Origin of the sequence: Nostoc flagelliforme FACHB-838, from assembly GCF_014698065.1 — a bacterium.
GTDB lineage: Bacteria > Cyanobacteriota > Cyanobacteriia > Cyanobacteriales > Nostocaceae > Nostoc > Nostoc flagelliforme_B.
On the sequence record NZ_JACJSI010000021.1, the window covers coordinates 1 to 96,075 of the forward strand.

At 41.1% G+C, this 96,075-nt stretch carries 77 protein-coding genes and 5 pseudogenes; 30 read left to right on the top strand and 52 right to left on the bottom strand.

Translation table 11 applies throughout. The annotated features are described in order from the left end of the window. Positions 1–162 (bottom strand): IS630 transposase-related protein (locus tag H6G97_RS13020; RefSeq protein ID WP_190938912.1); only part of this gene is annotated, 162 nt, incomplete at its 3' end. A gap of 297 nt (positions 163–459) precedes the next feature. Here H6G97_RS13020 and H6G97_RS13025 point away from each other — a divergent pair. Further along, positions 460–603, top strand: a complete 144-nt coding sequence (locus H6G97_RS13025) for a metallothionein (RefSeq protein ID WP_479684967.1) — start codon at positions 460–462, stop codon at positions 601–603. A 196-nt stretch (positions 604–799) separates the two neighbouring features. Here H6G97_RS13025 and hemL read toward each other — a convergent pair whose 3' ends face one another. Further along, on the bottom strand, positions 800–2,098 hold the full coding sequence (hemL, locus tag H6G97_RS13030; protein WP_190941014.1) for a glutamate-1-semialdehyde 2,1-aminomutase: 1,299 nt from the start codon (positions 2,096–2,098) through the stop codon (positions 800–802). 230 nt (positions 2,099–2,328) lie between these two features. On the opposite strand from hemL, the gene hisIE reads away from it, so the two are divergent. Continuing rightward, positions 2,329–2,979 carry a bifunctional phosphoribosyl-AMP cyclohydrolase/phosphoribosyl-ATP diphosphatase HisIE gene (gene hisIE, locus H6G97_RS13035; RefSeq protein ID WP_190941015.1) on the top strand — a complete coding sequence of 217 codons (651 nt, stop codon included), beginning with the start codon at positions 2,329–2,331 and terminating at the stop codon, positions 2,977–2,979. Positions 2,980–3,014: 35 nt separating this feature from the next. On the opposite strand, the gene H6G97_RS13040 is transcribed toward hisIE, so the two are convergent. Beyond that, positions 3,015–4,274 carry an MDR family MFS transporter gene (locus H6G97_RS13040; RefSeq protein ID WP_190941016.1) on the bottom strand — a complete coding sequence of 420 codons (1,260 nt, stop codon included), beginning with the start codon at positions 4,272–4,274 and terminating at the stop codon, positions 3,015–3,017. Positions 4,275–4,759: 485 nt separating this feature from the next. Between H6G97_RS13040 and H6G97_RS13045 the strand changes: the two are divergent. Continuing rightward, positions 4,760–4,951, top strand: a pseudogene (locus H6G97_RS13045) (DUF2811 domain-containing protein); the annotation flags it as partial. An 870-nt stretch (positions 4,952–5,821) separates the two neighbouring features. Here H6G97_RS13045 and H6G97_RS13050 read toward each other — a convergent pair. Continuing rightward, the gene (locus tag H6G97_RS13050; RefSeq protein ID WP_190941018.1) at positions 5,822–6,541 is read right to left on the bottom strand and encodes a response regulator transcription factor; all 720 of its coding nucleotides are present in this window, start codon (positions 6,539–6,541) and stop codon (positions 5,822–5,824) included. 627 nt (positions 6,542–7,168) lie between these two features. Here H6G97_RS13050 and H6G97_RS13055 point away from each other — a divergent pair. After that, positions 7,169–7,795, top strand: coding sequence for a CPP1-like family protein (locus H6G97_RS13055; RefSeq protein ID WP_190941019.1), 627 nt, complete (start codon positions 7,169–7,171; stop codon positions 7,793–7,795). A 154-nt stretch (positions 7,796–7,949) separates the two neighbouring features. Here the strand turns inward: H6G97_RS13055 and H6G97_RS13060 are convergent, their stop codons facing one another. The 3 genes from H6G97_RS13060 to H6G97_RS54750 all read right to left on the bottom strand — a co-directional run bounded on the left by H6G97_RS13060 (position 7,950) and on the right by H6G97_RS54750 (position 11,335). Further along, positions 7,950–9,569, bottom strand: a complete 1,620-nt coding sequence (locus tag H6G97_RS13060; protein WP_190941020.1) for a tetratricopeptide repeat protein — start codon at positions 9,567–9,569, stop codon at positions 7,950–7,952. Between the two features lie 305 nt (positions 9,570–9,874). Then, positions 9,875–10,951, bottom strand: coding sequence for a recombinase RecA (gene recA / locus H6G97_RS13065; RefSeq protein WP_190941021.1), 1,077 nt, complete (start codon positions 10,949–10,951; stop codon positions 9,875–9,877). 255 nt (positions 10,952–11,206) lie between these two features. Further along, positions 11,207–11,335, bottom strand: a complete 129-nt coding sequence (locus tag H6G97_RS54750) for a hypothetical protein (RefSeq protein ID WP_277883293.1) — start codon at positions 11,333–11,335, stop codon at positions 11,207–11,209. 437 nt (positions 11,336–11,772) lie between these two features. On the opposite strand from H6G97_RS54750, the gene H6G97_RS13075 reads away from it, so the two are divergent. Continuing rightward, positions 11,773–12,393, top strand: a complete 621-nt coding sequence (locus H6G97_RS13075) for an ATP-binding protein (protein WP_190941023.1) — start codon at positions 11,773–11,775, stop codon at positions 12,391–12,393. Between the two features lie 506 nt (positions 12,394–12,899). On the opposite strand, the gene H6G97_RS13080 is transcribed toward H6G97_RS13075, so the two are convergent. Further along, complete coding sequence (locus H6G97_RS13080) at positions 12,900–13,061, bottom strand: PIN domain-containing protein (protein WP_190941024.1); 162 nt, start codon at positions 13,059–13,061, stop codon at positions 12,900–12,902. Continuing rightward, positions 13,054–13,200: a hypothetical protein gene (locus H6G97_RS52405; RefSeq protein ID WP_242054915.1), complete on the bottom strand. Its 147-nt coding sequence runs from the start codon at positions 13,198–13,200 to the stop codon at positions 13,054–13,056. The genes H6G97_RS13080 and H6G97_RS52405 overlap by 8 nt, the downstream gene beginning before the upstream one ends. Positions 13,201–13,420: 220 nt before the next feature. Here H6G97_RS52405 and xseA point away from each other — a divergent pair, with 220 nt between their 5' ends. Both xseA and xseB read left to right on the top strand, forming a co-directional pair. After that, complete coding sequence (xseA, locus tag H6G97_RS13090) at positions 13,421–14,659, top strand: exodeoxyribonuclease VII large subunit (protein ID WP_190941025.1); 1,239 nt, start codon at positions 13,421–13,423, stop codon at positions 14,657–14,659. A 49-nt stretch (positions 14,660–14,708) separates the two neighbouring features. Further along, the gene (xseB, locus tag H6G97_RS13095) at positions 14,709–14,936 is read left to right on the top strand and encodes an exodeoxyribonuclease VII small subunit (RefSeq protein WP_190941026.1); all 228 of its coding nucleotides are present in this window, start codon (positions 14,709–14,711) and stop codon (positions 14,934–14,936) included. A gap of 189 nt (positions 14,937–15,125) precedes the next feature. Here the strand turns inward: xseB and H6G97_RS13100 are convergent, their stop codons facing one another. The 11 genes and pseudogenes from H6G97_RS13100 to H6G97_RS13145 all read right to left on the bottom strand — a co-directional run bounded on the left by H6G97_RS13100 (position 15,126) and on the right by H6G97_RS13145 (position 26,013). Then, positions 15,126–15,818 (bottom strand): HAD family hydrolase, encoded by a 693-nt coding sequence (locus H6G97_RS13100; protein WP_190941027.1) that lies wholly within the window; start codon positions 15,816–15,818, stop codon positions 15,126–15,128. A 50-nt stretch (positions 15,819–15,868) separates the two neighbouring features. After that, the gene (gene hppD, locus H6G97_RS13105) at positions 15,869–16,933 is read right to left on the bottom strand and encodes a 4-hydroxyphenylpyruvate dioxygenase (RefSeq protein ID WP_190941028.1); all 1,065 of its coding nucleotides are present in this window, start codon (positions 16,931–16,933) and stop codon (positions 15,869–15,871) included. A gap of 106 nt (positions 16,934–17,039) precedes the next feature. Beyond that, positions 17,040–17,744 carry an SDR family oxidoreductase gene (locus tag H6G97_RS13110; RefSeq protein ID WP_190941029.1) on the bottom strand — a complete coding sequence of 235 codons (705 nt, stop codon included), beginning with the start codon at positions 17,742–17,744 and terminating at the stop codon, positions 17,040–17,042. 324 nt (positions 17,745–18,068) lie between these two features. After that, positions 18,069–18,977 (bottom strand): NYN domain-containing protein, encoded by a 909-nt coding sequence (locus H6G97_RS13115; RefSeq protein ID WP_242054916.1) that lies wholly within the window; start codon positions 18,975–18,977, stop codon positions 18,069–18,071. A 75-nt stretch (positions 18,978–19,052) separates the two neighbouring features. Further along, positions 19,053–19,109 (bottom strand): annotated as a pseudogene (locus tag H6G97_RS55925) (hypothetical protein); the annotation flags it as partial. A 270-nt stretch (positions 19,110–19,379) separates the two neighbouring features. Next, on the bottom strand, positions 19,380–20,159 hold the full coding sequence (locus tag H6G97_RS13120) for a phosphate ABC transporter ATP-binding protein (protein ID WP_190941030.1): 780 nt from the start codon (positions 20,157–20,159) through the stop codon (positions 19,380–19,382). 678 nt (positions 20,160–20,837) lie between these two features. Continuing rightward, entirely contained in the window at positions 20,838–21,617 is a 780-nt protein-coding gene (gene pstB, locus H6G97_RS13125; RefSeq protein ID WP_190941031.1) for a phosphate ABC transporter ATP-binding protein PstB, read from the bottom strand. A 47-nt stretch (positions 21,618–21,664) separates the two neighbouring features. Beyond that, the gene (gene pstA, locus H6G97_RS13130; RefSeq protein ID WP_190941032.1) at positions 21,665–22,546 is read right to left on the bottom strand and encodes a phosphate ABC transporter permease PstA; all 882 of its coding nucleotides are present in this window, start codon (positions 22,544–22,546) and stop codon (positions 21,665–21,667) included. Positions 22,547–22,732: 186 nt separating this feature from the next. Continuing rightward, on the bottom strand, positions 22,733–23,734 hold the full coding sequence (gene pstC, locus H6G97_RS13135; protein ID WP_190941033.1) for a phosphate ABC transporter permease subunit PstC: 1,002 nt from the start codon (positions 23,732–23,734) through the stop codon (positions 22,733–22,735). 86 nt (positions 23,735–23,820) lie between these two features. Then, positions 23,821–24,864: a phosphate ABC transporter substrate-binding protein PstS gene (pstS, locus tag H6G97_RS13140; protein WP_190941034.1), complete on the bottom strand. Its 1,044-nt coding sequence runs from the start codon at positions 24,862–24,864 to the stop codon at positions 23,821–23,823. 186 nt (positions 24,865–25,050) lie between these two features. Beyond that, complete coding sequence (locus tag H6G97_RS13145; protein ID WP_190941035.1) at positions 25,051–26,013, bottom strand: stage II sporulation protein M; 963 nt, start codon at positions 26,011–26,013, stop codon at positions 25,051–25,053. 80 nt (positions 26,014–26,093) lie between these two features. Between H6G97_RS13145 and H6G97_RS13150 the strand changes: the two genes are divergently transcribed. Both H6G97_RS13150 and H6G97_RS13155 read left to right on the top strand, forming a co-directional pair. Beyond that, on the top strand, positions 26,094–26,942 hold the full coding sequence (locus H6G97_RS13150) for a DUF975 domain-containing protein (protein WP_190941036.1): 849 nt from the start codon (positions 26,094–26,096) through the stop codon (positions 26,940–26,942). Positions 26,943–26,962: 20 nt separating this feature from the next. Next, positions 26,963–27,742, top strand: a complete 780-nt coding sequence (locus H6G97_RS13155; RefSeq protein ID WP_190941037.1) for an RDD family protein — start codon at positions 26,963–26,965, stop codon at positions 27,740–27,742. 458 nt (positions 27,743–28,200) lie between these two features. On the opposite strand, the gene H6G97_RS13160 is transcribed toward H6G97_RS13155, so the two are convergent. Together H6G97_RS13160 and H6G97_RS13165 are read right to left on the bottom strand one after the other, a co-directional pair. Beyond that, a complete protein-coding gene (locus H6G97_RS13160; protein WP_190941038.1) occupies positions 28,201–30,192 on the bottom strand; it encodes an ATP-binding protein in 1,992 nt (663 codons plus the stop codon). Further along, the gene (locus H6G97_RS13165) at positions 30,189–31,460 is read right to left on the bottom strand and encodes a Pvc16 family protein (RefSeq protein WP_190941039.1); all 1,272 of its coding nucleotides are present in this window, start codon (positions 31,458–31,460) and stop codon (positions 30,189–30,191) included. The genes H6G97_RS13160 and H6G97_RS13165 overlap by 4 nt, the downstream gene beginning before the upstream one ends. A 521-nt stretch (positions 31,461–31,981) precedes the next feature. Here H6G97_RS13165 and H6G97_RS13170 point away from each other — a divergent pair. Further along, positions 31,982–33,883: a serine/threonine protein kinase gene (locus H6G97_RS13170; protein WP_190941040.1), complete on the top strand. Its 1,902-nt coding sequence runs from the start codon at positions 31,982–31,984 to the stop codon at positions 33,881–33,883. 406 nt (positions 33,884–34,289) lie between these two features. Here the strand turns inward: H6G97_RS13170 and H6G97_RS13175 are convergent, their stop codons facing one another. Beyond that, entirely contained in the window at positions 34,290–35,891 is a 1,602-nt protein-coding gene (locus H6G97_RS13175) for a peptide ligase PGM1-related protein (protein WP_190941041.1), read from the bottom strand. Positions 35,892–36,493: 602 nt separating this feature from the next. Here H6G97_RS13175 and H6G97_RS13180 point away from each other — a divergent pair. Beyond that, positions 36,494–37,357, top strand: a complete 864-nt coding sequence (locus tag H6G97_RS13180) for an SDR family oxidoreductase (protein WP_190941042.1) — start codon at positions 36,494–36,496, stop codon at positions 37,355–37,357. A 192-nt stretch (positions 37,358–37,549) separates the two neighbouring features. Further along, on the top strand, positions 37,550–37,807 hold the full coding sequence (locus H6G97_RS13185; protein WP_190941043.1) for a hypothetical protein: 258 nt from the start codon (positions 37,550–37,552) through the stop codon (positions 37,805–37,807). Between the two features lie 69 nt (positions 37,808–37,876). Here H6G97_RS13185 and mgtE read toward each other — a convergent pair whose 3' ends face one another. Beyond that, positions 37,877–39,277 (bottom strand): magnesium transporter, encoded by a 1,401-nt coding sequence (mgtE, locus tag H6G97_RS13190; RefSeq protein WP_190941044.1) that lies wholly within the window; start codon positions 39,275–39,277, stop codon positions 37,877–37,879. 1,229 nt (positions 39,278–40,506) lie between these two features. Between mgtE and H6G97_RS13195 the strand changes: the two genes are divergently transcribed. Continuing rightward, positions 40,507–43,959, top strand: coding sequence for a PA14 domain-containing protein (locus tag H6G97_RS13195; RefSeq protein ID WP_190941045.1), 3,453 nt, complete (start codon positions 40,507–40,509; stop codon positions 43,957–43,959). A gap of 107 nt (positions 43,960–44,066) precedes the next feature. On the opposite strand, the gene H6G97_RS13200 is transcribed toward H6G97_RS13195, so the two are convergent. The 4 genes from H6G97_RS13200 to H6G97_RS13215 form a co-directional block, all read right to left on the bottom strand. Then, positions 44,067–45,617, bottom strand: coding sequence for a mercuric reductase (locus H6G97_RS13200; RefSeq protein ID WP_190941046.1), 1,551 nt, complete (start codon positions 45,615–45,617; stop codon positions 44,067–44,069). Between the two features lie 391 nt (positions 45,618–46,008). Beyond that, positions 46,009–46,782, bottom strand: a complete 774-nt coding sequence (locus H6G97_RS13205) for a TVP38/TMEM64 family protein (protein WP_190941047.1) — start codon at positions 46,780–46,782, stop codon at positions 46,009–46,011. Further along, positions 46,751–47,509, bottom strand: coding sequence for a TVP38/TMEM64 family protein (locus H6G97_RS13210; RefSeq protein WP_190941048.1), 759 nt, complete (start codon positions 47,507–47,509; stop codon positions 46,751–46,753). Before H6G97_RS13210 ends, H6G97_RS13205 begins: the two co-directional genes overlap by 32 nt. Positions 47,510–47,830: 321 nt before the next feature. Continuing rightward, positions 47,831–48,541 (bottom strand): TIGR04283 family arsenosugar biosynthesis glycosyltransferase, encoded by a 711-nt coding sequence (locus H6G97_RS13215; RefSeq protein WP_190941049.1) that lies wholly within the window; start codon positions 48,539–48,541, stop codon positions 47,831–47,833. A 156-nt stretch (positions 48,542–48,697) separates the two neighbouring features. On the opposite strand from H6G97_RS13215, the pseudogene H6G97_RS52410 reads away from it, so the two are divergent. Then, a pseudogene (locus H6G97_RS52410) lies at positions 48,698–48,842 on the top strand (cupin); the annotation flags it as partial. A 50-nt stretch (positions 48,843–48,892) separates the two neighbouring features. Here H6G97_RS52410 and H6G97_RS13220 read toward each other — a convergent pair. The 3 genes and pseudogenes from H6G97_RS13220 to H6G97_RS52415 all read right to left on the bottom strand — a co-directional run. Further along, positions 48,893–49,057 (bottom strand): annotated as a pseudogene (locus H6G97_RS13220) (aldehyde dehydrogenase family protein); the annotation flags it as partial. 179 nt (positions 49,058–49,236) lie between these two features. Then, positions 49,237–49,959: a cyclase family protein gene (locus H6G97_RS13225; RefSeq protein WP_190941050.1), complete on the bottom strand. Its 723-nt coding sequence runs from the start codon at positions 49,957–49,959 to the stop codon at positions 49,237–49,239. Between the two features lie 378 nt (positions 49,960–50,337). Beyond that, positions 50,338–53,625, bottom strand: a complete 3,288-nt coding sequence (locus tag H6G97_RS52415; RefSeq protein ID WP_338421685.1) for a PAS domain S-box protein — start codon at positions 53,623–53,625, stop codon at positions 50,338–50,340. Between the two features lie 809 nt (positions 53,626–54,434). Between H6G97_RS52415 and H6G97_RS13235 the strand changes: the two genes are divergently transcribed. The 4 genes from H6G97_RS13235 (at position 54,435) to H6G97_RS13250 (ending at position 62,275) form a co-directional block, all read left to right on the top strand. Next, positions 54,435–56,975 (top strand): P-loop NTPase family protein, encoded by a 2,541-nt coding sequence (locus tag H6G97_RS13235; RefSeq protein ID WP_190941051.1) that lies wholly within the window; start codon positions 54,435–54,437, stop codon positions 56,973–56,975. A 52-nt stretch (positions 56,976–57,027) separates the two neighbouring features. Then, positions 57,028–57,837 carry an Rpn family recombination-promoting nuclease/putative transposase gene (locus tag H6G97_RS13240; protein ID WP_190941052.1) on the top strand — a complete coding sequence of 270 codons (810 nt, stop codon included), beginning with the start codon at positions 57,028–57,030 and terminating at the stop codon, positions 57,835–57,837. 219 nt (positions 57,838–58,056) lie between these two features. Continuing rightward, a complete protein-coding gene (locus tag H6G97_RS13245; RefSeq protein ID WP_242054917.1) occupies positions 58,057–61,032 on the top strand; it encodes an acetate and sugar kinases/Hsc70/actin family protein in 2,976 nt (991 codons plus the stop codon). A gap of 151 nt (positions 61,033–61,183) precedes the next feature. Then, complete coding sequence (locus H6G97_RS13250) at positions 61,184–62,275, top strand: hypothetical protein (RefSeq protein WP_190941053.1); 1,092 nt, start codon at positions 61,184–61,186, stop codon at positions 62,273–62,275. 85 nt (positions 62,276–62,360) lie between these two features. Here H6G97_RS13250 and H6G97_RS13255 read toward each other — a convergent pair whose 3' ends face one another. Together H6G97_RS13255 and H6G97_RS13260 are read right to left on the bottom strand one after the other, a co-directional pair. Next, complete coding sequence (locus tag H6G97_RS13255; RefSeq protein WP_109008463.1) at positions 62,361–62,540, bottom strand: high light inducible protein; 180 nt, start codon at positions 62,538–62,540, stop codon at positions 62,361–62,363. A gap of 168 nt (positions 62,541–62,708) precedes the next feature. Then, a complete protein-coding gene (locus H6G97_RS13260; RefSeq protein ID WP_190941054.1) occupies positions 62,709–63,434 on the bottom strand; it encodes a cytochrome b/b6 domain-containing protein in 726 nt (241 codons plus the stop codon). Between the two features lie 337 nt (positions 63,435–63,771). On the opposite strand from H6G97_RS13260, the gene H6G97_RS13265 reads away from it, so the two are divergent. Continuing rightward, the gene (locus tag H6G97_RS13265; protein WP_190941055.1) at positions 63,772–64,590 is read left to right on the top strand and encodes a DNA adenine methylase; all 819 of its coding nucleotides are present in this window, start codon (positions 63,772–63,774) and stop codon (positions 64,588–64,590) included. 127 nt (positions 64,591–64,717) lie between these two features. Here H6G97_RS13265 and H6G97_RS13270 read toward each other — a convergent pair whose 3' ends face one another. Together H6G97_RS13270 and H6G97_RS13275 are read right to left on the bottom strand one after the other, a co-directional pair. Next, complete coding sequence (locus tag H6G97_RS13270; RefSeq protein WP_190941056.1) at positions 64,718–65,188, bottom strand: GAF domain-containing protein; 471 nt, start codon at positions 65,186–65,188, stop codon at positions 64,718–64,720. A 216-nt stretch (positions 65,189–65,404) separates the two neighbouring features. After that, complete coding sequence (locus H6G97_RS13275; RefSeq protein WP_190941057.1) at positions 65,405–66,220, bottom strand: class I SAM-dependent methyltransferase; 816 nt, start codon at positions 66,218–66,220, stop codon at positions 65,405–65,407. 261 nt (positions 66,221–66,481) lie between these two features. On the opposite strand from H6G97_RS13275, the gene H6G97_RS13280 reads away from it, so the two are divergent. Then, the gene (locus H6G97_RS13280; RefSeq protein WP_190941058.1) at positions 66,482–67,228 is read left to right on the top strand and encodes a DUF561 domain-containing protein; all 747 of its coding nucleotides are present in this window, start codon (positions 66,482–66,484) and stop codon (positions 67,226–67,228) included. A gap of 63 nt (positions 67,229–67,291) precedes the next feature. Here the strand turns inward: H6G97_RS13280 and H6G97_RS13285 are convergent, their stop codons facing one another. Beyond that, a complete protein-coding gene (locus H6G97_RS13285; protein WP_190941059.1) occupies positions 67,292–68,440 on the bottom strand; it encodes a DegT/DnrJ/EryC1/StrS family aminotransferase in 1,149 nt (382 codons plus the stop codon). Between the two features lie 456 nt (positions 68,441–68,896). On the opposite strand from H6G97_RS13285, the gene H6G97_RS13290 reads away from it, so the two are divergent. From H6G97_RS13290 to H6G97_RS13300, 3 genes are all read left to right on the top strand, one after another. Then, positions 68,897–69,673: an ABC transporter permease gene (locus H6G97_RS13290; RefSeq protein ID WP_190941060.1), complete on the top strand. Its 777-nt coding sequence runs from the start codon at positions 68,897–68,899 to the stop codon at positions 69,671–69,673. A gap of 110 nt (positions 69,674–69,783) precedes the next feature. Beyond that, on the top strand, positions 69,784–70,416 hold the full coding sequence (locus H6G97_RS13295; RefSeq protein WP_190941061.1) for a hypothetical protein: 633 nt from the start codon (positions 69,784–69,786) through the stop codon (positions 70,414–70,416). 46 nt (positions 70,417–70,462) lie between these two features. Continuing rightward, positions 70,463–71,059, top strand: a complete 597-nt coding sequence (locus H6G97_RS13300) for an HNH endonuclease (protein WP_190941062.1) — start codon at positions 70,463–70,465, stop codon at positions 71,057–71,059. A gap of 56 nt (positions 71,060–71,115) precedes the next feature. Here H6G97_RS13300 and H6G97_RS13305 read toward each other — a convergent pair whose 3' ends face one another. Further along, positions 71,116–72,879, bottom strand: a complete 1,764-nt coding sequence (locus H6G97_RS13305) for a hypothetical protein (protein WP_190941063.1) — start codon at positions 72,877–72,879, stop codon at positions 71,116–71,118. 772 nt (positions 72,880–73,651) lie between these two features. On the opposite strand from H6G97_RS13305, the gene H6G97_RS13310 reads away from it, so the two are divergent. Together H6G97_RS13310 and H6G97_RS13315 are read left to right on the top strand one after the other, a co-directional pair. Beyond that, on the top strand, positions 73,652–74,878 hold the full coding sequence (locus H6G97_RS13310) for a succinate--CoA ligase subunit beta (RefSeq protein WP_190941064.1): 1,227 nt from the start codon (positions 73,652–73,654) through the stop codon (positions 74,876–74,878). A gap of 90 nt (positions 74,879–74,968) precedes the next feature. After that, positions 74,969–75,850 (top strand): succinate--CoA ligase subunit alpha, encoded by an 882-nt coding sequence (locus H6G97_RS13315; protein WP_190941065.1) that lies wholly within the window; start codon positions 74,969–74,971, stop codon positions 75,848–75,850. 281 nt (positions 75,851–76,131) lie between these two features. Here H6G97_RS13315 and H6G97_RS13320 read toward each other — a convergent pair whose 3' ends face one another. The 6 genes from H6G97_RS13320 to H6G97_RS13345 form a co-directional block, all read right to left on the bottom strand. After that, entirely contained in the window at positions 76,132–77,220 is a 1,089-nt protein-coding gene (locus H6G97_RS13320; protein WP_190941066.1) for a sensor histidine kinase, read from the bottom strand. A gap of 5 nt (positions 77,221–77,225) precedes the next feature. Further along, a complete protein-coding gene (locus tag H6G97_RS13325; protein WP_190941067.1) occupies positions 77,226–77,936 on the bottom strand; it encodes a response regulator transcription factor in 711 nt (236 codons plus the stop codon). A 159-nt stretch (positions 77,937–78,095) separates the two neighbouring features. Continuing rightward, the gene (locus H6G97_RS13330; protein WP_190941068.1) at positions 78,096–78,794 is read right to left on the bottom strand and encodes a LabA-like NYN domain-containing protein; all 699 of its coding nucleotides are present in this window, start codon (positions 78,792–78,794) and stop codon (positions 78,096–78,098) included. 518 nt (positions 78,795–79,312) lie between these two features. Continuing rightward, complete coding sequence (locus H6G97_RS13335) at positions 79,313–80,392, bottom strand: fatty acid desaturase (protein WP_190941082.1); 1,080 nt, start codon at positions 80,390–80,392, stop codon at positions 79,313–79,315. Between the two features lie 222 nt (positions 80,393–80,614). Beyond that, the gene (locus H6G97_RS13340) at positions 80,615–81,667 is read right to left on the bottom strand and encodes a fatty acid desaturase (RefSeq protein ID WP_190941069.1); all 1,053 of its coding nucleotides are present in this window, start codon (positions 81,665–81,667) and stop codon (positions 80,615–80,617) included. Positions 81,668–81,888: 221 nt separating this feature from the next. Continuing rightward, positions 81,889–82,710 (bottom strand): acyl-CoA desaturase, encoded by an 822-nt coding sequence (locus tag H6G97_RS13345; protein WP_190910620.1) that lies wholly within the window; start codon positions 82,708–82,710, stop codon positions 81,889–81,891. A gap of 90 nt (positions 82,711–82,800) precedes the next feature. On the opposite strand from H6G97_RS13345, the gene H6G97_RS13350 reads away from it, so the two are divergent. From H6G97_RS13350 to H6G97_RS13360, 3 genes are all read left to right on the top strand, one after another. Continuing rightward, complete coding sequence (locus H6G97_RS13350) at positions 82,801–84,042, top strand: methionine gamma-lyase family protein (RefSeq protein WP_190941070.1); 1,242 nt, start codon at positions 82,801–82,803, stop codon at positions 84,040–84,042. 517 nt (positions 84,043–84,559) lie between these two features. Then, positions 84,560–84,823 carry a hypothetical protein gene (locus H6G97_RS13355; RefSeq protein ID WP_190941071.1) on the top strand — a complete coding sequence of 88 codons (264 nt, stop codon included), beginning with the start codon at positions 84,560–84,562 and terminating at the stop codon, positions 84,821–84,823. Next, positions 84,823–85,674 (top strand): alpha/beta fold hydrolase, encoded by an 852-nt coding sequence (locus H6G97_RS13360; RefSeq protein WP_190941072.1) that lies wholly within the window; start codon positions 84,823–84,825, stop codon positions 85,672–85,674. Before H6G97_RS13355 ends, H6G97_RS13360 begins: the two co-directional genes overlap by 1 nt. Before the next feature lie 142 nt (positions 85,675–85,816). Here H6G97_RS13360 and H6G97_RS13365 read toward each other — a convergent pair whose 3' ends face one another. The 5 genes from H6G97_RS13365 to carA form a co-directional block, all read right to left on the bottom strand. After that, positions 85,817–86,119: a DUF1816 domain-containing protein gene (locus tag H6G97_RS13365; RefSeq protein WP_190941073.1), complete on the bottom strand. Its 303-nt coding sequence runs from the start codon at positions 86,117–86,119 to the stop codon at positions 85,817–85,819. Between the two features lie 87 nt (positions 86,120–86,206). Further along, the gene (gene rlmB / locus H6G97_RS13370) at positions 86,207–87,388 is read right to left on the bottom strand and encodes a 23S rRNA (guanosine(2251)-2'-O)-methyltransferase RlmB (protein WP_190941074.1); all 1,182 of its coding nucleotides are present in this window, start codon (positions 87,386–87,388) and stop codon (positions 86,207–86,209) included. Between the two features lie 93 nt (positions 87,389–87,481). Then, positions 87,482–87,961 (bottom strand): Mini-ribonuclease 3, encoded by a 480-nt coding sequence (locus tag H6G97_RS13375; RefSeq protein WP_190941075.1) that lies wholly within the window; start codon positions 87,959–87,961, stop codon positions 87,482–87,484. 757 nt (positions 87,962–88,718) lie between these two features. Then, on the bottom strand, positions 88,719–89,084 hold the full coding sequence (locus H6G97_RS13380) for an STAS domain-containing protein (protein ID WP_179069247.1): 366 nt from the start codon (positions 89,082–89,084) through the stop codon (positions 88,719–88,721). A 187-nt stretch (positions 89,085–89,271) separates the two neighbouring features. Beyond that, entirely contained in the window at positions 89,272–90,435 is a 1,164-nt protein-coding gene (carA, locus tag H6G97_RS13385) for a glutamine-hydrolyzing carbamoyl-phosphate synthase small subunit (protein WP_190941083.1), read from the bottom strand. Between the two features lie 279 nt (positions 90,436–90,714). Here carA and H6G97_RS13390 point away from each other — a divergent pair, with 279 nt between their 5' ends. After that, on the top strand, positions 90,715–91,755 hold the full coding sequence (locus tag H6G97_RS13390; RefSeq protein ID WP_190941076.1) for a retropepsin-like aspartic protease family protein: 1,041 nt from the start codon (positions 90,715–90,717) through the stop codon (positions 91,753–91,755). On the opposite strand, the gene trpD is transcribed toward H6G97_RS13390, so the two are convergent. Next, complete coding sequence (trpD, locus tag H6G97_RS13395) at positions 91,685–92,758, bottom strand: anthranilate phosphoribosyltransferase (RefSeq protein ID WP_190941077.1); 1,074 nt, start codon at positions 92,756–92,758, stop codon at positions 91,685–91,687. The two genes, H6G97_RS13390 and trpD, sit on opposite strands and share 71 nt — an antisense overlap. A 391-nt stretch (positions 92,759–93,149) precedes the next feature. On the opposite strand from trpD, the gene H6G97_RS13400 reads away from it, so the two are divergent. Continuing rightward, positions 93,150–93,890, top strand: a complete 741-nt coding sequence (locus H6G97_RS13400; protein WP_190941078.1) for a dienelactone hydrolase family protein — start codon at positions 93,150–93,152, stop codon at positions 93,888–93,890. Positions 93,891–93,916: 26 nt separating this feature from the next. On the opposite strand, the gene H6G97_RS13405 is transcribed toward H6G97_RS13400, so the two are convergent. The 3 genes and pseudogenes from H6G97_RS13405 to H6G97_RS13415 all read right to left on the bottom strand — a co-directional run. After that, the gene (locus H6G97_RS13405) at positions 93,917–94,873 is read right to left on the bottom strand and encodes an N-acetylglucosamine kinase (RefSeq protein ID WP_190941079.1); all 957 of its coding nucleotides are present in this window, start codon (positions 94,871–94,873) and stop codon (positions 93,917–93,919) included. Between the two features lie 14 nt (positions 94,874–94,887). Next, positions 94,888–95,694, bottom strand: a pseudogene (locus tag H6G97_RS13410) (MFS transporter); the annotation flags it as partial. Positions 95,695–95,724: 30 nt separating this feature from the next. Further along, positions 95,725–96,075, bottom strand: a 351-nt coding sequence (locus tag H6G97_RS13415) for a transposase (RefSeq protein ID WP_190941080.1), incomplete at its 5' end; no start/stop codon positions are given.

Consider the following 96,075-nt stretch of genomic DNA (forward strand, 5'->3'; position numbering starts at 1 on the left):
TAATGCTTGATAATCTCCAGTGCTGGCTTTTCGTTGCAGCCATAGGTTGATTGTGTTTCGACTGATTTGAAAAACTTGCGCTGCTTCCGTTTTGTTCATCCCGTCTAACTCTATTGCCTGAATTACCTTCTGGCGTAAGTCGTAACTGTAAGGTTTTGGCATGAGCTTTCCTTGAGCTGAACGCTTCATCTGTATCTAGTTTTACTTTACTCACTAATTATGCTGTTTGTCCTAACCGCCTTGGCGCTTGCTATAAATTAGCAACCCCGCCTACAAATTAGAGCAGATTGATATTAAGTTCGGCTAATCACTTTTCATTAAAATCTCTTTGCGTGCCCTTGCTCTGGCCTCAGCCTAAATAATAAGTCTTTATATGACGCATACCAGACAGAAACAATTCATGTATTGTTAAAGTAATCTCAACAGGAAATGGAGAAAGTTATGACAACCGTAACCCAAATGAAATGCGCCTGTCCGACCTGCCTGTGTATCGTTTCACTTGAGGATGCTATTAAAGAAGACGGCAAACACTATTGCTCTCAAGGCTGTGCAGAAGGTCATAAAACTATTAAAGGCTGTAGTCACGGAGGCTGTGGCTGTTGATATGTAGAGTGCGTTAGCTGAAAGCGTAACGCACCATTCAAGATGCGTACTTTCAGCTAACACAACGCCAGTTGCTATAACAAAGAAACAAGCTAAACCTCTGCTAGAGAGGGGAAGAGAAGTTTTGAGCAGAGGAAGCCTCGGCTCACAGTTCTCTAGTCAACGCATTGGCTCCCCTACTTTGGCTAGGTTCGTATTACAGAATAGACATTACATCCCGTGCAACAGCTAAAGTCTGCTCAATGTCTTCTTCAGTGTGAGCAAAAGACGTAAACCCAGCTTCAAATTGAGAAGGTGCTAAGTAAACACCACGCTCTAACATACCCCGATGAAAGCGTCCGAATTTAGCTGTATCAGACTTTTTCGCATCTTCGTAGTTATTAACTGGGCCAGAGGTAAAGAATAAGCCAAACATCGCGCTGATTTGACCACCACAAGCCGCATGACCAGTTTCTTTGGCAATTAGCAGCAAACCATCAGCTAGCTTTTTAGTAATTCGCTCAAGATACTCGTAAGTACCTGGCTTTTGCAGCAATTCTAAAGTCTTAATGCCAGCAGTCATCGCCAAAGGATTACCTGAAAGTGTCCCAGCTTGATATACGGGGCCGGCAGGCGCAACCATTGACATAATATCTCGACGACCACCATAAGCTCCCACTGGCAAACCACCACCAATTACCTTGCCCAAAGTTGTTAAATCGGGAGTAACGCCAAATTTTTCCTGAGCGCCACCGTAAGCAATGCGGAAGCCTGTCATCACTTCGTCAAATACCAATAACGCTCCATACTCGTGAGTTAGTTCCCGTAATCCTTCTAGAAATCCAGCATCAGGCGCAATAAATCCAGCATTACCAACAACTGGCTCAAGAATGACACCGGCAATCTCGTCGCGGTTTTCTTCAAATAAAGCTTTGACTGCTTCTAGGTCATTGAAAGGTGCAGTTAGAGTGGTGCTAGTTGCCGCTTTAGGAACTCCCGGTGAGTCTGGCAAACCAAGAGTAGCAACACCAGAACCCGCCTTCACTAGGAACGTATCGGCGTGTCCGTGGTAGCAACCTTCAAATTTGATGATTTTATCCCGATTGGTGAAAGCCCGCATCAGCCGCAAAACTCCCATACAGGCTTCAGTTCCAGAGTTAACAAATCTGACCATTTCGATGCTAGGAACGGCATCAATGACCATTTCTGCCAAAACATTTTCTAGAACTGAGGGAGCGCCGAAACTAGTACCTTTTTCTAAAGCTTCATGCAAGGCTGCAATTACCTCTGGATGAGCATGACCGCAAATAGCTGGGCCCCAAGTGCCTACATAGTCTATGTATTGATTGCCATCTACATCCCAAATATACGCGCCTTTAACACGATCAAAAACTATAGGTTGTCCGCCTACAGATTTAAAGGCGCGAACTGGAGAACTGACTCCTCCGGGCATGAGGTTTTGAGCAGCGGCAAAGACTTCTTGTGATTTTGTTGTTTTAATTGTGGTATTTACCAAGGTTCTCTCCTAACAGTGGGCAATAAAAAGCTCTATCTTAGGATAGGGTCAAACACTGCTTAGAATTTCTATCCTATAAAATTAGCGGAACCAAAAAAATAACATTATGTTATGCAAGTCGAATGAAGACTTGACTTTAGATATTTAATTCAAAAAAAATATACCAGCTGCCCTATTCTGAATGGTATCGTGAATCCATAAATTATTCTCATTAGAGTAAACTAGCTGGTATGTCTTTTAACGATTCGCGCTCACTGCATTACACCATCCCGGTTGAAAAAATTCGCTACGATGAACGGGGTCTGGTGCCTGCAATTGTCCAAGATTATTTGGATGGTACTGTCCTGATGATGGCGTGGATGAATCAGGAGTCGTTACAAAAGACTTTAGAAACTGAAGAAACTTGGTTTTGGAGCCGTTCTCGACAAGAATTGTGGCACAAGGGGGCGACTTCTGGACATCTTCAAAAGGTGCAGAGTATCCGTTATGACTGTGATAGTGATGCGCTGCTTATCGGAGTAGAGCAATTAGGAGATGTTGCCTGCCACACTGGAGAACGCAGTTGCTTTCACCAAGTAGAAGGAAAAATTGCCCCACCACCAGGGGATACATTGTCGCAATTGTTTCAAATAATATGCGATCGCCGCGATAATCCTACTGAAAGTTCTTACACTTGTAAACTATTCGCAGGTGGCGATAACAAAATTTTGAAAAAGATTGGTGAGGAAACCGCCGAGGTGGTGATGGCTTTTAAAGATGATGAAGCAGATGCGATCGCAGGTGAAGTGGCTGATTTGCTATATCATACTTTGGTTGCCTTAGCTTACCATCAAGTTGATTTAAAATCTGTATATCGCAAGTTGCAAGAGCGTCGTCAATAGAGCAAAAAACAAGTTATCTTTGCGTGGGGAGTATATTACTTAGCTAAAACTCGATTTAGGTATTGTAAAATTGCCACAGCGATCGCCACACTTAAGATGAAGTATAGCCAGTAACTATTGGTAATAATTTGTGGTTGATCTAATGCCCATCCACCCAAGGGATGACCAATAAAAGAACCAACAGCCCAGCACAAAGCGTTGATGGAGAAATAAACACCACGTTGATTTTCAGGGGCTAAATCAGTGACTAAAGAAGCAGCAGATGGATTATAGGAGACAATCGCCACAGCCAATACTGCTAATGCCAATATTGCCCAAACCAGATGATGAGATGGGGCAGTACCGCTTACCCAAATCAGGCCGAAACCAATTGCCCAGAGAATGGCGGAAACAGTCAGCGCGAGTGTGTGAGAGCAACTTTTTAAGATGCTGGTGACAGGTAACTGACAAATAATAGCGAACAACAGATGCCAAGCAAATAATCCGCTAATCGTAGTTTGAGCAAATCCTTCGGTAGTACTTTCGACAAAAACAAAGTTTTTGAAATAAAGCGGCAGGGTGCTGTGGATTTGAGAAATATAGATTGTAAAGAATATATTAACTGCTATGTAGACCAGGAAACGGCGATCGCTTAATACTGCCATCCAAGAAGCAAAAAGTTCTATTTTTTCAGATTGCTCTATCTGCTGTTGTTCAGTTTCACTAATTCCCAGATAGACAACCCCAAAAAACACCATAAAAGAAATGGCATCAATCACAAATAGCCAGCGATAATTCCCAATGATCGCAATCAAAAACCCAGCTAGCACAATTCCGATCGCTAACCCAAGATTATCAGCTAATCGAGCGATCGCAAAAGTTTCGCGGCGATTGTCAATTTGGCTAGCGTCGGCAACCACAGCTTCAGCCGCCGGCCAGTAGAACCCTATCCCTAAACCGCTAATCAAACTCCCAATTACCAAAATTGTAAAATTATTGGTTGCAGCTAAAACTAGAGAACCAATTGCTGAAATCGCCGTGGCTAGCAACAAAGTGCGGCGCCGTCCCCAGTGTTCAGAATCAGCCAAAGAACCACCTACAATCCGCCCGACAATGCCGGAAATCGAGGCGCTACCCAAGGCTACCCCAACACTGGTTGCAGATAAACCAAGTTGATTGACAAAAAAGATGGGAGCATAAAACAGGGTAAAGCCAGTACCAACTTCCGAGAGAAATCTACCAATTGCGAAAATCCAGACCTGGGGATGTATCGAGGGCAACCACGATGATAGCTGAGATTGAGAAGCTAGTTTCATCAATTTAAATGTCGTGATTTGGTGACATTTTTGTAATTCTTATCATTGGCTACAATTTTCCTCACTCATTCCACAGGGTTTCCACAGGGATTTTAGCAGTTTTCCACAGGTACTCAACGAGCCAATGCGCTTCTTGCCGCCTGACTGGGGATTGTTAATTAACAGTGCTAACAAACTTTAAGGGCTGAGTTTTTGTAAAGTAAAGTAACGGAAAATGACCTTAAAGGCTTATTCTTTCGTTCGTATTTATTTTTTATACAATCATTTTTAACATTTCGCAGCATTGACAAACCCACCCCCTCTTGGCGCACAATGATTCGGCTTGCTTTTGTAATCCGTTCAACCGTTGGCATCAAATGTGTAAAATATATTACCACCAGATGCAAGCGTAGATTGTCGGGATGGCGAAAGAGCGCGTGAAGACTTAAGCCGCTTCACCGCAAGCAACTTGTCCCTCTTGATTATCCTCATAGGAGGAAAATCTCATGAAAGCAACGGTTAGCATCTTTACAGAAATTCCCGAAACACTCCACGAGTCCTTAAAAAACTACTTAGAAACCCATCCCGATTGGGATGAAAACAGAGTGTTGACGGCGGCCCTATCATTGTTTTTACTCCAAAATGGGGATAGCGATCGCCGTGCTGCCCGAGTCTATCTGGAAACTTTGTTTCACCACTCCTCAGTAGAAATCCCCAGGACTGATTCACCCGCAACAGCTAATTTGCTAGACACCCCATAGATACTGGGATGAATGGCACTAAGATAAGCCCAAAGTCTTGTGTTGCTTAATTAATAGCCTCCGGGTTGGGAATGTATTCCGAATGGGCTGCTGCCTCTGGGCAAGCCACTGGAGGCTAGGAAGCAGCCAGGACAAAGGCTATTTTTTAACTTAGTGCCATTCGATACTGGTATGAAGAGCCTTATTCTGAATAATGCCCTAATATAGGCATGGCACACCGTGCCCCATCAAGGAGCAGTATTATAATAAATAGGACTTACGCACAGTCTACGAATTCTTCTCTACGAAACGCTACGCGTTGACGTAGTATCTCCTAGATAAGGCGTCTTGGCAGTTCGATAAATTAAGGTTTTTGGTGATTTTTGCGTAAGTCCTGATAAATAAAGATCAGTAGGGGCGCAAAGACTTGCGCCCCTACAATTATTTTTTTAACTGGAAGTGCCTTAGCTAACCGTTAGGACTTGTTATATGCGGTTGTCTTTTCTATACAGACAGATTCGTATAGTAGCAAGGCTTTGATGACAATTTAAGCCAAAACACGACAAAAAATTCTTGTTTCTAGCCTCTAGCTCGAAACGCATTAAAAGCAACTTTGCCGCAAATTCAGGAGGCAGTAGATCCCAATAGTTATTCCCAGCCAGAGGCTGGGAACAAAAGAAAGCTTTTTCAAATAACGCTTGGTCTGTATTTGAGGAATATCTACCTATTTTGATTGTGTAAATTTGTCTTTTACTAAGATCAAAGAAATTCATGAATTGCTCCCCCAGAAGTTAACAGTCAAGAGTTAAGAAACTCTAGACTATAAACTCAGGATTTGGCTTCCAATTGCTGGGGGTGAGCAGGAGATTCAAACTTATACCCTACGCCACGTACAGTTTGAATTAATGCTGGCTGACTAGCATCAATTTCAATCTTCTTGCGAATTTGACCGATATGAACATCTACAACCCGCTGGTCGCCGACATATTCATAATCCCACACCTCTTGAATTAGTTCTGCACGCCGCCAAACTCGGCCTGGGTGACTGGCTAAAAAATGTAACAAGTCAAATTCCAGAGCAGTTAAGGGTACTGGTTGGTTATTAAGTGCTACCTCCCGTCGCACCGGATCAATCATAAGTTTTTCAAATACCAAGCGTTTCTGCTCGGCATTAGTTATCACTCGCTGACGCCTCAAAATAGCTCCGACTCTAACTTCTAGCTCTCCTAACCCAAAAGGCTTGGTGAGATAGTCGTCAGCACCTTTAGCAAAGCCGCGAATTTTGTCAGCTTCGTCAGCACGGCTAGTCAACATTAGAACAAAAACACCATTACGACTTTGCATCTCTTGGCAGAGGTTAAACCCTGTTACATCGGGTAAATTCACATCTAGAATTACCAAATCGGGGTTAAATTGCTCAAATAGAGTTAAGGCTGTCTTTCCATCTTCAGCAGCCTCCACCTGATAGTTCTGCTTAATCAAAAAGCGTTGGATTAAATTCCGAACCGCAGGGTCGTCGTCAACTACAAGAATCTTGGCAGGAGCCATGACCATTTCTTTGCACAAAAATTCGTAAGATTAACAAGAGGGTTGCGTAAAAACGCAGTTGCCACTTTAGGACTAACTAAGAATCTACATGGCTACGGTGTAAGAATCCTGATCATTCACAAATAAATACTCTAATCAGGATTGTGAACAATGAGAACGCTAAACTTCTGTTAGTGACAGGATATAGACGCTCTGACTTTCGCCGCAAACCTGCTTGACCCCAGTTAGGTGGTAACTTAAAACGTTTCAATTTTAAATCGATATGCGGATATATACCACAAGCGATTATTCAGTATAATTAAAAAAATCTATTAAGGCACAGTAAGTTGCCAAATTTGAAACATTAAAGTTGATTTTTTCATAAAAACTATGCATTTTTAGGTACTCTCCGTTCAAATTCTAGATTAAAGCCAGAATTAGGTAACGACATGAGGGTATACACGGAGTTATAGCGATATGTTAAAGTGACTATAGTTGAAATTACAAAGTCGATCAAACTAACGCGTGCTACTATCCTGATAGGGCATAAAATAGGTCGAGACTTTAGTTTCGATCAAAATAAAACCTAAAGCTGTTTTTTCTTCGACAAAAGACTGCCGCTGACTGAGGCTGAACTAACAAACTCCCATGAGCGATCAAAATCCCTACGAAAAACTTGGGGTATCAGAAGAGGCTACCTTCGATGAAATTCAAGATGCTCGTAATCGGCTATTCGAGCAACATAATGGCGATGCCAAGCATTTAGAAGTAATTGAAGCAGCTTACGATGCGATTTTAATGGATCGCTTACGGATGCGCCAGGAAGGTAAAATTAAAGTCCCTGAGCGCATCCGGTTTCCAGAGTTGCGAGTGCAATCGCCTCCTAAGGAAAGTTCCGCCCCTCGCCAGCAGTCACCTGCATGGCTACAACGGATGCTGGATCAGCCAACACCTGCCGATATTCTCTTACCAGGAGCTTGGTTTCTTGGTTTGAGTTCTATTAGCTTGTTTTATCCAGAGGGAGGCGATCAGGTTTTGCAGTTAGCATTAGTGGTTGGGGTAGGCACTAGCATTTACTTTCTCAATCGCAAGGAAAGCAAATTTGGCCGAGCCGTTTTGTTCACCCTGGTCAGTTTAATAATTGGCTTACTTGCTGGGGGACTAATTGCTGGCTGGTTACTATCACAAATACCATTGCTCAATCTGTCATCAAATCAGTTTTCTACTGTACTGACGTTTATATTCTTGTGGTTGGTTAGTAGCTTTTTACGCTAAATCGATAGCTGTAAGGGAGCTTCTATAAGACAAGAAATGGTTGATCTGTGTTATTTATTTGGATGGAACACACTATAAGGGTGCATATCTGTGCGCCCTTAGTGTATTTATGGCTTGCAATGATGAGGCTAAGATGTGGCACTTAGGTAATTGTCTAAAAGTTTAAAATATCTAGTGATTCTTCTATTTCTAAATCTAATATTCTTTCTCTTGTATCTTTGAGTGCTTCTAGTTTACCTTCTTGACGATAGATGTCTGTTGCTTTTTGAAAATCTTCAATTGCTCCCTGTTTATCTGCCATTTCTAAGCGAATATTGCCTCGATTGTAATAAGCATCACCATAATTGGAATTAATCTGGATTGCCTGAGTATAATCTTCAATTGCTCCCTCAAAATCTCTTAAATCAGAACGAGCATTACCACGGTTATAATAAGCGTCTGCATAATTAGGATTAATCTGTATTGCTTGAGTATAATCTTCAATTGCTCCCTCAAAATCTCCTAAATCAGAACGAGCATTACCACGCTTTTTATAAGCTATGGCATCTTGAGGATTAATCTTGATTGCTTGGGGAAACCCGGGTTGAGAGCCTAATAAATAACGAGCAATCCCACGGTTTTTATAAGCATCGGCATAATGGGGGTTAATTTTAATAGCCTGGGTATAATCCTCAATCGCTCCTTGATTATCTCCAATATGAGAACGAGCTTCAGCCCGATTTTTATAGGCTACGGCAACATTAGGATTAATTCTAATAGCTTGAGTATAATCATTAATTGCTTCTTCTAATCGCCCTAGTTGATATAAAGCTAAACCTCTTTTATTGTAAAATTTGGCATCTTGAAGATTTATCTGGATTGCCTGAGAATAATCTGCGATCGCAGCCTCATAATCTCCTATCTGATAGTGAGATAAACCTCGTTTATAATATAAATTAACATCACCATGATTAACTTCTAATGCTTGATTATAGTTGTTAATTGCATTCGCATATTCTCCTTTCTCAAAACATTTATCACCCATTTTTACATAAAGGAGATTTAAATCTTCATCACTAGATTCAGGTTGAAAAGAAGATTTTATCACCTGATTAATAGTTGACTTAGATGAAATTTCCTGTTTGGGTAGATAGTTGTAAATTGGTGATTGTTGCCTAGAAGAATCATTTATGGAATATTGTAACTGTTCTAGATAGCACCATAAACCACCACCATATAATAATTGTTCTATCCCAAAGGAAATTTTACCAGTTTTCAACTTAATCATCTGGGTTGGGAGAAAGCCAGCCAAAAAAAGGTGATATTCAGATTGTGCTTCACTCACATCCTCTTGAATTAAAATGCAAACTACAACTGCATTTTTTTCAACTTCTTCAGAACTAATTGACCATCTCACTCTGTCAATCCGACCATGACGAGATTTTACTTCTATACCAATAGATGGGTCAGAAGTCAAGGTAAAATCTATATTGCCATCGCCGCCGAATCGCTTTTCATAATCGACTTCGGTAATAAAATCAGCTAAACGTTCTTTGACAACTTCCTCACCCAACTTTCCTTTGAGATAGCTAATAAAAACATCACGGACTGGTAAAACACGCTTATACTTCTCAGCCATCTGCCAGCAAAATTCCCGTAGTGCCTTTAACCTTTCTCCAGAGATTATAGTTAATTCACTATATTGACCTTCTGTTTCACAATGAAGCAGACAACCAGATGTTAACCTTTTAATAAAATCAGACTGTAGCGATCGCAGTAGCGTAATCCAGTCCATTTATATTTCTGCGAATCTTTTGATGAGATTATTCTATTAAAATATCTATTCGGCGTAAACCTTTTAATTAGCTTGGGCGATATTCCCAAAAATTATTTACTTTTTTGCAACAATTATTAATTTAAATTAATATATTATAATTTTTGACAGAGCATAAGATATCTCTGCTTTTTAAAGTCGAGTTAAGTAAGTGAGTGTGAAAATTTATTAACTATATCCTAATCTCGATTAAAAAAATAAGGTGCGTTAGCTCTCCTCGTAACGCACCATCTATTAGAATTTCTAGATTAATAAATCTATATTCCTTATTCTTCTGGCTCTAAATCGACTTCTTCTTCATCTCCTTCACTGGCTTTAGCTACAGAGTTAGCAGAAACAACAGCGCCTTTATCTAGCTTTTCACGCACCAGTTGTTTAATTTGTTCAGCAAACTCAGGTTTTTCTTCTAAATACTTAATGGCGTTGTCTCGTCCTTGGGAGATATTATCGCCATTGTAGCTGTACCAAGCTCCTTTGCGGACAAGTACACCAGTTTCTTCTGCCAAGTCTACAATACAACCCAAGGTAGAAATTCCTTTGCCAAAAATAATGTCAAATTCCGCAATTCTAAAAGGCGGAGCTACTTTATTTTTAGCAACTTTAACTTTGACGCGATTACCAAATTCATCTGTACCTTTTTTCAAGGTTTGAATCCGGCGAATATCCAAGCGCACCGAAGCGTAAAACTTCAATGCATTACCTCCAGTTGTGGTTTCTGGGCTACCGTAGGTAACACCGATTTTTTGCCGCAACTGGTTGATGAAAATTACTGTACAACCAGATTTACCAATATTGCCCGTAATCTTACGTAGGGCTTGGCTCATCAACCGCGCCTGCAAACCAACGTGAATATCACCCATGTCGCCTTCAATTTCAGCGCGGGGAACCAGTGCTGCTACTGAGTCAATGACTACAATATCTACCGCAGCAGAGCGAACCAGCTGATCGACAATTTCCAAAGCTGATTCGCCAGTGTCTGGTTGAGAAATCAGCAAATTGTCAATATCTACACCCAATGCCGCAGCATAAGTAGGGTCTAGTGCGTGTTCAGCATCAACAAAGGCAGCAATACCGCCATTTCTTTGCACTTCTGCGAGCGCATGTAGCGCTACTGTAGTCTTCCCGGAACTTTCCGGCCCATAAATTTCAATTACCCGCCCCTTGGGTAAACCACCACCCAATGCTAAATCCAGGGTGAGCGCTCCACTGGAAATTGTCTCCACCCGCATCCGGGTAGCATCACCCAGGCGCATGATTGCTCCTTTACCAAAGCTGCGCTCAATCTGGTTGAGCACCATAGTCAGTGCTTTTTGCTTACCTGAAGTATCGGTGTTGATAGCCATTCCTGCCTCTAATGCCTCTAAAATATATGGTTTTAAGGAGTGTTGCTCTGGGAGTTTGAGTAGAACAGATATACTATTTTAACCAGAAAATTCTGGAATAGGACTTCTCAAATCAAAAAAGGGGTGTGACAAGATCGTAACTCGATCCCTACCAGATTAGGGTAGTTTTGCACGATGATACCAACTTGCATTCAGAGATAGCTTTTTTTGGCTAGGTAAGCAAGGGGTTTTCAACAAAAATCTAAATAACACTCGTCAGTAGAACCGTACTCGTGAGCATTTGCGGAGGTTGCTCAATTTAGGAGCGCGATCGCCAATGCCAATCAGTATATCATCAACGACGGCAGCTTCATTGGGTAAAGGGGAGATGTAGATGGTTTCCAATGGTTTCCAGTGTAGGTAGTGCAGGAATTTCAAAGCTTTGGGTTACTTGTACCCGTGACATATTTGATTCTAGCAACTTTGACTTTTACATCGGTCTGCTTAAGGAGCAAGGCGATTTGGAGTTGATTACGGGTTTGAACGTATAAACCGAACGACTGGGCTGGCGTTCTAATATCTGAGCCTGGCGCTATTTTCTTCAGCCTTTAGCGTAGGTGTGTTTATCTTATGTTTACCTAGCGTAAATGCTAAGTCTTACCCTCACTCAATGATCAGTGAAGGATTTAGTGTAAAATAGGACTTTTGCTAGGAGATATACTGAAATTATTAATCTGCCTCTGTGTATAGGTGCAACCTACTTACTGGTAACTTGTCAGCCTATCCACCCAGATTAGCGTGATACAGTGATAAATTTCCATTTATTTATTAGAGACAAAATTATGCCCACAACATCGGGAAAACCTCTGCTAGAGCTAGCTACAGCATATAACTCTTTGAGAGATTCGGGTTTTGATTTCTCAACTGCTGTTGGTGAACCGATTGATAACGCTATTCAAGCAGAGGCAACCAAGATACACATCATTACAAAAACGATAGAAAAAGATAACCCTAATTCTAAAAAAAAGTTACCTGTTATCCAGCAAGTAGCCATTGTCGATAATGGTTATGGTATGAACGCTGATGTGCTTCATAGTTGTCTTCAGCTAGGTTATTCTACAAGATATAACGATAGGGAAGGTATTGGTCGCTTTGGAGTAGGAGCAACCCTCGCAGCTATATCTCAGTGTAAAAAAATTACTGTTTTCTCGCGTAGTAAATCTACAAGTGATTTTCTATCAACATACATTGATATAGATGAAATTGCTAAAAAAGAGCAATTAGAAATACCATATCCTGTAATTACAAAACAAACTCTAAAAATAAATCCTCTTATAAATCAAGACTCTGGAACCATTATTGTCTGGGATAAATGTGATCGGCTAGAAACTGATCCTAATGGAAAGCCCATAAATTCTAAGATTTTATTGGATGAACTGGAAGAATGGATATCGCGTGCATAGTGATGACCGAGCTTAGAAGTTATTGGGGCGTTCAATTGAGGAAGTATATTAAGAAACTTGCCGATGAGCAGTAATGGAAAGAGCATATCAACTAGTTCCAGACATACTACGCAGTCTAATTCCAAAGGATAAGATTGGTGTCTATGTACTAGGAAACATAGGTCTTAGTCGTTTTTATCCCATTTATATAGGTCGTTCTGATACATGCTTATTAACTAGATTGTTAACCCATAACTATAGAGATAAAGCAACGCATGTAACTTGGCGATTTACATCATCAATAAAACAAGCGTTTCACCAAGAGTGTTGCTTATATCATACTTATGAGGAACAGAACTTCTTGAATGGTGTTCATCCAGCAAGCCCCAAAGAGAGCGGACTAATTTGCCCAGTATGCTCTTATATACAGGTTGATATTCAAAGTCTTAAAGAGAGAACTAAACAAAATTAGGAGTATAGGTAAACAAATATCTTGATTTTCATACGTCAAGCGTTGAGTTACGTTTTTACCAACCTTCTACAATTTCCATAACTGTAATTACAGAAATTGTATATTTATCAAATTGGTTTAAGTAACTATTGGCTTTGAAAATAATACGAGGATTTGCTCGTTTAATAATTTCTGAAAGAATATCCGTATCAAGTAGGGATTTTTCTGCTTTATTCATCTGAACCAGTGTATCCTCTTTTTTCCATCGCCTCAGCAACAATTTCATCAACAATTTCTGGGACATCCGCATATAATCCCATTAATGGATCTTTTTTCTCCTGAATTTCTGCTAACCGTTCAATTACATGAGTAATCAATTCTGTTAGAGTTGATTGACTATTGCCAAAGTTTTTGCTCGCTCAAAGGTGAGCCTATCTAGTTCAAGTTCTATCTTTTCCATGATGGTTTTAAACTCTATTTACTGATTAATTTAAGTCTAATGGAATTTTTGGATATTTCCAGTTTGATAATTCAACACAATAGCTATAAATTAACGTTATTTGCTAAAATTTGATTAGGTTTTTGCTTTCACATTTGATGACTTTCGACCTTCCCGACACTCTTATTGTTGATACAGCACTTTCAGTATCTGGATTAACTGACTATATCCGCTTGCTGTTAGAGCAAGATGAACAATTACGCCAAGTTTGGGTAACTGGCGAAGTTTCCAGTGCTAACCACCATCGCAGTGGTTTATTTTTTACGCTGCAAGATACCGATCGCAGCGCCGGAATTAAGTGTGTAGTATGGAATAGCCAATTGCCAAAACTCGCCCAAATGCCCGTTCCTGGTGAACAGATAATCATTTTGGGCAGCATTCGCGTGTATCCGCAACGGGGAGAGTATCAGTTATCAGTTTGGCAGACTCTACCTGCTGGTGTTGGTTTACAGGCGTTACGCTATCAACAACTAAAAAATCGCTTGTTGGCTGAAGGGTTGTTCGATGCCCAAAGAAAGCGATCACTCCCAACTCACCCCCAAATGATCGCTGTCGTCACTTCACCAACGGCGGCGGCTTGGGGTGATATTCAAAAAACTTTCAAGCAAAGGTATCCAGGTTTACACGTTTTGTTTTCTCCGGCTACAGTACAAGGTGAGCAAGCGCCGGAATCTATCGTTAAGGCAATTGAGCGGGTGGAAAGAGATGGACGCGCCGAAGTGCTAATTTTATCGCGGGGTGGTGGCGCAGTTGAGGAGTTGGCTTGCTTTAATGATGAACGAGTGGTGCGATCGCTGGCTACTTGTTCCATTCCTGTAATTACTGGTATCGGGCATCAACGAGATGAATCTTTAGCAGATTTAGTTGCAGATGCTTGTGTGCATACACCGACTGCGGCGGCAGAAAGAGTTGTGCCAGCACTTTCAGAGTTGTATACTGAACATCGGCAGCGAGTTGTGGCTTTACATGAGGCGGTGCATGACTTTAGGGAAAATGCTGAGAATAAACTGCAAGTATTACGGAATCGTTTGCGACGTTTGCGCTTAGATCGGCAAGTGCAGCAGGAGGTGGAAAAGCTAGCTTGGAAGCGTCAGCATTTGGTGCAAATTACGACGGGGCGATCGCAGCAAGCAACGCAGCATCTAGAATTGTTACGGCAAAAGTTAGCTAGTCTTGACCCGAAAGCTGTGTTACGGCGTGGTTATGCGGTGGTGAGGCGAGAAGATGGGGCGATCGCTCGTTCTGCGGCGGAGTTGGCTGTGGGACAAGAGTTAGTGATTCAGTTGGGGCAGGGTGGGGTTAAAGTGAAGGTTATGGAAGTAAACGTAGACGCGTAGCGGCTTGCCGCAGGCTACCGCTCCAGACGCAGAGGACACAGAGAGGTTAATGGTTAAACGTAAAGGTGCTTCTAGTTCTGAAGAAGGTTGGAATTATGAGGCGAAGGTTGCTGAGATAGAGGGGATTATTACTCGCATTGAGGCGGGTGAGTTGGAATTGGAAGCTGTGTTTGACCAATTTGCAACTGCTGTGGAGTATTTGCGTCAGTGCGAAAGTTTTTTGCAGCAGCGACAGCAACAGGTGGATTTGCTAATTGAAACGTTAAACGAAGAGTAAAAACCAGGCTCTCTAGTTCATGATGTCTGAATAAAAAACAGCCCTGCTTTTTGAGGGGAGATCAGAAGTCTGCAACTTTAGAAGACTTATATTTACACTCTAGTCCCACAAGCTAAAAGGGGATTAAGACAGAAGTGTTTCGTTTTTATAATTCAATTAAGTTACGCTGTTGCAGCCTAGAGAGCTTTTCTAGACAGGTTGTTTAGGTTCTAAGACTAAATTTACAGCCGCGCTAAAATCCTTAATGATTAAGTCGGGTTGGTAAAGCTCCAATTGGGTGCGATCGCGAATTCCACATTCCACAGCCATCACTTTAATACCATAATTTTTAGCTGCGGTGATGTCGGCTTCCGTATCTCCCACCATCCAGGTATCAGTCACGGGGGGCAGTTCTTTTAACGCCCTAGCCATTAACAAGGGCTTATCTTCAATATCACGAGTTTTAACGTAGTCGTTACTCAGGCAATAACAACGATTTTCAGGGAAAAATCTCCCTAAATCATGTTTTTTGAAGGCATAATCTAGTTCCCGAACTCGGCGCATGGTCATAACTGCTAAATCAATTCCAGCTTGTTGAATTTTTAATAGTGCATCCACAGCACCAGGCGCGAGAGTGTCATAGTTGAAATAATGTTCTGTATGTACAGTTTGCCGTCGCAACTGGGCAAATTCTTGGGCTTGAGCTTCATCTAACCCTGAATTTAAGGCAATTTGTTTTTCAGGAACACGCGATCGCTTTAATTGCCAAAATTCTGCTTTCGGAAGTTCTTGCACTACTTGATCTGGGCGACGAGTTTTTTCTAAGCAGAATTGATAAACACGGTAGTACCGTTCAGAAACATCAATAATTGGGCCGTCGAAGTCAGTAATAAGTCTTAGCATCGGCGGAAAATGTTAATTTTTATTAAGTTTATCTCAATAGTATCAGTATTTTATTGCAGCGTACCGCGTTTAATTTGTTCGCTTTCAATGGCTTCAAATAAGGCGCGAAAGTTACCTTCGCCAAAACCTTGAGCTTGAAAACGGCGTTCAATAAACTCAAAGAAAAATGTTGGCTGTTCAAAAATGGGCTGGGTGAAAATTTGCAGTAGTAGGGGCGCGGTTTGTTGTGTCCCTACGGGAGTATATTCTTGCCAGTCCACCAGAATTTCTTGTTGAGCGATCGCTTCCAGTTCTAAGGGTGATAGAGGCAATCCCGGACGCTGTTTTAGTTGCGTGTAATAGGTTTGGGGAACTGAGAGTAAGGATAAATTACTGGCACGAAATTTAGCGATCGCACTTACAAGATTAGTCGTCCGCAAAGCAATATGTTGAATTCCTGGCCCGCGATTTACATCGAGAAACTCCTGAATTTGAGAATTCTTAGAAGCCGGTTCATTAATTGGTAATTGAACGCTACCGTTGCGCGAAATCATCACTTGGCTATGTAAAGCAGAGCGATTGGTTTTAATTTTAAATGCTTGCTGGGGTTGAAAATCTAGGATTTTTTCATACCAAGTCACAGCACGAGCCAATTCACCAACTGCCACGTTCAGCACTACGTGATCTATGGCGGTAAAAGTGTTGTCATTTGTGTTGGTTACAAATGACGACGGACAAATGACTAATGACCTTTCTATCAATGTATGAGTCAGCCCACCCCAGGCGGCAATTTTGCCACACTTGAGGGATGCCGTACCAATATGGCGTTCTTGGATGGGTTGTAGTATTTTAGCACCGTGCATTTGCGCTAGGGCGATCGCGCCTTCGACATCTTCCACAGCAAAAGCGACATCTGCCACACCGGGTGGATATTGACGCAGAAATTCAGCTACTGGACTTGTAGGCAACAGTGGTGAAGACAGAAAAAAGCAGACATCACCACTTTTCACCACTTCTGTACAAGTATGAAACGAAGTGGTGCGATCGCCTACTGTTTGAAAAGCAAGATGGTGTACAAACCAATCCCGCCATACTTTGGCATCTTCTACATAGAAATGAACGTGATCAATTTTCATAGATATTGAAAATCCAGCATAAAAGTTTATATATCTGTAAATTTTGCCTTTTTTGCTAGATTTTCACGTCTTTCCTAAGCAAGAATTATGTAGTCGTACTCGCACTCTAAAAGAACAAATGACTATCAGGTTGAATATTAATTTCCATTGGCACAGCTTGGGGTTCGGCAGAAAGGGCAAAGAAAATCGCATTGGCAGCAGTTTCAGGACTGAGCATTTTTTTTCGGTCTACTTTTAGGTTGACGTTATCCCAGAAAGGAGAATCTACCCCACCAAAGTAGAATAACGTGAACTTGATACCAAAACGCTTGAGTTCCTCTGCCATACACTTGCTAAAACCAACAACACCAAACTTAGAAGCAGAATAAGCTGCTGCCATCCCCATTGAATGCTTACCCAAAATTCCAACCACATTACAAATGTGACCAGACTTGCGCTTTTGCATCTCTTCAGCCGCCGCCTGAGTGGTGTAAAAGCTACCTTTTAAGTTGACATCTAGCATCTTATCTAAATCAGCAGGTTCTAGGCTGTTGTAGGGCTTGAGTATACCAGCACCAGCTGCATTCACTAAAATATCGATTTGACCAAACTCAGCGATGGTCTTTTTAATTAAACTATCTACCTGTTGGGGGTCAGTAATATCGGTGGGAACGCTCAAAACTTCCCCTGGTAAATTATTTGCCAGCGTTGTTAAACGAACCGCATCTCTGGCAGCCAGTACCAACCGGACTCCGGTAGGTGCAAGTTTGTGTGTTAAAGCTGAACCAATACCACCAGTAGCACCGACAATAACAACAACTTTATCCTGCATTGTATTATTTACATTTATTTACATCTTTTTACATAATACTGAATTACAGGCTCAGGTTGTACGTAAACATCCAGAAAGTATCTATTCGGAGAGTAACGTCATTACCTCATATTCCTTGCCACTCATTTTTAATGTAAATGTGGGAGATGATTCTAAATATTTGGTAAAATTGGAACCTAACTTTAATTTTTTAATAATTGAATTAGGAGATTCTCCGGTTATTTTCTGTAACTCTGAACCTAGCTTGGACACAGATAATTTAGTTTGGGGAGACTTTAGTTGTATATCTTGAATAATTTTTAATAGTATTTTTTCTAAAATTTCTTAATTAGAAACTTCCATATAATTCTCTTTTTCTTCTTGAATCGATTGTGCAGATAAGTTATCTATAATAGTAATTATTTCCTCATTTTCTGGTTGTTTGGTATTACGTTTAATATTGATATTGGATCTTTCTTGAAATAAACTCGTAATTGCCGATAAACTCTGTAATCGAGCATTGATTGAATCTTGTTCATTTTTAATTAAATTTTGAATTTGCTCAACCACTTTTTCCAATGATGGAACTTCTGTTGCCATTGCTAAGGAATAATGAGTTAATTTGCCAGTATTTCTGTTTTCTATATGCAAATTTTGGTCTTGTCTACGTACCCAATAGACAGTTAATCCTTGGTTTTGGAGTTCGTTACAGAGGTGAATTAAAATTCCATCGCTAGAACAGACCAATATTTCTTTAACTGTTGGATAATAGCGTAAAACACAAGCACCAAATGCGCTCATTTTTGCATCAGCACTATTCTTACCTTCCGGCACATGAACAAGTTGATAACCACGATTATATAGTTCAATATCTTGCTTACCAGTACTTGGATTTCTCCAGTTAGCAAATGCTATTTTAAATTGGAGGGGATATTTACAGATACTGGCTAAAAATAATTCTGAATTAATATCTAACTTTAAGTTTTCTGCATCCAAAAGCAGAAGTGAAATTTCTGTTTCTAGTTGATGTTTAATTTCCGCTTTTTGTTGGAATTTTTGGATAAATTGGCTGAACACAGCAGATTCTAACCAATCAGGCGATAATATAGTTTGTAGCAGTTCTTCAGCTAATGCCAAACTAAACGAGCTAAGACTTTTCTCTGTGATTTTTTCTTCTAGTAGGTTATTCACTAAAGAAAATTCCGTCGCTTCAGCCGTAGATACTTTAGTATGACTGTTGCTGTTAGCAAGCAAGTCAGTTTCTAGCGGAGGAGGGAATATAGGTTCCAGGAATTGTTTACCACAATTTTTGCAGAGGTAATTTTGCTTGTCATTCCGACGACCATTTTTACGATATGAAGTAGATTCGCACCGGGGACATTTCATTTTATGATTCAGGTGGTCTGGAGCAGATACTTCTCTTTAAATATATAGTATAAAAAAACACTGTAAATGTCAGTTCGTATTGGCCAACATAAGAAAAACTCAAGGCAAGCAGAAAGTAAATTTAACTCCTCATTTCCAGTTGTACTATCTAATACTTTTTTAAATAGACATCTGGTGAAATTAACTATAACGCTTGTAGAGTGCGTAGCACTGCTACGCCTCCACATTCATTTTTACCAGAGGTCTAATAGTTATATTTTTAGAAATATTTCAACTGACGCGGGCGAAAACATAATCGCGGGTGCGAGAATCCACGGGGTTGGTAAAGATTTTATTTGTAGTACCAAATTCCACCATTTGAGTAATACGATTTTCATTACTACAAAAGAAAGCCGTAAAGTCAGATAGGCGAGTAACTTGCTGCATATTGTGAGTAACAATTACAATTGTCAACTCAGAGCGCAAGTTATGGATCAAACTCTCAATTTTCATACTACCCACCGGATCAAGACCTAAACAAGGCTCATCCATCAATAGAACGTTAGGTTTGACTGCTAAAGCACGGGCAATACATAATTTTTGTTGTTGACCACCAGAAAGCTCTAAAGCTGATTTGTGCAGCTTATTCTTTACTTCATCCCAAAGTTCGGCAGCTTTGATAGCAGATTCAACAATCCCATCTAATTCTACTTTCGGATGCCAACCAACTAGTTTCACCCCATAAGCAACATTATCGTAAACGCTCATAGGAAAAAGATTTGGCTTGGGAAAAACCATACTAACTTGACGCCGTAAACGATTGATGTTGACACGACGCTCATAAATACTCTGTCCAAAAAATTCTACTTTTCCCTCAACCTTCACATCTCCTTCTAATTCACTCATGCGATTTAACGATTTAATAAAAGTAGACTTGCCACAACCACTAGAACCAATAATTGCCGTGACTTGGTTTTGGTAAATATCCATTGACACGTCTTCAACTATCTTTTGAGTGTCGTAATAGAAGCTGAAGTTTTTGACTCTTATGGCTGGAATTAGTTTACTCATATTCCCAAAAGGTATGAAACAAAACTTGACTAAGTAAAACACTATAAATCAGGGTCGCTGTTTCACTATGTTACCCCTAAAAGTAGATGTTCATGGAAATTACGTAGTTATACAGTAGCCACACAGCAGCTAAACTGTTAATAAATACTTGTATTAAAGCTATGTCCCAAAATTTATCTTTTACAGAGTTTTTATACCGAATTTGGACAAAAATACTTACAGTCATTGCGTACTCATAACGAGACGCTACGCGTAGTTTGCTTCTCCTTAAGAGTATGCAGTTCGTTAAAAAAATTGACTTTGGCAAGGAGTTTTAGCCTTAACTGAACTGTATTGACTTATACTACTCATCAATACTTGTCGGTTAACGGAAAAAGGGGAATGGGAAAGGGGAAAGAAAAAACCTTTAACCTTTTCCCAAAATCAAATTCCAGTTTAAAATCTAAAACCCGAGCAGTATTGTACCCCTCATAAGCAGTGAGGAGCTAGTTTAAGCTAATCGTCATTTTTCTAGATTGATTAGCTTGTAGTAAGTGGCTCTAGCCTTGTTTTTATGTAACTTAAATGCTCATTAGCTTATCTATAAAGATGAATTAGTAATTTTTTTAACTAGACTTTACAAATATTCTCTGACACCAGATGCCTTGACAAAATCATTAAGTCACCCTAAAACATAGCTTAACCGAAACGCCCTGAAACGTAGTCGCGGGTGCGGGGGTCTAGTGGGTTGTTAAAAATTTGCTCTGTAGCGCCAAATTCGACCATTTGACCAATTCGACTTTCATCAGTGCTAAAAAAAGCTGTAAAATCAGAAACGCGAGCAGCTTGCTGCATATTGTGGGTAACGATCGCAATTGTCAACTCAGACTGCAAACTATGTAGCAGTTCTTCAACTTTCATCGTAGCGATGGGGTCAAGAGCCGAGCAAGGTTCATCCATTAACAGAACTTTTGGCTTGACTGCTAAAGCACGAGCAATACATAATCTTTGTTGTTGACCACCAGAAAGCCCTAAAGCTGATTTATCTAGTTTATCTTTGACTTCATCCCAAAGAGCAGCGCTTTGAAGTGCAGATTCGACAATTTCATCTAATTCTAATTTTGAATACCTACCTGCTATTCTCATACCGTAGGCAACATTTTCGTAAATGCTTATCGGGAAAGGATTTGGTTTTTGGAACACCATACCAATTTGGCGGCGTAACCGATTAATGTTGACACGAGGAGCATAAATATTTTGACCAAAAAATTCTACATTTCCTTCAACTTTTACGGGCCCTTCTAATTCGCTAATGCGATTAAGAATTTTGATGAAGGTAGATTTACCACAACCACTAGGGCCAATAATTGCGGTTACTTGATTTTGATAAATATCTATTGACACCTTTTCAATCGCTTTTATCGTGCCATAGTAAAAACTGATATTTTTAACTTTGATAGCTGGAATTAGGTTACTCATGCTTTCCCAAGGTGCGAAATAAAACAAAAATTTATTTTTACTTTTTTTTAGTTTATCCTTCTCTGCTTAATAACTAAGCGAGAAAGAATACTGACAAATAAAATTAAGCTGAGTAGAACTATAGAAGTAGTCCATACTAATTGACCTTTTTGCGGGTCGGGATCGTTGTAGAGATTAAAAATCAATACTGGTAATGAAGCTGTTGGACTTAATAATCCTTCTGACCAATCTAGATTAAATAAGGCAGTAAAAATTAAGGGTGCTGTTTCACCAGCAGCACGAGCTACAGCTAATAAAATGCCTGTGGTAATTCCGGGAATTGCAGCAGTCACAACGATGCGAAGAGTAGTTTGGAAACGAGTTCCACCCAAAGCGGCTGAGGCGAGGCGTTGAGATGTAGGAATAAGTTTTAAGGATTCTTCTGTTGTCAGTATAATTACAGGTAGCATAATTACGGCTAAAGCAAAACCACCTGCGATCGCACTAAATCCTTTAGTTACCAAAACTATCACACCGTAAGCGAATACGCCTACAACAATTGAGGGCACACCTGTCAAAATACTGCTGATAAAACGAACAAAACCAGCAATTGAGTTGGTTTGACCAAATTCCGCCAAGAAAATTCCTGTCATTATCCCTGTGGGAATGCTTAAAATAGCACCAATCAATACCATGATTACGGTTCCCAGGATGGCATTGGCAAAGCCATTGTCAATCACTGTTGTGACGAACATCTGTGATTTCAGCCCAGATATTCCTCGAATGAGAATTTCCCACAAAATTGATAATAAAGGAATGAGTGCTAGACCTGTCAAACCAAAGGCGATCGCATTCATTGCATAAGTAAATATTACTCGTTCTGTTGGCAAAGGACTGCACAGTTCTTTCGCCAAATATTCATCAGTTTTTGATTGGATATAACCACTCATATTTTTTAAATTTATGATTGATAAATTTTCTGATACACTGAAATCAAAATTTATATTTGAGTTATGAAGCTTGTTTCTTTTAAAGAATATAAAGGGTACAAATAGAATTTTATAAGCTTTTTTATCTCGCTATATTTTCTATCTGTACGTCTTGCAGCATTGTGGCAGTTTTAAACTAATATAGTATTACTTATGTTTTCTGCCAACCCACTTCACTAATAGTACAGCGCCAATATTTACAGCTAGAGTCAACCCAAATAAAATCAATCCCAAATAACTTAAAGCACCTATATGTAATCCCGGTTCAGCTTCGGCAAATTCATTAGCTAATACAGAGGGAATTGTATAACCTGGATTGAGTAAAGAAGCAGTGATTTGAGCAGAGTTACCAATCACCATAGTGACAGCCATTGTTTCACCCAAAGCACGCCCTAAGGCGAGCATTGCTGCACTCACTATTCCAGAAAATCCAGATGGTAGCAAGACGCGAAAAATTGTTTCCCAACGGGTACCGCCTAAAGCCATAGATGCACTACGTAATTCTTTAGGGATAGCCATTAAGACATCGCGAGTAATTGCTGCCATTGTGGGCAAAATCATGATGGCTAGAATAATTCCAGCAGTTAGCATATTTGTGCCAGAAGGATCTTCTGTATTAAACAGTGGTATCCATTTAAAAGTGCTGGCGAGCCATTTTTGTAGAGGTTCTAGAATTGGAATAAAGACAAAAATCGCCCATAAACCAATAATGACACTAGGAATTGCTGCAATTAATTCAACAACAAATGCTAAGGTTGTTCGCAACGATGAAGGTAAGAAATTTTCACTTGTGACTAAGGCTACTGCTATTCCCACAGGGACAGCGAATAAAATAGCGATCGCACTACTTACCAAAGTTCCATAAATATAAGGTAATGCACCAAAAATCTGATTACCTGTATCCCAATCTTGACCCCATAAAAAACCCAGTCCAAACTGCTTAATAGCTGGGAGAGCTTCGGATAAAATTACCCAACTCATCACAAATAGGACTGCAACAGTAATCACGGCAAAAGAGTATACTAGCCGTGTAAAACCTTGGTCAAACCAGAGATTTGTGCCGCCAATAGCTGTTAAACTGAAATTTTCATCGCCTAAATTTGAATCATCTGATGAATTTCTGTCGGCTGGTTCCGATAAATTTGCCATTACAAATCAATAAAATAGATTTTTTATTGCTAATAGAGTGAGTTTTAACTCACCCTATTAGGATAGAAAAGTAGTAAGATTGCAAATTAAGGTTTGACAGTACTATTGACTGTCTGAAGCACCCGATTTGCTACCTCAGATGGAATTTTGGTGTAGTTGAGATCATCGTTATATTGTTGACCGTCTTTCAATACCCAATTAATCCATTTCTTGATAGCATCGGCTTTAGAAGCATTAGCATACTGTCTATAAACCATCATCCAAGTAAGACCGACAATTGGATAACCTTGTCCTGGATCTCCTACGAAAACGCGGTAGTTATCTGGGAAACTCACAGTTGACAAAGCTGCATTTGCAGATTCTAAAGAAGGAGCAACAAATTCTCCTTTCTTATTTTGTATCAGTGCTGATTTCAGGTTGTTTTGGACAGCGTAGCTATATTCTACATAACCGATAGAACCAGGAGTACGAGCTACTACAGCAGCTACGCCTGGGTTGCCTTTGCCTTTGAGGACGTTTGGCAGATTCCATTTTGGAGCTGTGTTAGCTCCAACTCTGCCTTTAAAATAACCACTGATTGCACTCAAGTGATTGGTGAAAATGAAAGTTGTACCACTACCATCAGCGCGAACAGCAAACTTAATTGTTTGAGATGGTAGATTGACACCCGGATTGTCAGCTTTAATTTTTGCGTCATCCCATTTGGTAATTTGACCTGAATAAATTGCTGGTAGTGTAGTGCGGGACAACTTGAGATTATTAACACCTGGAAGATTGTAAACAACAGAAACAGCACCGCCTGCTGTAGGTACTAAGATTACACCGTTCTTGACTTTAGCGATTTCATCATCTTTCATTGCAGCATCACTACCACCAAAGTCAACTGTTCCAGCAGTGACTTGACGAATACCGCCACCGCTACCGATTGCTTGATAGTTAATTTTCAATTCTGGATATTTCTTCTTAACTTCACGAGCATACCGTTCGTAAAGCGGAGCCGGAAAAGTTGCTCCTGCACCATTCAGTGTTTCAGCTTGGGCGATCGCACCAAAAAACGGACTAACTGCAATAGAAGTTGTCACCACTGAAGTAGCAACGACACGATTCAAGATGCTGGTCGAAAAAATCATATTACCCGTAATTAAGGAATACTCTTCTGCTGTAGTTTCAGCCTTAAACTAAATTACATTTTTTATGGTTAACGATGAATAAACGAAGCATTAAGGTAGGTTTAAATATTGCTTTTAACCATAAATATTTTTTGCTGATTAATATTAATTTATTTTTGCAATTTCCTAATCAGCCGCCATCTAATATTATGTGATTGATGTTTGTTTGCGGCTACAATACAACACCAAAAGTATAAGTAATCCTATTCCTGCCAAATATTTAATGGCATCAGGTACGCTGGGATTCGGTGAAAAAAAGCCTTCGATCACACCAGCAATAATCAATATTGGTACAATCCCAAATACTAACTGCACCGCCTGAGAGCCGTAAAATTTCAGTGCATCTCCACGGCGATATTTACCAGGAAATAAAATTGCTTTTGCTAATAAAAATCCTGCACCTCCAGCAAAAAAGATCGCAGGTAATTCCAAGGAGCCATGCGGCAACACAAAGGCCCAAAAAGGATAAGCTAGATTATTTTGACCCACCAAAGTAGCAACAGCACCAATCAATAAGCCATTAAATACCATTAAATAAGCTGTGTATGCTCCAGCCGTGATGCCACCGGCGACAGCCCCAAAAGACACCGACAAATTATTGACCATGATGCCGCTGGATGCCAGAGGTTCAACGCCGACAATTGACCCCATCCACAATTTATGCTCATCTCGCACCTTGGCAATCAAGTTTTCAGGTACGATCAACGACATAAAACTGGGATTTTGCCAAGAATACCACCAAGCCACTAGTGCCCCTAGTAGAAACAACGCCGTCGCCGCAGCAATGTATGCAAATGTTTTCTGAACTACAGATGGTAATCCCCAACGGTAAAATTCTAGAATTGCCTCCCATTCCTGTCGCCGTGAACCTTGGTAAATCTGCGTGTAGGCACGAGTTGTTAAAGATTGTAAACTTTGGATTAAAGTATTGCCGATTTGCTGAGTGCGGGCACGGGCCAAATCTGCGGCTACTGAACGATACAAACTCGCTAACTCTCTAATTTCTGCTGCCCTTAAGGACTTTAACCCTTTTTTTTCTATTTGCCTTAATAGGGCATCCAGACGCTGCCAATTTGCTTCTCGTCGTGCAATCCAACGTTGAATATTCATGAATTTTGGGAACACTGACTTTAACTTAGCTTAAGATAACCTCAAATTGATCTCCGTAGTTTCAAGGGAAATTTGCCATTATGTCTGAAAATTTTGGATCTCCCAGTCCCATACAACCACTGAGTGTAGGAAATGTTGTCAGTGCTGCGGTGCGGTTGTATCGTTCTCATCTGAAGGAGTATTTTTTATTGGCGCTGAAAGCTTATGTATGGGTACTGCTTCCAGTTTATGGATGGGCTAAGTTTTATGCTCTTTCAGCGCTGATTTCTCGTTTGGCCTATGGCGAGTTGGTCAATCAACCCGAAAGTATTTCGTCAGGTGAACGTTTCGTCAATTCTCGATTGTGGCAGTTTTTAGTCACAATGCTGTTAATGTTTCTGATTGGTATAGGGATTGGCTTAGGTGTTCTAGTTTTATTTGTCTTGTTTGGTTTTTTCTCAGCGTTCGTAGGGTTAGGACTACAAGGAAATTCAGTTACTTCTATTTTCATTGTTATCCTCACGATTGTGCTGAGTATTGCGGCAATTGTGGCAGTTTTATGGCTTCTTACACGATTTTATTTAGTAGATGTGCCCCTTGCTATTGAAGATAATGTTGATGGTATATCAACTATTAGCCGTAGCTGGCAATTAACTCAAGGTAACGTATGGCGGATTCTGCTTATCTCATTTGTGGGCTTTTTAATCACAATACCTGCTCAAATTGTTCTCCAGATTATTTCTGCTGTGATTCAGGGAATTTTCTCACCCTTGATAAACGAAAATTCTACTATTTTTACGCCAATTTTTCTTGTGTTGATTCTCGGATTAAGTTTTAGTACTGGCGCAATAATTTTGCCATTTGGGCAAGCAATTAAAGCTGTTATTTACTATGACATGCGAAGTCGTCGTGAAGGGTTAGGCTTGAAGTTACGCGATCGCGAAATTTAAACGACAGTATAAAGACGATTATGCACCTTTTCAATAATGTTAAATTTAATACTCCAGAAAGTGTAGAGCTAGAATTTACTCTTGCTGGAATCGGAAATCGTGCCTGGGCTTTGCTCATTGATTATCACATTTTAGCTGTGATTTTAGTGGGATTTTTCACAGCTTGGTCTATCATTTCAGTCTCGTTAGGAGATTTTTGGGTAAATATTTTCGGTGCTGGCGTGACTTTGTGGTTGATTGCGATCGCATTCCTTGTTAGTTTTATTATTTACATCGGCTATTTTGTATTTTTTGAAACTTTATGGTTTGGGCAAACCCCTGGTAAACGAGTTGCTAAAATTCGCGTAGTTCGAGATGATGGGAGACTCATCGGGTTACAACAAGCAACTCTACGTGCCTTACTGCGACCCTTTGATGAGATTTTTTTTATTGGCGCTTTTTTAATTATGTTCGGTCGTCGTGAAAAGCGCTTAGGTGATTTGGCTGCTGGCACAATTGTAATTCAAGCCCAAACAGCCACTGCATCTGCAACATTGATAATTTCAGAACAGGCTAAATTACTCTATGAACAGTTAATTGAAATTGCCGATTTCTCACAATTGATGCCAGATGATTTTGCTGTTATTCGTGAGTATTTGCAGCGACGTGGCGCAATGTCGTTAAAGCCCAGAGCATCACTATCTCTAAAGTTAGCCGAGCAAGTTGTAGATATTATTAATTTAGAAAAGTTGCCAGAAGCTGTTACATCTGATGTTTTTTTAGAAGCAGCTTACCTCGGTTATCAAAAACCGGAGTTTTAGATGAGAAAAACTATAAAATTTCTATTACGACATCTGGGGAAAAGTGGAGACGTAGCATTGCTATGTCTCTATAAGGGTTCTGGATAACGCATCGCTATATTTACTAGTGAAGGGTTTATACTGGATTTTCTACAATTATCTTACTGAAGATTATCTCAAATGCTGCTTCTACATTCAATTTTTTAGGAATATTTACAACACACCTTTTGTAGTAATAACTCTCTGTTTCGGTTATTACTGAGATAAATTTAATTGTAAAAAATAATTAGTAATATGTTCTAACGCACTGAGAGTCAAAACCTTGGTAGGAACACCTTTTTGCACATCTTGCAAAAGGTTGAGGATCTTGTTGGCGATGGGAAGCGCCCGAATAGCACCAGCAGCAAGCTTGGCCTGCTGTGCGTCTTTTGTTGGATCTTTCGCTGCCAGTATTTTCGACTAAGGTTGAAATTTGAAAATCACATCCACCCTCCAATTTCCGCATCAGTTAAGGGTTTCTCTAACTTACTATATTCTGTCTGAGCAGCCCGTAATACGTGTTTCATCTGCACTGCTTCCCCAGCATCGGCAGCTAAAAAAGCTGCATTTAAGGCTATGTTACGGATATTACCCCCAGCGACATTGAGTCGTGCTAGTTGCAGAGCATCTAAGTCTGCGGTTGGGGTTTCAGCTGGAAAAACGCGTCGCCAAATCTCTGCTCGTTGGGTTGTATCGGGGAAGGGAAACTGCACCACAAAGCGAATCCGCCGCAGGAAGGCTGTATCAATTGCACTCTTCAAGTTTGTGGTTAAGACTGCTAAACCTGGGTAGCTTTCCATCCGTTGCAATAGGTAGCTAACTTCTATATTGGCATAGCGATCGCGGGCATCTTTAACTTCACTCCGTTTACCAAATAAAGCGTCAGCTTCATCAAATAACAAAATCACCCCGCCTTGTTCTGCGGCATCAAATACCCGGCGCAAATTTTTCTCTGTCTCGCCAATATATTTGCTGACTACCGATGATAGGTCAATACGATATAGGTCGAGGCGCAATTTATGAGCCAGCACTTCTGCCCCCAAGGTTTTACCAGTGCCACTAGCACCTGCAAATAAAGCGCTGATTCCTAATCCCCTAGCACTCTTGCCACCAAAACCCCAATTATTATATACAGTACTACGCTGACGTACATGAGCCGCAATTTCCCGGAGAATTTGTTTTTGTGCCTCTGGTAATACCAAGTCCTCCCAATCACCAGATGGCTCAATTCTCTGGGCGAGTTCATCCAAGCGTGGGCGTGCTTGCACACGACAGGCATCCCATAAAATATCGCTGATATCACTTTCTGGCGTTTGTGCTAACTGTCCTACGGCTTCTGCACAAGCAGCGCGAATGGTTGCAGCACTTAGGTTAAACTGATCTACTAAGATTTTAACTTGCCCGTTCATTTGCGGTGCAATTGTACTTAGTGCATCTTGCCAAACAACACCTTGTTCTTTGCTACTTGGTTGATCTACGTCAAAATTAACTACTAGGCGTTGTGATAAACCTATCCTTTCCCGACTCGTGACTATTAAAAAGCCCTTTGTGCGTTCAATGAAACGAGCGATCGCATTTAGCCGCGCTGTATCATTAGTATCTAGTTCGTTGCAGTCTATGAGCAACGCACACTTACTTAAAATCGTCTCACGAGTCCATAGGCGGATGAGATTATCCAAGTCGCTAGGTAGTAAGGGAATGACTTGTGCAGGCATTACCCACAGACTTAAATCATGAAGTTGACAAATTGTAGCGGCAATGGCGCGTTTGCTAACACTCTCATTACTACATAATTGGATAATTGGCAAGCTATTAACCTTATAAGCTTGCGACCAAATTGCTGCTACTCGCTCTGCTAAATCTTGGTGCGAGGGTACTAAATCACTAACTTCTTGTAATGGTTCAATGATGCCAGCTAGCCGTTCGTCAAGATATTGGATACCCGTGAGATAATGTAAAATTCGCTCATCAATTCTTAAAGGACTGAGGGTCAGGGCATGACCATCACCAATTTGAATTAACCGCCAATGACGTAAGAGAGAATTTGGAGCGATCGCATCCCAGTGGACATCAGGTAAAGCTGCCAAAGCTAAACTTAAGGTTGGGTAAGCTCGTTGGGAATCGCCGTGCATCATAGCACATAATTTGGCAAAATCTCCATTCAATTCCATACCTGCACACAACAGCAACAAATTACGCTCAAATAATGAGAGGCTAAACATTGTGCATACTCTCTCCAATGCCGATGGTGCAGGCATAGCAGCAGCAGCTTCCTCTAAAGCTTGCAGTAAATTCTCTTGGTCTTTCTCTTGAGGTTGATTTTGTACTTTTGCCGCGTAATTTTCTAAAATATCACGCACCACGGCTAGGGCTGCTGATAGGTAGCGGTAGTTTGCATCATCCCAATTGCGATTAATCGTTGTAGCATTCATAAAATAGTCACCTGTGGCGAATCATATTCCCCAGACTGATTCTTGTGCAGTGGACTTTCCGCTCCATCTACCCGCACCCGGACAATATAAGTTCCTGGCTTGATGTTTTTGATCGGAATAGTAATTGCATCAGTATCTTCAGTACGTGATGCAACAAAGAAAGAGTACGCTGACGGGGTATCACCTGATGCCTCATTAAGTAGCAAAACTACTCGCTGTGCCTTACCAACTTTGGGCTGGAATTTAACGGTAATTTCTGCTGTGCGTAAATTGTCGCCGCTATTTTCCACTTTAGCGACGAATGATGTAATTATTGGGTGTAAGACAAAAGCCGCAACATTCGATTCAACTAAAAGATCCATTTGCCCTACATTACCCATTCTCAGGTGTACAACTTGGATACCCTGTACACTTGCGTATAAATCTGGCGGGATTAACAGGCTGATTTGAGTCTCTTTTACTTCTTGAGGTACTATTAGTGTCTCCGTATTTCCCAAACGAACTCGTGTGATTTCACCGCGTAACCGTTTACCACGAATTACTAATGTTGTGCCTGTAACAATCATTCGCTCAGTCTTAGCCGGAGCCATAACTTGCTCTATACTCGGCTGAGACAAGGGCATCATATAGAAACCTTCAGAGTTGTCATTGCTACTCTCAATCAATACCATTGATGCCAGATAGGTTGCTGAAGGTCGATAGTGTGTTTGTAAAGCAGACCATAACTTAGAAGTTTCTTCCATGTTAAAAAACTCTGGAGTCAATTTGATCTGCCCAATTTGTTCAGCTAAATCCGAAACAGATACACTTGCTACAGCTTGCGAAAAAGCACTTGAGGTATTGGTTGTAGATGCATTGATCAAAGTGTTTTCAAGAATATCAGATGTAATAGCTGGTGTTTTATGTAACAAATGCATTGCGTAGCCAAGTAAAAGCTCCGCTTGAAAATCTTTGGCTCCATAAGCTGTCAGCAAGTAATGGAGATCAAGAGCTAATGGTGGAGTCGGAGAGCGCGGGTTTCCATTAATACGTGAATGTCGGCTCCGAAATTCCTGAGATACCCAATCGACATTGCGATTCTGTGTCACTTGATAGAGAAAGAGGTTGAGTTGAGCACGCTCGTCAGCTTCAACTGAAATTCGATCAGGTGGTAGAGCAGTTACAATGACATCACCAACACTAGCAGTGATCGGATCACTGACTAAACCATTTTCCAGCAAGACTTTTAGTACTGCTGTCACGGCGGCTATAGAGAGCACATTACTCATCCTCATTCCTCATGGCAATAGCACATATTAATCATGTACGCCAGAATACATTGACAGAATATATTTTGCAAAACTTTAAATATTCTGTAGCGGGGATTAGGGATTGGGGACTAGTTGTTAGTAATCAGTCAAGCTAGTTTTGATGATTTGTAATCAGGACTTTAGTACTGAAAAAATAAGGGCTAAAGTCCTGACTACGAACTTGTTAACCCACCCATCAATTTGAACTTGACAGAGTATTAACTATGGATAAAAAAGAGTCCCGCTGATGATCGTAGTCGAATTTGCGTTAATTAATTTAACATCAGAAAGCAATTTCAACTACCACAGGTCTTAATTTTAAACATTTTATCAAATTGATAGGATTAGTTTTATGTTAAGCTGAGTATAATTAAATAAAGTACTAGTAGTATATATTACCGATGTCAATCTAAACTTACAAGCAAGTAAAACATTTGTAATACTAGTATTATCTCTGACTAAAATTAGCAGTTTAACGTAACTAGGATGGGTTTCCCCAGATGCAATCCCCACCTTCTTCAAATTCTTGGATTGGTCGCTTCGTAGGTGATAACGAACGATACCGTTTAGATAAACGTTTAGGCGGGGGTGGCATGGGAGATGTCTTCCTGGCAACAGACACCCGTGTAGGTCAGCAGGTAGCGTTGAAGTTGCTCAAAGATACGCTGGTGGCATCACAAGAAATGAGAAAGCGTTTTGAGCGTGAGGTGGCAGTTTGTGCTGCTTTGCAAAGTGACCACATTGTTAAGATTAATGATTGTGGTGTAACCCCGGAAGGTTTTCCATTTTACGTAATGGAATATTTGCGGGGGCAAACGCTTAGGCAATTACTGCTGCGCGAAAAGCGGCCATCGGTTGAGCGGACGGTAAAGATTATAGCGCAAGTTTGCAAGGGCTTACAGCTTGCCCATCAAGGAGTTACTCTGCAACGGGATGGAGGTAAAACCACTGAGCATATTCAGGTAATTCACCGCGATCTGAAGCCAGATAATATATTTTTAGTACCTACAGATTTGGGAGAGTGGGTCAAGGTTTTGGATTTTGGTGTTGCCAAAATTCGTAGTGAATCTTCAGAAAATTCCAATATTACAAATATAACTAGTACATTTATCGGTACATTTCGTTACGCACCTCCTGAACAAATCCAAAGCGATAAAAATTTGGATGCCAGAGGCGATATTTACAGCTTAGGGATTATCCTTTATGAAATGCTGAGTGCCGCTGACCCCTTTGGAATCAGCATTAAAGGTAATCATATTAGTGAAGCTTCTTGGGTATTAGCTCATGCTTATGAGCCACCCAAACCACTGCGATCGCAACCAGGGTGTGAGCATTTACCCGTAGAATTGGAAGCGGTGGTGATGAAATGCCTCCACAAAAACCCAGCTAACCGATTTGCAACAGTAGAAGAACTGAATCAGGCTTTGCAAGCTGCTGCTAAGTTTGCCACAGGAACTATTAATGTACCCGGACAAATTGCTGGGCAACCGCAACCTTCCTACAATCAAGGTTCAAATCACGAAACTGTTCCCAGACAATCGAACGACGACACTATTATTCGCCCTCCATCTGCATACAATCAAGGTTCAAATCACGAAACTGTTCCCAGACAATCGAACGACGACACCATTATTCGCCCTCCATCTGCATACAATCAGGGTTCAAATCACGAAACTGTTCCCAGACCATTTAACCCGATTGAGCAAAGCCAATCTGAGGAAACCGTTCCTCCCCTTCAGGCTGGATACAATCAAGGTTCAAATCACGAAACCGTTCCTAGACCATTTAACCCAGTTGAGCAAAATCAACAGAGTCCTGTGAATAATCAGAACGCCAACAAACCTGATGTGACGTTATTTCAACCACGATCAGCATTTAATCAAGGTGGACAACAAACACCACCAGATAAGACACTATTTCAACCGCGACCAGGATCTAATCCAGGTGGACAACAAACGCCACCAGATAAGACACTATTTCAACCGCGACCAGGATCTAATCCAGGTGGGCAACAAACGCCACCAGATAAGACACTATTTCAACCGCGACCAGGATCTAATCCAGGTGGGCAACAAACGCCACCAGATAAGACATTGTATCAACCGCGACCAGGATCTAATCAAAGTGGGCAACAAACACCATCAGATGCGACGTTGTATCAACCGCGACCTGCATCCAATAAAGGTAGATCACAAGCGCCAGTAGATGACACTATTTACCAACCAAGGCTAGTTGGGCAGCTAACTACAAAAATTTCTCCCAATTTTTTGCGAATCCTGGGAGTGGTCTTGGCTATTGGGCTGACTTTAGCATTGGCAACCTATATATATACTCAATCTCAATCTCGTAAAGAGCCAAGCAACCAGCAAAGTTTACCTAATAGCGATCGCATTCAAAACTAATCAACAAAGAGGCAGGAGAGCAAGGGGCAGGGCAATACGGTTCGGATAAGGTTTTTTGATGACACGCCCTAAGTCGCAAAGACCCAATAATATCATGTTCGACTTAATACTTATGTCATTGCGAGCGTAGCGCGGCAATCCCAAACCTTTGCGATTGCTTCATTCCACTTCGTTGCATTCGCAATGACATATTATAAGTGATTTGCCGAACATGATATAAATCGCTGTCTCTACAAAAGACTAATTCTTGTAAAAACGGCGATTTATCGCGTCCCTTGCCTTAATCTAACCGTATTGGGGGGCAGGGGGAACTAAAGGTACAAACCTCACCCGCAAGTGGCGTGATTTGTCCCCCTGCTCCCTTGCTCCCTGCTCCTCTGCGTCTTGATTCTGACTCCTGAATTCTTCAACTATATTCATCCCAAACTACGGGAAAGGAATAATCTGAAAACGCCGAGAAATCATGATTCTCACTGCGGGTTTCTTCATCTAAAACTTTGATAACTTTGTTATAAATGTCTTGTGCTTGTTGCGGGGAATCACCGATGCTGGTTAATCCCAATTTGCCAAACTGCGAAAGGCAACCCATAAGATGAAACACTGTACCCGTTTCTGTACAACTGTCGAAGTGCAGTCTGTGGTGAGCGATGACATCCATCAAATCATTAGGCAATAATCCCTGATAGCGCTCTTTTTGCAGATTATCAGTGGCAATATAGTATTTTGGACGACCCTGTTGACTATAAAATAAACCAGTGGAAAGGTCATAGCGCCCGTTGGTTAATAATTTCAGGGTCATGAATGGATGAGTTGTACCGCCTTTACGCAGGTTAATTTCAATTGCCTGAATATCCCACTCTTCATTTCCCTTGTCAACGGCGATAAAATCTACACCAAATCGCTCTAAAGTGCCTTTCTCTGCTAGCTTTCTGCCAACTTGTATTCCCAATTGCTGTAATTGCAATCGATATCTTTCATCAGCCGGAAAGCGACAACCAAGATAAATCTGGCCGTCTGGGCCTCCAAGAATTTGGTCGTGGGTTGAAAGTATTTCCACTTCACCAGTGGGTGTAATCCGTCCTTGGACGCTGGGCGATCGCTTAATTTCCCCTTCGACAAATGCTTCGGTGATTGCCCCTAATTCCGGGATTCTTCCAGAAAAATTTTCCCAAGTCTCTTGCTTTGCTTGAAAGCGCATTATTGAGAAGCGATCGCTAATTGCTGCTACCCTTTCGGCATGAGTACCTTTGCTTGGGGCTAAATTTTCAATCGGTCTCAGATCCAGCAATGCATTCCCTTCTCCAGAAATGCCTTCGTTGAGTTTTATTACTACCCGTTGTAATGTCGGTTGTCGTTCCCACAAATCAACGGTAGCCTCTGCCAAATCTTGATGATTCCAAATTTTTTCGCTGCCATCTGGATGCGGTACTCCACTTTCGGCAAAGATTTGCCGACTACCACTTTTTGTCCCCCAAATCTGTAAATTTGGTGCAGCAGCATACAGTGGTACACCTAATTTTAAAGACAATTCACCTTCCCAGTGCGAAGAGTTATAGCAGATCATAAATGATTTGTCTAGCCTCAAAGATTGATGAATCCGCTCTAGCAGGCGGGGGCGTTCTAAAATCTTTTGGCTCAGAGACTTAAGGGAGGAATCGTAAGTAGAAAGTAGTAGCAAACGATTGCGAGCATGAGAAAAAGGAATCCCTGGCAACAGTTGCAGATAATAATCAATGATACTAGGATGCAGCGGTACTGATGTTACATAAATCAGCCGAGTCCGGGGATTCCGCAACCGAATTAAGGAAAATAGTAATCTTTCTTCATAATGCTCGCAGCCTTCGATCTTTCGGAGTTCTCGTTGGTCGAGACTCAGAGAAGGAATAATTAAAATATCTGCTTCACTATTGTCAAATAGCTCGCTCGTTTTCCAGCGATCGCGCAGGGTTAATTGTAAGTGGCGAAATTTCTCAACCTGTTCTAACTCGGAAATATTTAGTGTTGCCATAACCCTTGCCCTCTAATGATCTCAATGTAGCGCACCACAGAGATTTTTGGAAGATGCATAGTTGCGGTGTTAGGATTCGGGTAATTATGCCAGATATTTAAAGAAATCGATCAGAATAAATTAAACTATAGCAAGCCGCAGATGCCCGACTTCTTAAAGATGTCAGATATCTCGTAAATCACTATTTACTTAATATATTTTCAGTCTTAAGGTTGAGACAAACCCAGCTTACTTTACCTCTACAGGGCGATAAAGTAGAGCAATATAATAGCTAACTTGAAAGCAGTTCAAGAAGATAAATTCTCCATTAGATTTTTTGTAATTAGGTGTGAGGATAAATAATGTAAGTTGCGTACAATTGCTAGCAATAAGTAAGTTTGGCAAACATCCAGGATATAAATGCCTAAAATTGCAAATGGCTAGTGAGAGTCAAACCAAAAAATAAACCTTGGGTTGAATTTTCGATCCAAGGTTTAGTTTTGAAATGGAGAATGGGAAAAAGCAAGGGAGAAGAGTTTTCTTCTCTGTATCCTCCACCCTACCCTCTACCTCTTTTCAATTCCTAATGCCCAATTCAATATTCAATTACCAAACCAGAAACTATGACTGAATCAAAAGAGCAAAAATTACAACCACCACAGCAACAACAACCACCAGGTGTTGAATCAGAAATGACACCAAAACCCAAAGCAGATGATGCCCAGTATCGGGGTAGTGGTAAATTACAAGATAAAGTAGCATTGATCACGGGTGCAGATAGTGGTATTGGTCGTGCTGTAGCGATCGCATTTGCTAAAGAAGGTGCAGATGTAGCGATTCTTTACCTAAATGAACACGATGATGCCAAAGAAACAAAACATTTGGTAGAAAAACAAGGCCGTCGCGCAGTAACCATCGCAGGTGATATTGGCGATGAAACCTTTTGTCAGCAAGCCGTACAACAAACAGTTGGTGAGTTTGGCAAACTCGATATTCTCATCAACAATGCCGCCGAACAGCATCCAAAAGAAAGTATCGAGGAAATCACCAAAGAGCAACTAGAGCGCACTTTCCGCACTAATATCTTCTCAATGTTTTTCATGACCAAGGCTGCACTTAAGCATTTGCAAGCAGGCAGTTCTATCGTCAATACCACATCGGTAACAGCTTATAAAGGTAATCCACAACTACTAGATTACTCGTCTACAAAAGGTGCGATCGTCGCTTTTACTCGCTCCTTATCAAAAAATTTGGTATCAAAAGGAATTCGCGTTAATGCTGTCGCGCCAGGGCCAATTTGGACACCTTTAATTCCCTCAACTTTTCCTGAAGAGAAAGTTGAAACTTTTGGTAAACAAGTACCAATGCAACGAGCCGGACAACCAGAAGAAGTTGCTCCTAGCTATGTATATTTAGCCTCTGATGATGGTTCTTATGTCTCTGGACAAGTATTACATGTCAATGGTGGAGATGTTGTCAATGGGTAAGTGAAAAATTAGTCATTAGTTATTAGTCATTAGTCATTGGTCATTCGCTTTGGATAAAAGACTAATGACTAATGACAAAGAAATAATTATTTCCAACTCTACCCTTTTTGTCATCCATTGGAGGGATGAGTAAATATAAGAATATTGATAATCTATCTAGCAGCAAACATTTAAGAAATAATAACTACGTCTATGGCATCTCCTACACCGCTGCATGGCACAGAACTAGTAGATTGTGCTAGAGCAAATGCCAAGCAAGGAATTGAAACTGCTGCTTATCAATGTGGCTATGGTCAAGACCTGAATAAATTTGCCAGAGAACTAAGACAAGCTTGTGAAGAAATGAATCTACAAGTGAAGGAACTCAGCGGATTGATTACTGACCAGGACATGATACTGCAATTGGGTACTGGCGAAATTGTTGCTCCAGATACAGAATCAGAATTGTAAAAATTAGTCATTTGTCCTTTGTCATTTGTAGTGTGTTATTCACTAATGACCGATGACTAATGACTCTTTTTATAAATTTAAAATTACTCGTGCCAAATTAAAGTAAATCAAAACGCCTAGTACATCAACTGCTGTGGTAATAAATGGTGCTGACATTAATGCTGGATCTAAACGGAGATAGCGAAATAGAAACGGCAGTGCTGAACCGGAGATAGAAGCTAAAAGAGAAATAGCTACCAAACTAACGCCTACAGCGATCGCAACTTCTAATCGTCCTTGCAGAAAATAAGCCCAGATAGTAGCGATCGTACCTAACATTCCCCCTAATAATAAACCTGCGATCGCTTCCCGACCAATTACTTGCAATGCGCCAAGCGATCGGATTTCGTCAGTGTTCATCCCGCGAATCACCACTGTGGAAGATTGGGCCCCCACGTTACCACCAGTACCAGTCAGCAAAGGGATAAACGCTGTCAATGTCACCACTTTTGCCAAAAGATCCTCTTGTGACTTAATAATCGTTCCTGTAATGGTATTGGTTACAAGTAAAACCAACAACCATACAACCCGCTTTCGCGCAATTTCCAATAAATTCATCTGAAAATAGTTGTCGCCCCCCGACTGCACACCACCACCCAAGGCATAGATATCTTCGGTGGTTTCTTGTTGCAAAATATCAATTACATCATCGACGGTGACAATACCTACTAAACGCTGTTCTCGATCTACCACAGGTACAGCCAGAAAGTCATATCTTTGGATTAATCTCGCTACTTCTTCCTGATCTGTATCAGTGTGGACGAATATCACATCACGCGTCATAATTTCGCCAATAATTTGCTCAGGCTGAGAAGTCACCAACTCCCGCAACGATACAATTCCCGTTAAGCGCCTTGCCGCATCCATAACATAAAGATAATAAATCATCTCACTGGCATTAGCTAAGTTGCGAATTCGCTCTAGAGCTTGAAATACTGTAAAGTTTTCTTTCAGCGAGATTAACTCTAATGTCATGATTCGCCCAGCCGTATCAGCTTCATAACCCAATAGTTGGGCTGTAGCTTGGCGTTCTGCTGGACTCAGTTGTTCTAGCAGACGATTGACGACTTTTGCCGGTAATTCATCAAATAACCTAGCTCGGTCATCCGGCGACATTTGATCGACAATATCGCGGACTTCTTGACTTTTAAGTTCCTCGATTAAACGTTCTTGAACGCTGTAGTCGAGATATTCATAAACCTCAATTGCCTCATCCTTAGAAAGCAAGCGAAAAGCCAAAGCATGCATCGCTTCTGGCAAACCCTCAATTGCCTCGGCAATATCCGCAGGCTGCACAGGCACGAGAATAGCTTTTGCTCCCTGCAAGTCTCCCGTTTCCAGGAGCATTTGCAGCTGAGTCCGCACTAAATCTCGCAATTCCCTGCGTGAGACATTCTGGATGGTAGAGTTTAAATTGTTTATCTCAGTCAAAATCCACTTTCCTTAGCCAGTTCGAACAAGGTTGCTGCCCTTAGTCTAGGGGAAAGTGGGAATGTACAACAAACATCAAACTTATAATTTTTCTGATTTTAAGTAAATTAAAAAGTTTTGTAAATAAATGCAAAGATAAGGGTTTCGTATGGTAATAATTTGTGGAGCGTCTTGTTTGCCCAGCATATCGTAGATAAAAGAATAAATATTAAACCACTATTGGGTTTGGAGTTTGATTTTCTAACTTATGGTATAAACAACCTATTCTAACTGAAAATCTTGCGTAGCAAGGATTATATTATTCCTCTGATAAAAATTATTAAAAAGCACTAAGTCAGCACTATATCTCTGCTATTGTTTGTAACAAATATATAAATTGATAGTCAAGATGAAGCATAGATGAGTGATACTTTTTCAAATCTTTAAATATTAAAATTTTTCTTTATACAATTTTTATATAATGAATAATTATGTGGGTAAAAAACATGGCATTATTGAGTACGTTGACAATTTTTATTTAAAGAAACATCAAAACTTTGATGTTTCTTTAAATAAAATATATTAATGTAAATATTTCGATAAAATTTCATAAAGAAGATAGACATAACACTATGATCTATTGTCAAATGTGTAGGTAATCAATCCAAAGAAAATACTTAAAATAAATTGTGTAACCTTATGGTTTGATCGACTTAAGTCTATATCTGTTCAGATTGGAGTTCCTTTGCCTGAACTTCATCCATCTGCATATTTAGTGAGATTAGAAGCTATCCATAGAGGTGAATTTTGATTAAATTCATGTTAGTCAATCTCATCAAAAACTTATGAATTATTAGAAATAAAGCAAAGGTTAATAAAGGCTAATATGCCCTTAAATTAATCTATGGTATTTAATTAAATACAAACTTTCTTATATATTTGCTTTTAAAAAAGATATACGAAAGTATGTAATTTTGCCATAAGCTTTTATTTTAATGTTGATACAGATAGGTAGCAAAGTACTAGAGCAGATGAGCAAATAAACACACATATCAATCAATAATTAGTATCAGCTATTAACTGATATAGTATCAACATAAATTAATGTATAAATAAGCAAACAATGGTTTGTTTAATACATTTGCAATATGATTGTTACGCATTTTTGGCTGGAAACATTCACCATAAAACTAATTCTAAATCATTGATTATGGCATTAGTTTTAGCACTATTGTGAGGCATATATCTCAATGAAAACTCAAGAGTTATCAACATCCCCAAATAATGCAATAACTGCTGCTGCTGTATCTCCTCTAGCAGACCCGGTACGACTTACTGGGGCTGGAGATGGGCTGAAAGCAGAGTACTACGACAACATAAACTTCACCAACCTGAAGAAAACCCGCACAGATGCAACGGTGAACTTTAACTGGGATTTTGGTTCTCCAGATCCGTTAATCGGCGTAGATACCTTCTCAGCGCGTTGGACAGGTCAGGTAGAAGCTAAGTACAGCGAGACTTACAACTTCTACACCACTAGTGATGATGGTGTGCGACTGTGGGTCAACGATAAACTAGTCATCGATAAGTTTGTCGATCAAGTTCTTACAGAATACAGCGGCGCGATCGCACTGGTTGCAGGTCAGAAGTACAATATTAAACTCGAGTACTACGATAATAACGGAAGAGCCGCTTCCAAACTGGCTTGGTCAAGCTCCACTCAGGCAAAGGAAATCATTCCTCAGTCGCAACTTTATAGTAATGTCAACACACCTGTTATAGGTAACGGCAACGGACTCAAAGCAGAGTACTACGACAACAAAGACTTCACCAACCTGAAGAAAACCCGCACAGATGCAACGGTGAACTTTAACTGGGATTTTGGTTCTCCAGATCCGTTAATCGCTACAGATACCTTCTCAGCGCGTTGGACAGGTCAGGTACAAGCCGAGTACAGCGAAACTTATAAGTTTTACACCAATAGTGATGATGGTGTGCGACTGTGGGTCAACGATCAACTAGTCATCGATAAATTTGTCGATCAACCTCTCACCGAAAACAGTGGCTCAATCGCACTGGTTGCAGGTCAAAAGTACGATATTAAACTCGAGTACTACGACAATACCGGAAGAGCCACTTCTCAACTCTCTTGGTCAAGCTCCACTCAGGCAAAGGAAATCATTCCTCAGTCGCAACTCTATAGTGGTGTTAGCACACCTGTTATAGGTAACGGCAACGGACTCAAAGGAGAATACTACGACAACATAGACTTCACCAATCTGAAGCAAATTCGTACAGATGCAACGGTGAACTTTAACTGGGATTTTGGTTCTCCAGATCCGTTAATCGCTACAGATACTTTCTCAGCGCGTTGGACAGGTCAGGTACAAGCCGAGTACAGCGAAACTTATAAGTTCTACACCAATAGTGATGATGGTGTGCGACTGTGGGTCAACGATCAACTAGTTATCGATAAGTTTGTCAATCAACCTCTCACCGAAAACAGTGGCTCAATCGCACTGGTTGCAGGTCAGAAATACAATATTAAACTCGAGTACTACGATAATAACGGAAGAGCCGCTTCTCAACTTTCTTGGTCAAGCGCCACTCAGGTAAAGGAAATCATTCCTCAATCACAACTTTATTCACCAGCTCTTCAACCCACTATTACCTTAGGAGAATCTACCACGACTCTAAGCGAATCTGATGGTAACGCGATCATAACTTTGCTCAGAAGTGGTGATTTAAGCGGCACTTCTTCAATCAAATATGCAACCATAGCTGGTACTGCTACGGCAGGGGTTGACTATGGACAAGAAGGCGTGGAAACTGCTGGGACACTTACCTTTGCGCCGGGAGAAACCACCAAACAACTCACCATTGCGATTAATGACGATTCCTTCGCAGAACTAGATGAAACCTTTGGTTTCGCTATCGATCAGCCAGATGGGGCAGGACTAGGGCCTCAAAGAACTCTTGGATTTACGATTAAAGATAATGATAGTCAAGCCATCAATTTCACTCAGCCAGTAGTTAATGAGAGTGGCGGTACTGCTACGGTAACAGTTACACGGGGTAATGCTTTGGCGGCTGCTAGTGTAGACTATACAACTGTGGATGGGACTGCTAAAGCTGGATCTGACTACCAAGCTGTATCTGGAACCTTGAGTTTTGCAGCAGGACAAACCAGTAAGACGATTTCTATTTCGATTAAAGATGACACCATTACAGAATCGAATGAAACGTTTACTTTGAAATTTAGTAACCCAGTTGGGGTGGTACTAAGTACCAGCCAGACGGCTATCACTATCATCGATAATGACTCTGGCAACTTTGAGAGAAAGACTGTGGTTTCTGGGTTAACTCAACCTATAGATTTTAGCTCGTCATCTGACAGCAAGCTAATGTTTATTGCCCAGAAAAATGGAGTTGTGCGGGTGTTCGATAACAGCACCAATACTTTACTATCAACGCCATTTATCGATATTTCTACACAGGTAAATAATACAGCCGATCGCGGTTTGTTAAGCATCGCTGTACATCCAGATTTTGGCAAGGATGCAAACGGTAAGAACTACGTTTACCTGTTGTTTACCTACGATCCCCCAGAAACCAATCCAAACAATCCTAAAAATAATCCCAATAGTACGTTAGACAATCCCGATCAAAGAGGGAACCGTACTGCAAGGTTAATTCGGGTGACAGCCGACTCCGCCACTGGTTACAAAACTGTTAAGGCTGGCACTGAAGTTGTACTAGTGGGCACAAACAGCAATTGGGACAATATTAGTCGCCCTGATGCTGATAGCACAGTTATCGACGCTGACGATACATTGAACGCTGCACCATCAGGTATTATCAACAAAGACACTGGCAAGCGGTTTAATAACACCCAGGAATATCTTGACAATCTCGACAAAGTTCAAAACCTCCGGGATTTTATCGCCAATGATAGTGCTAGTCACTCTGCTGGTAGTGTGCGATTTGATACTGAAGGGAATCTTTTTGTTAGCTTTGGTGATGGTACTTCATACAACCGACAAGACCCCCGAGCAATTCGCGTCCAGGATCTTGATAATATGTCCGGCAAGCTTCTGCGCATTGATGCAATTACTGGTAAAGGTTTATCAAGTAATCCTTTCTATAACAACGATCCCGATAGCAATCGTTCCAAAGTTTATAATTACGGACTGCGTAACCCCTTCCGCTTCACTGTGGATCAAAAAACTAATATTCCCTTCATCGGTGATGTCGGCTGGGGGTCATGGGAAGAAGTCAATACTGGACGAGGCAAAAACTTTGGCTGGCCAGGTTATGAAGGTGGGGTTGAGTCAAATGGCAATCTCACCAGCATAAAACAGCCAAACTATGCCAAAATCAAGGCGGTGCAAGACTTATACAATAATGGTATAGCCGTTACAGCACCTATTTACGCCTACAATCATTCAAACGGTTCTAATGCGATCATTGTAGGTGATTTTTACACTGGCGGTGTTTATGAGAATGCTTTGTTTATCGGTAATACCAGTCAAGGAACTATCGATGCTTTAACATTGGACAGTCAGGGCAAAGTTATTTCAACCAAGCGGTTTGCTTCTGATGTAGGAGTGCCTGTAAATATTACAGCTGGAAAAGATGGCAAGCTGTACTATGTAGACTTGCTAGCAGGTAAGATTGATAGCTGGGAACCTGAATCTATTTAGATATGACATAACAGTTATCTGAATTAATACTCAGATAACTGTGATAATTTCACGCAATTTTGACAAGAAAGCTGATTAAAAGCTCTTTAGAAATAGGATGATTTTGGTCAAGATAACTTTGTCAAAAATCCTAACAACTTTTTGGTATTTGATGTCAAGAGTGTTCGCCGATAAGCATCAGCTGCTTTTTTAATCGCTTCGGCTTGAGTGGGATAAGGATGAATTACATTGCTTAACTTACTCAAGCCTATTTTATTCACCATTGCCGTAGTCACTTCTGATATCATCTCACCTGCGTGGCTGGCGACAATAGTTGCACCGATAATTTCATCAGACCCTTTTTTATGGTGGATTTTGAGAAATCCTGACTCTTCACTATCTGCGATCGCTCGGTCTACATTACTAAAAGGTATCTTAATTGTTGTCACTTCAATACCCAACTTCTGCGCTTCGTCTTCATACATCCCAACGTGGGCGATTTCTGGGTCAGTATAAGTTACCCAAGGCATCACTAGATTACTGAGTTTCGAGCGTCCTATGCCAAAGGGAGAAAATAGCGTATTTTTAATCACAATCCGCGCCGCTGCATCAGCAGCATGGGTAAACTTCCAGTTCATGCAGATATCACCAGCTGCATAAATTTTGGGATTGGTCGTCTGGAGATAATCATTTACCTTCACACCTTGGTGCTTATCGTATTCCACCCCAACTGATTCTAAATTCAAACCTTCCACATTTGGCGATCGCCCCGCACCGACTAAAATTTCATCGACTGTCACCGAATCTCGATGACCATTGGTGGAAAAGTAAAGCCGTTTCCCCTCGGTGACAGTTACTACTTCTTCTAACTTGGAATTTAGTACCAGGCGAATTCCTTCTTTAATTAAAACCTTTTGGAGAATTTCAGCGCCCTCAGCATCTTCTTTATTAAGGATGTGAGAACCGCTATGGAAAAGTACCACTTCACAACCCAACCGCCGGAAAGCTTGCGCCAATTCGCAACCAATGGGGCCGCCACCAATCACCGCCAAACGTTCCGGTCGTTGAATCAGCGAAAACACCGTCTCATTTGTTAGATAACCCGCCTTTTCAATTCCCGGAATCGGCAGTTGTGCAGCTTTTGCACCAGTCGCAATTACAGCTTTTTTAAATTGGAGGGTTTTATCGCCAACTTGCACCGTATTCTTACTTGCAAATCGACCACTACCCAAAAAGACATCAACACCCAACTTTTGAAACCGTTCCGCCGAGTCATTAGGGCTGATATCAGCCCTAATCCGCCGCATTCTGACCATGACTTTGGGAAAATCAACATCAATATTGTGTTGGGGAATATTAACTCCCAAGTCTTTAGCATCCCAGATTTCGCCGACAACGCGGGCAGACCGAATAATAGTTTTAGATGGTACGCAACCAACATTTAAGCAATCTCCACCCATAAGATGCTTTTCAATCAACGCCACCTTTAAACCCACATCTAAACCAGCTGCACCCGCCGCCACCACTAATCCCGCCGTACCAGCACCAATTACTACCAAATCGTAAACGTCGGCGGGTTGAGGATTAACCCAATTTGGCGGATGGACGTAAGACACTAACTTTTGGTTATACTCATCTATTGGGCGAACTGTAACTCTCTCTAAATCTGAATTGGTCATTGGCAAAACCTCTTTTAAAATTAAGAATCCCGATTAATTTAGGCGGCTCAGTCTTGTACTTTTTATGCTTGTTTATAGCGGTTCTCGATTGAGTGAGCTACAAGAACCCCTCTTCCCTTGCGGGGCTACGGTGTACACACATCTTTGTATAAAATCAAAATCGTTGAAGATCCCCCTAAATCCCCCTTAAAAAGGGGGACTTTGACTCTGGTTCCCCCTTTTTTAAGGGGGTTAGGGGGGATCTAAACGCTGTGAGGCAACTCTCAAAGACTTGTGTGTACACCGTAGCCTTGCGGGGTGGGGTGCAATGACTATGGGAATCATAACTAATTACGCGGACATGATATTACAGCAATTTGCAGTTGACATAAACTTGTACAGTGGTGCTACCCTACAATTCTTCTTCTAAAGCTTTGCGTGCAATCCGGGTTACATAAACTGTAACGGCGACAGTGGCAATCAAACCCAAGATGCGAATTACCCATTGTAAAGTCGGGTTGCTAGGTTGAGCCTCAGTGCCAATCATCGCCAGATTACCTGCAAGAGAACCAATATAAACGTACAGAATGGTTCCGGGAATCATACCCAAGGAGCCGATGAAGTAATCTTGAAGTGAAACTCTGGTGATGCCAAAGGCATAGTTGAGCAAATTGAAAGGAAAGATGGGGGATAGTCGCGTTAACAGAACAATTTTTAATCCTTCTTTACCTACCGCTTGGTCAATCGCCGCAAATTTTTTGTTATCTGCAATTTTCTTCGCAACCCAGTTTCTTGCTAAATAACGTCCCACAAGGAAAGCAGCAGTAGCGCCAAGGGTTGCACCGATAAACACGTAAAGAGAACCCCAAACTACACCAAAAATTACACCAGCTCCCAAGGTGAGAATAGAACCTGGGAAAAAAGCAACGGTAGCGATAATATAAAGGGCAATAAATGCGATCGCTCCCACTGTACCAAGGCTATCAATCCACTGCAAGGCGTTTCGTAAAATTGTTTGGGGATTGAAAGAATTGAGATTGGGAGATTCTTGTGCCAAAGCTGGGTCTGTGTTTAATGAGAAAATACTCGCCAATATCAGTAATGTTAATATACTTAGGTTAAAAAACTTCTGCAAGTTTCTGGCATCAATACTTTTAAATATCTGAATGATTGTTGTTTTTTTCATGGGTTTTTATTTCTTCTATTGCCACACTTTGAGATAATGCTTTCTGAGCAACTTTTGTGATATATACAGTCACAGCAACGGTAGCAATCAACCCAACTACTCGCATTATCCATTGCCAGACTTGAGTTTCTAGAGTAATTGGTTGAGAAGAGGTGTTAATCATGGCAAGATTACCAGCTAACGAACCAATATAAACGTACATCACAGTACCGGGAATAATGCCGAAGGAACCTAATATATAGTCTTTGAGAGAAACCTGTGTTACTCCAAAAGCATAATTTAATAAATTGAAGGGAAAGACGGGAGAGAGACGAGTTAATAAGACAATTTTCCATCCCTCTTTGGAAACTGCTAAATCAATGGCTTTAAATTTAGGATGTTTTTCCATTTGTTGGGAAACCCAATCCCGTGACAGGTAGCGTCCAATGATAAAAGCCAACGTTGCTCCGATTGTTGCAGCAATTAGCACATATATTGATCCCCAAAATATTCCAAATAGACAACCACCTTTGAGCGTTAGGAGAGAACCCGGTATAAACAGTAATGTTGCTAAGTTGTAAATGACTATGTAGGCCATAGGCCCTAAGACACCTAGACTTTCAACCCAAATGACTGAGGTTTGTAAAAGTCCTTGAAAGTTTAACTGTTTAGCAGCAATTATGAAAGTAACAGCGAGACAACTTAGGAGTAGTAGTTTGAGTTTGGAATTTAATAAACGCTTCTTCATTTTTATAAATTTGACCTTCTGAGGTTCAACTTTGACCTTCTGAGGTTCAACTTTGACCTTCTGAGGTTCAACTTTGACCTTCTGAGGCTCGACTTTGACCTTCTGAGGTTCAACTTTGACCTTCTGAGGCTCGACTTTGACCTTCTGAGGTTTAACTTTGACCTTCTGAGGCTCGACTTTGACCTTCTGAGGCTCGACTTTGACCTTCTGAGGTTCAACTTTGACCTTCTGAGGCTCGACTTTGACCTTCTGAGGCTCGACTTTAAAACTTACACCTCAAATCCAATGCCCCTAAGATATACTACCTACATGAGAAACAGCTTAAAGCCTGTTAAATTTTTCTCGGCGATACCAGCAACGAACTCGCTCAGGTGAAACGCCGAGTAAGTAAGCAATAATTACTATTTGATTAAGTAGCGTAGTTTTGAATACTCCCTTTTGTAACCATCTACGAGCTGAAGTGATAACTGGTGTGGGAATAATTACAATGCGTCCGATGCGTTTTAAACGACGCATGAGTTCAAAATCTTCCATGATAGGCAATTCGGGAAAGCCGCCTATTTGCTGAAATACTTCTTTTGTTAAAAAAATTCCTTGGTCGCCATAAGGCATTTGATAAATGTGCGATCGCACATTTACTCCCCACTCTACCCATCGTAAACTTAAAAGTGACGCATCAATTCGCAACTTAAAAGCACCAGCCACAGTCCCAGGCTGTTGTAGTGCTGTGTGAATCATCTCATCGAACCCAGTGGGTAAACGAGTATCCGCATGGAGAAATAACAAAATATCACCGCTAGCCGCTAAAGCACCGACGTTCATTTGCACAGCACGACCGGGAGGGGATGAAATAATTTTGATACCTAAAGACTGAGCAATTTCTACTGTGCCATCATTTGAGCCACCATCCACTACAATCACTTCTATATTTGTACTGGGTTGGGTAGTTGCGATTGCTTCTTTGATATTTACCACTTCATTAATAGCTGGAATAATAATAGAAATTCTGTTACTTCCAATATTCTGATTCATAATTTTTTAAACCATTGAGGTACATCAATAATCAAGATACTGGCAGAGCTTATAAACTGTGTAAAGCTCACCGATCAACTGTTATAAATTTTGTGGCATAATCCACAATAAATCTATTTACCAATTAGTAATTCTATGATTATCGACCCTTAACAAATACCTACAGAAAGAAGCTCAAATTATCCTGAAGAGTTCAAACCATTAGTTGCAGGAAGAATACGACAACGGTTAGGAAACTTTGCCGGATTGAAAAACTTTGGAGTAAATTTTAGTCAAGTTAGAGCCTGGAAGTTATTCGGCATACTTGGGTTAAGGCTTGCTTCTCCTTAACCCAAGTATATTTGCAAATAATTAACTACGGTTATCTATCTGAGCGCGTTGCAAACTTCCAGAGAAATCAACATAGATACTTTTCCATTCTGTGAAAACATCCAAAGCAGTAGTTCCCGCTTCGCGGTGTCCGTTACCGGTTTGTTTCACACCACCAAAGGGCAAGTGTACCTCTGCGCCAATAGATATCTCTTCACAAGCACTCAACCATTGCCCATTGATGTAATTGCGGCAAGATAGCGGAGTTGTCATCTTGAAAATCTCCGGCTGATAATCTACTGAAACTTGTGTATTAAGTTTGCTTGCTTTCTAGGTTATCCTCAAGTTGACAAAATTGGGGTAAGAAACAAATATCAATATAAAAATTAAGGCACGAAGGCCAACACTCCTACAGGAGAACCAGAACCACCACGTAATCTTAGAGGTGCGATCGCTAGAGTAGTACCTTTAGCTGGCAGTTGATCTAAATTTGTCAGATTCTCCAGCACAAGGCGCGGTTTTTCTAAAACTAAGCGGTTAATCGCAAAACTGTTATCTTGTCCTGGGTCAACACCATGAGTATCAATTCCTACCCCAGCAATGTGCCGTTTATCCAGTAAAAATTGAGTTGCATCAATGCCAAACCCTGGAAAGTGCGGAATTCCTTGAGCATCATGATTAAGGAATGCACTTTTATCAAACCACTTTTTTTGCCAGCCAGTATGCAGTATAACTACGCAGCCACCAGAAATTTCACCGTGTTGTTCTTCCCATGCCAAAACATCTGCAAGAGTCAAGGCATAATCAGGATTAACTGCTGTGGCTTGGCAAATATTTATGACTACCGCAGGTACAACCAACGACTGGGCTGGATATTGGTCAATTCCCACAGCATAACTATGAAAACTGTTAGGGGCGTTGATATGGGTAGCGCTATGTTCCCCCAACGAGAAACGCCGCAGGTAATAGCCATCATTATTTAATTCAGCCACAGTTTCAAATTCGACTGTAGGATCTCCAGACCATTGGGGAATATCTACGTCAATGACATGGCTTAGGTGGATAACGCGTGTGTAGGTGATACTATTTTGACTTTCGGGTTGTATCATCCCAGCCTTCTATATTTATTTGTACTCAGGGATTTTTTAAAGTGCGTAGGTGCAAGCTCTCGTAGACATCGCCTGGGTTGGACAACGCCTACGCCAAGATAGTACTATCATTACAACGTTTTTCCAATCTAATTTCCTATACTAAAAGAGATAATCCCCCCAATTCCTGTAAATTCTAGGTTATTGAGGGGGTTAAAATATTGCAGCAAAAAGCGAATTGATCTTAGTTAACAACCAATAGGTTAATTTTTGATTAAGCTAAGATTAAAATTATGTCTCTAGAAATTAAATATGCGTTATCCATAACCCTTGGAGAGACATAGAACTGCTACGTCTCTCCATTCATTTTTATCAGATGTCTAATATCTACGTTGAGGGTTATTGCTTTAGTGGAATCATGACAACAAACTCGGCACCTTCTCCTGGCGCTGAAATACACTGGATTTGCCCACCGTGTTTTTGAACAACAATTTGGTAGCTAATTGACAGCCCCATGCCCGTGCCTTTACCCACAGGTTTTGTCGTGAAGAATGGGTCAAATAGTCGTTTGTGTACTTCCTCAGTCATGCCTGGACCATTGTCGGCAATGCTAATGATTACAAGGTCTTTTTGGATGAGGGTGCGAATGCGAATCTGGGAAGAAGTCATTTGTCCTTGGTCATTTGTCCTTTGTTCAGTGTTGTTTACTAATGACAAGTGACTAATGACAAATGACTCTTCTAAAACATCGATCGCATTTGTCAACAGATTCATAAACACCTGATTCATCTGTCCAGCGTGACACATTACTGGTGGTAGGTTGCCGTAGTCTCGAATTACTTGAATTTCAGGATGTCCGGGTTTGGCTTTGAGGCGATTTTGCAACAGCAGTAAGCTGCTATTTATACCTTCATGAATATTCACTGCCTTGGCACCGTCCTCATCAAGGCGAGAAAAATTGCGTAAAGATAGGACAATCTGCCGAATGCGTTCGGCTCCCACGTTCATAGAATCTAGGATTTTGGGTAAATCTTGCTTGAGAAAATCTAAATCAATGTCGTCGATTTGTTGATCAATCTCTGGTGTTAGTGGGTAGTTGTTTTGTTGATAAAGTTCAACTAGGTGCAGCAAATCCTTAGTATACTCGCGGGCGTGGCTAATATTGCCATAAATGAAATTGACAGGATTATTAATTTCGTGGGCAATACCTGCAACCAATTGTCCTAAACTAGACATTTTTTCAGTTTGAATCAGTTGCGCTTGAGTGAGTTGAAGTTCTCGCAGCGCCGCTTCTAGTTGCTGGGCTTTATCTTGGGCGGTTTGGGCAGCAATGCGACTTTGGGTGTAAAGTTTAGCTTGGTCAATAGCGATCGCTATTTGAACTGTAACTGCTTGCAGTAATTCTACTTCGTTGTTCAGCCAAGACCGAATGCCACTAGAATAAGCACAACTAAATGTGCCAATTTCGCCCGATTGTGTGTGTACGGGTAGCGACATAAAGGCAGTGAAACCAAAATCTTGTAAAAACTGCTGTGCTACGAAATCTTCCACAGTTCCAGCATCATCAATGCGAATGATTTCTCCGTTCAAAGTTTTGGCTGCGATTAGTTCGATTTCTGCATTAGTTGCTTCTTGTTGGTTAAGAAAACAGGGGAAAAAGGAACTTTTCGTCTCATATACTTTTTCCCAGTAGGGTATATCAACGTCTTGCCGATACCAAAAGAAGGCACAGCGATCGATCTGAAATAAGTTGTGAATCTCCTGCACTGCGGTTTTCACAATATAATTGAGATCCAAAGAAGCTCGAATCTGATTAGAAAGACGATTGAGTAATGCTTCTCGCTGGACGCTTTCTCTGAGTGCAATTTCTCCTTGCTTGCGTTTGATGCCAATGGCAATTTCTTGAGCGGCAAATTCCAGTGCTGTGAAAGTTGATTCTGTAACAGTTTGGCGGGCAAACATGGCTATCACCCCTACAGTTTCATCTTCGACAATCAAGGGATAGCCAGCGAAGGCGACCATACCTTGTTCTTTTGCCCACTCTTTGTTACCTACGAGGGGATCTGTCTGCACAGAGTTAGTTAAGTGGGGTTTGCCTTCTTCAGCAATCAAACCAATTTTGAATTGACCAACTGGCACACGTTTATGGGGCCCATTGATATGAGTGTACATCCCAGAACTGACTTGCAACTCCAATACATTGTCTTGTTCGTTCAGTATCCAGATGCGAGCAAAAGCTGCATCAAGATGTTCAACTAAAGCGTCAGTGCAGCGGCGCATCATGTTCTGTAAGCTGTCAGTCTGGGTAAGGGCCGCGTCTACATCAGCACGAAAATTTGCTAAACGTGCTCGTTCTGCTAAAGCTACTTCTGCTTCTTTGCGGTCAGTGGTGTCATAGCAAATACCAACGAAGTATAAAACATTGCCATTAGCGTCTTTAATAGCAGATGAGTTGCTTGTATGCCATCGCCAACTACCATTTTTGTGTTTGACTCGATATTCAATTGCCTTTTGTTTCTCGCCTGTTGTCAAAATTCTTTGAAAATAATTGGCACAAATATGCACATCGTCAGGATGTATAAAGGGAATAAAGGATTGGCCTTCAACCTCTGCCACCTCATGCCCAAAAATTTCAGTCCAGTTAGGAGAAACGTAAGAAAATATTCCTTCAAGTGTCAGTGCAAAAATAATGTTATTAGCGTTTTCTACAATGCTGCGGAACTTGGCATCGCTTTCTACTAAGGCTGCTTGGACGTTGTTGTTGGCATCGCGGACAAGAACTATGATCTGCTGTTCTGGTAATGGTAATAATCTGGCTTCAAAATTATTGTTTTCTTCTGGTGGCGATAAGGTATATTCAAAACTGACTTCATATTGAGTTTCAAGTACTTGAGTTATTGCTTGGTGGAAGCGATCGCCTAAAGCAGGCGGTAGACATTCTCGCAAACTCTTGCCCTGACAATCTCCTGGTAGAATAGAAAGACTCTCCATCAATCCTTGTTTGTAATCCAAAATCGTTCCATCAGCATCAATACGAAAGTACAAATCAGGAAGCACTTGTAAAATCGCTGCAAATTCTGATGTTTTTTGGCGTAACTGCGCTTCAGCCGCTTGGCGTTTTCCAGTTTCAGCTTGCAGTTGCTTTAGTACTTTTTGCCTTCCTGTAATTTTACGTAGGTGGTAAGAGGAATTTGTCGATGGCGAGTAGCTTTCTGTTAGCACAGGTTGGCTTACGACTATCGGCCCTTTTGTTAGATCCATGCAATAACCGATGTAACCAACAAAACTACCATCTGCGGAAAATCGTGGCGCAGCTGTATCTAAAATCCAGTGATATTTGCCATCAGCCCGACGCAGGCGATATTGCCTCTGGAAGGAATCATGCCCAGTAAATGCTTTATGGTATATATCTTTACATCGCTGTCTATCTTCTGGATGGACGCTACAAGTCCAGATATTGCCTATCTCATCTTCTCGCGCAGATGCAGACGCGCCTGTTGTTATACGTGTTCCAGTAAATTCCAGCCAATGGGAATTGAAATAACAGTAAAGTGCATTGCATCCAGACATCCAAATCATCACAGAAGTAGTATTTGCCGACTGGAAAAATTCTTTTCCACCCTGTTGTATTTCTTCCTCTTTAACTATGATTTGGTTGATGTAGCTCTGCACCTTTTTAGAAAACACTTTTGCCTGCCTGCTCTGCCTAAATTATTGAGGTAATAGTCTGAAAATAGGATTTGTTAATAAATGGATATCATCTTCATCCTGATATATTATTTATCTTAATACTTTATTTATTTTTGTACTTGCAATAATTCCTCTTTTTCTGTAAATAAATTATGAAAATGCTGAAGTTATCATTAAGATTAACTTCAGCATTTCCTGAGAAAATTTAAACTATTTATGTGTCAGAGAAGTTGTTTAACTTTATTTATTATTTAAATTATCTATAAATTAGCGCTTCTGGGTTGAGTAAAATACAGACCTAACAAGAACAAACCCAAACCTTGTAGTGTTGGCAAATAAAATTCAAAGCCTCTCTACTCAAAGGAAAGAGGTTGTATGCAAAGGAAAACCGCTAATTCATCTTAACTATGTAACTGCATTGCTCAGAAACCCGATTTAGCTTCATGGAAACCATACAATTCGCTGTTAACTGCTTGCATCTTTATAATAACTTCACAATAATCTCTAATTTCATATCAAATAAATATTGATTTTTCATCAAGAAGAATTCAGGATAAATTAGAATGCTGGCGACTAGTATTTTGTCAAGATAATTTTAAGGGTTTGTAGTAAGAACTTTAGTGCCCAAAAAATAACGACTAAAGTCCTTACTACGAACTTTGATTGTTCAAAACGCGTCATACCAAAATTGCAAACTAAATGAGAGAAATGCTAAATGTGATATCAACACATTGCAACAATGGCTGACAATCGTATTTTATATGTTATAAAGCTCACAGAAATTAATGTTAGGCGGAAACTACTTTATGGAACCAGATAAACTGGGCCGTTTTAAGGAGTACGGCGAATTCATCCTCCGAAAGATAGATTCTGTGCCCCAGTACCCTTCTAAACAAGAAGATTGGGTTCCAGATAGTCTAGATGACTGTCTTCTTCGTCTGCGGTCAGCCGCCCAGAAAATTGTAGACCTTGCAACTTCGCCTGTGAAAATTGGCGTGATGGGGGAATTCAGTAGTGGGAAAACCTTACTTTTAGGCAGTTTAATTGGATATGCAGATGCTTTGCCAGTCAGCGAAAACCCCACTACAGGTAATGTTACCGCCATACACATCATACCGCAAGATGACTTTGCCACTACACAATTAAGCAATTTTACGGTAGAGTATCTTTCTCATGAAGGTGTGCATGAGTGTCTACGCTTCATGTTAGGGGAAGCCAATAAACGGACAACAGCAGCGGGGCTTCCTCCTATACCAGTATCGAAACTCAACTCTGGCACAGATATTATTGGCTGGTGTGAAGAAGCATGGAATAGTAGTAACAATTTAGAGCTACGTTATTTACTCCGGGAGTTGGTATTGTTCCTGCGGGCTTATCAAGCTTATGGGGAAGTTATGTGTGGCGGGCACTACCAGATTGATGCTATCACCGCCCGTGAGGGGCTACAGCTAGTCGAGCAGCCAATGGCAATCCAAACTCTGAAATTTGAGGATTTACCTCCAGCGCACATCCGATTACCAAGTCCACCCCAGAGGCTGCCAACAAAGTTATTACAAAACAGTTTCCCACTTATTCGCCGCGTAGATATCGATGTGAAAATCTCACGAGAAATTTGGGATTTTGCAGGTGCAGCGAAATTTATTCTCATCGACTTTCCGGGGTTGGGGGCTGCTAATTCTGGGGCTAGGGATACCTTTTTGTCACTGCGAGAATTGGCAGAAGTACAAACAATTTTGGTACTGCTAAATGGTAAATCTCCTGGGAGCGATCGCGCCAACAAAATCTTTACCATGATGCAGCAGCAGCGACCGGGACAAGACCTAAAAGATTTAATTCTCGTAGCTGTGGGTCGTTTCGATCAACTACCCCTAGATAGCGAAGGTGGCGAAAGAGAACTTGACCAACTGATTGAAGATAGCCATTTAGAAGAGGAAACGGTTCTCCAAAAACTCAAAGTTCTGCAAACTACCATTGACGGTGCAGCAGCATTTACAACCCAAAAAGACCGCATCGTTTTACTGTCGCCACTGTTGGGATTGGCTGAATTAGCAAAACGTTCTACTACAGTCAAAGCTGGCTCACCAGAGTTTTTAGCTAACTTAGACTATCCTGATTACCTAGACAGGTCTAAACGGCTACAACAGAAATGGGAGCTATTAAGTGAACGGTTGATAGAATCTAACACCCGTAGCTATTTGGGCAGACAGTTGGGTTACTTTAGTCAAGATGGCGGACTTAGTAAGCTGCGGGAATTGATTCAAACCCACGTAGCTACTCATGGTTTGAAGCAGCTGTATGAAGATACTCGCAGAGCTGCTGATGTGGTGAGTCAGCAACAAGATCACTTGAAAGACATCATAGATGAAATTCACGAGCAAGGCATTCCCACAGGGGATAGCCCCGCTTTTCTTGAGTTGCGCTTTGTGGTTGAAAGCTTAGATAAAATCTACAGAAATTTCCAAAAAGAGATAGGAAAAGAACCACTCAAAGATCGGCGCGGTGTTGTCGTTAGCGATGTAGTTAAAGACGAACTCACTTTTAGAATTCTCAATTGGAACCAGTGGACTCTACTCTTCAATAAAGCCAATAATGGAGCGATCGCTCTGGCAGAATCTAAAGGTGCAGCCGGGAAATTATTTGATCGTGGAAACCGCGTAAATACTTCTATTCCAACTAAAAGCGATGATTTTTATCCAGTATTTGAGAAAACCGTTAAAGAAGTAGAAGATTTTGCCCGCGATCGCATCCATCAAGCAGTAGTGGATTTGTTGAACCAATTATCAAATTATATAGCTCCAGAACGCGAACAATTGCAGGCATTTTTTCATCCAGAAATGGAACAAGAAATCGAAGAAAAATTTGGTTTTGAAGATGCCGATCTCTTTTACAAATTATTACTAGGATGCGATCCTAACGAATGGAAAGAAGCAATCATCTCGGAAATCACTAGTAAAGACAAAACTGTTGCACCTGAAATTATCTTTCCCTTAGCACGTAAAGACGATAAACACAACGTTGGTCAAATTTTTGATTGGGCACCAGAGAAAAGCCAAGGTTTACCGAGATCGAGTAATCACCAACTTTTAGTACTGCGACTGCGAGATGAAATTACTGCCAGTGCCAGCCTCCATCTTGTGCAGTATGTTAACGAAGTTAATCAGCAAATTAATTCCGAACTAGAAGGCATTTTGGATCAAATTATTCCTAGTTTGCAAAACCTTTCAAAAAAAGAAACTTTGCTGAGATATTTGGCGGCTGGAGACTTGCCATCTGAGATCGTAATTCCTACTTGGTTGCAGATTATTTCAGAACTTGCTGCTGTTTCTTACTTAGATAATTTGAAATAAGCCAACTGAGAAAATCGCTGGTTGCGATCGCTACAGTTATGAGGATGTATTTGTGAGACGGGATGCAATTTTTTATGCAATTTTCAAGCGTGTGCCAGGATTATTTTTTGAGTTAGTAGAACAGCCACCAGCCGAAGCTGCTAGCTATCGTTTTGAGTCAGTTGAAGTTAAAGAACCAACATTTTGGATTGATGGGGTATTTTTACCTCCACCTGATGCAACATCTCAGATGATCTTTTTTGCTGAGGTACAATTCCAAAAGGATGAGTTACTATACCATCGCTTTTTCTCAGAATCCATGCTGTATATGTATCGTAACCCATCACTTTACGATGACTGGTACGGGGTAATTATTTTACAGTCTCGCAGCTTGGAACCGGAAAACACTACTATTCATAGATCGCTACTGAACAGTTCCCAAGTACAACGGATTTATTTAGATGAGTTAGGTAGTCCTGATGAGCAAAAAATAGGTATCAGCTTGATGCAGTTAACTATTGCCTCAGAGACTCAAATGGTGCAGGAAGCGAAACGTTTAATTGAGCGGGTGCAACAAGAACAGATAACTGTCTTAGCGAAGGAGGAGATAATAGATGTAATCACAACAATCGCAGTTTATAAATTTGCCAAGTTAAGTCGTGAAGAGGTAGAGGCAATGTTAGGAGTTAAGTTAGAAGAAACTAGAGTTTATCAAGAAGCTAAACAAGAGGGACGAGAAGAAGGACGAGAAGAACTAAAGCTTGAACTTGTACCTCAGTTCTTAGCTCGTGGTATGTCAATGGAAGATGTTGCCCAGTTACTTAGTTTAACCATCGAACAAGTAAGACTTGCAACTGAGCAAGAATCTTCAACATCAACTTAATAACTGCTGCAATTTTCATAGCGATCGCCTAGTTTGGGCTACGCCTACGCCCTTTCATATAAAAGCGTAGTCCAACCTAAATATCGCGCCAAATAAAAAAAGCCAGTGCTAAAGAGAATCAATGGTACAAGACCAAAGATTCTCTAAATTTGTAATTTTATGATAGAACATTACAGTTTTTAGCTAGGTATAAAACAAACAACAGAAAGTGATAGTATAATGAACCCTTTTCAACTCAACAAATATAGTGAGCAAGAACCAAGCGAGAAACAACAAAAAAGATTTCCGGGATGGTTTGCTTTAGATTTTGGTACATCAAATTCGACAGTTACACTCTTTGATCCAATTGAAGTACCGATCGCAGAAATTCTGCCAAAAGAACAGGAAATGCGGTTGCGCGATCGCTTATCAGAATGGCTAAGTGCTCCCGCCTCAGTAGCTTTACCAGATGTCAGCGATGATGATTGGGAAAAGTTTATTGTAGAAATTAGCAAAAATCTGGAGATAGAACCCAGCCGATTGACTGAAGTCTTTGAAACTGACAATAAAGAGCGATTTTTAGAAGCAATTCGCCAAATTGAGCTTTCTTTAGGAAACAGCGAGAGATTCCGGCGTGCTGTCAGCAAAAAACTTTACCAAATCTATCATGAGGTGTTCCGCGTCCCTACTCTAGAATCGCAAAATTTGATCCCAGTTGTGCTGGATATCGATCGCCGCGATACGGAAATTCCCAGCGAGTCGGAAATTTCGCACTTAGGAGACTTAAAACTGCGAATGGGTAGGGAAGCTAGAGATAACCGAAAAAAAGTGATCGCTCAAGGTACAAGCGGTTCTTTAAAGGAAATTATCAGCAGATTTCACCATTCACCCAAACGCTATTTTGGTCAAGATCGTTTGTTTCCAGTGATTTTGGATGGTGAAGAAGAATTAATTACCGCTAACGAACTGATCCAATCTGCTTGGGCGCATTTAATCGAGTTAACTGAAGACTACCGCCAACGCGCCCAACGCAGGTTTTCAGAAGGAGATTTTTTAACAGCAGTTGTCACCTACCCCACTGTCGCCCCACCAGTTGTTCGCAAGGAAGTTAAGGAACTGGTTGAGCAGTTGGGCATCGATGATGTGCAAACTGCTTATGATGAAGCCGTTTCTGTAGCGATATTTTTTTTATGGCGAGAATTTGGTGGTAATCTCAACATTGGTATTGAGTCATTCAAAACTCGTTGTCGCCAAGCAGGAAACAAATGGTCACAAAATGTTCTCGTTCTGGATATTGGCGGGGGAACCACAGACTTAGCTTTAATTGAACTGACTTTAGAAGATAAAACTCCTACTTTTGCCGATTATGAAGACCGAGGTTTAGGAGGACGTTATTATAAACTCACTCCAAAACTATTAGGTTCATCTGGTCATTTACAGTTAGGCGGTGAGTTAATTACACTGCGAATTTTTAGATTATTAAAAGTTGTGATCGCAGACTTTCTATTGACAGCAGTAACAACAGGTAATATAGAAAATGAAAAGTTAGAAGATTTAATTAACTCAGAGTTAAACGAGCGCTTCTTAGAACAAGGTAAATTCAAAACTGGCAGTCTTTTAAAATGTATAGATAGAGAGAATCCAGAAGGTGATATTGCTTACAAAGATGCCTTAGATACTGCCGAGAAAGTATTGCCTACCCGTTGGCAACAAGCACCTCAACGCCTACAATCTTTTTATATTCTCTGGGATCATGCAGAAGCAGCTAAACTTAAACTTGGGCAAAAGCCACTAGCCGAAAATTCCCTATTAACCTTCACACTTTCTGAGCAACAAATTTCCGAACTGCTCACCCAAAGCGCCGTCAAATTCCAAGTCAAAGATCCCAATAGCATCAGTGTCACCCTAGATAACCAGCAATTTGAACGAGCCGCCGCTTCGGGAATTAAAGAAGCGATCGGCATTGCCAAGGGATTAATGGAAAGTCGTTTGCGTCCCGATGATATCACCAAAGATTCTTGGAATTCCCAAAAAGTTGATTGGTTAATTTTGTCTGGTAAAACTTGTAATTTAGACATAGTGCAGCGCCAAATCTACCAAGAATTTAGTAAGTCTCCATATTTTGTCTGGAATCCAGAACGGATTACCTTTGTGCTGGAATTTACCAAGTTAGCGACCTCAGCAGGTGCTTGTTATGCCGAAAAACTACGAAGATTGAGATTCGATCCAGAAGAGTCTAAAAGCTTGTTACGTAAGGGAGCCAACCAGTTAGAAATCGATGTTAAAAACCTGTTTTATTATTTGCCCTGTAACTTCAAACGCAAAACCCAAAGTAACGATTTGCTAACCATATTCAAGGCTGGGCAAGAACTCTATCAACTAGCACCTTGGGAAAGTGTTGCCAAGGTACGTACTGCATGGCAAGGAATTCAATTAACTAATATTATTTACCGTCAAGACTACGAGGATGGAGATTTACGATTATGGGGTAGCTTCGACGGCAAAAACCTCATGAATAAACTGGGAATGCAAGAAGCTGAGTTTCTGAAAAAAATAAAAGTTCAGTTTGAAATTGACCAAACACTTGAATTTAGTGTGTTGTTTTGTCAAGGAAATCCCCATTATTTAATTGATATTCCTGGTATTGATTTAGAATCGGTAGTTTCCGAAAAATCATCACTATTTGCTGATGGTAAATTGAACTGGAATATTGCTGTGGAAGGCTTCAATAAAGATTTAAATGATGGTGACATTGCTATCAATGTTCTTGAGTCTGCAACTGTTGATCAACCAGATGCTTATCATCTTGTATTTGAAGTAGGAAATGATGGTAGTAAATTGTTCCAAAAATTTCACTATCTACACGATGGCGCGACGCAACCAGGAATCGGGTTAATTAGTAATCCCTTACCTCCCTTCCCGCAAACTGGCCAACACACTTTCTACATTTACCAAACAGATGCCGAAAGCAACAGTAAAAAATGGATAAGAATTGGCGCACTCAGCAAACCAGATGTAACAACAGATTACCCTTGCCAATATCGTGTAACTCTAGACGATCAAGGCATTCTGCGGATGCACGCTGGTGAAGTGCCTTACTGGACATCACAAAATCAAGAATGCCTGAAGGAAGAAGGATGTGTTTATCGTGCTGAATTAGAATTGCAGCCTAATGAAGTTGATAAAGAACGCGATCCATTTTGCGGTATACATTAACTCTTGCATCAAACCTCTGCGTTTACTTTGCGCCCCTTTGCGTTTAAAAATCTTAACTTTTTCAACGCAGAGGAGCGCAAAGGTTAGCGCAGAGGAACGCAAAGGTTTGCAAGTTTAATTCGCTACAAATCACATATCAAGTAACAGATTCATGCAGCACTTGCGTCAATTATTAGAGATAGAAAACTCAGAGTTAGCCCAGTTACTGCGGTTTAGTTTGTATGGACTAGAGGCTACTCTAAATCAGGCTCGCGTAGAATTTCCACTAGATCCAGGAGCCAAGGTGTGCGATGAGGTGCTGCAAGAACTTCATCTCCTGTTGCAACCTGCACCGCCACAGCAAAATACTGGTTGGGAAGATGCGCCAAATGAGTTAAAACTCTGTCACCTCCGAGAAGCTTTTAATTCTGACTCAGAACTTAGTTATTATCTGGGTAATTCTCAACTCCAAAGCCAAACAGATTCTGATTTGTGGAATGAAATTCAAGGCAAACTGCTGCGATTACCAGAAGATTTAGCTGCATCTTGGCAACAACGCACCTTAGATTTAGCTGAACAAGTTGGTGCGATCGCAGATAATTCTAATCTCTATCAACTTCCCTTTATCCGCGATGAAATTATCTACCCCGGACTTAGTGGCACTGTTCAAACTCAGGGATTGAGCTTATCTCAACAAGCACTTTTAAATTCTCAAGTTCCCCAAGGTAATATATCTGATTTATTAGCGGGATTTCTACATTTATATATAAAATTTATTGAAATCGATCCAGATTTACATCATGCTTTAAAAAGCGTTTTTAGCTTTGATGTCATTTCTTTACACTCCAAACCAGAACAGCGACATCAATACATTGAGGCTTTGAGCGATCGCTTCCAACGCACCCTTAAAGCGGAGGAAAATACCGACTCTCTATTAAATCTGCGTGCCTGGATTGACATGGACGAAGCGATACATTCTCTAATATTCATACCACCAGCTGAACGCTATTCTTGGTGGGGAAAGTTGCAACACGAATCACGACGTATCCTGAAGAAAGTCACCGATCAAGCCATTAATGCAGGTAACGAAGTGCGAATTCGCCAATTATCGGGACTTTACGCAGATATATGTGCTTTATCTAAGGATGACTTACAACTAGACTGTGGTGGTATTCCTGGCGAAGTCTTAACTTGTCTTCGAGTATATGCACGAATTAATCAGGAAGAATCTCCGGGCCGTGTAATATTTCGCTCATCACGGTAAGAGAATTCTCTGCTAAAGCAAAGGCAGACGATTTTATAAATCGCTGCCTAGCCTGATTATCTAATGAAGGTAAAAACGTTTAAATCTATAAAATGCCCCAGAAGTGTAAAATCCCTTGACCAGAAAACACTTCAAGTGCAACGGCAGATAAAAAACCAATCATTGCAAAACGACCGTTCCAGTTTTCGCTCTGAGGAGTGAAGCCCCAGCGCAAAGCATTAGGATCTTCTGGAACCGAAGCCGTAGTCTTCTTAACGTCTGCCATAAATAATACTCCGAGCTTTTATGTTGTAACAGTTATCACTGCCTGTAAAGTAATGTAACAGGTTTTTACGGAAATGCAACATAAACTTTATTTATAGATATTACGGGTACGTAGTTTTATCTTAACAGGTTTGCGATACACAACGGCGAACTAGCAACAGCGAATTACCTATGACTCACTACCGGGAAAAAATACAGGTAAGATAAATGCTGTGAAGATTCCACACAACACAATCACCTCAATAATTCTCAGGGAAAAATTGTTTTGCATAAAATTATTCTTTAGCGCACCGAAGTTAGCGGAATTACTCAACCACCCACGAAAACGACTAGACCATTTAGCAGGACTATCTTCTGGGCGAAACTTCCATGAGAAAATGGAGAGTAACAACGGCGCACCACCCACCTTGGTAGACATTAAAACATGAATTGCCACACAGCAAACCATGACAACCCAGGCGCAAAGGTGGAGAGAGTACCAAATATGATGTAGCTGCAATGTGGGAAGCCACTCTTCCTTCATCATCCTGCCAGAATTAACAGCCAAAACAGCGGCGATGAGCATGAGAGTATTTGCCAGACGTTGCAAGCTAACCCACCAAATCGGCCTGCCAACCTGGGTTAGTTGCCGTAAAGAATCAGATTGGAGCAAGCGCTTTTGTCCAGCATGAAAGCTGTAGAGAGCAAAAGCTGGTAGAAGAAGCAAGAAAAATAAAGCAAAAGTGCCGTGAATGCCTTGAATATCCGCGATTTGAGGAAATGGTATTTTACCAAATCGGCGATCGTATGTGTTATAAACCAGAAATCCGGTAATAATTGCCGCTATAACTAAAATTCCACTCGCGCTGTGAAGAATTCGCAATAACAAAGGTTGATAATGTGCAGAACGGGGCATAACAATCATCTTTAATAGCTTACTTCAGAAAAATTTCTAGAAGACCTAGAATACTTGTTAAAAGTTAATATTAAAATTTTAATACAACACAAAAAGCAATTATCAAAAAACTAGCTTTAAAAGCAATACGCTTGGGTTAAGGCTAAAGTTTTTTATCAAAGTCAAATTTTTAACGTAGACTCGAAATGGCTTGCCGCAGGCTACCACAGAGGCATAGAGGAAACAGAGAGAAGAGAAAAAAAATGCTTAACCCAACCGTATTAACTTTATAAGCTCATAATAATCATAAACTTAAAAAATAAATATCCAGCAAATTTTAAACATTATAATCCTAGTTATGATTAAAAGTCCTCTCCGATATCCTGGTGGAAAATCAAAAGCAATAAATCAAATAGTCGAATATTTACCAGAGAGCTTTTCGGAATTTCGAGAACCTTTTGTGGGTGGTGGTTCTGTATTCATTTATTTAAGACAAAAATTTCCTCATATCAAGATTTGGATTAACGATTTAAACCGCGAACTATTCTTGTTCTGGAAGTTTGCACAATCTGACATATCTAACTTAGTTCAACAAATTCGCCATATTAAAGTAAAATACACAGATGGTAAATTACTCTTTATAGAATTAACTAATCTAAATATCAATAATTTATCTGATTTAGAAAGAGCAGTTCGGTTTTTCGTACTTAATAGAATTACTTTTTCAGGAACTGTAGAATCAGGTGGCTTTTCACAAGAAGCTTTCCATAAAAGATTTACTTATTCTTCTATAGAACGACTTGAAAAGTTAGAAAATATATTATCGAAAAACGTTGAAATTACTAATTTAGATTATAGCCATTTATTAAAACTAAAAGGAGAAGATGTATTTTTATTTTTAGATCCACCATATTTTAACGCTACCAAATCAAAGCTGTATGGTAAAGATGGTGACTTGCACACTTCTTTTGAGCATCAGAGATTTGCTGACCTTTTGCAACAGTGTCATCATCGCTGGTTAATTACCTACGACAACTCACAGCAAATTCGAGAAAGTTTTCAATGGGCTAACATCTCAGAGTGGGAATTACAGTACGGGATGAATAACTATAAGCAGAGCAGTGCGGCTAAAGGAAAAGAGCTATTCATTACTAATTACGAAGTTAAACTTTGTTGAACGTTTTGCTTTTCATGATAAGTTAGTCGCGCACCCAGCGATACCATCTGCGAGAGAGTCTGTGCCATAAAAAAATTCGTAAACAAGGGACGCATAAGTAAGTCAGGCAACCGTTTAGCTACTCCTGTTAACTAACGATTTTCCGACTAATGGCTTCTCCAATCTCCATCAGTGTCCCTTCCTCTTCGGGAGTAAATTCGTAGGGAATCGGCTTGGCAATGCCCAAAGTACCATGCAATCGGCCATTCAGCATAAGCGGCACTGTGATAGAGCCTTCTACCTTAGTTTCTTTTGCTGAGGGTTTAACCAATCCCGATTCGTCGGTTTGCAGGTTGCAAATCTGTACGGGACGCTTGCGTTCGGCGGCGATACCGGCCATTCCTTTGCCAATGGGAATTACAGTCATTTTAGGCAAGAGGAATTCGGGAATACCCCGGTAAGCCTTTAGGTGCAATAACTGGCTGTCCTGAACCAATGTATGGATGGTACCTGTAGAGCAGTCAAAAGCGGCCAGGATTTCGGTCAGTAGCTGGTTCCAGTCGATGGCAGACTCTTTGTCAGCCAGGGTATCAAAAATAGGTTTGGTAGCTGAAGTCATAGTCCAAGGATATGAAGTTTTATCATCAATGCCGAAAGTAGTTAGGAAAATTCACTTAGCAAAACTAATCTTGTAAATTTAAACCCTTTCCCTTTCCCCTTTAACCTTTCCCCAGACCAAAAGATAGATTATTGGGTTTATCCGAAAAGTATTGAGATGGGAAGTACCAATTGCAGATTTGTAACCTCCAGAGTTTGACTAGGATAATGGATGGAACTAGAAGTTTATAGGGTTGTTATATAATCCTTTAACCTTCAAGAGTTTAAAAACTACCGAATAGGGGCGTGTTTTACAATTTAAGAGCTTCTGGTCGTTTTCTGCAAGATGATATCGCTCTGGGGTAATTCTTGGTTCTTCAAATTCGTCCACAGAAAATCCTGCTGCCTTGAAAGCTTTCCAGTAATCGGAAAGAGGACGGTGAAACCAGATAAATGGTGTTGTAAAATGATTCCAAGGTTGATCGTTGCGTTGTGTCCTTTCAAAGTAAGAAGAAGTCCAACCATAAAAAACTGTCCCATCCTCATTTACAGTCCTCGAGTTGCCTTGGGGAAAGCAAGGATGTGAGAACACAAGGATTGCAATACCATTAGGCTTAAGCACACGATTGAATGCCTTTAATGCTCCTTCGAGATCAAACAAATCCATGAGAACATAATTCGAGATAATCATATCAAATTGCTCATCTGGAAGCGACTTGAGTTCAGTGCATGAATCCAAATGAAAATCTATATTTAGATTATTTTGGCTAGCTCGAAATTGGGCAATTCCTATCATCTGAGGTGAGAAATCTATAGCAGTTACACTGGCCCCTTTAAGGCAAAGCTGGCGTGCTAGATATCCTGTGCCACAACCAGCATCGAGTACAGACAACCCTGCAACATTACCAGCGAAACTCCATAGGACTGGATCTGAGTTCAGAATTCGATTGCTGTCGCCATCGTCGCTAACTTGAATATCCCAATCTCTAGCTCTATTATCCCAGAGTTCAAGTATTTCTTTATCGTCAAAGTTTGCCATTATTTCTTCAGTCATCTCTTCCTTCTGAAAACAATAATTTAATCATTTTCACATAGGAAACTGCTAAACTTTATGGTGTGTGGCTCCGTGCTACATGTTATACCTAACTGAATTGTGAGAGTAAGCTCCGAGTGCAAAATTTTACAATATAGCGATCGCTAATCCGAAAAAAAGATAAAACTATCAAGATTTGGCAACTGCGATAGGCGATTTAGTCCCCAATCAACAGAGGGACGGTAGAATATACCTAATTTTCGTAGCTTCAAAAGCCAAACTATGACGATGCATTCCACACTCCAACGTGCATTTAATCACCGCCGCGTTCTGAAAGTGATCAGCGGTTTGAATAACTTCGACATTGCTAGCGTCGCTGCTACTGTCAAAGCTGCTGAATTTGGCGGTGCTACTTTTGTCGATATCGCCGCCGATCCTGCCTTAGTCCAGCTAACTAAAAGTTTGACTAACTTACCAGTTTGTGTATCAGCAGTAGAACCAGAGAAATTTGTGCAAGCTGTGGCAGCTGGTGCTGATTTAATTGAAATCGGCAATTTCGATTCTTTCTATGCTCAAGGACGCCGCTTTGAGGCTTTGGAAGTGCTAGCACTGACTAAGCAAACCCGCGCTCTTTTCCCCGAAATTACTCTGTCTGTCACCGTTCCCCACATCCTGGAACTAGATCAACAAGTACAGTTAGCAGAAGAACTGGTGAAAGCTGGAGCAGACATTATTCAAACTGAAGGCGGTACTAGCAGTAAGCCAGTTCACCCCGGAACTTTAGGATTAATTGAAAAAGCTGCCCCCACCTTGGCAGCAGCTTTTGAAATTTCTCGTGTAGTGTCAGTACCTGTATTGTGTGCTTCAGGCATTTCTAACGTTACCGCACCATTAGCGATCGCATCTGGTGCTGCTGGTGTTGGTGTTGGTTCTGCCATCAACCAACTCAATAGCGAAGTGGCAATGATTGCTGCTGTGCGTGGCTTAGTAGAAGCCTTAGCAACTGCAAACAACCGCGCGATCGCTTAGTCTTGAATGGGCAGTGGGGAGTTGGGATTGGTGAACATTAAAATTCCCTCTTACCTGTTCCCCTCACCCGAAACAATCCTTCAACGCATAAATCACCTGGTCTTGCTGCTGTTGTGTCAGTTCTGGGAACATCGGCAAGGATATGACCTCATGGCAAGCTTGCTCTGCTATTGGTAAATCCCCAATCTGATAGCTCAGACTTTGATACACTGGCTGCAAATGTAAAGGGTGGGGATAGTAAATCATTGAATTTACACCCTGCTCTTGCAATTGACTACGCACCCAATCTCGATATTTAGCGCTAGAACCATTTCGTCCTTCGCCTGATATGCGAACAGTGTATTGATTCCATACCCCAATACCCGCAGGTAATTCTTGGGGCGGGACGATCCCCGGAATTTGAGACAGGTACTGGTAGTAATAGTTGGCAATATCTCGTCGGCGATCATTCCAAATATCTAAATAACGTAGCTTAATCTGCAAAATAGCTGCTTGGAGAGCATCCAAGCGGCTATTTACACCAATTTCTTCGTGTAAATATCGAATTTTACTACCATGTTCCCGTAGTATTCGCAGTTTAGTGGCGATCGCAGGGTCATTAGTCGTTATTGCTCCGCCATCGCCGCAACCACCAAGATTTTTGGTAGGGTAGAAACTAAAGCAACCAATATGTCCAATACTTCCTACTTTTTGATCAGCCCAAATTGCTCCTGTAGACTGAGCGCAATCTTCAATGATTGACAAATTGTGAGACTGAGCGATCGCCATCAATGATGTCATATCCACGGGTTGTCCAAATAGATGAACCGGGATAATCGCTTTAGTTTTAGGTGTAATCGCTGCTGCGACTTGCTCCACATCCAAATTAAACGTAGTCGCGTCAATATCAACGAAAACAGGCTTTGCACCCACGGCGCTAATCACTTCAGATGTCGCAATAAAGGTGAAAGGCGTTGTAATCACTTCATCGCCTGCACCAATGTCCAAGACTCGTAACGCCAGGTAGAGCGCATCAGTACCAGAATTACAAGCCACACATTCAGTGACAGTATTATAAGCGGCAAACTGTTGTTCAAAGCCTTGGACTAAGGGGCCGCCAATATAGCGGCCAGAAGCCAAAACCTCTAAGACGGCTGCACTTATTTCTGCTTCGATGGTGGTGTATTGCTGCTTGATATCAAAGGCAGGGATAGGATTTACACTTTGGATCATGAGTTCTCATTTTATCGGGAGATACAAAGGATGCACTTCGACAGTCAATTTTTGCTGATTGAATTGTTAATCAAAGAGGAGCTACTAAAAGACTATCGCCCAAAATACGCATCTATTAGGGTTTTTACTTAAATTGTGGGAAGGAAAATTACCGCGGGGTATTGGGGACTGGGTACACTTCGACATGATTAGACTTCGCTCACCAGCCACGGTAGTTGAGCGCAGTCGAAACTCAGTGCAGACGCTCGTGCCTCGCTAACGCTGCGCTATCGCTGGGGACAAGAAAAACATTCAAAAATTTGGGAGGGGTGAAAACAAATTCCATAATTTTTCGTTTGAAAACCCAATCCCAAATCCCCAGTTCCCAGTCCCTTTTACTCCAGATCCAACACATCGGATCAAAGTTCCAAGTGTGTAGACTGCTTTGAAAAGAAAATACCAGGAGATAGAAAACCCATGCAGGATCTGATCAAACTGGATTTCGTAGATTTAGCTGTTGCTATCGGATTGATGGCGATCACCATTGGTGTATCTGCCTGGGAAAAATTAGGGCTAGAGCTAAATTTAGCCATTGCTACTGGGAGAACCATCTTACAACTTCTTGTATTGGGATACATTTTAGATTTCATCTTGGCTTTAGACAATGCTTGGGCAGTTTTGGCGCTATTAGCAATAATGCTGACAATTACGGCGATTGTCGCACGAAATCGCATCAGCCAAAAAATTCCTCATCTGTTGCCTTTAGTGTGGGGTGCAATTTTAATTAGTACCGTTTTGACAGTGCTTTACACCAACTTCTTGATCGTTCAACCAGAAAGATGGTATGAGCCACAGTATATAATTCCCTTAGCAGGGATAGTTTTAGGTAATGCTACTAATGCAGCTGCGATCGCAGGCGATCGCCTTGTCAGCGCCATTAATTCCAGCCATCTCGAAATCGAAACCCACTTGAGTTTAGGTGCTACTCCAGAGCAAGCAGTTAGCCAGTACCGCAAAGATAGTATCAGAGCGGCATTGATTCCCACTCTCAATCAAATGATACTTATAGGGATGGTCGCAATCCCAGGAATTACCACCGGACAGTTATTAGCTGGAGTGAAACCTCTAGATGCTGTCTCTTACGAAATTTTGATTATGTTCATGGTGGCTTTTGCTAACTTATTGACAACAGTTTTAGTTACAAAAGGGTTGTGTCGTCAATTTTTTAATTCTGCCGCGCAGTTGGTGAGGTGAAGGGGTTAATCTAAATCCCTGAGTATTCGATCAATCTCTTGTACTAGTACAGATGTACATTGGTGTCAACTTAAGCTAAAACCCTTGTTTTTAATAAAAGGTAAATTAAAATGGCATTTAGTAATTACAAAAGTATTAGCGCAGTAATTAAAAAATTTCAAATTAAATATGTACAGTCTAATTTTCTACTGGAAGTAGATTTTCCAGTTAAACAGTCTTTTAAAGAAGAATTAGATTTGCTATTTACAGATGGTGTTATTGATAATTCTGAAGATGCTATTTGTGAAAATCTTATCTATCCAGTATTGAAAGAAGTATGGAAAAATTACCGAAGTAAATTAACACTTTGGAGTCATGAAACATTAGTTTATGATGAAGATTTATCAGGTATTCCAGATTATACGGTGACGCAGCGAAACCCTCTAGGTACGATTGTTTTTGATAAACCTTATTTTTTAACGGTTGAAGCTAAACAGGACAAATTTGAAGAAGGTTGGGGTCAGTGTTTAGCTGAAATGATTGCAGTCCAGCGAATTAATGATGATTTTGCTAGTGACGTTTTTGGGATTGTTTCTAACGGGAAAATATGGCAATTTGGAAAGTTGATTGCTAATGTATTTACTCGAAATAAAAATTTGTATGTGATTCAAGATTTAGATAAATTATTTGCTGCGGTTAATTATATTTTCCAACAAGCATTTCTAATGGAAGCACTCAAGCGACCAGATACAAATGATCAATAACCTATGCAATCAAGTTATCTTTGTAGCGATGTATTAGAGCTTAGTTATGCCAACATTAGCTTTATCAAATATTCCAGAAGTCCAGCAATATATAGCTGCTTTTCAGGCAGCAAATAAAATGTTGAATGCAGTTCTTACGTGGAACAATTTGGGTTATCGCTTTGGAGCAAAGTTAGGACATCGATCTGAATTAGAAATTAACAAGTTCTATGACTTTCTGGCTCAACAATACTTAATAAAAGTCGCTGAGTTAAGCCCTGAAAACACTGCCAGGTTTTTTCCTGATGAGTTAGATTCATCGGAAATATTTCGTGAAGGAGCGGTACGCCAAGTTTCAGTCAACGCTTATAAGCGAGAGCCTAAAGCTCGACAAAAATTTATTGATTATTACGGTTCAAGTTGCTCTGTTTGCGATTTCAATTTTGGCAAAGTCTTTGGGCAATTCGGCGAAGGTTTTATTCATGTGCATCATCTACGCCCTATTTCAAAAATAGCTGAGGAATGCAATGTTGATCCTGTGAAAGATTTACGTCCTGTCTGTCCAAACTGCCACGCTATGATTCATCGCCGTTCACTTCCACTCAGTATTGAAGAAATTAAAGGGTTATTAGATACTTCTGATCGTAGTGATTTCGCTACCTAACGTTACGTTGGATTTGCCCAAAATCAAAAATTCCTAACTCCTAACTCCTAACTTTTCTATCCGCCTAAAGTCCGCGTATAAATTACCTGACTTTGGGAGTCATAAAGGAAAAGGGACAAGTTGGCATTTTCACCAATTACAGCTAAGGCTTCCCGTAAGATTTGCAAGTGATTGGTAACATCAACGGCAGTATCCGAATTCTCAGAATAAGGATTAGCCAAGTTATTTTGCCTTATTTTGTCATACTCAGGCGTTAATCGGACAATAATTCCTGCGTTGTCAATGCTAAAGGTGCAAATCCAAATTCCATTAATACAGGTTTTATCTAAATCAGCGCGGGTTTGTTGCAAAATACTAACAACTTGTAGTTTTTCTTGTGCTTGTTTGAGCGCAGCTGAATAGGGTTTGATGAGAGACTCAGCCTGAGTATAGTACAAACTATCTTGGCGAACTTTTTTAACAGTTTGTAAAGCCTGATCCCAATATGTTGCTGCTGCTTGCCATTGGTTTTGCTGTTCATATACTTTGGCTTGCTTGGCAATGCTAAGGGCTTGTTGATAGGTTTTAACAGCTAATCCTTCTTTAGTAGTGCGATCGCGTGCTACTACAAACTTAGGTTTATAATCTACCAAAAGCTTTTGAGCATCTTGGTATGCAACGCTAGTCCGGGGAATAGTATTCAAGGCATTAATCACCACCAGCCAAGTAGACTGCACTTTTTGCCAGTCATTTATGGATTTAGCAGTAGCTTCTCGTTTCTCGGCTGCAACGGCCACAGCTTTTGCTGTTGTTAATTTTTTCAGCCATTTTTCCTCCGTAAATATTTGCTGATTTACAGCATGCAAACGGACACGGAAATTAAGTAATTTACCCTGCGCCAATCCATAGAGTTCACTAGTGGAACTTATAGTTTCTAGTGGCGCTATAGCCTGTCGCCACAAGTATTGTCTAGCTTGTAATTCCTCTAGACTATACGTAGGAGTTTGAACTTTTTGTGTCGCTAAAGATGCCGTCTGCAAAGCTTTAACCACCTGGCTGATTTTTTCTGACCGTCCAGACAAACTTGCTTTTATTTCTTCAGACACCTGATAACGCGGCGACCAACTAGGAATTACATTCAAGGCTGCACTAGTTGCCGCAAGTTTCTGTTGTACAGCTACTAATTCTTTTTCAGACTTAGCACGACGTATCAATTGCGGAGATTTGATTTTTAATTGCTTGGCATTTTGTATTTCTTTACACTCAGACATTACACAAGGGCGAGTTAATAAGTAAGCACCACAACCTAAAACTACAGTTCCCACCAAGGCTATACCCAGTAGAATCGGTTTGACTTGAAATTCTGGCTTTGATGCCGACAAATTCGGCACATCTGCAAACGGATCAAACGCTTCCTCTTGCTCAGTTTCATCGATTAACGGAGAATATGTCAAAGATGATGAGGGGGATGAGTAGGATATTGCTTCCTCATCTCCCCCTGCTCCCCATCCCCCCATTCCCCCATTCCCCCATCCCCCTGTCTGCTTCAACGTCACGAAACATTTGGCATAAGGGAGTTGTTCACCAAAAACTCTGAGGAAACATTGCACCCTCTGCTCTTTTGGGGGTGCTAGAGACTGAAGTACTTCCTCAATAACTGCAAAAATTAGTTGAGGGTCAACTATTACATCTGATGCATGTTGGGTTAAAATCATTAGCTCGTCTTTATTGACGGCACACTTAACCTCGAAGATTTCAGCCGTTGAAACTTCTACAAGTAATTGCTCCTGCAAAGTTTTGCCTAAAAGCTGTAAATCTTCCTGCTGGACTGCTACTTTCATAGAGCTTTCCCGCTGAATTTCTATATTGTTTTGATTATTTTTAAGAGGATGAAACGAAGTTTCTCGGTTTTTTGAATACAAATGCACAGTTTAACCAATCACAGCCTAAAAATATGAACGACCAACTTTCTAACACAAATTCTGAGTTTTCACCAAAAATTAAAAAAGTAGTTATTGTTCGCAACGATACATTTTCGTCGCGCTAGATGCAAAATTAAATAATCTGTCTCCAGGTATAAATCTAAAATAAAAAATGGGAATAATAGAGGTTTTCACTATTCCCCGGCATTGTTTCCTGGCAATTAAATTTACAGCAGATACTAAATAGGTGGGCAATAATAAATTAAACTATGTTACACAATGTAAAATTAGTTAAATTGTCTCTTGATCAGGGGTTCAGCCCTGAGTATATACCTTTAATTATTGATGCTTGTTTACTTACGTAAAAAATTATAGTTACAGACCAGTTGTGACCAAATTATCCAAGGGTTAAGAAAACGATGCTATGTCAGAGGGTTTTGACAGAAATGCTAATTATCTTCTATGCTGGGAAACTTACTGAGGAGATTAATTATGTGTTGTGGCTTTGACAAAAACAGGTTAGCTGTCGAAATTAATGTACCTCATTTGCTGAATTCGATAAATTCGATCCGTAAAAAATAAATTTTTATACCTGCCAAAAGCTAAATTCTGCAATAAAGGTGCTGCAAAATATTAAGACAGGAATCAGCAAAAACTTGGAAAGTGTCAATAGTCAATATAAGGTGTATCAATGGATTTATTAGAGTATCAAGTTAAAGAATGGTTTAGCAAAATAGGCATTCCGGTATTGCCTTCCCAACGAATTGACCATCCTACGGATTTGAAACGTTTAAAAATTCGTTTTCCAATTGTACTGAAATCTCAAGTACACGGAGCAGAAAGGGCAAAAGCAGGTGGAGTCAGGTTTGCCCAAACAACTATCGATGCGATCGCAGCTGCTCAAAATATCTTTAGTCTACCAATATGGGGCGAATTGCCGGAAGTTGTGCTGGCAGAATCTCAATATGATGCCAACCAGGAATTTTATCTCGCGGTGGTTTTAGATACTGCTGTCTGCCGACCAGTACTTTTAGGTTGCAAAGAAGCAGACATCGATTGGGAATCTGCTGGCGAAAGAATGCATCATGTTGTCGTGGAACAGGAATTTTCGCCATTTTATGCCCGACGACTGGCTTTGAAGATGGGTTTACAGGGAGCGCTGATGCAGTCGGTAAGCAGCGTTGTTCAGAAAATGTACCAGTTATTTGTGCAAAAAGACTTGGATTTAGTCGAAATAAATCCCTTGGCAGTCAGTGCTACAGGTCAAGTTATGGCTCTTAATGGTAAAGTCAGGGTCAATGAGCGGTCAATCAAGCGTCATCCCGACCTTACCGAGATGGCAGCAAAAATTATTAGCCGTAATACCAGTACTGGAATCAATGGTGTATTAGGCGATTGGTATGGTGTAGAAATGCATGGAAAAATCGGTATCTTAGGTAATGGTACTGGTTCAGTCATGGCAACTCTAGATTTAGTTGCTAATGCTGGTGGCAATCCAGGTGTTTGTTTGAATCTACGTCATGCTTTCCTTACAGATACTAAACCAACTACCTTCCGCGATCGCCTAGAGACAGGTTTGAAAATGCTGGAGGCTGATAAAAGCATTCAAGTAATCCTAATTAACTTTCTAGGTAACATTCCTCAAACTGAGGAAGTGGCTGAAGTTATAGCCAAGTTTGTGCAGCAAGACAGTAGCGAACTTCAATCACAGGTTGTGCGTTCTAATGGTAGTAAAAGTCGGCGAGAACTGAATTTTTCACCTTTGGTTGTCCGTCTTGCTGGTTCTGAATTTAATGCTGTTAGAAAATATTTAACAACGCTAAAAACCCACAGCGATGTGTTACTTGTGGTAGAAAACTTAGATGAGGCAGTAGAGGCAGCAGTTCGTCTTGCTAAACCGACCGTTAGTAAGAAGTAGTAAAAATTGAATCAATACGACACTGCAAACTTGTCATTTTTATGCCCAGTATTCTAAGGCACTGGGTTGTTAAACTTACGGTAATTTTTTATGAACTTAACGCCAGAGAGTAAAGTCTTAATTCAAGGCTTTTGTGAATTTATATCAGGCACTCATGTTGCTCAAATGCAAGCTTATGGCACGAATTTGGTAGCTGGTGTCAATCCTGGATGTGGCGGACAGGAACTGCATGGACTGCCAGTATTTGACTTAGTAGAAGAAGTAATAGAACAATTTGGGGCAATTGACACAACAATTATTTGTGTAGATCCTTACGATGTCCTAGATGCGGCATTAGAGGCGATCGCATCTCATATTCGCCAAATTATTATTATCACTGCTGGCGTGCCGCCTTTGGATATGGTGCAATTACTCCGCAAAGCCGAAGCCTGTGAAACTTTGGTAATCGGGCCAAATAGTCCGGGGATCATTGTACCGGGAAAAATTCTCTTAGGTACTCAACCCAGCGAATTTTATACCCCTGGGACAGTGGGGATCGTTAGTCGTAGCAGCACCCTCACCTACGAAATCGCCTACGAATTAACAAAAGCAGGTTTAGGGCAGTCGATTAGTGTCAGTATTGGTAGTGATGCGATTGTTGGTTCCTCCTTTCTGCAATGGCTGCAAATTCTCGATGAGGATGAAACTACAGAGGCGATCGTTTTAGTCGGTCAACCCGGTGGTGGTAGTGAAGAAGCAGCAGCGCGGTACATTACTGAGGCAATTGATAAACCAGTAATTGCCTACATTGCAGGCCGACAAGCACCACCAGGAAAAACTTGGCGACAAACCGGGACTTTAGCAACAGTTATTGGACGCGATCCTAATTTTGGCACAGCCCAAAGTAAATTAGCTGCTTTAAAAGAAGCGCAAGTTCCAGTAGCGGAACGCCCTTCTCAGATTCCCCAATTATTGAGAAAAGAGATTAACTAATTACTAATTCGTAATTCTTAACTACGAATTACGAATTATTTAGTCAGTCTTGGGAACGATTTTGAGGAAATAGGTAAGCGATCGCAGCGTACCCTGAAAGACTGAGTAAACTAACCAAAAAAGCAGCTAGAACAAAAGTAGACATAATTTTATACTCAATGCAATTCCAAAATCTCGGCATTCATCAACAAACCAAGATTTGGGATACTTTCAAATTAGCAATTGGGTATGACACAGCCGTGACTACCTTGTGTCAATCCCTAGGATCTCAAGGCTTTGTCTCAAGCCAAAGGCAGAAAAAACCGAAACGTACTGCCAACTCCTAACTCGCTTTCTACCTGAATTTTGCCGCCCTGTAATTCAATCAAACGGTGGGAAATAGTTAAGCCAATACCAGTACCCCCCGAATGGCGATCGCGCGACTGATCTGCTCGCCAGAAGCGCTCAAACACATGGGGCAAATTTTCTGGAGCGATACCAATACCTGTATCCATAACCGCAATCCAGAGTTGAGATCCTTCAGTTCCAGCACGAATGGTAATTGAACCTTCGTTAGTGTAACGCACTGCATTACCTAGCAAATTAACCAACACCTGTTCTGTGCGGTCAATATCTGCCAATACAGGAGGCAGCACAGATGGACATTCTAAGAGCAGAACTGGCCCATCTTCCAACAGCTGGTCGGTGAATTTCTCCACTAATGACTCTAACAACGGACGCAGATTTACCCGTTGTATATTAATTGGCAAATAACCAGCTTCTGCCTTAGATAGTTCTTGTAAATCGTTCACCAACCGCTCTAAGCGCCTAGTTTCTCTCGCTAAACGCCGATAAATTTCAGGAGACGCTTCAATTTCCCCATCAGCCAGTTCTTCCAAGTAACCACGCACAACTGTTAATGGAGTCCGTAATTCATGAGTCATGTCTCCAATCACTTCTCGCCGCCGCGCTTCTACTCCTTCTAAACTGGCTGCCATCCGATTAAAACTAGCACCCAGTCTATTAAGTTCTGGAATATCAGACAGAGGTAATCGTGCATCCATCTGACCAGCAGCAAATTTTTGGGTGATTTGTTCCATCTCCGTCAAGCGTTGCATAATCCGTCTAGACACCCAGTAACTCAATCCTCCAGCTGCGGTGCTACCAACTAAGACTGACCAAATAGTGCTTCGCTGCCAAGCAAATTCAAATCCTGTAACCAATTTAGTACGAACATTGATTAAGTTGAACCCCTGATTTTCTAATCGTTCCAAATGCAAGATAAACAAGTGGGGGGAAGAGATTTTGCTGATACTTACCAGACTAGCTACCCCCACAATCATTACTACTAAATGGGAGAAAAATAAGCGCTCTCTCAGCCCCATCTTCATAACATTTACGTTACCTGAGGATCTTCAAATTTATAGCCAACCCCAACAACAGTTTTAATAAAAGTAGGATTTGCCGAATCAGGCTCAATCTTTTTTCGCAACCGAGCTACATGAGTATCTACTACTCGTTCATCGCCAAAAAAGTTATCTCCCCAAAGTTTATCAATTAGTTGAGTGCGGTTCCAAACTCGACCAGGGTTGCTGACAAAGGTAGTTAGCAAGTTAAATTCTAGGGTAGTTAAGTTCAAAACTTCAGCTTCCTGAGAATTGATCTGACGACTGGCAGTGCGCTGGTCTACATCGACAATAAAGTGTTGGGTACGATTAGCTTGATGTTGTCCCCCTTGGCGTAGGCTACGCCGCAATAGTGCCCGTACCCTAGCTACCAACTCTCTGGGGCTAAAGGGTTTAACCATGTAATCATCAGCACCAGTAGATAGACCTATGACGCGATCGATTTCCTCACCCTTAGCCGTGAGCATCAAAATATAAGGATCTTTTGCACCTGGTTTCTGGCGAATTCGGGCACAAACTTCCAGCCCATCTAAACCAGGAATCATCAAATCTAAAATGATTAAATCCGGTGGTTGCTCCTGAAACATCCGCAAAGCATTCATGCCATCTCGCGTAGTGCGACAAAAAAATCCTTCTTTTTCTAAAGAGAGTTCAATTAAATGAGCAATTTCTGGCTCATCTTCAACTATTAGAATATCCATTTCAATATACGGTCGAGCAAAATAGGCGGATGGTATTGGGGATTGGGTACTAGGACGGTTATAGATGGGGATTTAAACCCCACCCAATCTGATAACCGATAAACCTTTTATAAGCTTGCAATAGCTCAATATAGATTTTGATAGATTTGAGATAGGCTATTAAAGATTTGAATTGGACGGCGTGCGATAACTATAGCCAAGATTAGAATCTTTTTGAATGTATGTTTTAATACTATCTAGATCAATGAAGCAGTCAGAAACATCAATCAAACTTTCACTGGTGGTTGTTTGCAGGCTGACCACTTCTACCCGAACCCCCATTCTGCTGACGGCGTTCACAGCATAAGCTAAATCCCCATCTCCACTGACTAAAACCGCAGTGTCATAATAAGGAGCTAAAGTGATCATGTCTACAGCAATTTCTACGTTCAGATTTGATTTTTTGAAGTTTTCTGCTGCTAAAACAAGCTCTTTTGCCACTACACGGTAGCCATTACGACGCATCCATAATAAAAAACCCTGTTGCTTTTCATTGCTGAGATCAATACCAGTATAAAAGAAAGCACGCAATAGTCTAGAACCGTTAGTTAAATGACAAAGCAATTTCACATAGTCAATTTCTATACCTAGCTGTAAAGCTGTATGAAATAGGTTTAAACCATCAATAAAAATAGCAACTCGACCACGATTCAAGCTATTGAAAATCGAACCATCAGGTGCAGTATCTTGTATCTTCTTGGTATCTTTACCTTTGACAGCAGTATCATTCAAATTTTGCCCTTGCCAATTGGGTTTAGCTTTAAGTATTTTAGGTTCCTTAAATTCATTTCTTTGTTTGCTAAAATTAGTTATAATCATTGATACCTCTGATTTTAAAATTGGAAAAAGTTTTGAGTAAATTGTCTATAGTATAGTCTCTGCTGATTTATAAACCTACTAAGTAATGGTATTAAGTCACTAGATGCAGATAAACTTAACTCCCATTAAACAGAATTAAAAGTAGGCGCACCAAGGTCTGTCATCTTTGTTAGGGTGGGTTGAACAAGATATTACCTATGTCCACAGATATGTTAATCTTTACCCACCGAGACAGCAAGAGTTTGAAAAAAATAAATTTTTTTCTCAAGGTAGGGACAACAACCGGAGAACGTTATCTATCTACATTTTATTTTACCTCTGTATTTTAATAACCTTACAGATCAAATACGGGCGAAATTAGAAGCACTAACAATGTAATGTACGATTCCTGTGGCGGGTTACGCCAACACACCTCAAAACGTAGGTTGTACTAAGATATTTAAGTAATATTTAATGTAATAAGCACTGACGATAATATTAGATTCCCGACTTCTTTAAAGAAGTCGGGAATCTGAGTCTTAGTCTTTAGCTAACTTATTGTTGGATGTGTAGTAAACCTTACTACCAGTATCAGGGACAAAATGGCAGCTGATACATGAATTCCATACTGACTTCCAAATTGGTTCTTCCGATTTGTGGAAATATTCACCCATCACTGGTTTTATTGCCTCAGTTGCCTTCAACAAATTGTAGTGAGGGATGTTAAGGAATATATGGTGAGCAACATGAGTACCGATATCGTGATGGATATGATTAACCAAACCATAATCACGGTCAATACTGGAAATTGCGCCTTTTAAGAAAGTCCAATCTTCTCCACGATACCAGGGCAGCTCTGGCTCAGTGTGGTGCAAGAATGTCACCAAATCTAGCCAAACTATGAACACCAGGTAGGGCACAGCGTAATATTTCAGCAACCACATCCAACCCCATTGGTAGGTGAGGAAACCTAGCAAACCTACCATGCCAATCAAAAGTACTGTACTAGTGATGACATCCCATTTTTCCGATGGTTTGAAAAGCGAGCTGCTGGGCAAAAAGTGGGAGCCTTCTTTATTAGGAGAACGCTTAAAGAGATATACAGGATAAGCCAAGAGAAAAACATAATATCTGCCTATCTTTTGGGCTAAAGGCATATCCTTATATTGGGATTCTGTCACAGGATACCAGCTTTCATCGTTATCAAGATGGCCAGTATTTTTGTGGTGAGTTCTGTGACTAATCCGCCAACCATGATAAGGAACAAGTATTGGTGTGTGAGAAAGATGTCCAATCAAATCGTTAAGCCATTTCTGCTTAGAAAAAGATTGGTGTCCGCAGTCATGCCCGACCACAAACAAAGCCCAAAACATCGTTCCTTGCATTAGCCAGAAAATCGGAAAGAAAAGCCAAGAATCCAGGTAAGAAGCAACTGCATAAAGCAGACCGATAATCAGGATATCACGAAAAAAGTAAAAAAGTGATTTTTTCACATTGGGCTGAAAACATTCAGCAGGAATTGCAGCTTTTAAATCCTGAAGAGTGAAAGGTAATTTAGTTGTATCCTCAGACGTTTCAAAGCCAGGAGGATTATTGGAAGTGATGATATTTGATGGCACTGGATTCTTTTGTTTAGATATAAATCGGAACTTGATTTGAGACAAGATAATCTCACCTCTAAGATGCCCATGATACTAGCGATCGCTAACACACAAGAGGATAGATAATTTCTGGCAATTTATTTAAAATTTTATTCAGTAAACAATTGCCAGATTCTATTTAAACACAGCATGATAAACGCTCTCGTTGATTCAAGAGCGTGAGTGTAATCACAGCGCTATTCATCGCTCTGTATAATGTTCGTTGAAAGTCTTATAGCCAACATCAGTTGTGTATAGTTGACATTGGTCTGTAATCTGCTTCATTAAAGGCCAAGAAAACTGACACTCATCATGCAGATAAGGCTCCCAATTTTCTTTGATGCTGCTGTAAGCTAGCCGCAAATTATAAGAAGGAATCGCAGTGGAAATATGATGAGGGACATGAACATTGATATCATGGCACAAAATTTCTACCCAGCGCGGATAATCGCAATGAATAGTGCCAGCTAGCTGTGCTAGAGCTTCGTTCCACTTGTTCGCTGTCGCAAAAGGAACATCTGCGGCAGTGTGGTGAACAATAGTAAAAGTACTCATCCAAAAATGGTAAATTATCCAGGGCACTAGCCAAAACTTGACAAATCCCCAGATACCAGTTGTGGCGATGAGAATCGGGAAAGCGATCGCTACAAACACAACTACTACAGCCACAGAAAGCTTGATACTTGATTGGTCTTTAATTTTGAAGTTCCGCCAATCAAAATGCACTACAGCCCAATGTCCAATGGAACCTACCCACCAGAGGCGTTTACGCATGAACAACTCAAAAGCAGACTGCCGGGTTTTATCCCAATTTTCAAACACTTCCGGTCTGATTGGATGCCAAGCGTTGTCCTCATCCAGTTTGTTGGTATGAGTATGGTGATAATTATGCTTAATGCGCCAACTGTGAAAGGGGTAAATCAACGGCATCATGAAGAAGTGCCCCACTAAATCATTTACCCAACGGCGTTTGGCAAAAGACCTGTGACCACAATCATGACCAATTACAAAAAAACCTGTTAAAGCGGTGCCCGTAAAAATCCAAGCTAGAGGCAAGAGAAACCAAGGAGTGATAATCAGGCTGTAATAGCCCAAGCCAACCGCCAAGACACTGAGCAGTACTTGTGTCCAAGCTTTGCGACGGTTCTGCTGAAAACATTCCCGTGGCAGGGTTTTGACAATATCTTTGAGCCGAAAGTCGGAATTACTAGGCTCGTCACTTAGTTTCTGGCTATTAATTATTGATGTAGTCATGGACACCTAAAAAACAACAAACTCCTCCACCAAGTCACTAAAAAAGTGACTTACCGCAAAAATTCTTAATATTAGCGCTTCGGATTATAGCAATCTAACCGACACAAGCGCACCAGTAAATAGCTTTTTGAAAAGTGAGGAGTTAGAAGTGATGAGTTATGAGTTAAAAACGTTACGCATCATAACTCCAAACTCCAACTTCAACTCCTAACCCCTAACTCCTAACTAACTTTTGTTGGGGCCAACTTCACGTTAGTAGCCAGACCAACTGCTTGTAGCAATTGAACAGTCATCCAAGTTAAATCGATTTCCCACCATTCCAGCCCATGACGAGCTGAGTATTGAAAAGCATGATGGTTATTATGCCAGCCTTCACCGAAAACTAGTACGGCTACCCACCAGCAATTAGTGGATTGATCCCCAGAATCATAGCTCCGATAGCCAAATTTATGAGTAGCGCTGTTTACCAACCAGGTGCAGTGGTAAACCCAGACAATGCGAACAAAAATTCCCCAAATAACAAAGGGCCAGCCACCCAGAAGCAAAAGCAATACGCCTAGAGCAACCTGGATCAAAATGAAATATTTTTCTAAAAACTGATAAACTGGGTCTTCGGCAATGTCTTTGGTGAAACGAGGAACATCAGCGTGAGCGGGACAATAATGAATCAGCCAATCCATGTGGCTCCACCAGAAGCCTTTATTAGAGTCATGGGGATCAGCGTCAGTATCAGAGTTTAGATGATGAATGCGATGTGTCCCGATCCACTCAATTGGGCCTCCTTGACAGGAGAGTGTCCCAAAGAAAACCAGGAGATACTCTAGCCACTTGGGAGTTTGAAAACTGCGATGGGTGACAAGGCGATGAAATCCTAGAGTAACGCCTAAGCCGCCAGTCACCCAATACAGCAAGAAACCCACACCAACTGCCGTCCAGCTAAAGTTACCAGGAACAAAAGCAAATAAAGCGCCGATGTGCAGTCCAATGAAGAACAGGGTATTAACCCAGTTAATTTGAGGTTTGGTTGAAGTAGCAATTGTCATGCAGTAACCTGAATTTGAATTTTCCAGCCTAGTCTGCGCGATCTTAAAATCCGCATATCTATAATTTAATTTTTTTTGAACGAGGAACTGATGAACAGCTTAGAGCAGCTGCTGCAAGCAGAACAGGCACTATTAGAAATTTTTTCTGGAATTGACACTAATATCAAGCATAATCTAAAACGAGTGCTGGATGCCTTTCGTAATCACCGTGTAGGCGCACACCACTTTGCTGGGGTAAGTGGCTATGGTCACGATGATTTAGGACGAGAAACTTTAGATAAAGTTTTTGCCGAAGTTATGGGCGCTGAAGCTGCGGCCGTGCGGGTGCAGTTCGTTTCAGGAACTCATGCGATCGCTTGTGCTTTGTTTGGTGTTCTCCGTCCCGGAGATGAAATGTTAGCAGTGGTCGGTTCTCCCTACGATACGCTTGAAGAAGTCATTGGTTTACGTGGTCAAGGTCAAGGCTCTCTTATTGAGTTTGGCATAAATTACCGCCAATTGGAGCTAACCACAGAAGGAACTATAGATTGGCAAGCTTTAAGTACTAATGTGACTGAAAACACTCGTTTAGTGTTAATTCAGCGCTCTTGTGGCTATTCTTGGCGACCTAGTTTATCAATTGCTGATATTGAAAAAATTGTCCACTTAGTCAAACAGCAAAACCCGAACACCGTTTGCTTTGTGGATAACTGCTACGGCGAATTTATTGAAACCAGGGAACCTACAGCCGTAGGTGCTGATTTAATGGCGGGATCGCTGATTAAAAATCCTGGTGGAACCATTGTCAGCGCTGGTGGTTATGTTGCCGGTCGCGCCGACTTAGTGGAAGCATCGGCCTGTCGCCTTACTGCTCCCGGTATCGGAAGTTATGGCGGCGCTACTTTTGACCAAAATCGTCTGCTGTTCCAAGGCTTATTTCTGGCTCCGCAAATGGTAGGAGAGGCGATGAAAGGGACGTATTTAACTGGTTATGTATTTGACAAACTCGGTTATCCAGTGAATCCCGCACCTTTGGCTCCCCGTGGAGATGTAATTCAAGCAATCAAACTCGGTTCTGCCGAAAAGCTAATTGCTTTCTGTAAGGCGATACAACAGCATTCTCCTATAGGTTCCTACTTAGATCCTGTTCCAGATGAAATGCCGGGGTATGAGAGTAAGGTAGTCATGGCTGGGGGGACATTTATTGAAGGGAGTACCTTGGAATTATCAGCAGATGGGCCTTTGCGTGAACCTTATGTGGTTTATTGCCAGGGGGGGACTCATTGGACTCATGTAGCGATCGCATTAGAGGCTGCAATTAATGCAATAGGAAGTGCTGACACAAGACCATAGCATATATTCTGCAGGGCATCAGGTTTATTGAGAAATTAGTGAAAGGCAATCACATTACTTATCTTGTGACAAGTCAGAAGTGATTCTTATTTCTCCTCATTATCCGATCTGGTAGAGGTTAGGATAAATTTAATTGGAAGATTGGGGCTTTCTCTGCTGAAGTTTCTGAATTTTGTCAATAATTTTTTTGTACTTGTCTGTTGCTCTCACTGTTCATTAGATGATTTTGATGTAGATAGTATTTGGCAGAACAAAGTTTAGTTGAGTTTTGGACTGGCTTGGTAAATACTTTGTCACCCTCATTTACTCAATAGCATAAATACTGTATTTAATAATTACATATAAGTAAATGCGTTCCGTACAAACAGAAAGCACTTAAGACAAAATTTACAGTAGATTTAGAAATCATGAAGTGACCGCATTACAGGCGATGTGACTGCTGGGATTGATTTTGGCTTGTTAGTTGCTGCTCATCTGTGTAGTGAGGAAACAATTAGAAGAATAAAATGGAACTACTATGATAGAAAGGCTAGAGCGGATTGAGCCAATTCTAGAATGGACAGCACAAAGGGCTGAAGAGAATAAAGATACGATGTTTGGCAATAAGCCGCTTTGCGTCTACGCCCAACTGTACTCAACCGTAAATTTCTTGGTGCAGCTACCTAACTTTGAAGCGATTCTCACAGAACAAAAAGAAATTGAGGCTGAGATTAGAGAATTGAGAACTGAAAATCAAAGCATTTTAGAACATTTGTTTGCTAGACAGGAGAATGGCGAGTAATGAGCGATCGCCACAATATTACTACTACTGCACGTCTTAATGTCTACATCCAAGGTCAAGGATTCCCCATTCTGGGCTTACATGGCCATCCTGGTACTGGTCGTAGTCTTTCTGTCTTCACCAATCATTTATCAAAACGCTATAAAACTTTTGCCCCCGATTTACGCGGATACGGCAAAAGTCGCTACAACAGCAATTTTGACATGAATGATCATTTGACTGATTTAGAAGCGCTGCTAGACCGCTTAGAGATTGAAAAGTGCCTAGTATTGGGTTGGTCACTTGGGGGCATTCTGGCAATGGAACTAGCATTACGTTTACCAGAACGCATTACTGGGCTGATTTTGGTGGCGACAGCCGCAAAACCCCGTGGTAGCCATCCTCCTATTAGTTGGCAAGATAATTTATATACTGGCGTTGCTGCGCTATTGAACTATATAAAACCGAGTTGGCGATGGAATATTGAAACTTTTGGCAAGCGATCGCTTTTCCGTTACCTAATCCAACAACATACATTTACTACTTACAATTACATAGCTAAAGAAGCAGTACCAGCTTATTTACAAACTTCCCCTGCTGCTACTCGCGCCCTCTATAGTGCAATTCAATCGGGATACAACCGACTTCTAGATTTACAACAAATTCAATGTCCTAGCTTAGTACTTGCTGGTGAGCAAGACCGCCACATCACATCTAATTCCAGCTTAGAAACTGCTCGACACCTACAAAATTCTCAGTGGCAGTGCTATCCTAACACCGCCCATCTTTTTCCTTGGGAAGTCCCCCAGTTGGTTCTCAGTGACATTGATCGTTGGCTGGAAGAACATCCGCAGGTAATCAGTAGTCAATAGTTCAATGGATAAAAAATTTTGACTATTGACGAAGGATAAATGGAGAGAGAAGATATGGTGACGCAGTGAGTAAAAGAATTATCTGTGTCTTTGTGTCTTTGCGTCCCCATATCACTCCACCCGATTCATTCTCTGGCCTAACTTAAATTTGACCGCCAAAGGCAGGCTGTACTTTGCGGTCAAATCTTTCCCCCAAGTCGTCAGCAATTGTTAAAGTATTAGGTTTGCAACGCTTGACACTTACAACAATTCCCGTAGCTCCTTCAAGCTCCAAATCCTCTATGTATCCTTTGCTTGCTAATGTTGCATCAGAAGAACTCAGAAATGGCCCGAAGTAGTACGTGCAACGGGGATTCTGCGTCACAATCTCTACCCACCAAGCCAAGCCGATGTTCTCGAACGTGTTAATCAACAGTTCCTTGAGGTTATGCCAAATGGTTTTCATGGTTTTCGCCGATTTATAAACGTGCTACAGGGTGTTAAACGATATGGTGCTTTATTATCTTTTACATTTCTTTATACTCTGTTACTGTTATTTTTTCAAAGAAATTTTTTGTAATTTTTCTAGGTGCAGGGTATTTAGCGATCGCTGACGATAAACTTCATAAAGCGCCATACCCGCTGCTACAGAAGCATTGAGGCTGGGAGTTTTACCCTGTAGAGGAATAGATACTAAAAAATCACAGGAGCGTTGAGTTAACATACCCAGACCTTCACCTTCTGAGCCGATTACCAAAACGATTGGGCCAGTGAAATTAACTGTATGCACAGGTTCGCTTCCACTTGCAGCAGTGCCGTAAATCCAAAAGCCAGCTTCTTTTAATTCTTCTAAAGCGCGGCCGAGGTTGACAACTCTAGCTACAGCAAAATTTTCTAAAGCGCCTGCTGCCACTTTCATTACAGTAGAAGTGATGCCAGATGCTCTTCTTTGGGGAATCACTAACCCTTGAGCGCCTATTGCTTCGGCAGTGCGAATAATTGCTCCCAAGTTGTGGGGATCAGTAATTCCATCAGCCACGACAATTACAGGATCGGTTACAGATTTAGCTTGTTCCAGTAGATCCGCCAATTCCATGTAGGCGTAGGGAGCAGTTTGTGCCGCCACACCTTGGTGATTGGCCCCGTTAGTAAGATGGTCTAAGCGCTTGGGTTCAACCTCATCAATAACTGTGCCATTTTCCTTCGCTTGCAAGAGGAAATGGTGAAAGCTGGGATCGTAGCGCAAACGGGTAGTAATCCAGATCCGATTGAGATTGCGTTGATTTTGCAACGCACTCAATACGGGGTGACGACCGTAGATGAGATCGCTATCTTCTTCTATCGGTTGTGTAGATACAGACGGCTGGGAGAAGTTGCTATTTCGTTGTCGGGAGTTGCCATAGCTGGAGTTGCTATCTATTTTCCTGGGATTGCGAGTCGGATTAACAACAGAGATGGTGTTGCCATCTACTTTTCTAGGATTGCGAGTCGGATTCGCAACAGAAATAGGATCGCTATCTACTTTCCTGGGATTACGAGTTGGATTCGCAACAGAAATGGGGTTGCTGTCTATTTTCTTGGGATTGCGAGTCGGATTAGCAGCAGAAGTAGGATTGCTATCTACTTTCCTGGGATTACGAGTCGGATTAGTAACAACACGTTTACCTTTAATTTTTACGGGTTGTCCACGATTTGCTTCGCCAGAAGTCTTGACTTTTCTTGGTTTATTCTGCATTTGAGTTTATAGATATAGCGTATGGTTGATCATCCCGATTACCTCAATTTTTCGAACCTAATCTAGTGTTGTGTCTACTGTGAAATTGAGTTTTCACTCCTTTTCTATATGAAGTATTTGCAACAGTTCGGTTAGACGCTGGTAATCGGTGAGATATAAGTAGCCAATTAAGGTTTCTAGACTAGTTGCCTGTTGATAAATTTCGGGATTAAGTCGCTTAGGGCGTCCTGTTGCGGCGTTTCTACCCCGTCGGACAATTTCTAATTCGGTATCCCTGAGATGAGGAATCAGCGATCGCAAATGTAGCGCTTGTGTTTCCGCTCTTACCTGCTCCACTACCAGACTATGGTAAATTCCTGACCGCTGCAATGGCAGCAGATAGAAAATTCTAACATACAACTCATAAATTGCATCCCCCAAATATGCTAAAGCAATAGGAGAAATGTTTTGCACTTGTGAGAGAGAAATCTGTTGGAATGGCGCTGTGGTTGCCAAGAGTGCTTGGTTCCAAGATAAACTCTGTTTTGGAGCTTTATCTTGTCCATCTAATAGCTCTTCCTCCTGTGACTTCACAAATAAATCATTCCTTGACGGGCTACATTTGGCAGGCAATCTTTACAAAGACTGATTTTTCTGAAGTATGCCATGATAGTATACTTAGCATAATCAATACTATCAAAATTACTTCCTAATTTCATCTTTTTGATTGATAGTTGGCATTTTAAGTCACCCTGATGTCAACGCCTATAAACCAAATTTTGCCTACTTCTTGTGGTATGGGGCGAAAATGGGGTAAAATTTGGACATCAAATTCACCCTTTTATTTGATTGCATTGCCATGCTTACTTAGTAAGCTGCAACTATTCACTATACAGTATTAAGCCAAGTCCACCTATAGATAAATCTGCTGGCTTTGTATTTCTTACAAATTTTTCAGATTTGATTGTTTATCAAAACAGAATTCAGGAGTCAGGAGTCATAATCAGCATGAAATGGAGTCCGGCAGACGGATCAGTAAACGGCAGTTTTGACCCCACACTAAAGAAAGCATATTTAGTGTTCAACTAAATAGTGTTAGGTCTGAATACCCCACGCTTTTGATTCTGATTCCTGAATTCTTGTTCAACTTATATTCTAGCCAACTATTACATAGCGAAGAACTGGTTGTTTATATCTTTTAGTTATTGCTCAACTTTAAATATAATAGTTCAACTGGCTTTGTGCCTCTCCCACAAGGAGAGAGGTTTTTTTTGCCAGAAGTTTTAAAAATTAAGCTATCGGATGTTGAATCTAGATAGCTAAATTGAACTCTCAGGTCGAGCTATCAAGACTACTTGACGTTTTCTAGAGCGTCTTCAACTGATTTTTGCAGGGAGAGAAACTTCTCTAGGCGAACAAGCTTGACCGTTTGAGTTACGCGGGCATTTGTGACAATTTGCAAAGTGCCCTCAGCAGTTTGAGCCTGCTTGGCTAGCTGTACCAGAGCACCCAAGCCAGAGCTATCAACAAAGTCGATTTGTGAGAGATCTAAAATAATGTGCTTAGGGCCCTCATCAATCTTGCTGCCAAGTGTCTTGCGAAATGTCGGCTCAGAAAAAGCATCTAACAAACCTGTGAGGCGGAATAGCTGACAGTTATCCCGGACTTCACGAGTGCCTCTCAGGCTAACGGTTAGATTTAGTGGCTCAGCAATAATTCCCTCCTCATGAGTTAAAGTGAACGCTCAAGTATAGATGGTTTTTGAGCAAATTGTCTACAATCTGCTGGAATAGGGGATTGGGGATTGAAAAGAGGCCAGGGGCAGGATGCGGGGGGCAGAGGGGAAAATTCTTCTTCCTTGCTCCCTGCTCCCCTGCTTCTTGCTTATTCCCCATTCCCTATTTTTACCTCACCTCTGCCACGGCTTGACGTGCTGTTCGCATGGATTGAACAAATTGCTCAAACAAGTAATCAGCATCGTGGGGCCCAGGGCTGGCTTCTGGGTGATACTGTACGGAGAATACGGGTAGAGATTTGTGACGTACTCCGGCAATGGTGCGATCATTTAAATTCAGGTGACTGATTTCCACATCTGCCGTAGGTAATGAATCTGGGTCAATAGCAAAACTATGGTTTTGGCTGGTAATTTCTACCCGTTGTTGTAAGCCTGCTGGCTGATTCAAACCACGATGACCAAATTTGAGTTTATAGGTTTCTGCCCCTAGTGCATGACCTAAAATTTGGTGTCCCATACAAATACCGAAGATGGGTTTTTGACTTAACAGGAGTGCTTTGGCAGTTGCAATCCCTTCGGTGACGGCAGCAGGGTCGCCAGGCCCGTTAGAAAGAAATACACCATCTGGATTGTATTTGAGAATTTCCTCTGGTGGCGTATCAGCGGGTACAACAATTACCCGGCAACCGTAACTTACTAAGCGACGCAAAATATTACGTTTAACGCCAAAGTCAAGGGCAACAACGGTAAAGGGTTTTCCAAGATTTTCCGCAGCCTCAGAGTTGAATTCCCAAGCTGCAATTGTGGGATCTGACCACTCGTAAGCCTTTGCGGTAGTAACTTCACGAACCAGATTCAATCCTGCCATGTTGGGAGCCGCTAGTACCTGCTCTAGCAGTTCCCCTTCATCGAGAATGGTTGTAGAAATGCCACCGTTCATCGCTCCGAACATTCGAATTTTGCGGGTTAGGGCGCGGGTATCAATGCCGTATATCCCTGGTATTTGGTTTTGTTTGAGGTAGTCAGGTAAAGATTGTGTCGATCGCCAGTTACTTGGACGCTGACAAATATTCCGTGCGATCGCACCCCGCACTTGGGGCCCATCTGATTCTTCATCTTCAGGATTTACGCCAGTATTTCCCAATTCAGGATAAGTAAAAATGACTATTTGACCAGAGTAACTAGGGTCAGTCAGGACTTCTTGATAGCCGGTCATGCCAGTGTTGAAGACCACTTCTCCGATCGCTGTTCCCATCGCACCAAAAGACCAACCGCGATAAGTGGTTCCATCTGCTAGGACAAGTAAAGCTGGTATTGAGTCAGTCAGGGGCATAGGTGATAGATTAGGGATTGGGGATTGGGCATTGGGGGCTGGGCATTGGGGGCTGGGCATTGGAAAGAGACAGAGGGGCAAAATCTTCTCCTTTGCTCCCTACTCCCTTGATTTCCCAGCCTCTAATTCCTAGCCCTTAGTCCCCAGTACCCAATACTGCGATTGTTAATTATCCCATGAGTTGAGCAATTGGAACTTTTTAAGATAGTTAATTAAAATTAAAAGGCAATTAAAGTAGCGGGAGTGGATTTGGCAAAGCTTGGGCAGTTAAAATTAATTATGTTTCAGTCTTTTTTATCCCGTGCAACCCTAATTTTCGTATCAAGCGCTCTAACGGTTTTGTGTGTTGCCTGTAGTGAAGACAAACGGAACACTGCAACTGGTGGCAACGAGCAACCCACGCCAATCGGGGATCTGGCATCAGTTCAGCCTGCCGTTGAACCAGTAACACCAGCAGCTACCCCAGAAGTACAACCGCTAGATTCGTCTGAAAGTGAACCAAGTCTTTTTGAGATGGGGCGAGACAAAGCCGTTGGCGCTTGGAGTATCAGCCAATCAGCTCAATCTCCAGATGACTGGAATTTGGTGGTGAGTCAGTACCGAGATGCGATTGCGCTGATGCGAAGAGTGCGGCGACAAAGCCCAGAATTTGCGATCGCTCAAACTAAAATAACTGAATATCGCCGCCAACTTAAATATGCCCAACAGCAAGCTAATCCTCGCCCTGTGCCAGTTAGGGAACCTCAAAAAGTAGTTGTTGTTGTTCCCCAGACGGCAACCAAACCAAAATATATCTCACCTCCACAAGAAACAAAAACGTTGTCACCAGAGCCAGCTTTGCCCTCATCAGCAGTGGTGATTCCAGATCAGGAAGTATTTACAGCCCCAATTAAAAGGCGAATTGGTGGCACGCCAATTGTGGAAGTCACCTTCAATGGCCGACAACAATTTGAGATGATTGTGGATACAGGAGCAAGTGGGACTATCATCACCCAACAGATGGCCAATGCTTTAGGAGTCGTGACAGTAGGAAAAGCTAAAGCAAACACCGCGAGTTCCAGAGCTGTAGAATTTCCCGTGGGCTATGTTAATTCGATGGCAGTTGGCGGGGTAATGGTAAATAAAATACCAGTTGCGATCGCAGGTGCGGAACTAGAAACTGGCCTCCTAGGACATGACTTTTTTGGCAATTACGATGTCACCATCAAACGTAATGTTGTAGAATTTCGTCCGCAGCTGCGATCGCAAATTAATTCCCCAGAAACTCAACTAATTGCTCCAACTTCGTCCAAGCTGCCCCACTTTGTAGAATATCCTTAGCGATTTTAATACCTTGGGCGTGATCGAGGAAGGCGATCGTACCCGCTACTTGTAGCGCCAATGACGCATTCAAAGCGACTGCATCCTGTTGCGCCTGAGTTCCCTTACCTTGGAGTACAGCCTTGAGAATCACCGCATTCTCTTGCACATCCCCACCCCGCAGCATACCTATGGGAGCAGGCGTTAAATCCAAATCTAGGGGATTAATAGTAGTTAACTGCACTTCTCCTTCTGATAACACTGCCAAATCAGTTAAATCTCCTAATCCAGCCTCATCAAGTTTTTCTCGCCCGTGCAGCACAATTGCCTTTTCCTTGCCCAAATTCTGTAAAGCTTGGGCAACAGTTGCCAAAAGCTTGGGAGTAAATAAGCCCACCACTTGCCCAGTTGGACGCAATGGGTTTACCAACGGCCCCAGCAGATTAAACACTGTTCGTACCTTCAAAGTTCGCCGTAATTGGGCAACAGCCTTGAGTGCTGGATGCCAACCAGGGGCAAACAAGAAGGTGATCCCAACTTCTTGTATTGCTGCTTGCACTTTTTCGCTAGAAGCACTTAAGTTGACTCCCAACGCTTCCAAGACATCTGCACTTCCTGTGAGACTTGATGCAGAACGATTGCCGTGCTTGGCCACCGATACGCCAGATGCAGCAGCAACAAAAGCAACTGCCGTAGAAATATTAAAAGTTGATGATCCATCTCCACCAGTACCACAGGTGTCAATTAAGGAGATTGGCGATTGAGTCAATTTTTCTCCAGCCCCCATTTTTGATTGAGACTGTAAAACTTCAGCCATACCGGTCAACTCGTCGGCAGAAATGCCTTTAAAGTTTAGCGCTGTTAAAATAGCCCCTGATAACTCTGGAGGAACGGCTTCACTGAGCCATCCTTGCATCAATTCAGCAGATTGAGTACGAGATAATGATTGTCCATCTATTAATTGTTGCAGCAAGATATACCAGCTAACAGAAGATTCTTGAGCAGGGATTGGGAAAGTTGTCATAGCTGAGGTTTATAGTGTTATGGGGTGTAGCTACATTGAAGGGTATGGGAGCTATCCTACCGGAAAATTGGCAGTTCTCAAACTTAGCTTGAAAGATCAAGGTTTAATTGTAGAACTGAATTAACAAGGTTTTGATTTTGTACTTTTTTATCTAAATAAAGGTAAGCGTTCAGGAGTGTAAAGAAGACGAAAAACAACCCCCAAAATCAAGCAATAAAATTAAGCAGGTTTCAAAAAATCACAATCATCAAAATAAGTAGTAGTTTGTGGAAGCAGAGAAAGCACATCAAGCTCGCAATCAAAACGTCAAATTGTGGGTTGAAAGTAACCGGATGCTGCGGCGCTATAGTGTAGAAGCTAATGACAGCAAGCGGAACACGGAGACAAAAAAGTGCAAATCACTAAGCGCAATGTTGAATTAAGAGTAGATGGCAGTTTAATGCGTGTTTATGTTGCGGCTCCCAAAGCAGCAGGAAAATACCCTGGTATTGTCTTTTACAGTGATATTTATCAGTTAGGTGATCCAATAATTCGTTTAGCTAACTACTTAGCAGGATACGGCTATGTAGTAGCAGCCCCAGAAATTTTTCACCGAATTGAGCCAATTGGTTTAGTAATTGAGCCAGACGATCTGGGACGGATGCGGGGTAATGACGATGCGCGTCGAACCTCCGTAGCTGATTATGATGCCGACTGCCTTGGTGTGATTGAATTTCTGAAAACAGAGAGTGCGGTTTCTCCAAATAAAATAGGCACTCTCGGCTTTTGTATTGGTGGACATTTAGCTTTCCGCGCAGCATTTCAAAGCGAAATTCGGACTTGTGTCTGCTGTTACCCTACTGGTATTCCCAGTGGTAAACTGGGTAAAGAGGTAGCCGATACAATCCAGAGAGTAAGTGAAATCAAAGGCGAGATGCTTATGGTGTTCGGTACTCTTGACCCTCATATACCAGATAGCGATCGCCAAACCATAATCAAAGCAATTGAGAATGCTAACATACCTCACCAAGTTTTCTTGTATGAAGCAGAACATACTTTCATGCGCGACGACGGTTATCGTTATGATTCTAGTGCTACCACCGCAGCTTGGTCTGAAATAGTAACTTTCTTGGGGCGCATATTCGCAAAGTGAAAACTTCTATTATTGCTTTCTTCGCGTCAATTTTGAGTTGTCTGCAACGCTAATAACCCAGCACCGTAAGCAGGTTCATACCTCGGAAAAATCACCTTTACATTAGGAAACTTCTTAACAAGAGACGCTGCAAATCTTTCATGGATCTTGCATCTACCCCGCCATACAGTTCCTGTTGTGACTACTTCTAAAACTGAGTCAGCACTAAAAATCGCATCTATTATTGTAGATGTAGCTTTTACTAACTCTTTTACAGCATCATCAATTATGATATTCGCTACTATATCACCTGACGCTGCTGCAAAATCTACAACTGATGCTAAAGCTGCTATCTGTTTAACTCCCCATTCTCGGCGATATACTACTTCTATTAAATCTTCTATACTTTCCAAATCGAGATGCTGTTTGAAGCCCTCTATCAAACTTGTTGATATTTCCCGTCCATCATAAGATTTTAATGCTGCATTCATGCCTGCGATCGCAATTTTATAAGCGCTACCTTCATCTCCTAAAATATACCCCCAGCCGCCGACTCGCTTAGTATGTCCTTCATGATTTAGACCGAAAACTATCGAACCAGTACCAGCTGCAACCACAATTCCTACAGGCTGACCAATTCCACCAACTAAAGCAATTAAAGCATCGTTACAAATTACAATATTGGCTGGTTGTAATGCCCAAGTAATAGGCAATTTATTATTCTGTAACTCTTTAACTAAACCTTTCACTACTTCGATATCTGTTGCACGACCTACACCTGCTAAACCCAAACATATCGCATCAATATTCACAGTATTTGTAATTATTGCTGCCTCAACCGCATTTTTAATTGCAGATTGAATAGATTGTAGAGTGGCTTCGATACCTATACTCTGATAATTAGATGGGCCTGCTTCAGCACGACCTAGCACTAGATGCAAATCATCCATCAAGATACAAACAGTCTTGCTACCGCCGCCATCTATTCCTAAAACGTAACTCATGGATTGCAATAATCTTAATTAATTTGATACTTCAGTTCTTCTTTCAAAGGAATAAAAAATAGAGCAATCATCCCAGGAATGGTCAGCAAACAAACCAAGACAAAAAATAGTGGATAGCCAAGTTCTTTCTGTAAATAACCGCTAACTAATCCGGGTAACATCATTCCTAAAGCCATAATGCCAGTAGATATGGCAAAATGAGAAGTTTTATATTCACCTTGGCAAATATACATTAAATAAACACTAAAAGCTGTAAATCCAAAACCATAGCCAAATTGCTCCAAGGAAACCAAGGGATACACTAATGTTAGTGAAGGCTTAGTATAAGCCATATATACGTAAAAAATATCAGGTAAATTCAATGCTAAAGCCATAGGGAATAAACATTTTTTTAATCCATATCTAGAAATTAGCAAGCCTCCTAAAATTCCTCCACAGATTAAGGATATTACCCCAAATGTCCCGTAGACTAATCCGACATCTGATGTTGATAGCCCTAAACCACCTACTTCTGGTTTGTCCAATAAAAATAAAGAAGCTATCTTGACAAGCATTGCTTCGCCAAGTCTGTAGAGCAAGATAAATGCTAAAATATTTATAATTTTATCTTGAGCAAAATATGAGTTAATGATAGACCAAAAGGGGATCTTTTCTGTAGGCTTTAGCTGTTGTTTGTTATCTGATTCAGGTAAGGGTAAAAATAGGCGGTGAGAAATAAACAAGATTGCTAAAATTAAAGCTGAGAAGCCAATAGCTATAGTCCAGCTTAAAGGAATATTATTGAGAGATAGTTCAAGCCGACCTGCTAAGACTACTAAGAGGATGTTTTAAAAGTCGAAGCGAGTTAAAAATTATGCCAGTCGCCTGACCATAATCCGGATCATCGCAATGTAAATAAAAGTCTCAGAGGTTTCTGGTAGTCGTTCATAATCTTTACTTAAACGTCGACACCAGTTAAGCCAACCAAAAGTTCGCTCAACAACCCAGCGCTTTGGTAAATGGACAAAACCTTTCTTTTCCAATGGTCGAAGCACAATTTCCACAATCCAGCGAAACATATCCATCACCCAACGCATAAATTCTTCACCACGGTATCCGCCGTCCATCCAAATAAGATTTAAACGTTTTACCTGACTGCCTGTATTGTGAACTCGGTTGAGAACTTTTTTCGCTCCTTCTCGTTCTGGAAGACTGGCTGAGGT

Coding starts and splice junctions, on each gene's coding strand:
- H6G97_RS13210 (WP_190941048.1), bottom strand. CDS start 47,509: ATGAAGAAGCGTTTATTAAATTCCAAACTCAAACTACTACTCCTAAGT.
- H6G97_RS13290 (WP_190941060.1), top strand. CDS start 68,897: ATGCAGGATCTGATCAAACTGGATTTCGTAGATTTAGCTGTTGCTATC.
- H6G97_RS13120 (WP_190941030.1), bottom strand. CDS start 20,159: ATGAGTAAACTAATTCCAGCCATAAGAGTCAAAAACTTCAGCTTCTAT.
- H6G97_RS13110 (WP_190941029.1), bottom strand. CDS start 17,744: ATGCAGGATAAAGTTGTTGTTATTGTCGGTGCTACTGGTGGTATTGGT.
- H6G97_RS13025 (WP_479684967.1), top strand. CDS start 460: ATGAAATGCGCCTGTCCGACCTGCCTGTGTATCGTTTCACTTGAGGAT.
- H6G97_RS13235 (WP_190941051.1), top strand. CDS start 54,435: ATGGAACCAGATAAACTGGGCCGTTTTAAGGAGTACGGCGAATTCATC.
- trpD (WP_190941077.1), bottom strand. CDS start 92,758: ATGACAACTTTCCCAATCCCTGCTCAAGAATCTTCTGTTAGCTGGTAT.
- carA (WP_190941083.1), bottom strand. CDS start 90,435: ATGCCCCTGACTGACTCAATACCAGCTTTACTTGTCCTAGCAGATGGA.
- H6G97_RS13280 (WP_190941058.1), top strand. CDS start 66,482: ATGACGATGCATTCCACACTCCAACGTGCATTTAATCACCGCCGCGTT.
- H6G97_RS13345 (WP_190910620.1), bottom strand. CDS start 82,710: ATGACAATTGCTACTTCAACCAAACCTCAAATTAACTGGGTTAATACC.
- H6G97_RS13285 (WP_190941059.1), bottom strand. CDS start 68,440: ATGATCCAAAGTGTAAATCCTATCCCTGCCTTTGATATCAAGCAGCAA.
- H6G97_RS13080 (WP_190941024.1), bottom strand. CDS start 13,061: ATGAATAAAGCAGAAAAATCCCTACTTGATACGGATATTCTTTCAGAA.
- H6G97_RS13075 (WP_190941023.1), top strand. CDS start 11,773: ATGCCCACAACATCGGGAAAACCTCTGCTAGAGCTAGCTACAGCATAT.
- recA (WP_190941021.1), bottom strand. CDS start 10,951: ATGGCTATCAACACCGATACTTCAGGTAAGCAAAAAGCACTGACTATG.
- H6G97_RS13250 (WP_190941053.1), top strand. CDS start 61,184: ATGCAGCACTTGCGTCAATTATTAGAGATAGAAAACTCAGAGTTAGCC.
- rlmB (WP_190941074.1), bottom strand. CDS start 87,388: ATGCAGAATAAACCAAGAAAAGTCAAGACTTCTGGCGAAGCAAATCGT.
- H6G97_RS13150 (WP_190941036.1), top strand. CDS start 26,094: ATGTCTGAAAATTTTGGATCTCCCAGTCCCATACAACCACTGAGTGTA.
- hppD (WP_190941028.1), bottom strand. CDS start 16,933: ATGAAAATTGATCACGTTCATTTCTATGTAGAAGATGCCAAAGTATGG.
- pstS (WP_190941034.1), bottom strand. CDS start 24,864: ATGATTTTTTCGACCAGCATCTTGAATCGTGTCGTTGCTACTTCAGTG.
- pstB (WP_190941031.1), bottom strand. CDS start 21,617: ATGAGTAACCTAATTCCAGCTATCAAAGTTAAAAATATCAGTTTTTAC.
- H6G97_RS13320 (WP_190941066.1), bottom strand. CDS start 77,220: ATGAAGATGGGGCTGAGAGAGCGCTTATTTTTCTCCCATTTAGTAGTA.
- H6G97_RS13055 (WP_190941019.1), top strand. CDS start 7,169: ATGAGCGATCAAAATCCCTACGAAAAACTTGGGGTATCAGAAGAGGCT.
- H6G97_RS13310 (WP_190941064.1), top strand. CDS start 73,652: ATGGATTTATTAGAGTATCAAGTTAAAGAATGGTTTAGCAAAATAGGC.
- xseA (WP_190941025.1), top strand. CDS start 13,421: ATGACTTTCGACCTTCCCGACACTCTTATTGTTGATACAGCACTTTCA.
- H6G97_RS13360 (WP_190941072.1), top strand. CDS start 84,823: ATGAGCGATCGCCACAATATTACTACTACTGCACGTCTTAATGTCTAC.
- H6G97_RS13160 (WP_190941038.1), bottom strand. CDS start 30,192: ATGAATGCTACAACGATTAATCGCAATTGGGATGATGCAAACTACCGC.
- H6G97_RS13215 (WP_190941049.1), bottom strand. CDS start 48,541: ATGAATCAGAATATTGGAAGTAACAGAATTTCTATTATTATTCCAGCT.
- H6G97_RS13355 (WP_190941071.1), top strand. CDS start 84,560: ATGATAGAAAGGCTAGAGCGGATTGAGCCAATTCTAGAATGGACAGCA.
- H6G97_RS13175 (WP_190941041.1), bottom strand. CDS start 35,891: ATGGCAACACTAAATATTTCCGAGTTAGAACAGGTTGAGAAATTTCGC.
- H6G97_RS13265 (WP_190941055.1), top strand. CDS start 63,772: ATGATTAAAAGTCCTCTCCGATATCCTGGTGGAAAATCAAAAGCAATA.
- H6G97_RS13350 (WP_190941070.1), top strand. CDS start 82,801: ATGAACAGCTTAGAGCAGCTGCTGCAAGCAGAACAGGCACTATTAGAA.
- H6G97_RS13165 (WP_190941039.1), bottom strand. CDS start 31,460: ATGAGTAATGTGCTCTCTATAGCCGCCGTGACAGCAGTACTAAAAGTC.
- H6G97_RS13295 (WP_190941061.1), top strand. CDS start 69,784: ATGGCATTTAGTAATTACAAAAGTATTAGCGCAGTAATTAAAAAATTT.
- H6G97_RS13225 (WP_190941050.1), bottom strand. CDS start 49,959: ATGATACAACCCGAAAGTCAAAATAGTATCACCTACACACGCGTTATC.
- pstC (WP_190941033.1), bottom strand. CDS start 23,734: ATGGCAAATTTATCGGAACCAGCCGACAGAAATTCATCAGATGATTCA.
- H6G97_RS13315 (WP_190941065.1), top strand. CDS start 74,969: ATGAACTTAACGCCAGAGAGTAAAGTCTTAATTCAAGGCTTTTGTGAA.
- H6G97_RS13340 (WP_190941069.1), bottom strand. CDS start 81,667: ATGACTACATCAATAATTAATAGCCAGAAACTAAGTGACGAGCCTAGT.
- H6G97_RS13050 (WP_190941018.1), bottom strand. CDS start 6,541: ATGGCTCCTGCCAAGATTCTTGTAGTTGACGACGACCCTGCGGTTCGG.
- H6G97_RS13260 (WP_190941054.1), bottom strand. CDS start 63,434: ATGCCCCGTTCTGCACATTATCAACCTTTGTTATTGCGAATTCTTCAC.
- H6G97_RS13040 (WP_190941016.1), bottom strand. CDS start 4,274: ATGAAACTAGCTTCTCAATCTCAGCTATCATCGTGGTTGCCCTCGATA.
- H6G97_RS13255 (WP_109008463.1), bottom strand. CDS start 62,540: ATGGCAGACGTTAAGAAGACTACGGCTTCGGTTCCAGAAGATCCTAAT.
- H6G97_RS13185 (WP_190941043.1), top strand. CDS start 37,550: ATGGCATCTCCTACACCGCTGCATGGCACAGAACTAGTAGATTGTGCT.
- H6G97_RS13170 (WP_190941040.1), top strand. CDS start 31,982: ATGCAATCCCCACCTTCTTCAAATTCTTGGATTGGTCGCTTCGTAGGT.
- xseB (WP_190941026.1), top strand. CDS start 14,709: ATGGTTAAACGTAAAGGTGCTTCTAGTTCTGAAGAAGGTTGGAATTAT.
- H6G97_RS13060 (WP_190941020.1), bottom strand. CDS start 9,569: ATGGACTGGATTACGCTACTGCGATCGCTACAGTCTGATTTTATTAAA.
- H6G97_RS13300 (WP_190941062.1), top strand. CDS start 70,463: ATGCCAACATTAGCTTTATCAAATATTCCAGAAGTCCAGCAATATATA.
- H6G97_RS13155 (WP_190941037.1), top strand. CDS start 26,963: ATGCACCTTTTCAATAATGTTAAATTTAATACTCCAGAAAGTGTAGAG.
- H6G97_RS13275 (WP_190941057.1), bottom strand. CDS start 66,220: ATGACTGAAGAAATAATGGCAAACTTTGACGATAAAGAAATACTTGAA.
- H6G97_RS13195 (WP_190941045.1), top strand. CDS start 40,507: ATGAAAACTCAAGAGTTATCAACATCCCCAAATAATGCAATAACTGCT.
- hisIE (WP_190941015.1), top strand. CDS start 2,329: ATGTCTTTTAACGATTCGCGCTCACTGCATTACACCATCCCGGTTGAA.
- H6G97_RS13205 (WP_190941047.1), bottom strand. CDS start 46,782: ATGAAAAAAACAACAATCATTCAGATATTTAAAAGTATTGATGCCAGA.
- H6G97_RS13330 (WP_190941068.1), bottom strand. CDS start 78,794: ATGATTATAACTAATTTTAGCAAACAAAGAAATGAATTTAAGGAACCT.
- H6G97_RS13390 (WP_190941076.1), top strand. CDS start 90,715: ATGTTTCAGTCTTTTTTATCCCGTGCAACCCTAATTTTCGTATCAAGC.
- H6G97_RS13145 (WP_190941035.1), bottom strand. CDS start 26,013: ATGAATATTCAACGTTGGATTGCACGACGAGAAGCAAATTGGCAGCGT.
- H6G97_RS13100 (WP_190941027.1), bottom strand. CDS start 15,818: ATGCTAAGACTTATTACTGACTTCGACGGCCCAATTATTGATGTTTCT.
- H6G97_RS13305 (WP_190941063.1), bottom strand. CDS start 72,879: ATGAAAGTAGCAGTCCAGCAGGAAGATTTACAGCTTTTAGGCAAAACT.
- H6G97_RS13405 (WP_190941079.1), bottom strand. CDS start 94,873: ATGAGTTACGTTTTAGGAATAGATGGCGGCGGTAGCAAGACTGTTTGT.
- pstA (WP_190941032.1), bottom strand. CDS start 22,546: ATGAGTGGTTATATCCAATCAAAAACTGATGAATATTTGGCGAAAGAA.
- H6G97_RS13270 (WP_190941056.1), bottom strand. CDS start 65,188: ATGACTTCAGCTACCAAACCTATTTTTGATACCCTGGCTGACAAAGAG.
- H6G97_RS13245 (WP_242054917.1), top strand. CDS start 58,057: ATGAACCCTTTTCAACTCAACAAATATAGTGAGCAAGAACCAAGCGAG.
- H6G97_RS13365 (WP_190941073.1), bottom strand. CDS start 86,119: ATGAAAACCATTTGGCATAACCTCAAGGAACTGTTGATTAACACGTTC.
- H6G97_RS13200 (WP_190941046.1), bottom strand. CDS start 45,617: ATGACCAATTCAGATTTAGAGAGAGTTACAGTTCGCCCAATAGATGAG.
- H6G97_RS13325 (WP_190941067.1), bottom strand. CDS start 77,936: ATGGATATTCTAATAGTTGAAGATGAGCCAGAAATTGCTCATTTAATT.
- H6G97_RS13180 (WP_190941042.1), top strand. CDS start 36,494: ATGACTGAATCAAAAGAGCAAAAATTACAACCACCACAGCAACAACAA.